Annotated in this window: 112 protein-coding genes, 2 tRNA genes and 2 pseudogenes (1 of these 116 running past the window's edge); 58 read left to right on the plus strand and 58 right to left on the minus strand. The window is 72.4% G+C overall.

Annotated elements, in window-relative coordinates; translation table 11 throughout:
* The 7 genes in view from ABZS77_RS04065 to ABZS77_RS04095 are tightly spaced (at most 42 nt apart) and all read left to right on the plus strand, a layout consistent with a single transcriptional unit that may run on beyond the window.
* On the plus strand, positions 1-1,629 hold the 3' portion of the coding sequence (locus tag ABZS77_RS04065) for an amino acid adenylation domain-containing protein (RefSeq protein ID WP_354816729.1). The gene continues 1,578 nt to the left of window position 1, outside the view; only the last 1,629 of its 3,207 coding nucleotides appear in the window; its start codon lies off the left edge, out of view; it ends in the stop codon at positions 1,627-1,629.
* Positions 1,622-2,653, plus strand: coding sequence for a TauD/TfdA family dioxygenase (locus ABZS77_RS04070; RefSeq protein ID WP_354816732.1), 1,032 nt, complete (start codon positions 1,622-1,624; stop codon positions 2,651-2,653). Before ABZS77_RS04065 ends, ABZS77_RS04070 begins: the two co-directional genes overlap by 8 nt.
* Entirely contained in the window at positions 2,650-3,666 is a 1,017-nt protein-coding gene (locus tag ABZS77_RS04075) for a TauD/TfdA family dioxygenase (protein WP_354816735.1), read from the plus strand. The genes ABZS77_RS04070 and ABZS77_RS04075 overlap by 4 nt, the downstream gene beginning before the upstream one ends.
* Positions 3,663-8,978: an amino acid adenylation domain-containing protein gene (locus ABZS77_RS04080; protein ID WP_354816738.1), complete on the plus strand. Its 5,316-nt coding sequence runs from the start codon at positions 3,663-3,665 to the stop codon at positions 8,976-8,978. Before ABZS77_RS04075 ends, ABZS77_RS04080 begins: the two co-directional genes overlap by 4 nt.
* The gene (locus ABZS77_RS04085) at positions 8,975-10,339 is read left to right on the plus strand and encodes a hypothetical protein (protein WP_354816741.1); all 1,365 of its coding nucleotides are present in this window, start codon (positions 8,975-8,977) and stop codon (positions 10,337-10,339) included. The genes ABZS77_RS04080 and ABZS77_RS04085 overlap by 4 nt, the downstream gene beginning before the upstream one ends.
* A gap of 35 nt (positions 10,340-10,374) precedes the next feature.
* Positions 10,375-15,693, plus strand: coding sequence for an amino acid adenylation domain-containing protein (locus ABZS77_RS04090; protein WP_354816744.1), 5,319 nt, complete (start codon positions 10,375-10,377; stop codon positions 15,691-15,693).
* Positions 15,694-15,735: 42 nt separating this feature from the next.
* Complete coding sequence (locus ABZS77_RS04095) at positions 15,736-16,455, plus strand: protein phosphatase 2C domain-containing protein (RefSeq protein WP_354816747.1); 720 nt, start codon at positions 15,736-15,738, stop codon at positions 16,453-16,455.
* 61 nt (positions 16,456-16,516) lie between these two features.
* On the opposite strand, the gene ABZS77_RS04100 is transcribed toward ABZS77_RS04095, so the two are convergent.
* The 4 genes from ABZS77_RS04100 to ABZS77_RS04115 form a co-directional block, all read right to left on the minus strand.
* Entirely contained in the window at positions 16,517-19,204 is a 2,688-nt protein-coding gene (locus tag ABZS77_RS04100) for a non-ribosomal peptide synthetase (RefSeq protein WP_354816750.1), read from the minus strand.
* Positions 19,205-19,224: 20 nt separating this feature from the next.
* Positions 19,225-20,067 carry a mycofactocin-coupled SDR family oxidoreductase gene (locus ABZS77_RS04105; RefSeq protein WP_354816753.1) on the minus strand — a complete coding sequence of 281 codons (843 nt, stop codon included), beginning with the start codon at positions 20,065-20,067 and terminating at the stop codon, positions 19,225-19,227.
* Positions 20,060-20,770 carry an alpha/beta fold hydrolase gene (locus ABZS77_RS04110; protein ID WP_354816756.1) on the minus strand — a complete coding sequence of 237 codons (711 nt, stop codon included), beginning with the start codon at positions 20,768-20,770 and terminating at the stop codon, positions 20,060-20,062. Before ABZS77_RS04110 ends, ABZS77_RS04105 begins: the two co-directional genes overlap by 8 nt.
* A 341-nt stretch (positions 20,771-21,111) precedes the next feature.
* Complete coding sequence (locus ABZS77_RS04115) at positions 21,112-21,411, minus strand: MerR family transcriptional regulator (RefSeq protein ID WP_354816759.1); 300 nt, start codon at positions 21,409-21,411, stop codon at positions 21,112-21,114.
* A 1,070-nt stretch (positions 21,412-22,481) separates the two neighbouring features.
* Here ABZS77_RS04115 and ABZS77_RS04120 point away from each other — a divergent pair.
* Both ABZS77_RS04120 and ABZS77_RS04125 read left to right on the plus strand, forming a co-directional pair.
* Positions 22,482-22,685, plus strand: coding sequence for a cold-shock protein (locus ABZS77_RS04120; protein ID WP_013283833.1), 204 nt, complete (start codon positions 22,482-22,484; stop codon positions 22,683-22,685).
* Between the two features lie 278 nt (positions 22,686-22,963).
* A tRNA-Arg gene (locus tag ABZS77_RS04125) sits at positions 22,964-23,036 on the plus strand.
* Between the two features lie 219 nt (positions 23,037-23,255).
* On the opposite strand, the gene ABZS77_RS04130 is transcribed toward ABZS77_RS04125, so the two are convergent.
* The 4 genes from ABZS77_RS04130 to ABZS77_RS04145 form a co-directional block, all read right to left on the minus strand.
* Complete coding sequence (locus ABZS77_RS04130; RefSeq protein ID WP_354816762.1) at positions 23,256-24,029, minus strand: hypothetical protein; 774 nt, start codon at positions 24,027-24,029, stop codon at positions 23,256-23,258.
* Between the two features lie 34 nt (positions 24,030-24,063).
* Positions 24,064-24,411: a hypothetical protein gene (locus ABZS77_RS04135; RefSeq protein WP_354816765.1), complete on the minus strand. Its 348-nt coding sequence runs from the start codon at positions 24,409-24,411 to the stop codon at positions 24,064-24,066.
* Positions 24,412-24,683: 272 nt separating this feature from the next.
* Positions 24,684-24,959, minus strand: coding sequence for a hypothetical protein (locus ABZS77_RS04140; protein WP_354816768.1), 276 nt, complete (start codon positions 24,957-24,959; stop codon positions 24,684-24,686).
* 365 nt (positions 24,960-25,324) lie between these two features.
* Positions 25,325-25,927, minus strand: a complete 603-nt coding sequence (locus ABZS77_RS04145; RefSeq protein ID WP_354816771.1) for a DUF4279 domain-containing protein — start codon at positions 25,925-25,927, stop codon at positions 25,325-25,327.
* Here ABZS77_RS04145 and ABZS77_RS04150 point away from each other — a divergent pair.
* The 4 genes and pseudogenes from ABZS77_RS04150 to ABZS77_RS04165 form a co-directional block, all read left to right on the plus strand.
* Positions 25,844-26,233, plus strand: coding sequence for a hypothetical protein (locus tag ABZS77_RS04150; RefSeq protein ID WP_354816774.1), 390 nt, complete (start codon positions 25,844-25,846; stop codon positions 26,231-26,233). The genes ABZS77_RS04145 and ABZS77_RS04150 overlap by 84 nt on opposite strands.
* Before the next feature lie 672 nt (positions 26,234-26,905).
* Positions 26,906-27,247 (plus strand): VOC family protein, encoded by a 342-nt coding sequence (locus ABZS77_RS04155; RefSeq protein ID WP_354816777.1) that lies wholly within the window; start codon positions 26,906-26,908, stop codon positions 27,245-27,247.
* 108 nt (positions 27,248-27,355) lie between these two features.
* The gene (locus ABZS77_RS04160) at positions 27,356-27,841 is read left to right on the plus strand and encodes a GNAT family N-acetyltransferase (RefSeq protein ID WP_354816780.1); all 486 of its coding nucleotides are present in this window, start codon (positions 27,356-27,358) and stop codon (positions 27,839-27,841) included.
* Between the two features lie 164 nt (positions 27,842-28,005).
* Positions 28,006-28,290 (plus strand): annotated as a pseudogene (locus tag ABZS77_RS04165) (transcriptional regulator); the annotation flags it as partial.
* 1,407 nt (positions 28,291-29,697) lie between these two features.
* Here ABZS77_RS04165 and ABZS77_RS04170 read toward each other — a convergent pair.
* From ABZS77_RS04170 to ABZS77_RS04180, 3 genes are all read right to left on the minus strand, one after another.
* Positions 29,698-30,456, minus strand: coding sequence for a hypothetical protein (locus ABZS77_RS04170; RefSeq protein WP_354816783.1), 759 nt, complete (start codon positions 30,454-30,456; stop codon positions 29,698-29,700).
* Positions 30,457-30,529: 73 nt separating this feature from the next.
* On the minus strand, positions 30,530-31,129 hold the full coding sequence (locus tag ABZS77_RS04175) for an ATP-dependent Clp protease proteolytic subunit (protein ID WP_354816786.1): 600 nt from the start codon (positions 31,127-31,129) through the stop codon (positions 30,530-30,532).
* A gap of 135 nt (positions 31,130-31,264) precedes the next feature.
* Complete coding sequence (locus tag ABZS77_RS04180; RefSeq protein ID WP_354816789.1) at positions 31,265-31,750, minus strand: helix-turn-helix transcriptional regulator; 486 nt, start codon at positions 31,748-31,750, stop codon at positions 31,265-31,267.
* A gap of 199 nt (positions 31,751-31,949) precedes the next feature.
* Between ABZS77_RS04180 and ABZS77_RS04185 the strand changes: the two genes are divergently transcribed.
* Positions 31,950-32,963, plus strand: a complete 1,014-nt coding sequence (locus tag ABZS77_RS04185) for a potassium channel family protein (RefSeq protein ID WP_354816791.1) — start codon at positions 31,950-31,952, stop codon at positions 32,961-32,963.
* A gap of 21 nt (positions 32,964-32,984) precedes the next feature.
* Here the strand turns inward: ABZS77_RS04185 and ABZS77_RS04190 are convergent, their stop codons facing one another.
* Positions 32,985-33,464 (minus strand): MarR family winged helix-turn-helix transcriptional regulator, encoded by a 480-nt coding sequence (locus tag ABZS77_RS04190; protein WP_354816794.1) that lies wholly within the window; start codon positions 33,462-33,464, stop codon positions 32,985-32,987.
* 82 nt (positions 33,465-33,546) lie between these two features.
* Between ABZS77_RS04190 and ABZS77_RS04195 the strand changes: the two genes are divergently transcribed.
* Entirely contained in the window at positions 33,547-34,191 is a 645-nt protein-coding gene (locus tag ABZS77_RS04195; protein WP_354816797.1) for an NAD(P)H-dependent oxidoreductase, read from the plus strand.
* 69 nt (positions 34,192-34,260) lie between these two features.
* Here the strand turns inward: ABZS77_RS04195 and ABZS77_RS04200 are convergent, their stop codons facing one another.
* The 3 genes from ABZS77_RS04200 to ABZS77_RS04210 form a co-directional block, all read right to left on the minus strand.
* A complete protein-coding gene (locus ABZS77_RS04200; RefSeq protein WP_354816800.1) occupies positions 34,261-35,295 on the minus strand; it encodes a 2-oxoacid:ferredoxin oxidoreductase subunit beta in 1,035 nt (344 codons plus the stop codon).
* On the minus strand, positions 35,288-37,135 hold the full coding sequence (locus ABZS77_RS04205; RefSeq protein WP_354816803.1) for a 2-oxoacid:acceptor oxidoreductase subunit alpha: 1,848 nt from the start codon (positions 37,133-37,135) through the stop codon (positions 35,288-35,290). The genes ABZS77_RS04200 and ABZS77_RS04205 overlap by 8 nt, the downstream gene beginning before the upstream one ends.
* 289 nt (positions 37,136-37,424) lie before the next feature.
* Positions 37,425-38,846: a hypothetical protein gene (locus ABZS77_RS04210; protein ID WP_354816806.1), complete on the minus strand. Its 1,422-nt coding sequence runs from the start codon at positions 38,844-38,846 to the stop codon at positions 37,425-37,427.
* Positions 38,847-38,974: 128 nt separating this feature from the next.
* On the opposite strand from ABZS77_RS04210, the gene ndhC reads away from it, so the two are divergent.
* Positions 38,975-39,352 (plus strand): NADH-quinone oxidoreductase subunit A, encoded by a 378-nt coding sequence (ndhC, locus tag ABZS77_RS04215; protein ID WP_354816809.1) that lies wholly within the window; start codon positions 38,975-38,977, stop codon positions 39,350-39,352.
* Between the two features lie 95 nt (positions 39,353-39,447).
* Here ndhC and folP read toward each other — a convergent pair whose 3' ends face one another.
* Complete coding sequence (folP, locus tag ABZS77_RS04220) at positions 39,448-40,317, minus strand: dihydropteroate synthase (RefSeq protein WP_354816812.1); 870 nt, start codon at positions 40,315-40,317, stop codon at positions 39,448-39,450.
* Between the two features lie 151 nt (positions 40,318-40,468).
* Here folP and ABZS77_RS04225 point away from each other — a divergent pair, with 151 nt between their 5' ends.
* Both ABZS77_RS04225 and ABZS77_RS04230 read left to right on the plus strand, forming a co-directional pair.
* Entirely contained in the window at positions 40,469-41,041 is a 573-nt protein-coding gene (locus ABZS77_RS04225) for a DivIVA domain-containing protein (protein WP_354816815.1), read from the plus strand.
* Positions 41,038-41,535, plus strand: a complete 498-nt coding sequence (locus ABZS77_RS04230; RefSeq protein WP_354816818.1) for an SRPBCC family protein — start codon at positions 41,038-41,040, stop codon at positions 41,533-41,535. The genes ABZS77_RS04225 and ABZS77_RS04230 overlap by 4 nt, the downstream gene beginning before the upstream one ends.
* Here the strand turns inward: ABZS77_RS04230 and ABZS77_RS04235 are convergent.
* Entirely contained in the window at positions 41,480-42,373 is an 894-nt protein-coding gene (locus tag ABZS77_RS04235) for a sterol desaturase family protein (RefSeq protein WP_354816820.1), read from the minus strand. The two genes, ABZS77_RS04230 and ABZS77_RS04235, sit on opposite strands and share 56 nt — an antisense overlap.
* Before the next feature lie 136 nt (positions 42,374-42,509).
* On the opposite strand from ABZS77_RS04235, the gene ABZS77_RS04240 reads away from it, so the two are divergent.
* Positions 42,510-43,091 (plus strand): DNA-3-methyladenine glycosylase I, encoded by a 582-nt coding sequence (locus ABZS77_RS04240; RefSeq protein WP_354816823.1) that lies wholly within the window; start codon positions 42,510-42,512, stop codon positions 43,089-43,091.
* A gap of 13 nt (positions 43,092-43,104) precedes the next feature.
* Complete coding sequence (locus tag ABZS77_RS04245) at positions 43,105-43,728, plus strand: hypothetical protein (protein WP_354816826.1); 624 nt, start codon at positions 43,105-43,107, stop codon at positions 43,726-43,728.
* Here ABZS77_RS04245 and ABZS77_RS04250 read toward each other — a convergent pair.
* The 4 genes from ABZS77_RS04250 to ABZS77_RS04265 are packed head-to-tail and all read right to left on the minus strand — an operon-like array spanning position 43,725 to position 47,955.
* Positions 43,725-44,966 (minus strand): DUF1501 domain-containing protein, encoded by a 1,242-nt coding sequence (locus ABZS77_RS04250; RefSeq protein ID WP_354816829.1) that lies wholly within the window; start codon positions 44,964-44,966, stop codon positions 43,725-43,727. The two genes, ABZS77_RS04245 and ABZS77_RS04250, sit on opposite strands and share 4 nt — an antisense overlap.
* Before the next feature lie 16 nt (positions 44,967-44,982).
* Positions 44,983-46,281, minus strand: coding sequence for a DUF1800 domain-containing protein (locus tag ABZS77_RS04255; protein WP_354816832.1), 1,299 nt, complete (start codon positions 46,279-46,281; stop codon positions 44,983-44,985).
* A gap of 59 nt (positions 46,282-46,340) precedes the next feature.
* Positions 46,341-47,132, minus strand: a complete 792-nt coding sequence (locus tag ABZS77_RS04260) for an enoyl-CoA hydratase-related protein (protein WP_354816835.1) — start codon at positions 47,130-47,132, stop codon at positions 46,341-46,343.
* Positions 47,133-47,136: 4 nt separating this feature from the next.
* On the minus strand, positions 47,137-47,955 hold the full coding sequence (locus tag ABZS77_RS04265; RefSeq protein WP_354816838.1) for a PaaX family transcriptional regulator C-terminal domain-containing protein: 819 nt from the start codon (positions 47,953-47,955) through the stop codon (positions 47,137-47,139).
* A gap of 190 nt (positions 47,956-48,145) precedes the next feature.
* Here ABZS77_RS04265 and ABZS77_RS04270 point away from each other — a divergent pair, with 190 nt between their 5' ends.
* Together ABZS77_RS04270 and ABZS77_RS04275 are read left to right on the plus strand one after the other, a co-directional pair.
* On the plus strand, positions 48,146-48,313 hold the full coding sequence (locus ABZS77_RS04270; RefSeq protein WP_007455245.1) for a DUF3117 domain-containing protein: 168 nt from the start codon (positions 48,146-48,148) through the stop codon (positions 48,311-48,313).
* Between the two features lie 146 nt (positions 48,314-48,459).
* Entirely contained in the window at positions 48,460-49,935 is a 1,476-nt protein-coding gene (locus tag ABZS77_RS04275; protein ID WP_354816841.1) for a leucyl aminopeptidase family protein, read from the plus strand.
* A gap of 3 nt (positions 49,936-49,938) precedes the next feature.
* Here ABZS77_RS04275 and ABZS77_RS04280 read toward each other — a convergent pair whose 3' ends face one another.
* A complete protein-coding gene (locus ABZS77_RS04280) occupies positions 49,939-50,589 on the minus strand; it encodes an O-methyltransferase (RefSeq protein WP_354817187.1) in 651 nt (216 codons plus the stop codon).
* A 220-nt stretch (positions 50,590-50,809) separates the two neighbouring features.
* Here ABZS77_RS04280 and ABZS77_RS04285 point away from each other — a divergent pair, with 220 nt between their 5' ends.
* The gene (locus ABZS77_RS04285; protein ID WP_354817190.1) at positions 50,810-52,231 is read left to right on the plus strand and encodes a trypsin-like peptidase domain-containing protein; all 1,422 of its coding nucleotides are present in this window, start codon (positions 50,810-50,812) and stop codon (positions 52,229-52,231) included.
* 76 nt (positions 52,232-52,307) lie between these two features.
* Positions 52,308-52,730 carry a preprotein translocase subunit TatB gene (locus tag ABZS77_RS04290; RefSeq protein ID WP_354816844.1) on the plus strand — a complete coding sequence of 141 codons (423 nt, stop codon included), beginning with the start codon at positions 52,308-52,310 and terminating at the stop codon, positions 52,728-52,730.
* Between the two features lie 72 nt (positions 52,731-52,802).
* Here the strand turns inward: ABZS77_RS04290 and ABZS77_RS04295 are convergent, their stop codons facing one another.
* The 3 genes from ABZS77_RS04295 to ABZS77_RS04305 all read right to left on the minus strand — a co-directional run bounded on the left by ABZS77_RS04295 (position 52,803) and on the right by ABZS77_RS04305 (position 55,957).
* Positions 52,803-53,951 (minus strand): Mrp/NBP35 family ATP-binding protein, encoded by a 1,149-nt coding sequence (locus ABZS77_RS04295; RefSeq protein ID WP_354816847.1) that lies wholly within the window; start codon positions 53,949-53,951, stop codon positions 52,803-52,805.
* Positions 53,952-54,027: 76 nt separating this feature from the next.
* A complete protein-coding gene (locus ABZS77_RS04300; protein ID WP_354816850.1) occupies positions 54,028-54,678 on the minus strand; it encodes a DUF1003 domain-containing protein in 651 nt (216 codons plus the stop codon).
* Positions 54,671-55,957 carry a CBS domain-containing protein gene (locus tag ABZS77_RS04305; RefSeq protein WP_354816853.1) on the minus strand — a complete coding sequence of 429 codons (1,287 nt, stop codon included), beginning with the start codon at positions 55,955-55,957 and terminating at the stop codon, positions 54,671-54,673. The genes ABZS77_RS04300 and ABZS77_RS04305 overlap by 8 nt, the downstream gene beginning before the upstream one ends.
* Before the next feature lie 33 nt (positions 55,958-55,990).
* Here ABZS77_RS04305 and ABZS77_RS04310 point away from each other — a divergent pair, with 33 nt between their 5' ends.
* Complete coding sequence (locus tag ABZS77_RS04310; RefSeq protein WP_354816856.1) at positions 55,991-56,860, plus strand: PhzF family phenazine biosynthesis protein; 870 nt, start codon at positions 55,991-55,993, stop codon at positions 56,858-56,860.
* Between the two features lie 17 nt (positions 56,861-56,877).
* Complete coding sequence (locus tag ABZS77_RS04315; RefSeq protein ID WP_354816859.1) at positions 56,878-57,408, plus strand: hypothetical protein; 531 nt, start codon at positions 56,878-56,880, stop codon at positions 57,406-57,408.
* A gap of 17 nt (positions 57,409-57,425) precedes the next feature.
* Here the strand turns inward: ABZS77_RS04315 and ABZS77_RS04320 are convergent, their stop codons facing one another.
* Entirely contained in the window at positions 57,426-58,133 is a 708-nt protein-coding gene (locus tag ABZS77_RS04320) for an HAD family hydrolase (protein WP_354816862.1), read from the minus strand.
* A 104-nt stretch (positions 58,134-58,237) separates the two neighbouring features.
* Here ABZS77_RS04320 and ABZS77_RS04325 point away from each other — a divergent pair, with 104 nt between their 5' ends.
* Positions 58,238-59,194 (plus strand): DMT family transporter, encoded by a 957-nt coding sequence (locus ABZS77_RS04325; RefSeq protein WP_354816865.1) that lies wholly within the window; start codon positions 58,238-58,240, stop codon positions 59,192-59,194.
* Between the two features lie 6 nt (positions 59,195-59,200).
* Here ABZS77_RS04325 and ABZS77_RS04330 read toward each other — a convergent pair whose 3' ends face one another.
* The 8 genes from ABZS77_RS04330 to ABZS77_RS04365 all read right to left on the minus strand — a co-directional run bounded on the left by ABZS77_RS04330 (position 59,201) and on the right by ABZS77_RS04365 (position 66,123).
* Positions 59,201-59,845: a hypothetical protein gene (locus ABZS77_RS04330; protein WP_354816868.1), complete on the minus strand. Its 645-nt coding sequence runs from the start codon at positions 59,843-59,845 to the stop codon at positions 59,201-59,203.
* Between the two features lie 130 nt (positions 59,846-59,975).
* Positions 59,976-60,521, minus strand: a complete 546-nt coding sequence (locus tag ABZS77_RS04335; RefSeq protein ID WP_354816871.1) for a GNAT family N-acetyltransferase — start codon at positions 60,519-60,521, stop codon at positions 59,976-59,978.
* A 60-nt stretch (positions 60,522-60,581) separates the two neighbouring features.
* A complete protein-coding gene (locus tag ABZS77_RS04340; RefSeq protein WP_354816874.1) occupies positions 60,582-60,857 on the minus strand; it encodes a hypothetical protein in 276 nt (91 codons plus the stop codon).
* 83 nt (positions 60,858-60,940) lie between these two features.
* Positions 60,941-61,684 carry a class I SAM-dependent methyltransferase gene (locus ABZS77_RS04345; protein WP_354816877.1) on the minus strand — a complete coding sequence of 248 codons (744 nt, stop codon included), beginning with the start codon at positions 61,682-61,684 and terminating at the stop codon, positions 60,941-60,943.
* Positions 61,668-62,945, minus strand: a complete 1,278-nt coding sequence (locus tag ABZS77_RS04350) for an MFS transporter (RefSeq protein ID WP_354816880.1) — start codon at positions 62,943-62,945, stop codon at positions 61,668-61,670. The genes ABZS77_RS04345 and ABZS77_RS04350 overlap by 17 nt, the downstream gene beginning before the upstream one ends.
* Entirely contained in the window at positions 62,942-63,961 is a 1,020-nt protein-coding gene (locus tag ABZS77_RS04355; protein WP_354816883.1) for an alanine racemase, read from the minus strand. Before ABZS77_RS04355 ends, ABZS77_RS04350 begins: the two co-directional genes overlap by 4 nt.
* Positions 63,958-65,052 (minus strand): SagB/ThcOx family dehydrogenase, encoded by a 1,095-nt coding sequence (locus ABZS77_RS04360; RefSeq protein WP_354816886.1) that lies wholly within the window; start codon positions 65,050-65,052, stop codon positions 63,958-63,960. Before ABZS77_RS04360 ends, ABZS77_RS04355 begins: the two co-directional genes overlap by 4 nt.
* A gap of 246 nt (positions 65,053-65,298) precedes the next feature.
* The gene (locus ABZS77_RS04365) at positions 65,299-66,123 is read right to left on the minus strand and encodes an SDR family NAD(P)-dependent oxidoreductase (protein ID WP_354817193.1); all 825 of its coding nucleotides are present in this window, start codon (positions 66,121-66,123) and stop codon (positions 65,299-65,301) included.
* A 130-nt stretch (positions 66,124-66,253) separates the two neighbouring features.
* Between ABZS77_RS04365 and ABZS77_RS04370 the strand changes: the two genes are divergently transcribed.
* The gene (locus ABZS77_RS04370) at positions 66,254-67,207 is read left to right on the plus strand and encodes a CoA ester lyase (protein WP_354816889.1); all 954 of its coding nucleotides are present in this window, start codon (positions 66,254-66,256) and stop codon (positions 67,205-67,207) included.
* A gap of 57 nt (positions 67,208-67,264) precedes the next feature.
* Here the strand turns inward: ABZS77_RS04370 and ABZS77_RS04375 are convergent, their stop codons facing one another.
* Positions 67,265-67,810, minus strand: coding sequence for a DUF4190 domain-containing protein (locus ABZS77_RS04375; RefSeq protein ID WP_354816891.1), 546 nt, complete (start codon positions 67,808-67,810; stop codon positions 67,265-67,267).
* Between the two features lie 187 nt (positions 67,811-67,997).
* Here ABZS77_RS04375 and ABZS77_RS04380 point away from each other — a divergent pair, with 187 nt between their 5' ends.
* Positions 67,998-68,834, plus strand: a complete 837-nt coding sequence (locus ABZS77_RS04380; RefSeq protein ID WP_354816894.1) for an SDR family NAD(P)-dependent oxidoreductase — start codon at positions 67,998-68,000, stop codon at positions 68,832-68,834.
* Between the two features lie 13 nt (positions 68,835-68,847).
* Here the strand turns inward: ABZS77_RS04380 and ABZS77_RS04385 are convergent, their stop codons facing one another.
* A complete protein-coding gene (locus tag ABZS77_RS04385) occupies positions 68,848-69,378 on the minus strand; it encodes a DUF4190 domain-containing protein (protein WP_354816897.1) in 531 nt (176 codons plus the stop codon).
* A 173-nt stretch (positions 69,379-69,551) separates the two neighbouring features.
* Between ABZS77_RS04385 and ABZS77_RS04390 the strand changes: the two genes are divergently transcribed.
* Positions 69,552-70,748, plus strand: coding sequence for an acyl-CoA dehydrogenase family protein (locus ABZS77_RS04390; RefSeq protein WP_354816900.1), 1,197 nt, complete (start codon positions 69,552-69,554; stop codon positions 70,746-70,748).
* 153 nt (positions 70,749-70,901) lie between these two features.
* Entirely contained in the window at positions 70,902-71,282 is a 381-nt protein-coding gene (locus tag ABZS77_RS04395; protein WP_354816903.1) for a hypothetical protein, read from the plus strand.
* A gap of 19 nt (positions 71,283-71,301) precedes the next feature.
* On the opposite strand, the gene ABZS77_RS04400 is transcribed toward ABZS77_RS04395, so the two are convergent.
* Together ABZS77_RS04400 and ABZS77_RS04405 are read right to left on the minus strand one after the other, a co-directional pair.
* Positions 71,302-71,709, minus strand: a complete 408-nt coding sequence (locus ABZS77_RS04400) for a CoA-binding protein (RefSeq protein ID WP_354816906.1) — start codon at positions 71,707-71,709, stop codon at positions 71,302-71,304.
* Positions 71,710-71,735: 26 nt separating this feature from the next.
* A complete protein-coding gene (locus ABZS77_RS04405; RefSeq protein ID WP_354816909.1) occupies positions 71,736-72,782 on the minus strand; it encodes an Rv2578c family radical SAM protein in 1,047 nt (348 codons plus the stop codon).
* Positions 72,783-72,874: 92 nt separating this feature from the next.
* Here ABZS77_RS04405 and ABZS77_RS04410 point away from each other — a divergent pair, with 92 nt between their 5' ends.
* Complete coding sequence (locus tag ABZS77_RS04410; protein WP_354816912.1) at positions 72,875-73,294, plus strand: DUF393 domain-containing protein; 420 nt, start codon at positions 72,875-72,877, stop codon at positions 73,292-73,294.
* On the opposite strand, the gene ABZS77_RS04415 is transcribed toward ABZS77_RS04410, so the two are convergent.
* The 3 genes from ABZS77_RS04415 to trxA all read right to left on the minus strand — a co-directional run bounded on the left by ABZS77_RS04415 (position 73,258) and on the right by trxA (position 75,148).
* Entirely contained in the window at positions 73,258-74,193 is a 936-nt protein-coding gene (locus tag ABZS77_RS04415; RefSeq protein ID WP_354816915.1) for an HTTM domain-containing protein, read from the minus strand. The genes ABZS77_RS04410 and ABZS77_RS04415 overlap by 37 nt on opposite strands.
* On the minus strand, positions 74,190-74,630 hold the full coding sequence (locus tag ABZS77_RS04420; protein WP_354816918.1) for a hypothetical protein: 441 nt from the start codon (positions 74,628-74,630) through the stop codon (positions 74,190-74,192). The genes ABZS77_RS04415 and ABZS77_RS04420 overlap by 4 nt, the downstream gene beginning before the upstream one ends.
* Positions 74,631-74,785: 155 nt before the next feature.
* Entirely contained in the window at positions 74,786-75,148 is a 363-nt protein-coding gene (trxA, locus tag ABZS77_RS04425; RefSeq protein ID WP_030329190.1) for a thioredoxin, read from the minus strand.
* Positions 75,149-75,697: 549 nt separating this feature from the next.
* Between trxA and ABZS77_RS04430 the strand changes: the two genes are divergently transcribed.
* From ABZS77_RS04430 to ABZS77_RS04480, 11 genes are all read left to right on the plus strand, one after another.
* Complete coding sequence (locus ABZS77_RS04430; protein WP_354816921.1) at positions 75,698-76,213, plus strand: MaoC family dehydratase; 516 nt, start codon at positions 75,698-75,700, stop codon at positions 76,211-76,213.
* 91 nt (positions 76,214-76,304) lie between these two features.
* Entirely contained in the window at positions 76,305-76,832 is a 528-nt protein-coding gene (locus ABZS77_RS04435; protein ID WP_354816924.1) for a hypothetical protein, read from the plus strand.
* A 54-nt stretch (positions 76,833-76,886) separates the two neighbouring features.
* The gene (locus ABZS77_RS04440) at positions 76,887-77,510 is read left to right on the plus strand and encodes an RNA methyltransferase (RefSeq protein WP_354817196.1); all 624 of its coding nucleotides are present in this window, start codon (positions 76,887-76,889) and stop codon (positions 77,508-77,510) included.
* A gap of 82 nt (positions 77,511-77,592) precedes the next feature.
* Complete coding sequence (locus tag ABZS77_RS04445) at positions 77,593-78,270, plus strand: DUF6758 family protein (RefSeq protein WP_354817199.1); 678 nt, start codon at positions 77,593-77,595, stop codon at positions 78,268-78,270.
* 116 nt (positions 78,271-78,386) lie between these two features.
* Positions 78,387-78,545, plus strand: coding sequence for a hypothetical protein (locus ABZS77_RS04450; protein WP_165942702.1), 159 nt, complete (start codon positions 78,387-78,389; stop codon positions 78,543-78,545).
* Between the two features lie 6 nt (positions 78,546-78,551).
* Positions 78,552-79,427 carry a PH domain-containing protein gene (locus ABZS77_RS04455; protein WP_354816927.1) on the plus strand — a complete coding sequence of 292 codons (876 nt, stop codon included), beginning with the start codon at positions 78,552-78,554 and terminating at the stop codon, positions 79,425-79,427.
* 104 nt (positions 79,428-79,531) lie between these two features.
* A complete protein-coding gene (locus ABZS77_RS04460) occupies positions 79,532-80,272 on the plus strand; it encodes a SigE family RNA polymerase sigma factor (RefSeq protein ID WP_354816930.1) in 741 nt (246 codons plus the stop codon).
* Positions 80,273-80,355: 83 nt separating this feature from the next.
* Positions 80,356-81,534, plus strand: coding sequence for a hypothetical protein (locus tag ABZS77_RS04465; RefSeq protein ID WP_354816933.1), 1,179 nt, complete (start codon positions 80,356-80,358; stop codon positions 81,532-81,534).
* 70 nt (positions 81,535-81,604) lie between these two features.
* A complete protein-coding gene (locus ABZS77_RS04470) occupies positions 81,605-82,441 on the plus strand; it encodes a PHP domain-containing protein (RefSeq protein ID WP_354817202.1) in 837 nt (278 codons plus the stop codon).
* 41 nt (positions 82,442-82,482) lie between these two features.
* Positions 82,483-83,097: a MarC family protein gene (locus ABZS77_RS04475; protein WP_030329175.1), complete on the plus strand. Its 615-nt coding sequence runs from the start codon at positions 82,483-82,485 to the stop codon at positions 83,095-83,097.
* A 44-nt stretch (positions 83,098-83,141) separates the two neighbouring features.
* The gene (locus ABZS77_RS04480) at positions 83,142-84,065 is read left to right on the plus strand and encodes a PD-(D/E)XK nuclease family protein (protein ID WP_354816936.1); all 924 of its coding nucleotides are present in this window, start codon (positions 83,142-83,144) and stop codon (positions 84,063-84,065) included.
* Positions 84,066-84,091: 26 nt separating this feature from the next.
* Here ABZS77_RS04480 and ABZS77_RS04485 read toward each other — a convergent pair whose 3' ends face one another.
* Together ABZS77_RS04485 and ABZS77_RS04490 are read right to left on the minus strand one after the other, a co-directional pair.
* Positions 84,092-85,015, minus strand: a complete 924-nt coding sequence (locus tag ABZS77_RS04485; protein ID WP_354816939.1) for an oxygenase MpaB family protein — start codon at positions 85,013-85,015, stop codon at positions 84,092-84,094.
* A 59-nt stretch (positions 85,016-85,074) separates the two neighbouring features.
* Positions 85,075-85,503 (minus strand): Fur family transcriptional regulator, encoded by a 429-nt coding sequence (locus tag ABZS77_RS04490; protein ID WP_354816942.1) that lies wholly within the window; start codon positions 85,501-85,503, stop codon positions 85,075-85,077.
* 189 nt (positions 85,504-85,692) lie between these two features.
* Here ABZS77_RS04490 and ABZS77_RS04495 point away from each other — a divergent pair, with 189 nt between their 5' ends.
* The gene (locus ABZS77_RS04495) at positions 85,693-86,175 is read left to right on the plus strand and encodes a DUF2231 domain-containing protein (RefSeq protein WP_354816944.1); all 483 of its coding nucleotides are present in this window, start codon (positions 85,693-85,695) and stop codon (positions 86,173-86,175) included.
* Between the two features lie 9 nt (positions 86,176-86,184).
* On the opposite strand, the gene ABZS77_RS04500 is transcribed toward ABZS77_RS04495, so the two are convergent.
* Entirely contained in the window at positions 86,185-86,517 is a 333-nt protein-coding gene (locus ABZS77_RS04500) for a hypothetical protein (RefSeq protein ID WP_354816947.1), read from the minus strand.
* 122 nt (positions 86,518-86,639) lie between these two features.
* On the opposite strand from ABZS77_RS04500, the gene ABZS77_RS04505 reads away from it, so the two are divergent.
* Positions 86,640-86,822, plus strand: a complete 183-nt coding sequence (locus ABZS77_RS04505; RefSeq protein ID WP_354816950.1) for a hypothetical protein — start codon at positions 86,640-86,642, stop codon at positions 86,820-86,822.
* 218 nt (positions 86,823-87,040) lie between these two features.
* Here the strand turns inward: ABZS77_RS04505 and ABZS77_RS04510 are convergent, their stop codons facing one another.
* Positions 87,041-87,262, minus strand: a complete 222-nt coding sequence (locus tag ABZS77_RS04510) for a hypothetical protein (RefSeq protein ID WP_354816953.1) — start codon at positions 87,260-87,262, stop codon at positions 87,041-87,043.
* Positions 87,263-87,917: 655 nt separating this feature from the next.
* On the opposite strand from ABZS77_RS04510, the gene ABZS77_RS04515 reads away from it, so the two are divergent.
* Entirely contained in the window at positions 87,918-88,220 is a 303-nt protein-coding gene (locus tag ABZS77_RS04515; RefSeq protein WP_354817208.1) for a hypothetical protein, read from the plus strand.
* A 14-nt stretch (positions 88,221-88,234) separates the two neighbouring features.
* Here the strand turns inward: ABZS77_RS04515 and ABZS77_RS04520 are convergent.
* Positions 88,235-88,375, minus strand: a pseudogene (locus ABZS77_RS04520) (FmdB family zinc ribbon protein); the annotation flags it as partial.
* Positions 88,376-88,437: 62 nt separating this feature from the next.
* Complete coding sequence (locus ABZS77_RS04525) at positions 88,438-89,115, minus strand: 5-formyltetrahydrofolate cyclo-ligase (protein ID WP_354816956.1); 678 nt, start codon at positions 89,113-89,115, stop codon at positions 88,438-88,440.
* A gap of 85 nt (positions 89,116-89,200) precedes the next feature.
* On the opposite strand from ABZS77_RS04525, the gene ABZS77_RS04530 reads away from it, so the two are divergent.
* From ABZS77_RS04530 to ABZS77_RS04555, 6 genes are all read left to right on the plus strand, one after another.
* Positions 89,201-91,516, plus strand: coding sequence for a diguanylate cyclase (locus ABZS77_RS04530; protein ID WP_354816959.1), 2,316 nt, complete (start codon positions 89,201-89,203; stop codon positions 91,514-91,516).
* 9 nt (positions 91,517-91,525) lie between these two features.
* On the plus strand, positions 91,526-92,488 hold the full coding sequence (locus ABZS77_RS04535; RefSeq protein ID WP_354816962.1) for a UTP--glucose-1-phosphate uridylyltransferase: 963 nt from the start codon (positions 91,526-91,528) through the stop codon (positions 92,486-92,488).
* Positions 92,485-93,798 carry a gephyrin-like molybdotransferase Glp gene (gene glp, locus ABZS77_RS04540; RefSeq protein WP_354816965.1) on the plus strand — a complete coding sequence of 438 codons (1,314 nt, stop codon included), beginning with the start codon at positions 92,485-92,487 and terminating at the stop codon, positions 93,796-93,798. The genes ABZS77_RS04535 and glp overlap by 4 nt, the downstream gene beginning before the upstream one ends.
* A 73-nt stretch (positions 93,799-93,871) precedes the next feature.
* Positions 93,872-94,522: a GNAT family protein gene (locus tag ABZS77_RS04545; RefSeq protein ID WP_354816968.1), complete on the plus strand. Its 651-nt coding sequence runs from the start codon at positions 93,872-93,874 to the stop codon at positions 94,520-94,522.
* A gap of 177 nt (positions 94,523-94,699) precedes the next feature.
* Positions 94,700-95,479 carry a hypothetical protein gene (locus tag ABZS77_RS04550; protein WP_354816971.1) on the plus strand — a complete coding sequence of 260 codons (780 nt, stop codon included), beginning with the start codon at positions 94,700-94,702 and terminating at the stop codon, positions 95,477-95,479.
* A gap of 153 nt (positions 95,480-95,632) precedes the next feature.
* Positions 95,633-95,706: transfer RNA gene (locus ABZS77_RS04555), tRNA-Ala, on the plus strand.
* 96 nt (positions 95,707-95,802) lie between these two features.
* Here the strand turns inward: ABZS77_RS04555 and ABZS77_RS04560 are convergent.
* Entirely contained in the window at positions 95,803-96,567 is a 765-nt protein-coding gene (locus tag ABZS77_RS04560) for an alpha/beta hydrolase (RefSeq protein WP_354816974.1), read from the minus strand.
* Positions 96,568-96,835: 268 nt separating this feature from the next.
* Between ABZS77_RS04560 and ABZS77_RS04565 the strand changes: the two genes are divergently transcribed.
* Complete coding sequence (locus ABZS77_RS04565) at positions 96,836-98,056, plus strand: hypothetical protein (RefSeq protein ID WP_354816977.1); 1,221 nt, start codon at positions 96,836-96,838, stop codon at positions 98,054-98,056.
* A gap of 57 nt (positions 98,057-98,113) precedes the next feature.
* Here ABZS77_RS04565 and ABZS77_RS04570 read toward each other — a convergent pair whose 3' ends face one another.
* Complete coding sequence (locus ABZS77_RS04570) at positions 98,114-98,740, minus strand: TetR/AcrR family transcriptional regulator (RefSeq protein WP_354816980.1); 627 nt, start codon at positions 98,738-98,740, stop codon at positions 98,114-98,116.
* Positions 98,741-98,835: 95 nt separating this feature from the next.
* Between ABZS77_RS04570 and ABZS77_RS04575 the strand changes: the two genes are divergently transcribed.
* Positions 98,836-99,306, plus strand: coding sequence for a nuclear transport factor 2 family protein (locus ABZS77_RS04575; protein WP_354816983.1), 471 nt, complete (start codon positions 98,836-98,838; stop codon positions 99,304-99,306).
* 21 nt (positions 99,307-99,327) lie between these two features.
* Here the strand turns inward: ABZS77_RS04575 and ABZS77_RS04580 are convergent, their stop codons facing one another.
* Genes ABZS77_RS04580 through ABZS77_RS04590 form a run of 3 tightly spaced genes read right to left on the minus strand, consistent with a single transcriptional unit; the run spans position 99,328 to position 101,458 of the window.
* A complete protein-coding gene (locus ABZS77_RS04580) occupies positions 99,328-99,753 on the minus strand; it encodes a nucleoside deaminase (RefSeq protein WP_354816986.1) in 426 nt (141 codons plus the stop codon).
* Positions 99,750-100,604: a TIGR03619 family F420-dependent LLM class oxidoreductase gene (locus ABZS77_RS04585; RefSeq protein WP_354816989.1), complete on the minus strand. Its 855-nt coding sequence runs from the start codon at positions 100,602-100,604 to the stop codon at positions 99,750-99,752. Before ABZS77_RS04585 ends, ABZS77_RS04580 begins: the two co-directional genes overlap by 4 nt.
* A gap of 38 nt (positions 100,605-100,642) precedes the next feature.
* The gene (locus ABZS77_RS04590) at positions 100,643-101,458 is read right to left on the minus strand and encodes a hypothetical protein (protein ID WP_354816992.1); all 816 of its coding nucleotides are present in this window, start codon (positions 101,456-101,458) and stop codon (positions 100,643-100,645) included.
* A gap of 252 nt (positions 101,459-101,710) precedes the next feature.
* Here ABZS77_RS04590 and ABZS77_RS04595 point away from each other — a divergent pair, with 252 nt between their 5' ends.
* Together ABZS77_RS04595 and ABZS77_RS04600 are read left to right on the plus strand one after the other, a co-directional pair.
* Complete coding sequence (locus tag ABZS77_RS04595) at positions 101,711-102,796, plus strand: Gfo/Idh/MocA family oxidoreductase (protein WP_354816995.1); 1,086 nt, start codon at positions 101,711-101,713, stop codon at positions 102,794-102,796.
* A 109-nt stretch (positions 102,797-102,905) separates the two neighbouring features.
* The gene (locus ABZS77_RS04600) at positions 102,906-103,898 is read left to right on the plus strand and encodes a hypothetical protein (protein WP_354816998.1); all 993 of its coding nucleotides are present in this window, start codon (positions 102,906-102,908) and stop codon (positions 103,896-103,898) included.
* Positions 103,899-103,956: 58 nt separating this feature from the next.
* Here the strand turns inward: ABZS77_RS04600 and ABZS77_RS04605 are convergent, their stop codons facing one another.
* Complete coding sequence (locus ABZS77_RS04605; RefSeq protein WP_354817001.1) at positions 103,957-104,817, minus strand: hypothetical protein; 861 nt, start codon at positions 104,815-104,817, stop codon at positions 103,957-103,959.
* A 132-nt stretch (positions 104,818-104,949) separates the two neighbouring features.
* Complete coding sequence (locus ABZS77_RS04610; RefSeq protein ID WP_354817004.1) at positions 104,950-105,606, minus strand: 4'-phosphopantetheinyl transferase superfamily protein; 657 nt, start codon at positions 105,604-105,606, stop codon at positions 104,950-104,952.
* Positions 105,607-105,806: 200 nt separating this feature from the next.
* On the opposite strand from ABZS77_RS04610, the gene ABZS77_RS04615 reads away from it, so the two are divergent.
* Positions 105,807-106,076: a hypothetical protein gene (locus tag ABZS77_RS04615; protein WP_354817007.1), complete on the plus strand. Its 270-nt coding sequence runs from the start codon at positions 105,807-105,809 to the stop codon at positions 106,074-106,076.
* 42 nt (positions 106,077-106,118) lie between these two features.
* On the opposite strand, the gene ABZS77_RS04620 is transcribed toward ABZS77_RS04615, so the two are convergent.
* The 3 genes from ABZS77_RS04620 to ABZS77_RS04630 all read right to left on the minus strand — a co-directional run bounded on the left by ABZS77_RS04620 (position 106,119) and on the right by ABZS77_RS04630 (position 110,200).
* A complete protein-coding gene (locus tag ABZS77_RS04620; RefSeq protein WP_354817010.1) occupies positions 106,119-106,901 on the minus strand; it encodes a peptidase in 783 nt (260 codons plus the stop codon).
* Positions 106,901-108,187, minus strand: a complete 1,287-nt coding sequence (locus ABZS77_RS04625; protein WP_354817013.1) for a VWA domain-containing protein — start codon at positions 108,185-108,187, stop codon at positions 106,901-106,903. Before ABZS77_RS04625 ends, ABZS77_RS04620 begins: the two co-directional genes overlap by 1 nt.
* 351 nt (positions 108,188-108,538) lie before the next feature.
* Positions 108,539-110,200 carry a phospholipid carrier-dependent glycosyltransferase gene (locus tag ABZS77_RS04630; RefSeq protein WP_354817205.1) on the minus strand — a complete coding sequence of 554 codons (1,662 nt, stop codon included), beginning with the start codon at positions 110,198-110,200 and terminating at the stop codon, positions 108,539-108,541.
* A 132-nt stretch (positions 110,201-110,332) separates the two neighbouring features.
* Here ABZS77_RS04630 and rsmI point away from each other — a divergent pair, with 132 nt between their 5' ends.
* Complete coding sequence (gene rsmI, locus ABZS77_RS04635; protein WP_354817016.1) at positions 110,333-111,181, plus strand: 16S rRNA (cytidine(1402)-2'-O)-methyltransferase; 849 nt, start codon at positions 110,333-110,335, stop codon at positions 111,179-111,181.
* Between the two features lie 94 nt (positions 111,182-111,275).
* On the opposite strand, the gene ABZS77_RS04640 is transcribed toward rsmI, so the two are convergent.
* The gene (locus tag ABZS77_RS04640) at positions 111,276-111,986 is read right to left on the minus strand and encodes a hypothetical protein (protein WP_354817019.1); all 711 of its coding nucleotides are present in this window, start codon (positions 111,984-111,986) and stop codon (positions 111,276-111,278) included.
* Positions 111,987-112,084: the final 98 nt, after the last annotated feature.

The raw sequence follows: 112,084 nt of genomic DNA on the forward strand, positions 1-112,084 counted from the left end.
CCCCGCTGGGAGACCGCCGCCCCCCGTGGCGCGCCCGACGCGGTCGGTACGGCGGTGGCCGACATCTGGCGCGAACTCGTCGGGACGACACCCGAGGTGGACTCCGACTTCTTCGCCAACGGAGGCGACTCCCTCTCGGCGGTGCGCTTCGCCGTACGGGTCAGACAGGTCTGCGGCCGTCAGGTCCCGTACACCCTGCTGTTCGACAATCCCACCCTGGCGACGCTGCGCGCCGCCGTCGACGGCGCCCCGACCGCCGCCGACCCGACCGGCGACGACGGGGACCCGGCGGCCGGCCCGCTCACCCCGGCGCAGCACCGGCTCTGGTTCCTTCAGGAACTGGACCCGCAGGACACGTCGTACCTGATCAGCGTGCTGGTGGAGGTGACCGGTGTGGCGTCGGTCGAGCGCCTCACCGACGCGCTGCGCGCGGTGGTCGCCCGGCACGCCGCTCTGCGCACCGCATTCGTCGCGGACGCCGACGGCCATCCGGTGCAACACGTCGCCCGCGAGCCCGCACCCACCGTCTCCGTCGTCGGCCTCGCCCCCGGCGAGGACCCGACCGCACGCGCCCGGGACATCGCCGCGGCCGACGCCACCCGCCCGGTGCCTATCGACCGTCCGGGGCCGCTGCGGGCACACGTCGTGCACCGCGACGGCACCCCGCTGGTCCTGGCCCTGACCCTGCACCACATCGTCTTCGACGGCTGGTCGCTCGGGCTGCTCGTCCGCGACCTCGGCCGGCAGCTCGCCGGCACGACCACCGACACGCCACCGCCCGGCGGCCCGTTGGCTGCCGCGCGCCGGCACCGGCGGTGGAGCGCGGAGACAGGGGCCGCCGTCGCGACCGAGCGGCTGGCGGCGGCGGTGCGCGGCGCACCCACCGTGCTGGACCTGCCGGTCGACGCCCCGCCACCCGACGCGGCCGAGCCCCCCGGCCGGCAGCACCGCCAAGCCCTCGACCCCGCCCTGACGGCCGCCGCCCGCGCGTGCGCCGGCCAGCACGCGGCCACCCTCTACATGGTCGGGCTGGGCGCGTTCGGGCTGACCCTCGGCGCCTGGTGCGGTCGGGACGACCTGCTCGTCGGCACCGCCTTCGCCGGACGGACCAGCGCGGAGGACGAGGCCCACATCGGCTGCTTCGTCAACATCCTGCCGGTGCGGACACCCCTGGCCGCCGCCGCGACCTTCACCGAGCTGCTCGGCTCGATCCGGGAGAACACGCTTGTCGCCACCCGGCACCAGGACGTGCCGTTCGACCGCCTGGTGGAGCACGTGCGGCCACCCCGGCTCCAGGGGCGCAACCCGCTCGTGCAGGTCGCGTTCGGCGTACGGACCGAGGCCGCGCCCACGTTCGTCGCGGACGGGCTGCGGCTGCGCGGCCGCGAGGTGACCGCCGGGCACAGCCGCCTCGACCTGACCCTCTGGCTGGAGGAGAGCGAGGACGGCGTCGAGGCGGTGTGGACCTACCCGACGCGGCTCTTCCGGCCCACCACGATCAGCCGGCTGCACCAGCGTTTCGTGACCGTGCTCGCGGCCGCCGCCGCGGCTCCGGAGCGGCCGATCGGGGACCTCCAGGCCGCCCGACCGGCGCAGGGACCACTAGCAAGAAGGAAGAGAAATGGGTGACCACGCATCGACGGCACCGCCGATCCCGCGTCGGCAGCGCCGCCAGGAAGCCGTGTCCGTCAGCGAGGACTGGCAGGGAGACGGCCTGCCCGCCCTGGTCCGCAGCCGGCAACCGCTGACCGACCTCGCCGGGTGGATCGGCGCGAACCGGGACCTGGTCGACGACCTGGCGCGCCGCTGCGGTGCGGTGCTGTTCCGGGGGTTCGCCGTCCCCGACGCGACCGCCTTCCACGACGCGATCGGCGCGCTCTCCGACGAGGTGCTCAGCTACGGCGAGCGTTCGTCGCCGCGCAGCGAGGTGATCGGCGACAAGGTCTACACCTCGACCGAGCACCCGGCCAGTGAGCGGATCCTGCCGCACAACGAACAGTCGTACACCCTGAACTGGCCGATGCGGATCTCCTTCTTCTGCGAGACCCCGCCGGACACCGGCGGTCGTACGCCGTTGGCGGACAGCCGTCGCGTGCTGACCCGGCTGAGCGCGGCCACCCGCGCCAGGTTCGAGGAGACCGGCGTGCGGTACGTCCGCAACTACATCCCCGGCATCAGCCTCTCCTGGCAGGAGGCCTTCCAGACCGACGACCCCGCCGTCGTCGAGGACCACTGCGAACGGGACGGCATCACCTGCGAATGGTCGGGTGACGGAAGCCTGCGCACCACGCAGACCCGGCCGGCCGTGCATCGACACCCGGTGACCGGCGAGGCCACCTGGTTCAACCACGCGCACTTCTTCCACGTGCTCTCGATGCCCTCCGGTGTCGGCAACGACCTCCTGGACTCCCTCGGCGAGGAGAGACTGCCGTACCACACCTACTACGGCGACGGCGCGCCGATCACCGCCGAGACCCTCGACGAACTGCACCGGGCGTACGAGGCCGAGACGCGCTCCTTCGACTGGCAGCGGGGTGACGTGCTGGTGGTGGAGAACATGCTCGTGGCACACGCGCGGGACAGCTACACCGGCCCCCGTCGCATCCTCGCCGCGATGACCGACGCGCACCGTTCCGTGGCGGGTCGGTCGTGACCGCGCCGAGCGCCGGGCCCCGGCGCCGTACCCGGGGCGGCACCGACACCGTGCGACGCAGCACCCTGGCCGAGGAGTTCGGGCTGGTGCTGGAGGCCGGCGGGCCGGGCCTGGACCTGCGCGGGTGGATCGACGGCCACCGCGACGAGATCCGGGCCGACCTCGACCGGTTCGGTGCCGTGCTGTTCCGCGGCTTCCTGGTACCCGGTCCGGAGGGCTTCGGCGCCTGCGCCCGGGGCATCAGCCCCACCCTGCTGGACTACCTGGAACGGGCGGCGCCCCGCGACGAGGTGGCGCCCGGCGTCTTCACCTCGACGGAGATGGCGGCGGACCAGTGGATCCCGCTGCACCACGAGATGTCGTACTCGCACAACTGGCCGAGCCTGCTCTACTTCTACTGCGACGTGCCCTCCCGTACCCAGGGCGCCACCCCGCTGGCCAGCGAACGGACCGTGTTCCCGCTGATTCCCACGGAGATCAGGGACCGGTTCCTCCGGCACGGCGTGCGCTACGTGCGCAACTACAGCGAGGAACTCGACCTGCCGTGGCAGCAGGTGTTCCAGACCACGGACCGCGCCGAGGTGGAGGCGTACTGCCGCGACTCGGGCACGGAGTTCGAGTGGATCGGCCGCGACGGTCTGCGGACCACCGCCGTACGGCAGGCCACCGCCGTGCATCCCCGCACCGGCGAGACGGTCTGGTTCAACCACGCCCACCTGTTCCATCTCACGAACCTCCCGGCGGACGTGTCGTCGGCGCTGCTCAGCGAGTACGGCATGGCGGGTCTGCCGCGCAACGCGTACTTCGGTGACGGCGAGGTGATCGACGACGAGGTCGTACGCCTCGTCGGCGACCTGTACCGCGACAACTCCGTGCGCTTCCCCTGGCGTTCCGGGGACGTGCTCATCGTCGACAACTTCCTCGCCACGCACGGCCGGGAGCCGTTCGAGGGTGACCGCCGGATCCTCGTCGCGATGTCCGATCTCTACGTGAATCGAGGTTCCACCAAGTGACGGCCGACAGCTACCAGCTCTCCCCGGCGCAGCGTCAGTGGTGGAGCGCCCGGTCGGGAGTGGACCTGGCGCCGCTGCGGGCGCGGTTCGCGCTGCCGGCCGGGACCACGCAGGCCGACGCGCAGGAGGCGCTCGACCGGCTGAGCGATCGGCATGAGGCGCTGCGTCTGCGGATCACCGCCGACCCCCGGCACGAGCCCTTCCAGCAGGTGCCGGAGGAGCACCGGCCGCAGGTGTCGCGGTCCGCGCCCGACGCCGGGTGGGACTGGTGCCAGCGGCCGGTGGCGGCGGTGTACGAGGAGGGCGCTCTCACCCTGTACGCCGACCCCGTCGCGCTGGACCCGGAGAGTCTGCGCGTCGTCGGAACGGAGCTGGGGATCCAGCTCGCGGGCGGCGAGCTGCCCGACGACGAGGACCGGTTGCAGTTCATCGACGTGTCCGAGTGGGAGCTGGAGCAGGACCTGCCCCGCTCCGCCGGCACCGTCGCGGGGCTGACCGTTCCGGCGCTTCCGCAGGCCACGGCGACCGGCGCCGGTGCGGCCGTGACGCTGGAGGGCGATCTCGCGGCCCGGCTGGCCGGGCGCGCCGCCGACGCGAAGTCGACGGTGGAGGACCTGGTCCTGCACGCCTGGGTGACGGTCCTCGCCCGCTACGTCGGCCCGGATCCGGCGCGGATCGTGGTGGCCCGCTACCGGGACGGTCGGGACCTGGCGGGCACCCGGACGGTGGTCGGTCCGCTCGGCCGGTACGAGGCGGTCGCCGTCGCGTTGCCGGTGGGGGAGAACCTCGACACCGAGGTGCTGCCGGGTCTGGCGGACCCGGCGGTCTGCGCGGCGAGCTTCGCCACGTCTTCCGCGCCCGCTGACGCGGACGGCACTGTCGACGCCCCGGCCCCGCTGGCCGCCCTGCACCTCGACTGCCTGGTCACCGACAGCGGGGTCGAGCTGCGGGTGCGGGCCCGGGCCGGCGGTGACTACCCCGGCTGGCTCTGCGACGCGGTGACGCTCGCCCTGCGGACGGTGGCCGGTGACCACGCCGGCGACCAGCTCGTCGGTCCTGCGGAGCTCGCCGCGATCGCCCGGCTCGGCGCGGGGCCGGCCAACCGTGCCGACACCGCGGCCACGCTCCAGCAGGTGGTGGGGGACGGCATCCGTGGTACGGAGCCGGGCCGTCCGGCCGTCGTCGACGGCGACGACGTGCTCAGCTACGCCGAACTCGACGCGAGCGCCGAGGAGCTGTCGGGGACGCTGATCCGGGCCGGGGTGCGACCCGGTGACCGGGTGGCGGTGCTGGTGGACCGGACCTGGCGCACCGTGGTCGCCTTCGCCGGTGTGCTGCGTGCCGGCGGCACCTACGTGCCGCTGGACCCGGAGCAGCCGGCCTCCCGGCTGCACGACCTCCTGCGGCTGGCGGGAGCCACGGCGGTGGTCGGCGGGGCGGTCGCCCTGCCCGACGGCTTCGCCGCGGTCCCGGTCCCGCGCGTCGCCGTGGCGGTCACTGTCGAACCCGCTCCCCGGGTCGGCCCCACCGACCCGGCCTACGTCATCTTCACCTCGGGTTCGACCGGCACTCCCCGGCCGGTGCTGGTCGAGCAGGGCGCTGTCGCACGGCTGTGGCACGCCCTCGCCGACGAGGTGTACGGCGGGTCGGAGCGACCGCTGCGGGTCAGCGTGAACGCCCCGGCCACCTTCGACGCGTCGATCAAGCAGCTGATCCAGCTCGCCGGCGGGCACACGCTCTGTCCGATCGCCGAGGACGTCCGGCACGACCCGGCCGGGCTGCTGGCCCACCTGGCGCGGTACGAGGTGGACGTCCTCGACGCCACCCCCTCCCACCTGCGACTGCTCCTCGACGCACGCCGGCCGGGGGACTCCCTGCCCGGCCTGCTGCTGGTCGGCGGTGAGGCGATCGACGACGCGCTCTGGCACGAGCTGGCCGCGCTCGACGGCGTCCGGTCGGTCAACCTGTACGGCCCGACGGAGTGCACGGTGGACACCACCGCGGCGACCGTCACCCCGCAGGGCGGCCCGACGATCGGCCGCCCGCTGCCCGGCGTCGCGGTCTTCGTCGCCGACCCGGCCGGCCGGCCCCTGCCGATCGGCGCGCCGGGTGAGCTGCTGGTGACCGGTGGCCAGCTCGCCGTCGGCTACCTGCACGACGAGCCGGCCACGTCCCGGCACTTCGTCACCCTGGACGGTCCGACGGGCGAGCGGGTCCGGGCGTACCGCACCGGTGACCTGGTTCGCCTCCGCCCGGACGGTCGGCTCGACTACCTCGGGCGGATCGACGACCAGATCAAGGTGCGCGGGCTGCGGATCGAGCCGGCGGAGATCTCGCACGCGCTGCGCCAGCATCCCGGCGTCCGCGCGGCGGCGGTCACCACCCACGGCGAGGGTACGCAGCGACGCCTGGTCGCGTACGCGGTGCCGGGCAGCCGGGGCGTCGACCCGGACCAGCTCGTCGGGATCAACCCGCACGAGACCCGCTACCTGTACGACGAGATCTTCACCCAGGAGACGTACCTGCGGGGCGGGGTCACCCTGCCGGCGGGGGCCGTGGTCCTCGACGTGGGCGCCAACATCGGGGTGTTCTCGCTCTTCGTCCGCACCCTCGTGCCGGACGCGCGGCTGTACGCCTTCGAGCCGGTGGCCCCGGTCTTCGCCGCGCTGCGGCAGAACCTGGAGCCGGCGGGCGGCGAGGTGCACCTGTTCGACCACGGCCTGTCGGACCGGGAGGGCGAGACCACCTTCACCTACTACCCGGGCTACTCGATGATGTCCGGTCAGCGGGACTACGCCGACCCGGACGCCGAGAAGCAGGTGGTACGCCAGTACCTGAACAACGAGCGGGACAGCGCACCGGCGGGCGGCGCCGACCTGCTGGACAACCTCGACGACCTGCTGGACGACCGGTTCGCCGCGACCGAGCAGCGGTGCCGGCTGCGGTCGCTGTCCCAGGTGATCGACGAGCAGGGCATCGACCGGATCGACCTGCTCAAGATCGACGTGCAGCGTGCCGAGCTGGACGTCCTGCTCGGGATCGAGGACCGGCACTGGGCGCTCGTGCAGCAGGTGGCGATGGAGGTGCACGACGCCCAGGACGGGCCCACCCGGGGCCGGGGCGACCAGGTCACCAAGCTTCTGCGGTCCCACGGGTTCGAGGTGCTGTTGGAGCAGGACAGCCTGCTCACCGGCACCGATCGATACAACCTGTGCGCCTTCCGACCGCAGTACCGGGCCACGGTGACCCCGGCGCCGGCGGTCCGTGGCGACGCGGTCACCGGTCCGGCGCTGCGCGACTGGCTGGCCGACCGGCTGCCCGCCCACCTGGTGCCCGACTCGGTGGAACTCATCGACCACATCCCGTTGAACCGCAACGGCAAGCTGGACCGGGCGGCACTGCCGGCCCCGGACACCGGTGCCGCCGGCCCGTACGCGGCGCCGGCGAACCGGGCCGAGGAGATCCTGGTCGAGGTCTGGCAGGAGGTCCTCGGCATCCCCCGCATCGGGGTGGAGGACAACGTCTTCCAGATCGGGGCCGACTCGATCCGCGGCATCCGGGTCCGCGCCGCGGCCGCCAAGCGCGGGGTGAGCTTCCCGCTGCGTGACGTCTTCCGGCACCAGACGATCCGGGAGCTGGTCCGGCACGGTGAGCTGGCGCTGAGCGAGGAGGCGGTGGCCGACGTCGCACCGGTGTCGCTGATCGACGAGGAGGACCGGGCCCGGCTGCCCGAGGGCGTGCGGGACGCGTACCCGATGACAGCCCTGCAGCTGGGGATGCTCTACCACAGCAGGTTGACGGCCGAGCGGCACACGTACCACGTGGTGACCGGTCATCGGGTGGCGGCGGCGCTGGACCTGCCGGCGCTGCGCCGGGCGGTCGACGGCCTGGTCGCCGCGCACCCGGCGCTGCGGACCACCTTCGACCTGGCCGGCTTCCGGGAGCCGCTCCAGTTGGTGCACGCCAGCGCGGTCGTGCCCCTGACCCACGAGGACCTGCGCGGGCTTCCGCCGCAGCAGCGCGAGACCCGCACCGCGGACGCCTTCACCAGGGAGCGCGGGGACGACGTGGACCCGTGCGCCGGCCCGCCGCTGCGGATCCGGGCACTGGACCTGGACGAGCAGGAGTTCGAACTGATCGTCTCGCACCACCATGCCGCGCTGGACGGGTGGAGCCTGCACCTGCTCATCGACGAGCTGCTGGAGCGCTACGACGAGGCGCGCGGCACGTCCGGGCGGACGGCGGGCCCGTCCCCCATGCCGCCCCGGCGTCTGGTCGAACTCGAACGGCGGGCGCGCGAGGACCAGGAGTCCCGGCGCTACTGGCGTACGGTGCTCGCCGGGTTCCGTCCGGCGCCGCGCGCCACTGACGACGTGCCCTGCCTGACCGGGCGGCACACCGTCCGGTTGGGCGCGGACCTGACCGCCCGACTCCGGGACGCCGCCGCCCGGCACGCACTGCCGCTGAAGTCGGTGCTGCTGGCCGCGCACGCCCGGGTGGTCGGCGAGACGGACCACGTCGACGACGTCGTGACCGGTCTGGTGTGCAGCGTGCGCCCGGGCGAGGACGGCGCGGACCGGACCCTGGGGCTCTTCCTGAACACCCTGCCGGTCCGGTTCCCGCTGGCGGCGGCGAGCCCGTTGGACAACGCCGTGCGTGCCTGGCAGGCCGAACGGGACCTCATCGGCCATCACCTCGTGCCGCTTGCCGACATCGAGTCGGACCTGGGGGGTGGCCCGCTCTTCGACGTGTTCTTCAACTTCACGGACTTCTCGTCGCTGCGCTCCACCGACCCGCGCCGGTCCCGGGTGGTCGCCGAGCGGGAGGCGACGGTGGACGTCGCGTTCCGCCTGGCGGTCGACGTGGATGTGCTCCCGGATGAGCCGGGGCTGCGCCTCACCCTCCAGTACGACGAGCGGGCGATGTCGGACGAGGCGGTGCGGGCCTGGGCCCGGCGGTACGCGGAGGTGCTGGAACTCTTCGTCGACCGGCCGGACGGCGCGCTGCCGGCGGTGCCGGCCGCGACCGGCGCCACCCCGCCGGCGGACCCCACGGGCGAGGTGCCCGCCAGAGCCGTGGGCCCGGTGTCGGCGTTGGTCGTCGGCCTCTGGACCGAACTGCTCGGCAGACCGCCGCGGGACGGCGAGTCGTTCTTCGACGCCGGTGGCGACTCGCTGCTGGCTCTGCGGTTCGTCACCGCGCTGCGGGACCGGCACCAGGTTCCGGTCACCCTGGCCGGGTTCCGCCGCGATCCGCGGCCCGACCATGTCTCCGCCCTGATCGGGGCCGACCGAGAGGACGCCGCACGATGACCGGCTCGCCGGAGAGCTACTCGGTGGTGACCCAGCGGTCCCACCAGGCCGTGCTGCTGGTCCGCGACGGTTCGGGCTGGAGCCTGCCGGCGCACGCGGACAGCATCGCCCACCGGGTGGTCGCCGACCTCGCCGACCGGTACGGAGTCGCGGTGGAGATCGACGGCCGGGCGTGGGAACTGACCCACGACGGCCTCGCCTACGGCTACCTGGCCACCGCGTCCGGGGAGGGCACCGGCGTGCCGTCCCCGGACACCCGGTGGGTGAAGCCCGACGAACTGGCCGACCTTCCCCTCACGGTCGCGGAGCACCGCGCGGTGCTGTCCGACTGGGCGGCCAGCCGGACGCCCGGTGCCGACCCGCTGCTGACCCAGCCCTGGGCCGACGCCGGATGGCGCACCGCCGCCAGCGAGTGGATCACCGCCGGGGCCCGTGCGGCCGGACACGTCCCGACCGGTCCGGTGGAGCAGTTCGTCAGCTCGCCGTACTCGTACACCAGCCGGCTGCCCACCGACCGTGGCGCGGTCTGGTTCAAGTCGGCGACGCCGTCGTTCCGGCACGAGCCGGCCCTGGTGGACCTCCTGCACCGGCACGCCCCCGGCATCGTGCCGACGGTGCTGGCGCACGACCCCGAACGGCGGTGGCTGCTGACCGACGACATCGGGCCCTACCGGCTGGTCGGCGACGACCTCGACGACCTCGACGACCTGGACACCTACGCCGCGGCGGTGACCCGCTACGCGCGTCTGCAGCGCGCGCTGGTGCCGGCCGGGGCGGAGCTGGCCGAGCTGGGGGTACCCGACCGGCGGCTGTCGGTCCTGCCGGACCTGCTCGCCGAGCTGGCCGACGACCACCGGGTGCTGCTGCTGGACGACGCGACAGCGCTCACCCCGGAGGAGCACCGCCGGCTGGTCGGCTACCTGCCCCGCTTCGCCGACCTCTGCGCCGACCTCGCCGGGCTCGGCCTTCCCGAGGTCCTCCAGAACACCGACTTCTGGCGGGACTGCGTCCTGATCCGGGAGGACGACGTCGTCCTGCTCGACTGGGCGGAGAGTGTCCTGGCCAACCCGCTGAGCTCACTGACCATGGTGCACCGGGACCCGGCCCTGGAGGAGCATCCGCAGCGGCAGTCCATCCTCGACCGGCTCACCACGGCGTACCTCGACGCCTGGGCCGACCTGCACCCCCGCGAGCGGTTGGCGGCGGAACTCGAACGCGCCCGGCCCACCGGCATCGTCCTGCGGGCGCTGTCCTGGCGGTCCTGCATGGACACGATCCAGGACCTGAGCAGGTATCCGGGCACCCGGGGTGTGGTCGCCCGGAACATGCGCGCGCTGCTGGCCTTCGCCGACCCGGCGTGACAGCGGCCCCGAACCACGTCGTCGAAGGAATCGTCATGACCGTCACCTCCAGCGCCTCCCGGCCGACGCCCCGGCGAGCCCGGACCACGATCGAGAAGCTGCCGCTGTCCCTGTCGCAGCAGCAGATCTGGTTCGTCGACCGGCTCCAGCCGGGCACGTCGCTCTACCACATCCCGATGCTCTTCCGGCTGCGCGGCCCGCTCGACCTGGCGGCCCTGGAGGCGAGCTTCCGGGAGATCGTCCGCCGGCACGACGTGCTCCGGGCGGCCTTCCCCGACGAGCAGGGCGTGCCCGTCCAGGTGGTCGCCCCCACCGTGCCGGTCGGCCTGGTCGAGCTGCACCACCTGGACGACCGCACCGGCGACGACCGCGCGAAGGCGCTCGACGCTCTCGTGGACGAGGTGTGCGGTGCCGCCTTCGACCTGGTGTCCGGGCCGCTGATCCGGGTCGCCGTGGCACGTCTCGCCGAGGACGAGCACGTCCTCGTCGTCGTCTGCCACCACATCGTCTTCGACGGCGGCTCCCGCGGCGTGCTCCTCGACGAGCTGCGGGTCTGCTACGAGGCGTACACGCGTGGCCAGACGCCGGCCCTGTCGCCGCTGCCGGCCCGGTACGCGGACTTCGTCGCCCGGCAGCGTTCGGCCGACTTCTCCGACCAGGTCACCTACTGGCGGGAGACGTTCGCCGAGCCGCCGAGCCGGCTCCAGTTGCCGACGACGCAGCCCCGCCCGGCCGTCCAGTCCCACCGGGGCGCCTGCCTCCGGGTCGACCTCGACCGGTCGTTCGAGGAGCGTCTGGTCGCCTTCAGCGAGGCCGAGGGTGTCTCGCTCTTCGCCACCATGCTCGCCGGCTTCGGTGCGGTGCTGGCCCGGCACAGCGGCCAGCAGGACTTCGCGGTCAGCGTGCCGCTGCTCGGCCGGCAGGACGCCGCCGACGACGCCCTGATCGGCTGTTTCATCAACACCGTCCCGGTCCGGATCGACGCCGGGCAGGGCCGGACGTTCCGGCAGCTGCTCGACCGGGTGTCGGACCGCCTGTCCGGGGCCATCGAGCACGGCGAGGTGCAGTTCGACCAGATCGTGAAGGCGGTGCAGCCGGAGCGGGATCCCAGTTACTCACCGCTGGCGCAGGTCTCCTTCGGTCTGCTGGGCGACGACGTGCTCGGCACCCCGGAGCTGTCCGGCCTGGACGTGGAGGGCATGGACGACCCGCGGACCACCGCGAAGTTCGAGCTGAGCCTCGACGTCCTGCGCACCGCGCACGGGCTGCGGGTGGAGGCGGAGTACTGCACCGACCTGTTCGACGAGGCGACCGTGGCGCGGCTGGTGGGTCACTGGCGTCAACTGCTCGGCGAGGCGGTCGCCACGCCGGACCGGCGGTTCGACGACCTCGGCATGCTGACGTCCGACGAGCGGGCGCTGATGCTCGGCCAGTGGAACGCCACAGGCACCGCGACCCCGCCGGCCGTGTGCATGCACGAGCTGTTCGAGGCGCAGGCCGCCGCGACTCCGGACGCCGTCGCCGTGGTGGCCGGCGAGGAGCGCCTGACCTACGCCCAGCTCGACCGGCGGGCCAACCAGCTGGCTCACGCGTTGCAGCGTCGCGGGGTGCGGGCCGAGACGAGCGTCGGCGTCTGCATGGACCGCACCGCCGGCACCATCGTGGCGTTCCTCGGGGTGCTCAAGAGCGGTGGTGTCTACGTACCGCTCGATCCCGGCTACCCGGCCGAGCGGCTCGCCTTCATGCTCGCCGACTCGCGGGTCGACGTGCTGATCGTGGACGAGACGGTCCGCGACACCCTGCCGGTCGGCGCGGCCGGGCAGCTCTGCCTGGACCGGGACGCGGAGCTGATCGACGAGTGCCCGACCAGCAAGCCGCCCACGGCGACCACGCCGGAGAACCTGTCCTGCATGTTCTACACCTCGGGTTCGAGCGGGGTGCCGAAGTGCGCGATGCTGACCCACGCCAACTACGTCCACTACGTGACGTTCTGGCGGGAGCGCTACCTGACCCGGACCCCGATGCGGGTCCACCTCCAGATGACCAGCTACGCGTTCGACATCTTCATCGCCGACGCGACCCGGGCCCTCTTCACCGGTGCCACCCTGGTGGTGTGCCCGCACGACGTGGTGATGGCGCCCGACCGGCTGTACGCGTTGATGTTGCGCGAGGAGGTCAACAGCGCCGAGTTCATCACGCCGATCCTCGCCGCGCTCGTCGACCACGTCGAGTCGGTGGGCGGCCGGATGGACTTCCTCGACCTGCTCATCGCCGGCAGTGACATCTGGTACGCCGGTGACTACCTGCGGGCCCGGGGGCTCTGCCGCCCGGACACGAAGATCATCGCTGCGTACGGTCTCAGTGAGACGTCGATCGACAACACCACGCTCGACGGCGAGGAGGTCGGCGACGACCTCACCGGCATCGTCCCCATCGGCCGGCCGGCCGACCGTACCCAGATCTATGTGCTCAACGACCGGTTCGAGCCCTGCCCGATCGGCGTCGCCGGGGAGCTGTACGTGGGCGGCGACGGCGTGGGCCGGGGCTACCACCGCCGTCCGGACCTGACCGCCGACCGGTTCCTGCCCGACCCGTTCAGCGGGATCCCGGGCTCCCGCCTGTACCGCTCCGGCGACCTGGCCTGCTACCGCCCGGACGGCATCCTGGAGATCATCGGGCGGGCCGACAACCAGGTCAAGGTCAACGGGTACCGCATCGAACTGGGGGAGATCGAGTCGGCGCTGCGGGCGCACCCGGCGGTCGACCAGGCAGTCGTGCTGGTGCACCACGGCGCCACCGGGCACGCCCGCCTCATCGGCTACGCGACGTTCCGCGCCGGCACCCGGTCCGACGCCGAGGCGCTGCGGGAGCACATGCGCGCCACCCTGCCCGGCTACATGGTGCCGTCCGTCGTGATCACACTCGACGAGTTCCCGTTGAACGCCAACGGCAAGCTCAACCGGCGGGCCCTGCCCGATCCGGCCGAGCAGACGGCGCCGACGCAGCGCCGGCCGGTCAGCCCCACCGAGGACCTGCTGATCGCCGTCTGGTGCGACGTGCTGGGGGTGACCGAGCTCGGTGTCGACGACAACTTCTTCGCCCTCGGCGGCAGCTCCCTGCTGATGACCCAGATCGTCGCCCGGGTCCGGCAGGGCTGGAACCTGGAACTGCCGGTGCGGTCGATCTACCACGCGCCGACCGTGGCCACCCTCGCCGCCGAGATCGACCGGGTACGGCGGGAGCGGTCGAGCATGCCCACCGCTCCGCCGATCACCGCTGGTGAGCGCAGCACGGGCCGACCGTACCCGCTCTCCTTCGCCCAGCAGCAGCTCTGGTTCCACGAGCACCTGGACCCGCAGGGCGCCACGTACCTGGTGCCGACGGTGCTGCGGCTGCGCGGCGAGCTCTCCCTCCCGGCGTTGCAGAGCGCCTGGGACACGGTGCTCGCCCGGCACGACGTCCTGCGTACCGTGCTGGTCTCCGTGGACGGTCAGGTGCAGCAGCAGGTCACCGCCGTACGGTCGCAGCCGTTGGAGGTCGTCGACCTCGCCGGGCTGCCCGTCGACGCGCGGGAGGCGGCGGCGCGGCGACACGTCGAGGAGGACGCGCACCTGCCGTTCGACCTGTTCGCGGCGCCACCGGTACGGGCCGGGCTGCTGCGTCTCGCCACGGACGAGCACGTCCTGCTGGTCACCGCGCACCACATCGCCACCGACGGCTGGTCCGGGCACGTGCTGCTGGACGAGCTGTCCACCGCGTACGCCGCCGCGCTGCGCGACGAGCCGGCCGAGCTGCCGGCGCTGCCGGTCCAGTACGCGGACTACGCGGTCTGGCAGCGTGCCCTGCTCGACGGCGAGCTGGGCGCGGCGCAGGCCCGGTTCTGGCGTGCGGCGCTCGCCGACGCGCCGGCCGTCGTCGACCTGCCCGTCGACCGGCCGCACGGCGACCTCACCGGCTACGCTGGCGGTTTCGTGCCGGTGACCGTGCCGGCGGCGACGGCGGAGGGGCTGGCCCGGCTGGGCCGGCGGCACCAGGCGACCGTCTTCATGACCCTGCTCGCCACGTACCACCTGCTGCTGCACCGCTTCACCGGGCAGCGGGACCTGGTGGTCGGGGTGCCGTCGGCGAACCGCACCCGCGTCGAGGTGGAACGGCTCATCGGGTTCTTCGTGAACATGCTGCCGATGCGGGTCGACGTGGACGGCGAGCTGACCTTCGCCCAGCTGATCGGCCGGGTCCGGGACGTCGCCCTCGACGCGTACGCGCACCAGGATCTGCCCTTCGAGCGGATCGTCGAGGAACTCGCCCCACCCCGCCACCCGTTGCAGAACCCGCTGTTCCAGGTCGCCTTCACCGTCGACGACCCGGCCCGGGACGCGGCCGGACTGCCGGGCCTGGAGGTCACCGAGTGGCCGACCACCCTCACCACCGCCAAGTTCGACCTGGGGCTCTTCCTGACCGGTGGCCCCGAGGAGATCACCGGTGGCTTCTCGTACCGCAGCGACCTGTTCGACGAGGAGACCGTGCGGCTCGTCGCCGACTCGTGGCTGGGGCTGCTCGACGCGGTGCTCGCCGAGCCGGACCGGCCGGTGGCCACGCTCCCGCTGGTCGGCGCGGACACCACGGTGAACGGCCGGCTGGTCCTGAACGGCCACGGCGAGCCGGTCCCGCCGGGCGTGGTCGGCGCCGTGTACGAGCAGGGGCCGGACGGCAGCCGTACGCCCACCGGGGAGTTGGCCCGGCGGCGGCGCGACGGCCGGCTGGAAGTCGTCTGCCGGGTCGACGAGGAGGTCTGGGTCCGGGGGGCCCGGGTCGACCTGGGCCTGGTGCGGCGGGAACTGGCCGGCTACGCCGGAGTCCGGGAGAGCCGGGTCACCGTGGTCGGGCCCGAGGGGGCACGCGTCGTGCGCGCGGAGGTCGTCCTCGACCCGTCGGCCGACCGGCAGGGGCTGACCGAGCACCTGCGGCGGAGGCTGCTGCCGCACCAGCGCCCCGAGTTGGTGCTGGACGACGGTGCGTCGGTGGCCGACGGTGTCGCCCCGACCGGCGGGGAACCGGCGGCCGACCCGCTCGTGGACCTGCTGGGGGCGATCTTCGCCGAGCTGCTGGAACGCGACGACCTCACCGACGACGACGACTTCTTCGCCGCGGGCGGCTACTCGCTGCTGGCGATGCAACTCGCCACGACCGTCGGTGAGCTGCTCGGCCAGCGGGTCTCCGTACGCACGATCTTCGAACACCCGACCCCACGGTCGCTGGGCGCGGCCCTGTCACCCCGGTTGTCCCCCGAGGTACGGCAGCGGCTGGAGCAGGCGGCGCTCGACGTGGCGCAGACCGGCCCCGGCGGGGCCTGACCAGCCCGCCGGCCGATCGACGACACGAGGAAGGACACGGACGTGGCTCTGACGCTCGTCAGCGCGGTGGTGAGCGACACCGGGCCGTACCGGACCAACAACGAGGACGTCGCGATCGCCGGGCGGCGGCTCGCGGTGGTCGCGGACGGCATGGGTGGGATGCCGGACGGCGAGGTCGCCAGCGATCTCGCCGTCCGCGCCCTGGAGCCGATGGAGCGCCTCGGCGACAACGATCCGGTCGCGGCGCTGCACGCCGCCTTCAACCGGGCCAACGACGCCATCGGGGCGGCGGCGGCCGGGTCGACCGAGCGTCAGGGCATGGGTACGACGATGACGGCCCTGCTCGCCGCCGGCAGCCGCATGGTCGTCGGACACGTCGGTGACTCGCGGTGCTACCTGCTGCGCGAGGGGCGTCTGCACCAGCTCACCCGGGACGACACGTACGTGCAGGCGCTCGTCGACCAGGGGGTGATCCGGCCCGAGCAGGCGCGCACCCACCCGCACCGGGCACTGGTCACCTGCGCCCTCCAGGGGACACCTGTCGATCCGACCATCACCGTGCTGTCCCACCTGCAAGGCGACCGGTTCATGCTGTGCAGCGACGGCCTGACCGACGAGGTGGACGACGAGACCATCGCGCACCTGATGAGCACCGTCGAGGAGCCGTACGAGTGCGCCGCGGCGCTGGTACGGGCGGCGATCGCGGCGGGCAGCCGGGACAACGTCACGGTCCTGGTGGCCGACGCGCGGCCGGTCGACTGAGGACATCGCACCAGGTCCCCCGGGGGCGGTCGGCCCGTCCGCACCGCGCCCGGGGCCGGGCCTAGCGGCCGGCGGGCTGCGCGTCGAGGTGACCGACGAGCCGGCGGATGCTGGGGTGGCGGTAGAGCTGACGCAGCGGCACCGGCGTCATCCCCCGGGTCCGCATCGCGGCGCTGATCCGCACCGCCAGCAGCGAGTTCCCGCCGAGTTCGAAGAAGTCGTCGTCGTCACCCACGGCCACCCCGAGCACCTCGCTCCAGACCGTCCGCAGCACGGTGGCCAGGTCGTCCGGGCCGGCGGCGGACTGCGTCGGCGGGGCCGGCACGGCGGCGGCCACCGGGGCGGGCTGGGCCGGCGGGGGGAGCCGGTCGGCGTCGAGCTTGCCGTTCGGGGTCAGCGGCAACGCCGGTACGACGGTGACGGTGGCCGGCAGCATGTAGTCCGGGAGCACGGTCGCGGCCCGACGCCGGACCTCGGCGGGGTCCGCCTCCGTCACCACGTACGCGTGCAGCCGCGCGGTGGCGGCATCGGCGGCGTCGTCCCGGCTGACCACCACTGCCGCCGCCCGCACCCGCGCGTCCTCCAGCAGCACGGACCGGATCTCGTCCAGTTCGATCCGGAACCCGCGCACCTTCACCTGGCTGTCGATCCGGCCCAGGTGCTCCAGGGCGCCGTCCGGCCGGAGCCGGCCCAGGTCGCCGCTGCGGTACATCCGGCCCTCGGCGTACGGGTCCGGCACGAAACGCTCATCGGTCAGCTCCGGCTGGTCGAGGTACCCGGCCGCGACACCGACACCGCCGACGCAGATCTCCCCGGGTACGCCCACCGGCGCGGGCCGGCCGGCGGCGTCCAGCACGTACAGGTGCCAGCCGGGCAGCGCCGGCCCGACGGACCTGGACGCCGACAGGGCGTGCCCCCGGTCCAGGGTCTGCGCGGTGACGTGGACCGTGGTCTCGGTGATGCCGAACATGTTCACCAGCCGGCAGGCGGACTCGGGGTGCCGGTCCAGCCAGCGCAGCAGCATCCGGGTGTCGAGCGGTTCGCCGCCGAACACCACCAACCGGGCCACCACCTCGTCGTGCGGCACGTCGAGGAGTTGGGCGAACGCCGACGGCGTCTGACTGAGCACGCTCACCCGCTCGGCCACCAGCAGGTCCCGGAACCGTTCCGGCTCCCGGGACACGAAGAACGGCACCACCACCAGCCGCCCACCGGTCAGCAGGCAGCCCCACATCTCCCAGACGGAGAAGTCGAAGGCGCTGGAGTGGAAGAGGGTCCACACGTCGGTCGGGCCGAGGCCGTACTCGTCGCGGGTGGCGTCGACCAGGGCGACGACGTTGCGGTGCGGCACCACGACGCCCTTGGGGCGGCCGGTGGATCCGGAGGTGTAGATGACGTACGCGGGGTCGTCCGGACCGACCGAGGGGAGCGGCTCGTCGTCGGGCGTGGCCACCAGGTCGGCCGGCCGGACCACGGGTACGACCGCCGGGAACCCGTCGAGCCGGGTGACGACGAGCCGGACCCCGGCGTCCCGGGCGGTGTGCGCCAGCCGTTCGGACGGGTACGCCGGGTCGGCCGGCACGTAGGTGGCGCCGGCCTTGAGGACGGCGAGCAGGGTGCAGACCAGTTCGGCCCCACGCTCCAGGCAGACGCCGACGCGGTCTCCCCGTCGGACGCCGGCGAGCCGCAGCCCGTACGCCATGCTGGTGGACCGCTCGTCGAGCTGCCGGTAGGTCAGCGAGTCCCCGTCGTCGGTGAGCGCGACGGCCTCCGGATGGGCGGCCGCCACCAGGCCGAACGCCTCGTGCACCGGGCGTGGGGTGGTGACCAGCGCTGGCGTGGGGCGGCCGAGGGCCACCACCCGGGTCGACGCGTCCGGATCGAGGAGGTCCACCTCCGTGGCGGGCAGCTCGGGACGCGTCAGCACCTGCCGGTGTACGTGCCGGAGACTGTCGACGAACTGGGCGGCCTGCGGCGGTGACACGTCCCGCAGGGAGTGGTCGCAGCGCACCTCGACGCCGCCGTCCGGAGTGGACTGGACGGTGACCGCCACGGCGACTCCGGCTAGGCGTCCGGGCCGGTACTCGTCGCCGACCGCCGCGACGAGCGCCGCCGTGTCGAGCGTGGCGGCGACCGGTCCGCTCGCTGGCCGGCTCCGCAGGTCGCCGAGCGTCCCCTCCAGCCGCACCTGAAGCGCGGTGGCGCCAACACCGATCAGCACCTGTCCGGTGGCGTCGTGGCCCCGGTACCCGTCCAGGGTGACGGCCAGTGCGGCGAGCCAGCTGGCCGGGGTGCCGGCCTCGTCGGCGGGAACCGTACGGCACACCGTCCCGTCACCCGTACCGTCTCCGTCGCCCATTCCCCAACTGGGCGGTGGGCCGGCGCTTACCGACGTCGGGCCGACGTGGGTGCCGCCGGCCGCCGGCTCGTCGGCAGCGGCCGGCGCGACGCCCCGCACGACGGCGGCCAGGTCGCGCAGCGCGGAGACCCCGAGCCGCTCCCGGTCGGCCAGCACCAGCAGGTCGCCCACCCCGTCGGAGTAGCGGAGCAGGACGGCGCGCGCCCCGGCGACCGGTCGCGCCAGCTCCCGCTCGCGGAGCCGGACCGATGCCGGGTGCGCGGCGGGGAACGGGCACTCCTGCACCCACAGCGGCACGTCGCCCACAGCGGACAGCTGGGCCGCGACAGAGGACGGATCGGCTGGCGCGGCCAACCGGACCCGTACGGCGTGACACGACAGGCCTGACACCACTGCTCTCCTCGGTGTGGTCAACGGACGGAGAAGCCGCCGTCCACGGTCAGTACGGACCCGGTGACCTGACGGGACTCGTCGCTGGCCAGGAACACCACCGCCGCGGCGACGTCCTCGGGCTCGATCAGCGCGTTCATCGGTTGGGCGCCGACGAATGTCTGTTCGTGGTCCGCGACGGGCACGTCGAGCGACCTGGCGATCTCCGCGAGCATCCGGCCCTCGACCTCCGGGGTGTCCCGCACCGAGCCGGGGCAGATGCTGTTGACCCGCACCTTCATCGGCGCGTAGTCGAGCGCGGCAGCCCTGGTCAACCCGATGACGCCGTGCTTCGCGGCGACGTAGCCGGCGAAGTTGCGGTAGCCGACCAGGCCGGCCGTGGAGGCGATGTTGATGATGCTGCCGGACCGGCGGGCGCACATCTGCGCACCCACCAACCGGATCATCCGCCACACGCCGGTCAGGTCCACGTCGATCATGAGGGCCCACTCGTCCTCGTCGATCTCGTGGATCGGCTTGCCGGAGGGCGCCGCGATGCCGGCGTTGTTGACCACCACGTCGATCCGGCCGAAACGGTCGACGGCGCGCTCGATCGCCGCCCTCAGTGCGGCCATGTCGCGTACGTCGGCGGTAACCGGCAGCACGGCGGCACCGGCCTGGCCGCACAGCGACGCGGTGTGGGCGAGCTGGCTGGCGGTCCCGAGCGGGTACGGAACCCCGGGCAGGTCCGCGCAGGCGTCGAGCAGGACCAGGTCCGCCGCGTTCTGCGCGCAGGCCACGGCGGTGGCCCTGCCGAGGCCGCGGGCGGCGCCGGTGACCAGGACGACCTTGCCCTCCAGGCGGCCGCGGCTCGGCTCAGTCAAGGGTCGACGTGAAGAGTTGGACGACCCGGGGTGCGGCGTCGACGAGGTACATGTGGCCGCCCGGAACCTCGTGGTACGTGAAGGTCCGGTCGGTCGCCTTGGACCAACCGGCCGCATCGTCGGCGCTCACCAGGCTGTCCTCGACCCCCCGCAGCGACGTGATCGGCACCGGCAGGGGTTCGGTGGTGCTGGGCAGGTAGTTCTCGTGCATCTCCACGTCCGCCCGCAGGGTCGGCAGCACCAGCTCACGCACCTCGGGATCGTCCAGCGCCTCGTGGTCGAAACCGGCGAACTCGGCGACCCCGGGCAGGAAGTCGTCGTCCGGCAGCCCGGTGATCCGGCGGGACCGCTGCACCGACGGCTGCGGCGACCCGCTGACGAACAGGTGCCGCACGTCGAACCCGGGGAGCCCGGTGAGCCGGTGCGCCAGCTCGTACGCGAGGACCGCGCCCAGGCTGTGCCCGAACACCGCCACCCGCGCCGGTGCCGTCACCACATCAAGCAGGTCGGTCAGCAGGCTCTCCGTGGCGGCGCGGGCGTCCCGCAGGGGCTCCTCGTCGATCCGGCGTTCCCGGCCCGGCAGTTGCAGCGGAAGGATCTCCAGCGTGCGACCGGCGAGCTCGCGCCACGGGTGGAAGAACGAAACACCGGCGCCCGCGAAGGGTACGCACACGACGATGGTCTTGCTCAGATCGGCAGTCAAGAGTGGCTCCATGCAACGTCTACGTAGCTGTGGTCCGTGGTGGCGACGGGCCGTTGATGCCTGACGCTCGACGGTGTGGGCCCGTGCCCGAGGTCGACGTCCCGCGCCGTCGGAGGTGGGCAGGCAGGGCGAAGGCCGCCCCGTTCACTCGTCGGCGGCAAGCCTAGCAAGGAGCCTGCCTGCGCAGGTGCCCGCGCAGGGGATGGCCGATCCGGCCGCACACCCCGATCGGCGACCTCCGGCGGTGTGCGGGAAGGAGGGGACAGGCCGTCGCCGCGCTCAGCACCGAGGTGCGGCGGGTCCGCCGTGGCTCGCGACAACTCACCTCGAGCGCAAGGCGGTCACTGGCGGTGCCGGTTCTGCCGCAGGGCCTCCTCGAGCTGGTCCTCGAGGATGATGATCCGGCACGCGGCCTCCAGCGCCGTACCTTGGTCCACCATCTCCCGGACCCTCGCGGCCAGCCGCAGCTGATAGCGGGAGTAGCGGCGGTGCCCGCCGGACGAACGGTATGGATCGATCAGCTTCGCCTCGTCCAACCTGCGCAGGAACTCCTGCGTGGTACCGACGATCTCCGCGGCCCGACCAATCGTGTACGCGGGAAAATCCTCGTCGCCGAACATGTCATCGGGACCTCGGCCCATGTCACCTCCACGTCGAGGGCCCCGGCGCTCACGCGCCGGGGCCCAGGGTTACGGGTCTTGAACACCATCTACCGACAGACGCGTCGGCTTGTCCTGTCCACACCAGCCATTCGTGCAGGCTTCAGGTGCGAGGATCGCGTAAGCGTGACCGGAGACCACCTCTCGTTCGATGGAAACTGCGGTGTCCGCCCGGCCCCAACAGCGACCGGTAGCGGGCGATCCAACGGTGTAGAACCTTCCCTTTCCTCTGCTTCTACTTGCCGAACTGTCAGTTGGCGTGAGAGCCCCACGCAACGTCATGGCTCCACACGCGCGCGAACTGTCAGCTGGAGCCCTGAACGTGCCTCGGCCCCACCTGCGGCGCCCCATCATGCGAATCAGGGGCTTGCATACCTCTACCGCCGTTCTGGCGGGAGCGGCCACCTGCACCGATCCCCACCTCTGACCGTCGCGACATCGCAGCCGGTCAGCCCGTCTTCGTCTTCACGTGCTCATCCATCAACAGGAGCAACCTTAAACGAGCCGATCCAGAAAGTCTAGGAGACTGGGTACAGGTTTTTTGTTGCCCGAGCGGGGGAGTCTCGGCTGGCGGCGGGGCTGTGGCCTGAGGCGAGGGATGACGTGTCCGGGTCGGCGTCGAGGAGTTCGCTGACCCGGGGCCAGCGGGACCCCCGTCTCGGCGATGGTCCCGATCCGGATGAGTCGCACGACCGCGGCCGCGTGGTGCCCGTGGTCCCGGGTACTGATCGGCCAGCCCGGCTCGGGACCCTGCGGGATCCCCTCCGAAGTCCTTCGCCGCGGGCGAGGCGGTCGGGCGCGCCGAGCGCTGGCGTTTGTGGATGACCGTGCCGGGGGTCGGTCCACTCGCCGCCACGGGATCGACGGCCGGTGATATGCTACGGTAGTCGAGTTGCAGTTTTGATTTCCGTAGACGTTTTCCGGCGCCTGATGGGGCATCTGAGACCCATCCAGGCGCCTTTCGTTTTTCGTGTCGTTTCGGCGCGGGTGATCAACGCGGCGGCGTAGGGGTCCGCACAGTGCGGTCCCTAACAGCCTGCGAAGGAGCAGACATGACTACAGGCACCGTGAAGTGGTTCAACGCCGACAAGGGCTTCGGATTCATCAGCCCGGACGATGGCGGCGCAGACGTCTTCGCCCACTTCTCCGCGATCTCGGCGAGCGGCTTCCGCAGCCTCGACGAGAACCAGAAGGTGGAGTTCGACATCACGCAGGGCCAGAAGGGCCCGCAGGCGGAGAACATCCGCCCGCTCTGATCCAGACTCTGTGAACGGCGGCCCGACTGGTTCAGCGGGCCGCCGTTCGGCGTTTCATGCGCTCGCCACGGCATCGCGAGACTCCTCCAGCGGATGCCACCCCGGGTGAACCGGTGCCAACGCGGGTCACCGAAGCAGGCCGCCGGCCCGCAAGCCTGGGTTCGTGTGCTTGAGATGTGGCCCTGGGCTGGGAGAACGGCGGTCCGGGGAACGCAGGCGAACGTGGGCCACTCCCTGCCACCCCAGGTGAACCCCCGGTCGCTAGACTAGGCGCTCGCGCCCTCGTAGCTCAGGGGATAGAGCATCGGTTTCCTAAACCGTGTGTCGCAGGTTCGAATCCTGCCGGGGGCACCTCGAAGATCAGCCAAACGGCCACTGAGCTGCGGATACGCCTCTGCGTCGATCGCTCGACCTGTGCAGCTGAATGCCACCCTGGGCCGCCGGTTGCAGCCGTCCGTGCAGAGTACGTGCAATGATCTTGGGCTCTCTTGCAGGGCTCTTTGGGCAGGCCAGCAGCCCTGCAAACGAGAGGGGCCGTGGCGTCAGCCACGGCCCCTCGTGCCTGGTATCTCAGCGGGCGTTGCGAGCCAAAGCGCGGGCGAGGAGGCCATCGTCCCGCTCATCGTTCCATGTGATGACCTCCACGCCTCCTAGCTCTGGTTGCGCCTCCGAGTTGTGCTGACGAGCCTCCTCGGAGAGCGGAGCGTTGGTGACGATGAGATGGCCGCCGTCGAAACCACTAGCGCGCATCTTGGCAGATGCCGTTGCGATGTCACGAAGACCGAGCGCGCCTCGGCTTCGGTACTTGACCTGGACATTTACCTTGCCGCTTCCAAGATGAACGCGGGCATCTACGCCACGGTCTCCAGGCCCGTCCTGATGCGTTGGGTCGATCGACCCGCCTACTCGTCCGATCGCCTGCCCTACTGCTTGGGAGTAAAGGAGCGAAGGTGGACGGCTGATGGCGACACCAGGATCGATCGATCCGACAGCATCGGCGACCGCCGCCGCAACTTCAGGGGATTCCTGCCGCGCGGCCTTGTCGATCGCCCGTACAGCACGGAGTCGAAGCCGGGCCAGTTGAATCTGATAGTCGCCACCCCCCAGGCTGCGTAGCGGCGTACCTTGCAGGCCGAGTAGGAGCAGCACGACGCTGGCGACAAGCAGGAACGCCGTACCGGCTTGGTTGTCCGAGGCGAAGACGGCGTAGCAGCCGAAGCCTCCGCCAGCAATACCCAGCAACAGGGCGCTTGCTCTTGCCCAGGTAGCAAGCGGATCCGCGAGGTCATCCAGTTCGGCGTCATCTTCTGTTGCAGGAGGCGGGTTGTCACTGGCTGCTGTCACAAAGAGTCACCGTATCGACGTCTAGCAAGCCGAGTCATCGACACAGCGCCGCTTCGATCCGCTCGTTCATACGACTTCGGTCCCCGTCGAGGCACTTCGCGTACACCTTAAGCAGGACATCGACGGAGTGCCCGGCCCGCTGCGCGACCTCGGGCGCCGGCAGCCCGGCGTTGAGCCAGAGCGACACCCCGGCATGCCGCAGGTCGTAGGGCCGCCCGGCCAGGGGAGAGGCCACCCGGTCCGGGGTCAGGCTCAACGTCCGCGCCTCCTCCCAGATCCGGGAGTACGTCGACGACGCCACCACGTTGCCCCGGTCACTGCGGAACAGCCGCCCGTCGGCGGCCACGCCGAACCGGTCGATGTGCGCCCGCAGGATTGCCACCAGCTCCGGCGGATCGGCGCCTCCCGCGCTTCGGTGTCGCCCCGGTGCTTGAGTCCGCGATCGTCGTGCACCTCGCCGCTGTCGGTGTAGCGCTTACCCGCCGCCGGCCGAGACTTCTCCACCGTCAACAGGCCCCAGCCCTTCTCGGGAAGGTGGCAGTCCCGCTCCCGCAGACCCATCGCCTCACTCGGCCGCAACGCCGCGAAGTACAGGCAGGCGTAGAAGGCGACCAGGCGCTCACCGCGCCGGCCGTTCTTCCCGCGCTGGCCGACTTACGTAACCCCGACCAACAGCTCCCGCGCCTGCCGAATGTTCACCACCACGCGCCGATCCACCTCGCCGGCCACCTTCCGCCGACTCGACCGCACCCGCAGCTTGTCGACCGGGTTGAAGTCCAACAGCTCCAGCTCGACGGCGTACTGAAGGACGTTGTAGAAGACCGAGCGCCGCCGCCTGGTCGTCGACGCCGCCGCCGGCCGCCCGTCCAACGTCAACCCGAGGGTGTCCAACGCCGGACGCACCACCGCGGCCTCTGCCAGCGCCGACAACGGCACGGACGCCTTATCAAGGGGCCGCGCAAGCGCGGCCCGCCCGCCGCACTCGGCCTGCTGGCGGCCTCCGGCCGGCATCGGCCGGCACGGCGGGCATGCTCTCAGCTCAACTGCTCAGTTCGTACTCGTCTACATCGAGAGCGGCTCCGGTCTCGGCGAGGAAGGTCAACACGGGTTGGCCGAGGTGCCATCCAAGCCCAGGCCCACCGTGGTTTGGCATCGCTGTAGTCGATGCTGAAGTAGCCGCAGGCTCCTCGGCCGCGAGATGTCGAACGAGATGCAGGCAGGCGGTGGAGCCATGTTCAAGACGATCCAGGTCGACGACCAGCGCCCTGATGCGGTCCTGGTAGGGCGCGAGTCGTTCAAGGAGCCAGGAGACCCTGCTCGTCGAGGGGACTTGCCGAGAGGGGGCAGGTGACCTCCCAGCCATGTGCACGTGGGATGGGTATCTCAGGCATACGACTGCCCCGCACCATGACGCGGTCCGGTTCCAGCCCTACGCGGGCCGTCATCTCCTGGGCGCTGAGCCGTTCGGAGCGCAGGGCGAAGTACGCGTACTGGTGGACTCGCACAGACGTAGGGTACGGGCGGCCGAAGTGTTGCCGAGAGGTTGAGTGCCAAGCGAGGCCGGACGATCGCGGGCACCGGACCACCGTCGGGGCGGGGGCGATCGCTGCCGCGCCGCTGCGCGGCTTGCCACCGGGAATCGTGGTCAAGGCGCACGGAGAGCTGGCGACACGGCAAGCCGCCCCCAGCCCGAAAGGCCGGGGGCGGTAAGCGCACGTCGCCGGACAACCGCGCGCCCACCGTGCAGCCGTGCCAGCCACGTGCCAGTAGCCGGTGTCCCAAGCGGTCAAACTGACGTTCTGTACCTTGGCGGGATGAGTGAGAACGCCTTCGTGTTCCCTGCTGTACCACGGTCCGAGGCCGTCCGACTTCTCGACGAGCTGGCGGTAGCGGGGCATGGCGGCTGGGCTACAGACACTCGGCTGTTTATCTGGCTGATGGATGTGGCGAGCGGCCTGTACCAGGACTGGGAGCCGGAGGACATGGCGAACCTTGAACAGGCCGTCGGTCAGCGGCCTGAGTGGGCCGTGCAGATCAACTACCGACTCTCGCGCCGGAGGGATCTGGTGGCGCTGGCTGTCGCCCTCCTGGACGATGGAGGTGTTGCAGTCGACAACTTCTGCTCCCATGTGTGGACGGCTGTCGAGATCGAGACTGACACCGTTATCAGCGGTGGCCGATTCGGCGAGGGTCCTGTCCGTTGAGCGTTGGTGCTCAGTGTGCAGAGTAAGTGCAATGATCTTGATGCACACGGCGAATGCGTTGGCCAGGCGCCCAGCTCATGGCGCTTTCCGGCACGCTGCCTCAGTCGCCTTCCTAAACCGTGTGTCGCAGGTTCGAATCCTGCCGGGGGCACGTCACAGAACTGCAAACGCGAAACGCGACTGGTCAGTCACTGATCGTGGAAGCTGGTTTCGGGTTCGAGTAGACGATCAAGGATGCCCCGGCCGCTCGGCCGGGGCATCGGACGTTGGCTCGATGTAAGGGCGCCCAAACGCGCCCGGATCGCGGCATGAGAGTGCACCGCCGACCAGTGAGTGCGAGAGCCACGGTGCGCTCCGTCGCGCGGCCGATGCTAGGTTCGCCGGCATGACGGTGCAGATCACGGCCGGGCAGTTCCACGCGGCCGGCGGTGTCGAGGACTGACGCTGCCTCTACCACGTGGTCTCGGCGTATTTCCGCACCGGCTCGCTGGCCAAGGGCATAGCGCTCGTCGATGAGGTCGGCCGCCTCGTCGGTGGCGCGGAGCAGCAGTACGTCAACGTCGATCTGCGTCATGCCGGCGTCACGGTGTCCCTGTTGTCGCGCGACGTTGCGCTGGCCCGGCGAATCTCGGCTGCCGCCAGGGAACTGGACATCCCCGCCGACCCGACGCCGTGCAGCTCGTCAACGTCACCCTCGACGCCCTCGTCGGCGCGGACGTGCTGCCGTTCTGGCGGACGCTGCTGGGCTACCGCCACGTCGATGACGACTATCTGGCCGACCCGGTGCGCCGGGGTCCGGGCTTCGGGTTGCAGCCAATGGACGCCCGGCGCCCACAACGCAACCGCATGCACCTTGATATCGCCGTCCCGCATGATCAGGCCGACGCCCGCATCGCCGCCGCATTGGCTGCGGGCGGCCAGCTGGTCTCTGATACGCACGCACCGAAGTGGTGGGTCCTGGCCGACGCCGAGGGCAACGAGGCGTGCGTCGCCACCTGGATCGGCCGAGAATAGCGGCCTACTCGAAGGTTCACGGCCACAATCGACCGTATCGACGGGCGCTCGCTGACGTGGTCCGGTGCCAACGGACACTCTGGATTGACGGTCGGCCACACTTGCGGCATGACGACGACGGTCGTGCCGATAGCCTCTGCCCATCCGGCGTTCGATCAGGTAGCTGCTCTGTTCGACGACTACCGGGCGCACTACGGCCAACCGTCAACCCCAGAGATCACCCGCTCCTGGCTGCACGACCAACTCGCACAACACCGGCTCTCCGCCGCTGCCGCCACCCGATCTGATCACGTCTGCGGCTTCATCACGGTCACGATCATGCCGGCATCGCTCATGCTGGGCACCTCATGGTCGATCCGCGACCTCTACGTGGCCCCGCACCACCGCCGCAGCGGTATCGCGAACGCCCTGCTCCAGCACGTCATCCACAACGCCCGTGCCGCTGGCGCGCATCGCATTTCACTCCAAACCGAGACCCACAACACCCCCGCTCTGACGCTCTACACCGACATCGGCTTCCAGCCGGTCACCGGCCTGGAACTACTCAACCTCACCTTCGATCCCACCCGCCAAGATCCAGAAGACGCGACCTGAACAGGCCAGTTCCACCACCCCGTCTCGATCGAGGAGGTACAGAGATGCGGTGGCAGATACCTCGGAGCCCTCACGTCGCGGTCCGAGTCAACAGCTGGTGAAGCACGCTCATCGGCATGACCGCGCGTCGAACTCCATCGCTCACCGTGACGCTCGCTCGGCGGCAGCGCACCCTTCGGCACGCCGCACCGATGCTGGACGTTGCCGCCGGCCTGGCGCAGAACGGTGACAGTGCGCTGTCGACCTCTCGCGGGCCTCGGCGACCTCGGCGGATGCCGGCGGGCGCTCGACCAAGCCGAAGAGGTCAACCACCTGCCCGGCCATGTGCACAACAGCGGATGGTTGCGCTTCGACGGCTCCCGACTCGGCGAGGAACGCGGAGCCTGCTACGTCGGTTGAGGCGCCCAGATCTGGCCGAGCCGGTGCTGTCCGGTGCTCTGTCGCAAAACGCCTCCGGCGGGGGCGCTCCGGCTCCAGGATGGCCGCGGCCATCGGCGGCTTGCGGTCCGTGGATGTGGCGGTGGGAGTCATCCCGCCCGCCGTCGACCCAGGCGAGCCGAGCAGGCCACCGCCCGACCCGCCGGCGTCCGTACGAGCCGTCAAGTCCGTCGTGACGTGGCGGGCCGAGCGGCGGCCCGCTCCCTAGGAGGGCGGGCCGCCGGCAGACGGGATGAGAGGCGGAGCGTCGAGGTTGCTGCAGCACCCTCACCTGGGCTGGTGGCGCCGGCTGCAGCGGCGACGATGGGCATCAGGGGTCGGGCCACCGGTATCCGGGATCCCAAGCGTCGATTCTGAGTCCAAGACAATCTCTGCGGCCTGGAACGATTCTATGAATCCCCCCAGTGGCACGGTTCGAGGACGACTTGACTAACAGCGATTGGTGGCGCCGCCATTGCTGAGGTACGCGTCTGACATCCAACCGTACTCGGTGTCGCCGAAGCCCCACATTGACACATATGACCAAGTGGAGGTGCTACCACCGGAAACTGTTACGGTGTCTCCAGTCGTGTAACACAGTGCATTCCAGATCGTGCCGTTGCCTGACCGGCCATTCAAGCCGCACGACGTATGGGGTCCCGTGCGGTAAGCGACGTCACTTCCAATTTGGGTGAGAAGTCTAGACCCTTTGTCCGAACGGGCGTGGCTGCATGAGGCGGATGCCGGCGTTGCTACGCCACCAACTACGGCAGCCGTTGTGGCCATCAGCAGGGCTGGTGTTGCAACAGAAAGCCCGACCCTGGCCCTGGAAAGAAAATTCATCGAGTCCACCCTCCGTGAAGGAACCTTGCGATCGACGCTATCCGATGCGGAGCCTTGGCGCAAGCATTGGAGATCAAGTCGCGCAGACTGAATCCGGGCCCGAAATATTCTGCCCTGATGCACCGATCGGCATATCTCGCGGAACGGCTCGAAGCCTTATGGAGCTGATACTCTCGGCGGTAGAAGGCTGCGGAGTTCGCTGGGTGCCTCTGAACGCTCGGAATCGCCCAGCGGGAATTCGTCCTGAGCGCCGCGACGACCTCGGTCCTGCACGCCGCCAATGGCAACGCAGCCGGGCCAAGCGACAGCGCCGATATCAGTTCTGGCGTCCAGCTCGTGTCCCGCCGGCTGGCCAGGCCCGGATCCTCAAGAGCTCGAAAGCGAGTGGTCAGGCCACCGCAAGATCCAGAACATGCACGGAATCTTCAGGCGCGTCAGCCTGGAGCAGTTCGACGTACGTAGTGATGGGACGCTATGCGGAGCACGGGGCGCTAGCTCCTTCCTGAACCGGTGTCGCAGGTTCGAATCCTGCCGGGGCACCAGGTCGCAGCCTTGATCACCGATCACCGCCGGTCTGCCGGGCGTGGCGACGTGGGTCAGAAGTACTTGTACATCTCCTCCTCGGCCGCCTCGGTGTCCTTGGCGGGCGGGGCGGTCACGGTGATGGTCTCGCCGAAGCCGCTCATCCGCATGTCGGTGACGAGGTCACCGAGGCTCTTCGTGGCGACGGTGTAGGAGAGTGCGGTGAGGCGGCCCTCGGCGTCGACGGTGGCCTCGAACGGGATCGCCTTCGGGTCCTTGGCGAGCTTCGCGGACGACTCGAGGCCCTCCCGCATCCCGCCGTCGGTGCCGGCGGCGGCGGCCGCCTTGTCGAGGTCGGCGGTGCCGGTGTAGCGGCCGCCGCCGGTCTCCTCGGCGGAGACGATGCCGCCGACGATGCCGGTCTGCGACTTCAGGTCGAAGGACTGCCGCAGCGAGCTGCCCGGCTTGAGCTTGGTGAGGTCGAGCTTCTTCCACGGCTTGCCGCCGTCGGGCGATTCCATCTTGATGTAGGCGGTGTCGCCGATCAGCCGGGCCTCCATCGGCTCGGGCGTCTCGCCGGTGACCTGGAGGACCTTGGCGACGGGATCCATCTTGCCGTTGAGGGTGAGCGCCCTGGCGCCGGCCTTGACCGTGGCGTCCATCGTGAGCGTGCCGGAGAAGCTGCGGTTCATCGCCTGCTGGATGGCGGCGACCGGGTCGAGCTTGGACGGTGTCGCGTTCGGGGTGCTCGATGCGGAGTCGCCCGAGGTGGTGCCACAGCCGGCTACGAGAGCGGCCAGGGCAATCGACAGGACAGGGATCAATCGACGCATGGAGGCGACCCTAACGGTCCGCCGCCACAAATTTTGCCCCGGACCGACGTGCCGCCTCCGGCGAACGGCCGGGTCAGACCGCCGGTAGCTGTTCGGCCCGGGCGAGCACCTGGTCGATGAGGCCGTACTCCCGGGCCTGCTCGGCGGTGAACCAGCGGTCCCGGTCCCAGTCGCGCTGGATCTCGTCGAGGGTTCGTCCACTGTGCTTCGCGATCAGCTCCTGCATGGTCCGCTTCACGTGCAGCATGTTCTCGGCCTGGATGGTGATGTCCGAGGCGGTGCCCCCCATCCCGCCGGACGGCTGGTGCATCATGATCCGCGAGTGCGGCAGCGCGAACCGCTTGCCGGCCGCGCCCGCGCACAGCAGGAACTGCCCCATCGAGCCGGCGAACCCGAGCGCCAGCGTGGCCACGTCGTTGCGGACGTAGCGCATGGTGTCGTAGACGGCCATCCCCGCGCTCACCGAGCCGCCCGGCGAGTTGATGTAGAGGTAGATGTCCCGGTCGGCGTCCTCGGCGGCGAGCAGCAGGATCTGCGCGCAGATCTGGTTGGCCGACTCCTCGGTCACCTCGGTGCCGAGGAAGACGATCCGCTCCCGCAGCAGCCGCTCGAACACCTGGTCGCCGAAGGACGGCTGCCCGCCGTCCAGCATCCTTACGCCGTATCCGATCATGTGCCGCCGCCTCTCGCCGCGCCGGTGGGCGGCGGGACCGCCCGGTGGACCGGCCCCACAAGCGTCGCCCGCCGGCCGCGGTCGGCCCAGCGAATCTGCCGCCGGCAGATTCGCCGACGGCAGAACCCGCGCGGCCTACGCGACGGTCACCGCCCGCGCGCCCGCCCGGGCCCGCGCGCAGGCCATCAGGCCGGTGGTACGCGGACCGGGGCGTGAGCCGCCAGCGGAGGCCGTCGTCCCGACGCGGAGGGTCGGCCCGGTCGCGCCGTGCCCCCGCTCCATGATCGGCCTGTTCGTACGCAGGGTGCGCTGGGCGGTGGCGCGGTGGGTCGCTTCGACCCGCTCGCGGTGGGTCAGCGTGGCCCGGGGTGTGCTCGGGATGCGCGGCTCGACGCGGCGCAGGTCGTCGCGGGCCTCCTCCAGCAGGTCGGAGAGGCGGATGCCGAGCGCCCGGCAGATCGCCGCGAGCACCTCCGAGGAGGCCTCCTTGCGGCCCCGCTCGACCTCGGACAGGTAGGGCACGGAGACCCCGGCGGCGGCGGCCACCTCACGCAGCGTGCGGCCCTGGCTCTGGCGCAGTCGGCGGAGCACTCCGCCGATGACTCGTCGCAGCAACGACATGCCGGCCTCCCTTTCGCGGTCGTCGTCGGGGAACCACCCCCATCATGCCCGTCTCGGGCGTTCCGGACCGACCCCTGCGGGTTCGTGCTGCCCGGTGGCGCACGCGGTGCGGGTCGTCGATGCCGGCCCGGACGTGCGGTGTGCGGCGTACCCGCTATGTTGTGCTCGTGCAGGCGACGGCGGGGGAGCAGGTTCGACGGTGATCCATTTTCCCGCGCAGCGCCGGGGCCCACTGAGCGCGCTGAGCCTCCGGCTCGCCGCCGCCCTGGGCCTGGTCTTCGCCGTGGTCGCCGCGGTGTACGTGGGCCGGGACGGCTACCGTGACGTCAACGAGGACGGCCTGACCCTGCTCGACTGCTTCTACTACGCGGTCGTGTCGCTCTCCACCACCGGCTACGGCGACATCACGCCGGCCTCCCAGTCGGCCCGGATGGTCAACGTCCTCTTCGTCACGCCCGCCCGGGTGCTCTTCCTGATCATCCTGGTCGGCACCACCCTGGAAGTCCTGACCGAGCAGTACCGGACCGGCCGTCGCCTGTCGCGGTGGAGGAGAACCGTGAAGGACCACGTCATCATCTGCGGCTACGGGACCAAGGGCCGCAGCGCGGTCTCCGCCCTGATGGAGAACGGTCTGGACCGCTCCCGCATCGTCGTGGTGGAGCGCAGCGCGGCCGCCCTGCGGCAGGCCACGTCGGCCGGTCTGGTGGCGATCGAGGGTTCGGCGACCCGGTCGTCGGTGCTGAACGAGGCGCACGTCCGCACCGCCAAGGCCGTGATCATCGCGACCGACAGTGACGACGCGTCGGTGCTCGTGGCGCTGACCGTACGGCAGCTCACCGCCGGGCAGGTCCGGATCATCGCGGCGGCCCGCGAGGCGGAGAACGCGCCGCTGCTCAAGCAGAGCGGCGCGCACCACGTGATCGTCTCCTCGGCCACGGCCGGTCGTCTGCTCGGCCTGTCCACGTCGGCGCCGCCGCTGATCGACGTGGTGGAGGACCTGCTCACCCCCGGTCAGGGCATGGCGTTGGCGATGCGGTCGGCCGAGCGGGACGAGGTGGGCCGTTCGCCGCGCGAGCTGGAGTCGCTGGTGATCGCCCTGGTGCGTCGGGGCAAGGTGGTCACCCTGGCCGACCGGGCGGGTGCGGTGATCGAGACCGGCGACATGCTGGTGCACGTACGCGACGACCGCCCCCAGTCCACCGCGACGGTCTGATCCTCCCGCCCCGGCGCGGCGTCAGCAGTTGTCGACGTCGGCGCGGAGCGCCTCGGTGCAGATGAAGGGTGTCGTGGAGGCGGCCCGTCGGAGCAGCTCGTAGAGCGTCTCCCGTTCGGCGGGATCCAGTGCGGCCAGGACCTCGTCCTCGGCACCCGCGAGGGCGCATTCGGCCTCTTTGAGGTGTTTCGCCCCATCTTCGGTGAGTTCGACGACGTGTCGTCGGCGGTCCTCCGGTGAGCGGCGACGCTCGACCAGGTGCTTCGCCTCAAGGTCGTTGAGCAGCCCGACGATGTTGGTGCTGTCCATTTCCAGGGTGCCGGCGAGCGCCTGCTGACTGGTGCCGCCACTGTCGCGCAGCACGGTGAGGGCGACGAGATGCCGTGGCCGCAGGCCCAGTGGCGCCAGCACCGACTCGGATCGCAGCCGCATCCGCCGGGCGAGGTGGTCCAGCAGGGCGCCCGAGCGGTGCTCCGAGGGATCTGAGGCCAGGGCCGACATGTGAGCCAGTCTACCGAGCCAACGGAACATCCGCCTGGTATAAATAGTTGATGCTGCACAGACGATCCTTAGAGGGGGAATGATGCACCTGCTGCATATCGATTCGAGCATCCAGGGTGAGTTTTCGGTCAGTCGGCGGCTCACCGCCCGTGCCGCCGCCGCCTGGCGCGCGGCTCACCCGGACGGAACGGTGACCTACCGAGATCTTGGGGCCGAGCCGCTGCCGCACCTGGATGCGGTGGCCGCCCAGGCTCGGATGACGCCGCCGGACCAGCACACCCCGGCGCAGCGCGAAGCCTGGCAGCTCAGCGAGCGGCTGGTCGACGAGGTGAAGCAGGCCGACGCGGTGCTGCTCGGACTGCCGCTCTACAACTACGGCGCACCCAGCAGCGTCAAGTCATGGGTCGACCACCTGACCGTGGCTGGCCTGTCGTACGACCCGACGAGCCAGCAGGGCCTGCTCAGCCACTGCAACTTCATCGTGCTGGCCAGCCGGGGCGGCGGCTACGGCGAGGGCACCCCGCGCAACGGCTGGGACCACGCCGAGCCCTGGCTCCCGCACGGCCTGTCGCTGACCGGCATGGCACCGCGTTTCATCACCGCCGAACTGACCCTCGCACCCGTGGTGCCGGCGATGGCCGAACTTGTCCCGCTGCACGAGGCCAGTCTCGCGGCAGCCGAGAAGGAGATCGACAACCTGTGGACGCCGGTCGCCGCCCAGCGCTGACGTAGCCGGTGCAACGAGAGCGGCCGCCCCCGTTGGCAGGGGCGGCCGTTCTCGTCGTGAAGGTACGGGTCAGACGATCGTCCACGTGTCGCCGCTGCCCAGCAGGCCGGCGAGCTGCTGCTCGGGAGTCTCGGTGACCTCGGCCTTCGCGGCGGCCAGCTGACTCTGCACCACGCTGTCGTAGGACGGCCGGTCCACCGAGCGGAACACCCCGATCGGCGTGTTGCGCAGGTCCAGGCCGGGCAGCCGGGACAGCGCGAACGCGTACGCCGGGTCGGTGACCGTCGCGTCGTGCACGACGATCTCCTCCGGACGCACCGAGCTGGTCTCCCGGACCTCCAGGCCGAAGGCACCGGGCGGGTGCACCACGCAGAAGCGCCCGTCGGCCCCGAAGGTGATGGGCTGGCCGTGCTCCAGACGGATCAGGTAGTCGTCCCGGGTGCTCGGGTCCTTGAGCTGGTCGAACGCACCGTCGTTGAAGATGTTGCAGTTCTGGTAGATCTCCACGAACGCCGAGCCCTGGTGCTCGGCCGCGGCCCGCAGCACCGACTGGAGGTGCTTGCGGTCGGAGTCGATGGTCCGGCCGACGAAGCTGGCCTCCGCGCCCAGGGCGAGCGAGAGCGGATTGAACGGGGCGTCCGCCGAGCCCACCGGAGTCGACTTGGTGATCTTTCCGACCTCCGAGGTCGGCGAGTACTGACCCTTGGTCAGACCATAGATCCGGTTGTTGAACAGCAGGATCTTGAGGTTGACGTTGCGCCGCAGCGCGTGGATCAGGTGGTTGCCGCCGATGGAGAGGGCGTCGCCGTCACCGGTGACGACCCAGACCGACAGGTCCGGGCGGGACACCGACAGGCCCGTCGCGATCGCCGGGGCACGCCCGTGGATCGAGTGCATGCCGTACGTGTTCATGTAGTACGGGAAGCGCGACGAGCAGCCGATCCCGGAGACGAAGACGGTCCGCTCGCGGGGGATGTTCAGCTCCGGCATGAACTGCTGGATCGCCGCCAGGATCGCGTAGTCACCGCAGCCGGGGCACCAGCGCACCTCCTGGTCGGACTTGAAGTCCTTCGCGGTGAGCTTGAGGGCGACGGGCTCAGACATTCTTCAGGACCTCTTCCAGCGTCGTCTCCAGCTCGTTGGCCGTGAACGGCAGGCCGCGGACCTGGTTGTAGCTGATCGCGTCGACCAGGTAGCGGGCCCGGATGACGTGGGCGAGCTGGCCCAGGTTCATCTCCGGAATGACCACCCGGTCGTAGGAGCGCAGCACCTCACCGAGGTTGGCCGGCATCGGGGCCAGGTGCCGCAGGTGCGCCTGGGCGATGGACAGGCCGCGCTGGCGCAGGCCACGACAGGCCGCGCCGATCGGCCCGTACGTCGAGCCCCAGCCGAGCACCAGCACTCGGGCGCCGCCGTCCGGGTCCTCCACCTCGAGGTCCGGCACCGGGATCGTCTCGATCCGGGCCGCCCGGGTGCGCACCATGAAGTCGTGGTTCGCCGGGTCGTACGAGATGTCGCCGGTCTTGTCGGCCTTCTCCAGACCGCCGATCCGGTGCTCCAGCCCCGCCGTGCCGGGGATCGCCCACGGGCGGGCCAGGGTCTCCGGGTCCCGCAGGTACGGCAGGAAGGTGGTGCCGTCGTCGCCGTTGGGCCTGGTGGCGAACTCGACCCGCAGGTCGGGCAGCGACTCCACGTCCGGCAGCAGCCACGGCTCGGAGCCGTTGGCGACGTAGTTGTCGGACAGCAGGATCACCGGCGTGCGGTAGGTGAGCGCGATCCGGGCCGCCTCCAGCGCGGCGAAGAAGCAGTCCGACGGTGACCGGGGCGCGATCACCGCGACCGGAGCCTCACCGTGCCGGCCGTAGAGCGCCATGTTGAGGTCGGCCTGCTCGGTCTTGGTCGGCATGCCCGTCGACGGGCCGGCGCGCTGCACGTCCACGATCACCAGCGGCAGCTCCAGGGCCACCGCCAGGGAGATCGTCTCGCTCTTGAGCGCGACACCGGGGCCGCTGGTGGTGGTCACGCCGAGCGACCCGCCGTACGACGCGCCGAGAGCGGCGCCGATGGCCGCGATCTCGTCCTCGGCCTGCATGGTGAGCACGCCGAACCGCTTGTGCTTGCTCAGCTCGTGCAGGATGTCCGACGCCGGCGTGATCGGGTACGCCCCGAGGAACACCGGCAGGCCGGAGCGGACCCCGGCGGCCACCAGGCCCAGCGAGAGCGCCGCGTTGCCGGTGATGTTGCGGTAGGTGCCCGGGTGCATCTTCGCCGGCTTGACCTCGTACCGGACCGCGAAGTCCTCGGTGGTCTCGCCGAAGTTCCAGCCGGCCTTGAACGCGGCCACGTTCGCCGCGACCAGCTCCGGACGGGACGCGAACTTGCGCTCCAGGAAGCGCAGCGTCGACTCGTACGGCCGGGAGTACATCCAGGAGAGCAGGCCGAGCGCGAACATGTTCTTCGAGCGTTCGGCGTCCTTCTTGGACACCTGGTACGCGGCCAGCGCACCGACCGTCATCGAGGTCAGCGCCACCGGGTGCACGACGTAGCCGGCCAGCGACTCGTCGTCGAGCGGGCTGCTCTGGTAGCCGACCTTGGCGAGGTTGCGCTTGGTGAACTCGTCGGTGTTGACGATGATGTCCGCCCCGCGCGGCAGGTCCGCCAGGTTGGCCTTGAGCGCCGCCGGGTTCATCGCCACCAGCACGTTCGGCGCGTCGCCAGGGGTGAGGATGTCGTAGTCGGCGAAGTGCACCTGGAAGCTCGACACGCCGGGCAGTGTCCCGGCGGGTGCCCGGATCTCGGCGGGGAAGTTTGGCAGGGTGGAGATGTCGTTGCCGAGCTGCGCCGTCTCCGAGGTGAACCGGTCGCCGGTCAGCTGCATGCCGTCGCCGGAGTCACCGGCGAACCGGATGACCACCCGGTCGAGTTGACGGATCTGCTTGGTCACTGTGCCTGCACCTCGCTTCGCTGCGCGCGGTCGCGCGGGCGGCTGAACATGATGGTGACCTCGCCTTGCCCGGCCACGGGACCTCCTTGACGCAACGTTGCACCGCACCGCCCCAGGTGGTCCGGTCGCTGTCGTTCCTCATCTGAGAGCCTACGTCGAGCAGACCCCCGAGCCTCCCCGGAGGTCCGCCGACTGGGACCGGAATGGGCCATGATTTGCGCAGCAATGCGACGTTTCGCCCGGCACGCCGTAATCCAGATCACCCGGATCCCGGGTCGAGCGACGCCCGTCAGTCCGTGGGCGCCGGACCCGGATCCGGTGCCGGGTCACGCAGCCGGCGCCGCAGCGAGGTGGTGGCGAGCGTGAGGGCCAGCACCACCAGCAGCACGGACACCGCGATCAGGATGATCGCGGTGCGCTGCACCGAGGACATCCCGCTGCCACCGGCGGCCCCGCCGGCCGGGAGTACGCCCTGCGAGCCGGTCGGTGCGGGAGGCGACACCACGGGGGTGGCCAGGGCCGCGGCGGCCGTGATCCGGAAGCTCATCTGCACCTGCCGCGTCGGGCCGCTGCGCGGGTCGAGCTGGCCGATCACCGCACCGGACAGCGGCGCCTCGCGCTGGGCCTCGGGGGTCGCCTCCACGGGCAGCCGCAGCTCGGTGGTCCGGTCCGCCGGCACCGTGCCAGCGTCGCAGCGTACGCGCGTGGGCCCGACCGCCACGCAGCCTGCCGGTGGGGTCGGAACGCCCACCCCGGACGGCAGGACGACCTCGATCCGGCCGGCGGCGTCCACCGTGCCGGTGTTGCCGAGCTGGACCGTGAGGGTGCTCGCCGCGCCGCTGATGTCGAAGGCCACCTCGTCGGCATCGAGCGAGATCCCGGGGACCGGCGGGCCGGGCGGGAAGAGCACCGCGAAGCCCTGGTTGTCGGTCACCTCGCCGGTCACCCCCGGCGCGCTCGCGGTGACCCGGACGGTCCCGCTCAGCGGCATCTGCCGCCACGCGTCGCCGGTCACCTGGAGCCGCAGGAGGCTGCTGAACCGCGCGCCCACGCCGGCCGTCCAGGCCCCGCACCGGTAGGTGCCGCCGCCGACGGCGGCGCACCCCTTCGTCCCGGCGTCGCTCAGGCCGGGGGGCACGGTGTAGGAGAGCCGTACCCGCTGCGCGGTGCTGCCGGTGTTGGTCACCGTGACGCGCAGCGTCGCGGTCGTGCTCGCCGCGTTCCAGTACGCCCTGGTCAGGGTGATGTCCTCGGTGGTGACCTGCACGCCCAGCGGGCTCGGCGGCGTTCCCGGGGGTGCCGGCGGGGCCGGCGGCCGGGGGGTGGACGGCCCGGTCGTGCCGCCCGGCGCGGGGGCGGTGTTCGTCGGCGCCGGGGGTACCTCCGGCGCGGTGGTCACCGGTGCCGCCGGGGTCGTCTCGGGCGGTGGCGCGGTGGTCTCCGGGGCCGGCTCGGTGGGCGACGGATCGCCTCCCGGGTCCTGGGTCGGGGTGGGCTCCTGCGCCGGTGTGGTCTCCGGGTCCGTCCCCGGTTCGATCACCGGGTCGGTCGCCGCGGCGGCCACCGGGTACGCGTGCGGCACCGCCGCGCTGGCGAACGTCGGGGCCACGGCGAGCGCCGCCGCCAGGCCGAGCGTCAGCGAGGTCAGCAGCAGAGCTGTGGGACGCGGCCCTGCGGCCCGGCGATCGGGCGAGACCTTCACGCGGGCCATCTGTCCTCCGGTTACATGGGTGGGATTCCAATATTCGGTAACAGTTGCCCCAGTGCACTAGTCCCGTCCGGAAACAAATCCGTAACGTGTTCGAGCCGGCCGCCCCGCTTGGGCGTTAGGCTGCCCATGTGACCGGTTACCTGGGCTCGTACGCGACGCTCGGGCTCCTCCTGCTCGCGAGCGTCCTGTTCTTCGTAGTGGCGTTCGCGGCCAACCGGGTGTTACGTCCCGCCCGTCCGGCCGACCCGCCCGGCAAGCGGACCAGCTACGAGTGCGGGCTCGACCCGGTCGGCGCGGACTGGGCGCAGATGCAGATCCGCTACTACGTGTACGCCTACCTGTACGTGCTGTTCGCGGTCGAGGCGGTGTTCCTCTTCCCGTGGGCGGTGGTCTTCGACCGGCCGGGCTTCGGCCTGGTCACGGTGGTGGAGATGGCGGTCTTCGTGGCGGTGCTGGCGCTCGGCATCCTCTACGCCTGGCGCCGGAACATCCTGCGCTGGACCTGACCGCCGGAACATCCTGCGCTGGACCTGACCGCCGTACCCTCCGGCGATCGTGCCGGCCCGGCCGACCGTTCGCGGCCGGTCACGGCGACGACCGGTCAGGCCAGACCCCGGCGGGTCGCCGCGGGCGGACGGTCACCGCGGATCGAGGCCACCATGTCCAGCACCCGGCGGGTGGGCGCCACCTGGTGGGCGCGGAACACCCGGGCACCCAGCCATGCGGACACCGCAGTGGCGGCGAGCGTCCCCTCCAGCCGCTCGGCCACCGGCAGGTCCAACGTCTCGCCGATGAAGTCCTTGTTGGAGAGCGCCACCAGCACCGGCCAACCCGTCCCGGTCAGCTCGTCCAGTCGACGGGTGATCTCCAGCGAGTGCCGCGTGTTCTTGCCGAAGTCGTGCGCCGGGTCGATGAGGATGCCGTCGGGGCGTACCCCCGCCGCCACCGCGCCCTCGGCGAGCCCGGTCACCGTCGCGACCACGTCGTCGACCACGTCGTCGAACGCGGCCCGGTGCGGACGCGTCCGCGGGACCAGCCCGCCGGCGTGCGAGCAGACCAGGCCCGCGCCGGTCCGCGCCGCCACCCGGGCCAGCGCGGGGTCGGCGCCCGACCAGGTGTCGTTGAGCAGGTCCGCCCCGGCGGCCACCGCCTCCGTCGCCACCTCGGCCCGCCAGGTGTCGATGGAGATCACCACGTCCGGGAAGGCGGCCCGGACGGCGGCGATGGTGTCCACCGTGCGCCGGATCTCCTCCGCGACGTCCACCTCGACGCCGGGGCCGGCCTTCACCCCGCCGATGTCGATGATGGCCGCGCCCTCGTGCACCGCCCGCTCGACCGCGCGCAGCGCGCTGTCGGCGGCGAAGGTGGCACCCCGGTCGAAGAACGAGTCCGGTGTGCGGTTGACGATCGCCATCACCACCAGCTCGTCCGGGGCGAACGTCCGCCCACCCAGCCGAAGCGCCCCGGTCATGCCCGCCTCCTGAGGATCCGCGCCGGCGCCGCCGCGTCGGTGCGTCCCGACGCTAGCCGGTCCATCGGCCGCACCGCAGCGCGCCGTGGGCGCCGATCGTGATCGGGGTGGTGGGGTCGCTACCTGCCGGCCGTCGTGCCACGATCAGTGCATGGGTCAGCTTCTGCTCCTCCTGGTCGTCGCGTTGACCGTCGCGGCTGTCGTTTTCGGTGTGACGGTGCTGGTCAGCGGCCGCGACCCCGGCCTGGTGCCGGTCGAGCCGGATTCCCAGGCCGTGCCGCTGCCCGGCACCCGGCCGCTGCGCGAATCCGACGTGGGAGCGGTCCGTTTCGACACCGGCCTGCGCGGGTACCGGATGGCGCAGGTCGACCAGGCGATGCGCCGCGCGGCGTACGACATCGGCTACAAGTCGGAGCTGATCGGCGTACTGGAGTCGGAGGTCATCGCGTTGCGTGAGGGCCGAACCGCCGACGCGGACATGCTGCGCCAGGCCCGCGAGCAGGCGGCGAGCGCGGCCGAGCGTCCCGACGCCACCTCCTCCCCGGCGGACGCCGACGGCGTGGCCCCCGTCGACGACTCCGAGCCGGCGGTGACCCCGCTCGGCTCGACCGACGCCGACGAGCGGCCCGACGCCAGCTCCTCGGCCGCGGACGCGGACGGCGTGGCCCCGGCCGACAACGACACCAGCAGGAACGACGCGGTGGTCCGGTCGGAGTCGGCGTGACCGATCCCCAGGGCGCCGACGATCTCCGTGCGGCGGCCCAACCCGGTGCCGGCGAGGTGACCGCGACCGTGATCGTCGACGCCCCGGCCGAACGGGTCTTCGCGGCGCTGCTGGCCTGGGAGCGTCAGTCCGACTGGATCCCCTTCACCCAGGTGCGCGTCGTCGAGGGCGACGGCCGTGAGGGCAGCCGGATCGAGGCGGTGACCGCGCTCGGGCGGGCGACCCTGCGGGACGAGATGCGGGTCGTACGGGTCGACGAACCGTACGAGATCGGCGTGGTGCACTACGGCCAACTGCTGCGCGGTCCGGGTGTGCTGCGCTGCACCCAACTGGACCGGGCCCGCACCCAGGTCGTCTGGCACGAGTGGTTCCACCTGCCGGGCGGCCGGGCCGGTCGGCTGGCGTGGCCGGTGCTGTGGCCCGGCTCCAAGCTCGGCCTCACCCAGGCGCTGAAGAGGTTCGCCCGTCTGGTCGAACAGGGCCGGCTGCCCTGACCACACCGGGCGTCGGCTGCCATCCCGGAGCCCGGAACAGGTGCCCGGCGCGGTGCCGCCAGCTCGTCGCGGAGCGCAGGTCCCGGCCGATCGAGGCGTACTCGTGCAGGGCCACCCGGACCGGGTTGTAGCTGCCCAGGTTCTTGGTGAGCCCGTACACGCAGCGCTCCCGCTCCGGCGCGAACGAGCCGAACAGCCGGTCCCAGACGATCAGGATGCCGCCGAAGTTGCGGTCCAGGTAGCCGCCCTGCGAGGCGTGGTGCACCCGATGGTGGGACGGGGTGTTGAACACGAACTCGTACCAGCGCGGCATCTTCTCGATGCGCTCGGTGTGGATCCAGAACTGGTAGAGCAGGTTGACCGATCCGCTGAACGCCACCACGGCCGGGTGTACGCCGACGAGGATCATCGGGATGTAGAAGACCCAGCTGGTCAGGCCGGTCCATGGCTGGCGCAGCGCGGTGGAGAGGTTGAACCGCTGCGACGAGTGGTGCACCACGTGCGAGGCCCAGAGGATCCGGATCACGTGGTGGCCCCGGTGCGACCAGTAGTAGAAGAAGTCCTGCGCGAGCAGGATCAGCGGCCACGTCCACCACAGCTCGGTCACGCGCAGCGGCGTGAGCGCGTAGAGCAGCGCGTACGCGGCGGCGATCGGCACCTTCCAGAGCAGGTCGGTGAAGACGCTGCCGAGCCCCATCGCCAGGCTGGTGGCGGTGTCCGCGCCGCCGTAGCCGACCTCGTCGTCGTCGCGGTGCAGCAGGTAGGACACCCGCTCCAGCACGATGAGCAGCAGGAAGGCCGGGATCGACCAGGCGATGACGTCCGGGAACTCCTTCATCGCGCCACCTCCAGTGCCGTCGGTGGTGGGGGAGCACCGGTGGGTGACCCCGTCCTACCGGTCGGTAACAAGCACCATAGGCAGCCGGACGGCCGGTGGCAATGGGCTGTCGGTGCGATGGCCTAGCGTGGTCGGGGTGACTGACCTGGTGATCGGCGCCGACGGGCTGGCCCGCTGCGCCTGGGGGGCGAGCACCCCGGACTACGCCGTCTACCACGACACCGAGTGGGGGCGGCCGCTGCGCGGCGACGACGCCCTCTACGAGCGGATGACCCTGGAGGCGTTCCAGTCCGGCCTGTCCTGGCTGACCATCCTGCGCAAGCGCCCGGCGTTCCGGCTCGCCTTCGACGACTTCCACATCCCGACCGTCGCCCGGTACACCGACGCCGACGTGACCCGGCTGCTCGCCGACGCCGGCATCGTCCGTAACCGGGCCAAGATCGAGGCGGCGATCGCCAACGCCCGCGCCGCGTTGGAGCTGCCCGAGGGCCTGTCCACGCTGCTCTGGTCGTACGCGCCGGAGCGGCGGCCCGCCCGTCCCGCCTCGTTCGCCGAGCTGGCGCCCATCACGCCCGAGTCGACGGCGATGGCCAAGGCGCTCAAGAAGCGGGGTTTCCGGTTTGTCGGCCCCACCACCGCGTACGCGCTCATGCAGGCCACCGGAATGGTCGACGATCACATCGTCGGCTGTCACGTCACCCTCGCCCCGACGGCGTGATGAGATGGCAGGCATGACGACCGAGACCGCGCACCGGGCCGGTGCGGCCGGCAACGCCGACGGGACGGGCACCTGGGCCGTGCTTCTGCCCGCCGAGCGGTACGAGGCCGAGCGGCTCGTGCACCACGACGCGTTGGAGCTGACCGGCCTGACCGACGTGGGCCGGCCGAGGCCGGGTGACCGGGTGGCGGTGCTCGCCGACGCGCCGCCCCGGCTGGTGGCGCTCGGCCGGGTCGCCATGCCGGCGCAGCGGCACTCGGAAGACCCGGACGACCCGCAGGCCCCGGTGGAGCCGGCGACGCTCGTCGTCGCGTACACCCGGCGAGCCTTCGACGAGCCGGTGCCGGCCGACCTGGTCACCCTCGACGGGCCGGTCACCGCACTGGAGCCGGCGGCCTTCCGGGCGCTCGCCGACCAGCTCGGCCCGCCCCCGGCGCGGCGCACCTGGCTGGTCAGCCTCGACCTGCCCATCGAGGCCGACACCCCGGCCGAGGCGGTCCGCCTGTTCTGGTCGTACGTGCAGGAGCTGGGGCCGCGTGAGCTGCCTGCGTTCGTCTCACCGTCCGGCGACGAGCTGGCCATGCAGGCGTTCGTGCTGGGCGCCGAGGCCAACCAGGACCCGGAAGAGGACGACTAGAACAGCCTGTCCAGTCGTCCCCGCCAGTCGGCGAGCACCGGGCCCGGGTCGGTGTCCAGCACCCGCTCCAGCAGCGTGGCGTAGACGTCCCGGAAGTCGGTGGTGTATTTCAGGTCGCCGTCGTCGAGGTCGGTGAGGCTGGGCGCCTCGCCGTGCCACCCGCCGCGCACCCCGGCGCCGAGCAGCAGCACGTCCGACGCGGTGCCGTGGTCGGTGCCGTCCGAGGCGTTGGCCTTCACCCGGCGTCCGAACTCGGAGTAGACCGCCACCACCACCCTGCGGCCCGCCTCGGTGCGGGCCATCCGGTCGGCGAACCCGGTCAACGCCCGGTCCACCTGCCCCAGCAGGACCGCCTGCAACTGCTTCTCGTCGGCGTGGGTGTCGAAGCCGCCCAACGACACCGAGAAGGCCCGGGTGGACACTCCCGCCTCGACGCACTGGGCGACCAGGTCCAGTTGCGCGTCGAGGGGCGTACGCGCGCCACCGGTGGCGGTGGCGGGCGCCTGCTCGCCGTCCGGGTCCGCCGCGTCCGGGTCGGCCGAGTCGCGTACCTGGCGGATCATCTCCTCCACCGAGCGCAGGTCGGCGAAGCAGGCGGCGGCGCGTCCCCGGGCCGCCGACTCGCCTGCCTCGGGGGCGGCGAACGCGGCAAGCGTCTCCGCCGACAGCCCCTTGGCGGCCTTGCGGTCGGTCACCGGTACCGCGGCGCCCGCGCTGCGCTCCCCGGCCAGCAGCGGCGGCAGCGCCGGCTCGAAGGAGACCGCCAGTCGGGGGTCACCGCCCGCCCGGTCCAGCCACCGGCCCAGCCAGCCGGTGGTGCCCGGCCGGTCCGGTTGCGCGGTGTGCCAGATGTCCATCGAACGGAAGTGGCTGCGGTCCGGCTTCGGGTAGCCGACCCCGCGCACGATCGCCAGCCCGCCCTTCGACCAGCGCTGGTGCAGACCCTCCAGGGCCGGGTTGAGGCCGAAGTCGTCGTCCAGGCGCCGCACCTCCGAGTCCGGGTACGCCAGCTCGGGACGGGCCGCCCGGTAGGCCGGGTCGCCGTACGGGATGACCGTGTTCAGGCCGTCGTTGCCGCCGTACAGGGTGACCAGCACCAGCGTGTGCGACTCCGGGTCGCGGTCGCCAGCGGTGTCCAGCAGGTCCCGCAGGCTGTACGCGCCGGCACCGGCGGCCAGCGCGCCCGCGCCGACCACCCCGCTGGTGAGCAGGAACCTCCGTCGGGTCAGGGTGTCCATCTCTCGACTCCTCCGCTCAGCTGACGGTGTATTCGGGACTGACCAGGCCGGCGGCGAGCAGCTTGCGGGGCTCGCCGGCCAGCGGGGTCAGGGCGGCCCGGGTGCGGGCGCCCCAGCCGTCGACGACGAGCAGCCGGGCCAGCGCGTCGGGTCGGCCGGCGGTGGGCGCGGCGGTCAGCCGGTCGAGCACCGCCGGTGCCGTCGCGGCGGCCAGCATCCCGGCCAGCCGGAGCCGGGCCTGCAACGACGAGGTGGTCAGCCAGGCCGGCCCGGCCGGCCAGCCGCCCACGCTGGGCGGGCGCAGCGGCACCTGGTCCAACGCGTTCAACCCGCCCAGCAGTTGCTTGCGCTGCTGCTCGGGCAGCGCGGCGGGACGGACACCGAGCTGGCGCAGCGCGCCGACCAGCCACTCCACCGGCTGCTTCACCAGGGTGCCCCGGCTCTGTGCGAAGGCCGGCGCGGAGAGGACCGCGCGAAGGGTCGCCACGGTGTCCGCGCCGGCCAGGCCGTCCGGTGCGGGGGCCTCCGCGCCGGCGTAGCGGAACCACAGCCGCCCCGCCACGAACGTCGCGGCCGCGGGCTGGGCGGCCAGCAGTCCGGCGTACGCCTCAGCGTCGAACCGGCCGCCGCGCCCGAGGATCGTCTTCTCCGCGGGGTCGTGCCGGCGCGCCTCGAAACGGGCGGTGCCGGCCCGGCGGTCCACCACCCACCCGGTCAGCGCCCGCGCGCCGGCCTTCACGTCGGCCTCGGTGTAGGCGCCGATGCCGAGCGTGAACAACTCCATCAGCTCGCGGGCCAGGTTCTCGTTCGGCGCCTTGCGGGTGTTCTTCTGCCCGTCCAACCAGATGATCAGCGCCGGGTCGCGCACCATCGCGGCGACCAGCGGGCCGAGCGGCCCCCGGCCGTGCCGGCGCAGCGTCTCCAACTGCCCGAGCATCATCGAGGCCGAGCGCACCTTCTGCGCGCTCGTGGCCCAGTGCCCGTGCCAGAAGAAGAGCAGCTTCTCGCTCAGCCCGTCCTCGGCGGCCACCATCCGGTCCAGCCACCACTCGGTGACCTGCTGGAGCTGCTTGCGGCGCTCCCCGTTGGCCTTCTGCCGCTGCTCGCGGGTGGACTCCTTGGTCAGCGCGGCGTACGGGTCGGCGGGCAGCGCCGGCGGCGGGGTGGCCGCCGCGCCCCGGTCCGGCCGGCCCGGCGCGAGCAGCCGGTCCAGCGTCGCCGCCGGTCCGGCCCGCTCGGCCGCGTCCACCTCGTCGGCGGTCGGCCCGAAGGTGGCCCGGCGCAGCAGGTGTGCCACCGCTTCACGATCGCTCATGGGCCCCGACGCTAGGCGGCCCGTGTTCGAGGACGGTAAGGCCGAGGTGCGAATCGCGTTCAGTGTCCCTCGAAGACCGGTTTCTGCTTCGCGACGAAGGCGAGGGTGGCCGCCCGGTGGTCGTCGGTGGCCCCGCAGATCGCCTGCGCCTGCGCCTCGGCCGCCAGGGCGTCGGCGAGGGTGCCGGCGTCGGCGATGGAGAGCTGCCGCTTGATCGCCCCGTACGCGACTGTCGGTCCGGCCGCCAGTCGGGCGGCCAGCTCCTGCGCGACCGGCAGCACCTGCTCGTCGTCGTCCGTCAGCCGGTTGAGCAGGCCCAGCTGGCAGGCCTCCTGGGCGCGTACCGGCTCGGCGAGCAGTAGCAGCTCCACAGCCTTGGCGTGGCCGACGAGCCGGGGCAGCGTCCACGAGGCGCCGGTGTCGGCGGCGAGGCCGACCTTCGCGAAGGCCATCAGGAAGCTGGTGCTCGGCCCGCCGATCCGGATGTCGGCGAGGAACGCCAGGGAGGCGCCCGCCCCGGCGGCCATCCCCCGGACGGCGGCGACGACAGGCTTGGGCAGGTTGGCCAGCCGCGCGGCGATCGGGTTGTAGTGCGCCCGGACGGTGCCCAGCGGGTCGGCGGAGCTGTTCTCCAGCGTCGACACGTGCTCGCGCAGGTCCTGACCGGCGCTGAACGACCCGCCCGCCCCGGCCAGCACGACCGCCCGGCAGGACCGGTCGGCCTCCAGCTCCGCCAGGGTGTCCCGCAGCGCCTCCTTCAACGCCACGTCGAGCGCGTTCATCGCGTTCGGGCGGTTCAGCGTGAGGGTGACGACGGCGTCGGTCCGGTCGACGAGCAACGGCTCGGTCACGTGTCTAACGACCCTTCTGTCGGACGATGCGGTTGCCGGCGTCGAGGCACTGCTCGACGTACCGGTCGGCGGCCGGACGCAGGCGGGCCGCGTGCCGGTCGAAGAAACTGGCGGCGGCGGTGCCGGGCCAGCGCTCGGGCAGCAGCGCCGGGGGCAGCTGCGGGTCCCGGAACAGGAAGGTACGCCACGCGTGCACGAGCCGGAACCGGGCCGCGTACGCCTCCTCGTCGCTGCTGCGCACGGTGACCGCGGCGAGCAGGGGGCGTTGGTCGGCGACGAAGCGTTCGTAGGCGCGGCCGATCTCGGTGAGGTTCCACGCCCGGCGGACCACGCCCATCGCCCCGGGCGTGCCGGAGTAGTGCGACGCGGTGAACCGCTCGAACCGGATGCCGGCCTCGGCGAGCAGCAGGTCGACGTCCTCGCCGGGCCGGGTGGCGACCCAGGTCTGCTCGTCGAGTGTGCCGTAGCCGAGGAAGCTCAGGGTGGCGGCGAGCCGCTGGCGGTCCCGGCGGGAGCCGGGCGCCTCCAGGACGAGCAGATCGAACCGGCCGTCCCACGTGACGCGGCCGGTCCGGTAGATCCGGGCAGCCGCCTCGTCCAGTCGTCGGGCAGCTTTTGGTGTGATCGAATATCCCGGTCCGGATGCCAGACGGAGCGGGTCGAGCCAGCCTTGACGCACCATCCGGGACACGGCGGTGCGAACGGCCGGCGGCGCGATTCCCAACGGTGCCAGTAGCTTGACCAGGGCGGCGACCGGTGCCCGGCCACCCCTCGGCCGGAGGTGGTCGCCGTACAGGTCGAAGAGTGCCGACCGTGCCTGCATGACCGCACATTGTGACAGGCCTTCTCAAGATAAGCTAGATGCTGTTACATCAATGCTGCTCCGGTTTGGGTCCGGCGGTGTTTATCAGGGAAAATCGTTGGTCGACACCCCCGCGACCGCTGCGGGTGGTCAAGACGAAGTGGCTGTGGGGCAACCCACCGACCCTGGTGTAGGTCTGAGGGGAGACAACATGGCGGCGATGAAGCCGCGGACGGGCGACGGTCCGCTGGAAGTCACCAAGGAGGGTCGGGGCATCGTCATGCGGGTCCCGCTGGAGGGCGGTGGCCGGCTCGTCGTCGAGATGACTCCCGACGAGGCCAACGCGCTCGGTGACGCGTTGAAGGCAGCCGCTGGCTGAGTGAGGAGTGGTCCGGGCGGTGCACGCCGCCCGGACCGTTCGCCAGACCCTGAGCCACCGGTACCGCCGGTGGCTCAGGGTCTTCATCGGTGCGGACCGGCCGGCCCGGTGCCGCTCCGCGACACTTCCTGGAGGTGCGGTTCCGCGTGCTCGACATCCGTCTCGTCGCCGAGTCCGACCGGCTCGACGTCCTCGTGCTGCCCGTCCGTCCCACCGGTCCAGCCACCGGGGGTGCGGCGTCGGCAGTGCCGGCACCGACCGCCGTGGCGCTCCCGGACGGCACCGCCGACGAGGCCGCCGCGCTGACGCCGGTGGCCCGCCTGACCGGTCGGGCCGGCGAGATCCGCACCCAGCTCCGCCCCGGACGCACCCCCGGACGGCTGCTGCTGCTCGGCATCGGCGACGGTGACGAGGCGGCCTGGCGTACTGCCGGAGCGGCCCTGGCGCGCTCCTGCGCCGATGAGACGCATATCACCATCGCGCTGCCGGCCGAGGTGACCACGACGGCTGTCCGCGGCCTGACCGAGGGTCTGCTGCTGGCGTCCTACCGGTTCCGGCTCACCGAGGCCGGCGACGCACCCGCGCTCGACGGCGTCGACCTGCTGCTCACCGACCCGGCCGCGTACGAGTCGACGGTCGCCACCGCCCGGACCACCGCGGCGATGACCCGCCTCGCCCGCGACCTGACGAACATGCCCTCCTCGGTGAAGAACCCGCAGTGGTTCGCCGAGCAGGTGACGACCGCCGCGGCCGACCTTCCGGGTCTGCGTCTGCGGGTCCGTGGCCCGGACGAGCTGGCCGCCGAGGGCTTCGGTGGGATCCTCGCCGTGGGCGGCGGCTCGGCGAGCGGCCCCCGCCTCGTCGAACTGGACTGGCACCCGGCCGGCGCGCGTACCCACGTGGTGCTGGTCGGCAAGGGCATCACCTTCGACACCGGCGGCCTGTCGATCAAGCCGGTCGCCGCGATGACACTGATGCGCAAGGACATGGCGGGCGCGGCGGCGGTCGTCGCGGCCACGCTCGGCGCCGCCGCACTGGAACTGCCGGTCCGGATCACCACGCTCGCCCCGCTCGCGGAGAACGCGGTGAGCGGCTCGGCGTTCCGCCCCGGCGACGTCATCCGGCACTACGGCGGCGTGACCAGCGAGACGACCAACTCCGACGCCGAGGGGCGGCTGGTGCTGGCCGACGCGCTTGCGTACGCGGTGCGGCAGCTCCAGCCCGACCTGCTGCTTGACCTGGCCACGCTCACCGGCGCCAACGCCGTGGCGCTGGGCAAGCGCACCGCCGCCCTGTACAGCGACAACGACGAGCTGGCCGCCGACGTCCTGGCGGCCGTCGAGTCGGCCGGCGAGTCGGCGTGGCGGATGCCGCTGCACACCGACTACGTCGAGTACCTGGGCAGCGAGATCGCCGACCTGTACAGCGCGCCGACCCAGGGCGCCGGGTCGGTGCTGGCCGCGCTCTACCTGCGCGAGTTCACCGGCGACCTGCGGGACCGCTGGCTGCACCTGGACATGTCGGCGCCCTCCTGGGCCGACGGCGACCAGGCCGAGGTCAGCCGCGGCGCCACCGGCTGGGGTGTGCGCTCGCTGCTGCGCTGGCTGGCAAGCGTCGACTGACCGTCAGCACTTCACCGCGGCGAGCACCCCGTTCCCGACCGGTAGCAGCGCCGGGATCCAGTGCTCCGACTCCCGGACCGCCTTGATCGTCTCGCGGACCGTCACCGTCTCGGCGTCCCGGGCGGCCGGGTCACCGATCCGGCCGCCGGCGAGCATGCCGTTGAGCGCGAGCACTCCTCCCGGGCGCAGCAGGCGCAACGCGGCCTCCACGCAGGCGTGGAATCCCGTCGCCTCCGCGTCCACGAAGACCAGGTCGTACGCGCCGTCGGCGAGCCGGGGGAGCACGTCCAGCGCCCGACCGGTGATGATCCGGGTACGACCGGCGGCGAAGCCCGCCTCGGCGAAGATCCGCCGGGCGATCCGCTGATGCTCCACCTCCAGGTCGATGGTGGTGAGCACACCGTCGGCGCGCATGCCGCGCAGCAGCCACACACCGCTCACCCCGGTGCCGGTGCCGATCTCCACCACCGCGCGGGCGTTGCCGGCGGCGGCCAGCAGCCGCAGTGCCGCGCCGGCGCCGGGGGTGACGGCGTCGAGGCCCACCTCGTGGGCCAGGCTGCGGGCGGTACGCAGGACGAGATCCTCGGTGACGTACGACTCGGCGAACTGCTGAGCCTGGGTCGTCGAATTGCCGGGACCGGCGACCGTGGCGATGGGGCACCTCCGGGGGCGGTGCGTGGTGCGGGGGCGGGTTGGCACTGTGAGCGTAGAGGCGACCGTCGCGGGACGCAGCCGCGGCTTCCGTCGTCAGCGATCACCGGGGGCAACCGCTGACTCCACCGCGCGCATCCGTGCAATCCTGGAGGCGGTATCCCGTCAGCCGCGCCCACACCGGACCGTGGCCGGACGACGCGGCGCGGGATCCGGGGATGGACTGGGAGGCACCGACGTGACCGACGGCTGGGACTGGCGCCGGGGCGGTGAGACTCCGGCGCCGGCGCGACCGCCCGGGGCAGGGTTTCCGCCCGTGGGGCCACCGGGCGCCGGCAGCGCCCCTGTGGCGCCGCCGGTCGGCGTACCCGTGGCAGGGGGCCCGCCACCGGTGGCTGCCCCGTACGCGGGGTCGCCGGCACCGGGTGGGTCCGGTGTCGACGCGTCGCCGTGGTGGTCGGACGCGCTCGCCGACCCGTGGCGGGATCCGGCGGCGCCCGCCGCGGTGGTGGTACCCGCCGTGGTGGCCGCCGGCACCGAACCGGAGCCGGTCACCGACCCGGACGCCGCGCAGGGGCGTCCGGCGCTGCGTCATCTGCTGCTCATCCCGCTGATCACCGCCCTGCTCGCGGGCGCCCTCGGCGGCGCGTTGGGGTACGCGTTCGCGGTGCGCGGCGGGGCCGGCACGTCGGTCCTCGGTCAGGAGGCGGCGCAGCCGCCCGCGCTGGCCCAGCGCAAACCGGAGTCGCTGGCCGGGGTGGCCGAACGGGTCCTGCCCAGCGTGGTCACGGTGCGGGTGAGCAGCCTCGGCGGCACCAGCGAGGGTTCCGGGTTCGTCGCCAGCGCCGACGGCCACGTGATCACCAACGACCACGTCCTGGCCGGTGGCAGCGGAAAGGCCTCGGTGGTCTTCAACGACGGCAGCACCGCGCCGGCGACAGTGGTCGGTCAGGACCCGGAGTCGGACATCGCGGTGATCAAGGTGAGCCGGTCGGGGCTGCGGCCGGTGGAGTTCGGCAATTCCGACGCGCTGGCCGTGGGTGACCCGGTCCTCGCCGTCGGCTCGCCGCTCTCCTTGGCGAACACGGTCACCGCCGGCATCGTGAGCGCCCTGGACCGCACGATGCAGGCCGGCGAGCCGGGTGGGCCGGTGCGCTACTACGCGGCGATCCAGACCGACGCGGCCGTCAACCACGGCAACTCGGGGGGTCCGCTTGTCGACGGGGCCGGCCGGGTGGTCGGCGTGAACTCCACGATCAAGTCGTTGGTCGCCGAGGGGCAGGAGGCCGGCAACATCGGTCTCGCCTTCGCCATCCCGATCAACCAGGCCAAGCGGGTGACCCAGGACATCATCGGCACCGGCAAGGCCCGCCGTACGGTGATCGGCGCCCAGGTGGGTGGCCCGGGGGCGGGTGCCGGCGGCGGCGTACGGCTGGCGGCGGTCGAGCCGTCCGGGCCGGCGGCCGGTGCCGGGCTGCGGGTCGGCGACGTGATCCTCAAGCTCAACGGTCGACCGATGACCGAACCGACCGATCTGATCGCCCTGGTCCGCAAGTTCGCGCCCGGTTCGGTGGTGACCGTCGAGTTCCGGCGCGGGTCCGACCGGCAGAACACGTCGGTCACCCTCGCCGCGGATGCCAAGTGAACAGCAGCGCACCCCCTGCCCGAAAGGGGCCTCGCGTGCGTAGTCTTGCTGCTGACGCCGAGAGGAGGCCCGGGGGATGCTCGACAACCTGAACTGGTGGGAGATCGGTGCGCTGCTGCTCCTGGCGCTGTTGATCTTCGGTGACCGGCTGCCCGCCGTGATCACCGACGGCCTGCGGATGGTGCGTAACCTGCGCAACATGGCCCGCAACGCCACCGGCGACCTGAGCCGCGAGCTTGGCACCGACATCCAGCTGGAAGATCTGCATCCCAAGGCGTTCATCCGCAAGCACCTCCTCAGCGAGGAGGACGAGGCGGCGATCCGAAAGCCCCTGCAGGGCGTCTACGACGACCTGCGCGCGGACGTCAGCGGCGTGCACAAGGACCTGAAGGACGTGGCCGACGCTGCCGACCTGCGGTCGAACGGGACGCGCCCCGGCACGGCCACCGGCACCCCTTCGGCGCCGGCGCCCCGGGTCAGCTACGACGACGCCACCTGACCGGTCGAGCACCTCGACGAGTACGCCCCGCACGGCCAGGTGGCCGGCGGGGCGTCGTCGTCGAACGGGGGCTCAGCGCCCGGCGGGCTTGAGGCCGAGGGGCTTGCCGAGCAGCGACTCGCGGCGCAGCGCCAGCCGGTCGGCGATCGTGCCCAGCGCCTGCGCGGCCGGCGACTCCGGCTCGGCCAGCACGATCGGGTTGCCGGCGTCGCCGGCCTCGCGGACGCGGGTGTCCAGCGGGATCTGCCCGAGCAGCGGCACCTGCGCGCCGATGGTCCGGCTCAGCGACTCGGCCACAGCCGTACCGCCACCGGCGCCGAAGATCTCCATCCGGGAGCCGTCCGGCAGCTCCAGCCAGGACATGTTCTCGATGACGCCGACGACCCGCTGGTGGGTCTGCAGGGCGATCGCCCCGGCCCGTTCCGCCACCTCGGCGGCGGCGGTCTGCGGGGTGGTGACGATCAGGATCTCCGAGTTGGGCAGCAGTTGGGCCAGCGAGATGGCCACGTCACCGGTGCCCGGCGGCAGGTCGAGCAGGAGCACGTCCAGGTCGCCCCAGTAGACGTCGGCCAGGAACTGCTGCAACGCCCGGTGCAGCATCGGACCCCGCCACACCACTGCGGCGTTACCGGAGGTGAACATGCCGATCGAGATCACCTTCACGCCGTGCGACTGCGGCGGCATGATCATGTCTTCGACGCGGGTGGGGCGGGCGTCCGCGCCGAGCATCCGGGGCACCGAGTGGCCGTAGATGTCGGCGTCGACCACACCCACGGAGAGCCCACGGGCGGCGAGCGCCGCCGCCAGGTTGACCGTCACGCTGGACTTGCCGACGCCACCCTTGCCGCTGGCCACCGCGTACACCCGGGTCCGTGAGCCGGGCTGGGCGAACGGGATGACCGGCTCCTCGCTGGCACCGCCGCCGCGCAGCTGCGACTGCAACGACTGCCGCTGCTCCGGGGTCATCACACCGAAGTCGATCTCCACGCCGGTCACCCCGGGCACCGCGGCGAGCGCGGCGGTGATGTCCGCCCGCAGCTTGTCCTTCAGCGGGCAGCCGGCGACGGTGAGCAGCAGCTCGACCCGTACGACCCCGGTGTCGGCGATCGTGGCCGAGCGGACCATGCCCAGCTCGGTGATGGGCCGGCGGATCTCCGGGTCGTTGACGGTGGCCAGGGCGGCCTGGATCGCGTCCTCGACGGTGCTCACGGGTGCTGACATGCCCGCAATGCTACGTCGCGGGGCATCCGCTGCCGCCTCTGCCCGGGGCGGTGTGAGCCATTCGATGGCCTGTCGGTCAGCCCTCGGACCGGCGCGGGCCGGTGCCGTCCGGCCGGGCGTCGCGGGCGAAGTCGCCGTCCAGGTCGTCGCGCGGCTCGTCCAGCCCCACGCCGTCGGTCGCCCGCTGGGCACGCCGCTCCTGCCGGCTGTCCTTCTCCTGCTGGCGCCGCTCCAGCCGTTGGCGGCGCTGCCCCGCCTCGTCCAGTTCCTCGGCGAGCCGGGTCAGCTCGGAGCGCAGGAAGTCGCGGGTGGCGACCTCGCCCAGCGCGATCCGCAGGGCGGCGATCTCCCGGGCCAGGTACTCGGTGTCCGCCTTCTGCGCGGTTGCCCGCCTGCGGTCCTCCTCCGACGCCAACCGGTCCCGGTCGGCCTGCCGGTTCTGGGCCAGCAGGATCAGCGGCGCCGCGTAGCTGGCCTGCAACGACAGCACCAGGGTGAGGAACGTGAAGGTGTACGGGTCGAAGCGCAGACCCGCCGGGGCCAACGTGTTCCACAGGAACCAGATCGCGATGACCACCGTCATGATCACGATGAAGTTCGCGGTGCCCATGCCCCGGGCGATGCCCTCGGACCACCGGCCGAACGCCTCCGCGTCGAACCGGGGCAGCTTGAATCCCCGGGGCTCGCGCGGCTGATCGAGCCGCTCGGCCCGCCGCTGCTCAGCCATCCGCGCCGTCCAAGGCCGCCTCGGAGACGCCGGGAGCGGTCAGGGCGTCCCGGTCCCGCCAGTCCCGGGGCAGTGAGTGGTCCAGCACGTCGTCCACCGTCACGGCGCCGACCAGCCGGTTGTTCCGGTCGATCACCGGCATGGCCACCAGGTCGTACGTGGCCATCCGGCGGGTGATCTCCGGCAGCGGGGTGGTGGGCCGCAGCGGGTCGATGTCGTTGACCACCACCTTGCCGAGCAGGTCGGCCGGGGGCTCGCGCAGCAGCGCCTGGAAGTGCACCATGCCCAGATAGCGGCCGGTCGGCGTGTTCTGCGGGGCGCGGGTCACGAAGACCTGGGCGGCCACGGCGGGGGAGAGCTGCGGCTCCCGGATCCGGGCGAGTGCCTCGGCGACTGTGGCGTCCGGTGGCAGGATGACCGGCTCGGAGGTCATCACGCTGCCCGCCGTGCCCGGCGTGTACTTGAGCAGCTGACGTACCGGGTCGGCCTCGTCCGGCTCCATCAGGTCCAGCAGGACGTCCTGCTCCGGCGGGGGCAGTTCGTTGAGCAGGTCGGCGGCGTCGTCCGGGTCCATCTCCTCCAGGACGTCGGCGGCCCGTTCCCGGTCCAGGGCGGCGAGGATCTCCACCTGGTCGTGTTCCGGCAGTTCGCTGAGCACGTCCGCCAGACGCTCGTCGTTCAGCGCCGCCGCGACCTCGTTGCGCCGCAGGTCGGGCAGGTCCTGCAGGGCGTTGGCCAGGTCGGCGGGGCGCATGTCCTCCAGGACGGCGAGCAGGTTCGCCGTACCCCGGTTGTCGGCGATGCCGCTGAGACCGCGTACCCGGTCCCATTCGACCTGGTGCAGGTGGCCGCGGCGGCTGAGCCGGCCGGTCTGCTCGCGGACCGCGACCCGGCTCAGCGACCACTCGCCGCCCCGGCTGCACTCCATCGCGACGTCGACCACCGCGCCGGGCTGGCCGCCCGGGTCGAGGTTGACCCGCCGGTCCAGCAGCTCCTGGAGCACGAGCAGCTCGTTGGGGCGCTTCTCGAACCGGCGCAGGTTGAGGGTGCCGGAGCCGAGCACCACGGCGTCCGCGTCGATCGACGTGATCCGGTTGATGGACAGGAAGATCCGCCGACGCATCGGCATCTCGGCGACCAGGCCCACCACCTCCGGGGGACGTTTGGTCGCCCGGAGCCGGGCCACGGCGTCACGGACCCGGCCCACCTGGTCACCGTTCGGATCGAAGACGGCGACTCCGGCGAGGCGGGCGATGTAGACCCGGGTCGGCGTGCTCACGGGCACCAGCCTAAGCGCCTAGTGTTTATCAACATGTCGACCTTGGCGTACGAGATCGTGGACGTCTTCACCGACCGCCCGTTCGCCGGCAACCCGCTGGCCGTGGTGTTCGGCGCGGAGGCGCTGGCGACGGAGCAGATGCAGGCGCTCGCGCTGGAGTTCAACCTTTCCGAAACGGTGTTCGTGCTGCCGTCCACGCAGGTCGGCGCCACCTACCGGGCCCGGATCTTCACCCCGGCCGAGGAGTTGCCGTTCGCCGGGCATCCCAGCGTCGGCGCGGCGGTGACCGCGAGCCGGCGGGGAATGTTCGGTGTGGGGCGGATCACCCAGGAGTGCGGCGCCGGGGTGCTGCCGATCGAGGTGACGGCGTCGGGCGCGACGCTGACCGGCGGCACACCCACCCTCGGCCCCGAGTTGGACGCCGAGCCGCTGCTGGAGATCGCCGGACTGGGCGCGGACGACCACGCCGGGCCGGCACCCCGCGTGGCGGGATGCGGGCTGGAGTTCCCCTACCTGCCGGTGCGGCCGGACGCGATGGCCCGGGCACGGGTGAACCCGGCGGCGGCGGAGCGGTACGGGGTGGTGCACCTCAGCGTCTTCTCCTGGGACGCGGCCGCGCAAACCGCGCACGCCCGGGTCTTCGTGCCGGGGCTCGGCATACCTGAGGATCCGGCGACCGGCTCGGCGGCGCTCGGTCTCGGTGTCTGGTTGGTGGCGAGCGGTCTGCTGCCCGGTGAGGGAAGGTCGGAGTACGCGGTCCGCCAGGGTGTGGAGATGAACCGTCCGTCCGCGCTGGCCTGCACGGTCACCGCCGCGGGTGGCGTGGTGGTCGGCGCGACGGTCTCCGGCCAGGTGATGCCGGTGGCGCGGGGCGAGATCGCCGTGCCGCCGTTCGTGGGCTGACCGTCGGGCGGCCGCCGATGCGGGAGAATGCGGGTGTGACGGACGAGGATGCCCCCGGCGGCACGCCGCTGGTCGACGAGGCGATGAAGAAGGCCGCAGTGGCCTGGGTCAGCGTGGCCGGGGGGCCGGCGCTGGCGCTCTGGTGCGCCCCGCTGGAGGGTGCGCTCTTCGTGGTCAGCGGACCTGGTGAGCAGGCCGCGCCGGGCCTTGCCGACGCGACGGAGGCACAGGTCACCCTGCGCGGCGACCACGGTGGTCGGATCGTCACCTGGCCGGCCCGGGTGACCCGGGTGCGGCCGGGCACCGAGGCGTGGGACACCACCGCGCCGCTGGTCGCGGGCAAGCGCCTGAACGCGCCCGGTCCGACCGCCGACCTGGTCGCCCGGTGGGCCGGCGACGGCTGCGCCGTGAACCGGCTCGCCCCGGCCGGTGCGCCGTCGGCGGGTGCCGACCTGCCGTCCGACGCGCAGTCCGAGCCGCCCCGCCCCACGCCGGCGGTGCGTGCCACCCGCAAGCCGTTCCGCCTGCACCGGGTCCGCCGCCGCTGACGCCGGTCGCCGGGCGGTCAGGCCGCACCGATCACCTCGGCGTCGGAGTCGACGAGGTCGAGCACCTCGCGCAGCGTGCCGAGCACCGGCCCGTGCCAGTCCCGGTCGGCGTTGAACACCATGTGCTCGCCGAGGTCGGGCGCTGCGAGTCGAACGGCCGTCATCCCGGCCCGCTCGGCGCCGGTCAGTTCCTGACTGCCGCCGTCGCCGACGTAGAGGCAGTCGCCGGGCGCCAGCGCGAGCCGGCGACAGGCGGTCAGGTAGAGCGCCGGATCCGGCTTGCACTGTCCGACCTGCACGGAGAAGACCCGCACGTCGAGCAGCGGGGCGACCGCGAGCTGCGGGAGGAACGCCGGCAGTTCGTGCGTACAGTCGCTGATCACGCCGGTGCGCAGGCCGCGCCCGCGCAGGGCCGCGAGCACCGGCACCGCGTCGGCGCGCAGCCGGGTGTCCGCGCGGACGGCCCGGTGCCGGGACGCCACGGCCGCGCGCAGCGCGTGGTCGCTCGGGTGTACGCCGGCCTGGGCGCACACCCACCGCAGCGTCGCCTCGGCGTCACCGAGGCGGCCGGTGGCCCGCTCGTAGTAGGTGCGGTCCAGCACCTCGGTCAACGTGTCGGTGGAGCATCCGAGCAGTTCGGCGGTGCCGAGGTGGGCGACGCCGCGTTGCACCGAACGGGTCAGCGTGCCGAAGAAGTCGAACAGCACCGCCTGGTAGCTGGGCATGAGGGGAACGCCTCCGAGCGGTCGTGGTCGCCGGCGTGACCGCGTGATGGTAACGGAGTGCTGACCGTCCGTGTTCGGCGTCATACGTGTGAGGATTGCTTCCCGTGCCTCCATCCTCGGATCGTCCGTCGCCGGACCCGCTGACCACCGGCGCGGTCGGCCTGGCCGTCGTCGCCGTGTCGTCGTCCGCGCCGTTGATCGCGTACGCGGCCGCTCCCGCGCTGGCCATCGCGTTCTGGCGCAACCTGCTCGCGGTCGCCGTCCTGAGTCCCTTCTCCCTGGCCCGGCGCCGGGCCGAGTTCCGTCGGCTGACCGTCGGCGCGGGCCGGCGCGAGGGCCTGTTCTGCGTCCTCTCCGGGGTGGCGCTGGCCGCGCACTTCGCCACCTGGGTGCCGAGCGCGCAGCTCACCTCGGTCGCCGCCGCCACCGCCCTGGGCGCCACCCAGCCCATCTGGCAGGGGTTGATCGCCCGCGCCCAGGGGCGGCGGCTGCCCCTGGTCGTCTGGATCGGTGTCGGGGTGGCGGCCGGCGGCGCGGTGATCGCCACCGGGGTCGACGTGGGCGTGTCCGGCAGGGCGGTCGTCGGTGACCTGCTGGCGGTGACCGGTGGGATCTTCGCCGCCGTCTACACCGCCTTCGGGGAACGCGCCCGAGCCAGCATCAGCACCACGACCTACACCACCATCTGCTACGGGATCTGCGCGCTGATCCTGCTGGTGGTCTGCCTGCTCGGCGGCGTACGACTTGTCGGCTTCGACCCGCGTACCTGGCTGGCCATCCTGGCCCTGGTGGCCGGTGCCCAACTGCTCGGGCACTCGATGTTCAACTACGCCCTGCACAAGATCTCGGCGACCACGGTGAGCGTGCTGATCCTGTTGGAGGTGCCCGGCGCGGCGCTTCTCGGTTGGGCGTGGCTGGGCCAGTCACCCCGCCCGTACGCGCTGCTGGGGATGGCGCTGCTGCTCACCGGGGTGGCGGTGGTGGTGCTGGGGGGTGCCCGGGTCGGGCGTCGTGCCTCGCCCACCGCGTTGCCGGCCGACCCGGCCCCGCTGGACGGCTGACGATCCTCACAGGTACGCGGCGAAGTGCTCGGCGACCAGGTCGGTCAACTGGTCGCCGTCGAGCGTCCCGTCGACCGGGATCACCCGTACGCCCAGTCGCTCGGCCTGGGCCACCGCGTCGGCCGTCACGAGTTCGTCCCGCGCCCAGCGGTTGCGGACGGCCCGGTCGGGGTCACTGAGGCCGGGCATGGCGAAGCTGGCCCGGGGCAGCCGCGCCATCTGGTGGGCGCGGAACTCGGCGGTGGGCGTCAGCACCACCATCTGCCGTACCGACTCGACGACCGGCGCCACCAGTTCGGGGCGCAGCCCCCACCCCTCGGCCACCACGCGGTGGCCGGGCACCAGGGCGCTCAGGTCGTCCAGCACCCAGGCGAAGCGGCGGGGGAATCCCGCCAGGGTGTCGGCCGCCATCCGGGCCGGGTCGGTGCGGACCCAGGTGGTCTCCGGGTCGGGCCCGGCAGCAGGTTCGCCGCGCCGGACCCGGTCGGCGATGCGCCGGTCGTCGTGGCCGCGTGCGTCGTGCCGGTCGTAGAGGTAGGCGGTCAGCCCGTGCCGCAGGGCGAGTGTGACGGCGACTGTGGACTTGCCGGCCCACTGTCCGCCTCCGATCCACAGGGACCGTCGGGCGGTGGCGTTCGCATCGAATTCCATGCGTCGAGACTGGCCGCCACAAGCTGCAAGATCAAGTCTTGTTCTTGCTGGTGGGCCGTGATGAAGTAGGGGAAGAGGGATGACTCTCGCGCCCCTTCGTGTCGGCGGCCCCGGGCCGCGACGATCTCCGTTACAGATCCATCGCATAGACCCGGACCGTGCGTCCGGTGTCCGGCTGCACGGTCTGGCGCTCGAGCGACATGCCCAGCTTGACCATCACCCGCGCGGACGCGTCGTTGCCGACGATGTGGATGCTGACCAGCCGCCGCAGGTCGAGCTCGGCACGAGTGTGGGCGACGACGGCCCGTGCCGCCTCGGTGGCCAGGCCCCGACCCCAGTACGCCCGTCCGAGCCGCCAGCCGATCTCCACGGCCGGCATGATCTCGGGCAGGAAGGTCGGCACCGCCAGTCCGGTGAACCCGGCCAGGTGGCCCGATTCCTTGATCTCCACCGCGTACAGGCCGAAGCCGTGCTCGTCCCAGTGTCGCTGGTAGCTGGCCAGGCGCTCCGCGGTCGCGGCCCGGTCCAGGGTGCGGCCGTCATGGATGTGGCGCATCACCGCGGGGTCCGCGTTGACGGCGGCGAGCCCGTCCAGATCGTCGCTCCGCCAGCGGCGCAACAGCAGCCGCGGAGTCTCCAGGGACGTGGCACCGGGGGAGCCTGTCGGGTTGGGCACGCCCCTTCGTAGCATTCCCGCGTCCACTGGGCGATTGGGTATCAGGCCAGCATCCGCCGTCTAGACCTCGTGCACCTCGATGACCCTGGTGTCCGGGGCGTCCGCACCGAGGGCGGCACGCAGCGCGGCCCGCTCCGGGTCGACGAGGAACGACTCGTAACCGGCCCGGTCCGCGAAACGGATCACGTGCACCTCGCACTGCCCGCCGACGCCGCGCAGCCGCCGCTCCAACTCGCCGCCGTGCCGGCCCAGCAGTGCCAGCACGGTGTCCTCGTAGCGTTGCCCGGCGGCCTCGGCCCCGGCGGGGTACTCCACGACTGCGACGAGAGTGAGCATGGCGGTCACGCTACCCATCGATGCCGCCGGCCGTGGCCCGCGCGGCCCGGCAGCGGGGCCGTGCCGGTCGGCGACCGGGGGCGTCAGGCGCGGTGGGCGACCACCGCCACCCGGGGCAGCGCCTCGGGGTCCGGCACGTCGGTGAGCAGGTCGTCGATGGCGGCGACGTGGCTCAGCACCCAACCGGCGTCCGTCAGGGCGGCGAGCACGTCGGCGACCCGGTGGGCGGTGTTGGTGATCGTCGTGGCGAACGGCGTCGTACGGCCGTCGTCGGTACGCAGCTCGCCGGTGATGTGCAGCGGACGGCGCTCCCCGTCGAGCGGGCCACGGGCCGCCACCACGGAGGCCGTACCGTCCTCCCGGGTGACCGGTGGGACGTCGGCGTTGAGCCCTCTGATCGTGGACATGTCGAAGCCGAACCAGCCGCCCGGGGTGACCGCCGCGTGGACACGACGCAGGTAGGCGTGGACCCGGTCGAGCTCGCCCACGTGGTTGACGATGTCGTACGTGGAGAGCGCGAACGCACAGGGGCGCGGCACCTCGAAGTCCGTGGCGTCCGCGGTCAGCAGCACCGCGTCGGTGCCGACCAGCCGTTCGCGCGCGTGGGCGATCATCGCCGCCGAGATGTCGACCCCGACGACGCGGTAGCCGGCGGCGGCGAACCGGGCGGCCACGATGCCGGTGCCGCAGCCGACGTCGAGCAGGCTCCGTTCGGCCCCGGGTGCCACGTGCGCGTGCACCCGCAGCCACGCCTCGCCCATCCGCTCCGGGTACGGCGCCCAGAAGCGGTCGTACGCCGTGGCGAAGGCGTCAATGTACTCGGCCATCGGGTTGCCTTTCGTAGTACCGGACGGAGGAGCTGGCCAACGGGACGAGCGCGGCGACGAAGATCACCGCGGCCAGGCAGAGCAGGGCCGGCCGTACGCCGATCTCGGGTATGACGAAACCGGCGGCGATCATGACCGGTGGCCCGAGACCCACAGCCCCCAGCCACTCGTAGGCGCTCACGCGGGACATCGCCTCGACCGGCACCTCGGACTGGACAGTCGTCTCCCACAGCACCCCGAAGACGTCGAACGCCACACCGGCGAGTACGGCGGCGAGCACCACGAAGGGCAGTGCGGCGCCGGCGCCGAGCAGCAGTGCCGGCAGTCCCAGCATCGACACGGCGAGCACCGCCACGCGCAGCGGCCGGGCCGTACGGACCCGCATCGCGACCAGCACCCCGGCGAACATGCCCACCGCGTACCCGGCGAGGATTGCCGACCACGCGCCCGCACCACCGAGCTGGGTCCGGGCGACCAGCGGCCCCGCGAGCCCGAAGGTGACGCCGACGGCGGCGTTGACCACGGCCGCGGCGAGCACGATCTGCCACAGCCAGCGCCGCCGGACGAACTCGCGCCACCCGTCCCGGAGCTGGGCGGGCAGGTTCCGCCCGGTCGTCCGACGGGCCGGGTCGAGGCGGAGCCGCGCGAGCAGCCCGGCGGCGACGGCGAAGGTCGCGGTGTCGAGGGCCAGCGCCCAGCCCGGCCCCAGCCAGGCGATGAGCGTGCCGCCGGCGGCGAAGCCCGCCACCGTCGCGGTGTTCGTGCCCAGCCGCAGCACGGCGTTGCCGCGTTGCCGTGCCCCGGGCGCGACCAGCTCGGCGGTCAGCCCGTTCAGTGAGGGCAGCAGCAGCGCCGAGGCGGTGCCGGCGACGGCGGCGCAGAGGGCGAGGGTGGCGATGCCCGCACGCCCGGTCAGGACGAGGACGGTCATCGCGCCGTACGCCGTGCCGCACATCAGCTCCGCCGCCACGAGTACGCGGTGGCGCGGCAGCCGGTCGCCGATGACGCCGCCGAGCAGCATCAACGCGATCCGGGGCACCGAGATCGCGGCGAGCACGAGCGACAGCGCCGGCGCCGACCCGTCGGGCAGGTCGAGCACCGCGAAGGTCAGCGCGAGCGGACCCATGGCGTTGCCGAAGACGGAGATCGTCCGGGCGGCGGCGAACAGGACGAACCGCCGTTCGCGCAGGGGATCCGTGACCTCCACCGTGTCGGTCACGCCCGGTGCCGGCGGACCGGCGCCCGCCACCGTGTCGGTCACGCCCGGTCCGGTTGGACCAGCGCCTGCCACCGTGCCACCGGCTCGCCCGAGTCGAGTACGTGCAGGAGCGGCCGGCGGGCCACCACCGGGCAGACGTGCCCGGGCAGCACCCGCACCTCGTCGCCCACGGTCAGCGTTCCCGCGTCGACAGGCGTGCCGTCGAGGCCCGTCATCACGACACCGCTCATCCAGGTCTGGTCGGCGCCCGCGAGCAGCTCGTCGGCGTCGGTGCGCGGCACCGGTCCGACAGTGCCGGTGACGGTCGCGGTGACGGCGATCGCCACCGCCGCGACGTCGCACTCGCCCAGCCGGGCGAGCCCGGCGTCGAGCAGGGCGTACGCGCCGGCGCAGACCTCGGTCACGCCGGCGACGCCCAGCGCGCCGAGCAGGGTGGGTGTGCCGCCGACGCTCACCGTCGGGCAGGCCGCTCCGGTGGCCCGGATGCGCCGCGCGACAGTCACCAGCAGTTGCGCCTGGTGGCGGCCCAGGTCGACGCGGTCGCGGGCGGCGGCGGAGTCGGTGAGCCCCACATAGCCGGTCACACCGGCCAGGCGCAGCCCGTCGGTCCCGGCGATGGACTCGGCCAGCTCGCCGGCCGCCTCCGGGTCGACGCCGAGCCGGTGCAGGCCGGTGTCGACCTCGATCCGTACGTCGAGTGCGACGCCGTGCGCCACGGCCGCCGCGCCGAGGCCGGCCACCGTGTCCGGGTGGTCGACGTGCACCGTCACCGCGCAGCGCCGCGCGAGCCGGGCGAACCTGTCCCACCGCCACGGGTCGCGCCACGGCCACGCCACCACGACGTCGGTCACACCCACCGCCAGGTAGGCCTCGGCCTCGGCCGCGGAGTGGACGGCGACGCCCACCGCGCCGGCGGCCATCTGCCGGGCGGCGATCTCGGGTGTGCGGTGCCCCTTGACGTGTGCGCGCAGGGCGACGCCCGCCTCGTCGGCGAGGGCGCTGTACCGCGCGATGTTCGCGTCGAGCCGGGCCAGGTCGACGGTGATCCTCGGCGTCATTCGCCCCGTCCGTGCCAGGCGTCCGGGGGGAAGGAGAAGGCCGCGTCGCCGCCGTCGAGCATCGCCGCCTGCCGGTCCCGCTCGGCGGGATGCGGCACGCCGACGCCGGACACCCCGAGGAAGATCTCCTCGGACCAGGACAGCCCGAGGGTGTCCTCGACGGGCTCGTCGCGGGTGGCGGCGGTGAAGAACGTCCCGAGGCCGAGCGCGGTCGCGGTGAGGTACACGGTCTGACTCAGGTGGCCGACATCGAGCAGGAGCGCCCGGTACGCCCGCGCCGCCGGATATTTCCACACGGTCCGCTCGAGGACCGCCGCGTACATCAGCAGGAACCCGGCCTGGGCGGCGTGCGGCTGCCCACCGCACCACTCGCGGAGCCGGTCCTCGCCGCCCGCGTCGGCGAGTCGTACCAGCTCGTGGCGGCGTACGGAGTAGTGGTAGACGCCGGGTTCCACGCCGGCCACGTCCCGGATCACCGGGTAGACCTCGACCGGATGGCGGGATCCGCCGGACGGCACGGTCTTCAGCAACGCCGTACCGACGCCGGCGACGTCCACCTCGCGCCGGACCCCCGCCGTCCACCGCAGGAGGGCGGCGAACGCCGACAGCGGCACCGGGGTCTCGGGATCGAACCATCGGGTCGACCGCCGGGCTTCGAGAACCCGGGTGAAGTCGACGCCGGGCGGGTCGGTGCGGGGCAGGGCGATACGGGGCCCCTGGTATTCCTTGACCGGATCCGGCTGGGTGGTCTTGGCACGCAGCACGGCGGCGTCCTCGGCGGCGGAGCGGAAGACGTCCTTGCCGAGGGTCCGGCTGGCCAGGTGGTAGTAGGTGGCCGCCGGGCCCAGGTCACGCCAGGCGGCGAGGCGCTCCTCCTGGGCGTGTTCCGGTGAACCCTCGGCGACCAGGACGTGCGCGGAGAGGAGCTGCTGCGCGAGCTTGCCGGTGGGCTCGGCCCAGTCGGCGTAGTCGCGCAGCAGCCGCTCCGCCTCCACAGTCAACGCGAACTGCCGGTGCCGCAGCGGATCGTCGCAGACGAGCTGGCCATCACGCCACAGGAAGACGACCAGCCGCGACACACGGACTCGCACGACTGCTCAGGACTCGACCGGCGGCTCCAGGCAGGTCAGTTCCTGGTCGTAGTCGTCGGACGCCACGGGCTCGAAGGCCTCAACCTGCTCGGTCATGCGGGTCTCCTCATCAATCGGCGTTGATCACTGGGACGTATCGACCGTATCAGTAAGTCCCTTGTGAACAAACCCCTGTGGACAGTCCACATCGCACTGAGTTCCGGACCGCTCACCGGCGACAGCGAACCGTCGGGCGGCACCGCACGGCTACGCGGGGATACCGACCGCCTCGGCGCTGGCGGCCCAGAGCCGGGCCGCGAGCCGAGGGTCGGCCGCCTTGCGGTACGGCCGGCGCAACCGGCGGTTGTAGTAGTAGCCACCGCCGACCAGCCGGCCCGGATCCTGGTTGGCCAGCCAGGCCAGCGTCTCGGCGGCCTTCTCGGGGCTGCGGAACGGCAGGACCCGCATGCCGAACGCCACGAGCCTGCTGTCGTTGGCGAAGCGGGTACGCACCACCCCCGGGTGGAAGCTGTACGCCGGGATGTGCGGCCAGCGGCGGGCCGCCTCGGCGGTGAACAGGATGTTCGCCTGCTTGCTGGTGCCGTACGCGCCCATCGGCCGGTATCGGCGCAGCGGGCTGTTCAGGTCGTCGGGGTTCAGGGCGCCGAAGCGGTGCGCGCCGGAGGCGGTGACCACGATCCGGCCGATCCGGTCGGCGAGCAGGTTGGTCAGCAGGAACGGGGCCAGGTGGTTGGCCTGGATCGACAGCTCGAAGCCGTCGACGGTGGTGAGGGGTTGCAGCGCGATGGCGCCGGCGTTGTTGGCGAGCACGTCGATCCGGTCGTACGCGTCGCGCAGCCGCTCGGCGAGCCCGCGTACGTCGTCGAGCACCGCGAAGTCGGCCCGGAACAGCTCAGGACGCTCACCCGAGGCCTCCCGTACGCGTTCCGCGGCGGCCTGGAGTCGGGCCGGATCCCGCCCGACCAGCACCACCCGGTCACCCCGGCACGCCAGGTGGACGGCGGCGGCCAGCCCGATGCCGGAGCTGGCGCCGGTCACCACCACCAGTCGACGCCCAGTGAGATCTTCCACAGGTCCATTCACCCCGGTCATGGCGCGAGGTTACCGTGGCGTCACCACGACCTTTGGGATCGTTAAGTTTTTTCGGAACTGTCGTCAGGTGGCGTCGGCGCGCCCACCGGACGCTGGAAGGAGCGCATCCATGGCCGCAGTCGGTCGTCCCCGCCGGTCCTGCCTCGCCGTACCCGGTTCCAGCGTCAAGATGCTGGGCAAGGCGCAGGGCCTCCCGGCCGACCAGGTCTTCCTCGACCTGGAGGACGCCGTCGCCCCGTTGGCCAAGCCGGACGCGCGCAAGAACATCGTGGCCGCGCTCAACGAGGGCGACTGGGCCGGCAAGACCCGGGTGGTCCGGGTCAACGACCTGACCACCCCGTGGACGTACCGGGACGTCATCGAGGTGGTCGAGGGCGCCGGCGCGAACCTGGACTGCATCATGCTGCCCAAGGTGCAGAACGCCGAGCAGGTGCACTGGCTGGACCTGCTGCTCACCCAGATCGAGAAGACCCTCGGCCTGGAGGTCGGCCGGATCGGCATCGAGGCGCAGATCGAGAACGCGGCCGGCCTGGTGAACGTGGACGCCATCGCCGCCGCGTCGCCCCGGGTGGAGACCATCATCTTCGGCCCCGCCGACTTCATGGCCTCGATCAACATGAGGTCGCTGGTGGTCGGCGCGCTGATCCCGGACTATCCGGGCGACCCGTACCACTACATCCTCATGCGGATCCTGATGGCCGCCCGGATGCACGACAAGCAGGCGATCGACGGCCCGTTCCTGCAGATCCGCGACGTCGACGGCTTCCGCGAGGTGGCGAAGCGCTCGGCGGCGCTGGGCTTCGACGGCAAGTGGGTGCTGCACCCGGGCCAGATCGACGCCGCCAACGAGGTGTACCAGCCGGCGCAGGCCGACTACGACCACGCCGAGTTGATCCTCGACGCGTACGAGCACTACACCTCGGAGGCCGGCGGCAAGCTGGGCGCGGTGATGCTCGGCGACGAGATGATCGACGAGGCCTCCCGCAAGATGGCGCTCGTGATCGCCGCCAAGGGGCGCGCCGCCGGCATGAGCCGTACCTCGTCGTTCACCCCGCCGGAGTGACCGGGCGGGCCGGGGTGCGTACCGCTGGTGATCACCCCGGCCCTCGGCGCTGCGCCGTCAGTAGCTGCTGCTGCTGCCGCTGCTCGCGCCCGTGGTGATCGCGAGAACGATCACCACGATGTAGAAGATGATGACCAGGACGAGCAGCCCGGTGAGGATCCAGCCGATGATGATGGCGGCCTTCGCCATCCCCGCGCCGCCCTCACCGGTGAGCCGGATCTGCTTCTGGGCCACGTGGCCCAGGATCGCGCCGACCGGCGCGGTGATGCAGGACGCGAAACCGACCAGGGCCAGCACCAACGCCGCGATGGCCATCCCGTTGGTCTTCACGGGCTGCTGGTAGCCGTAGCCGGGGTACTGCGGTGGATAACCCGGCGGCGCGTACCCGGGGGCGGGATATCCGGGGGCGGCGTAGCCGGGCACCGGCTGGCCCGGTGGGGGCTGCGCGCCGGCGTACGGGTCGACCGGTGCGTACGGGTCCGCCGGGCCGTGCTGCGCGGGCACCGGCTGGCCGGCCACCAGGGTCGGGTCTGGAGGTGCGCTGGACGGCTGCGCCGACCACGTGGGATCGGTCCAGCCGCCGGGCGGTGGGGAATTGGTCATGCGAGGTCTCCGTCAGGTCGGGGTGCGCCGTCAGGGTAGCCAGCGCCGGGTAAACACGACGCCCCCGCTACCGGGTGCCGCGTTGCTCGGGCCGGTCGCAACGGGCAGGATCCCTGGCATGGCAATAGACGCGCGCGCTGCGGACCGCTCCGGCGGTCGACCGAGACGGGACGTCAGCCGCCCCGGCATGGCGCGACGGGCCCGTGCGGCCGCACCGGCCGGCGCTCCCGGCCCCGACGAGCCGGTCGCGCTCGCCGACCCGGTGACCATGCGGCTCGACGGGCGGGTCGCCCTGGTGACGGGGGCGGGCAGCGCGGACGGCATCGGGTACGCGACGGCTCGCCGTCTCGCCGACCTGGGCGCCCGGGTGGCCATCGTGTCCACCACGCGGCGCATCCACGACCGGGCCGGTGAGCTGGGTGTGACCGGCTTCGTCGCCGACCTGACCGACGAGTCCGAGGTCGGCGCCCTGGCGGACGCGGTCGCCGAGCAGTTGGGCGACGTGGAGGTGCTCGTCAACAACGCCGGCCTGGCGAGCCGGGCCAGTCCGGAGGTGCTGCGGCCGGTCGCGCAGTTGACCTACGACGAGTGGCGTGGCGAGATCGACCGCAACCTGACCACCGCCTTCCTGTGCAGCCGGGCGTTCATCGGCGGGATGGCGGAGCGGGGCTGGGGTCGGATCGTCAACCTGTCGGCCACGGCCGGCCCGGTCAACGCGCTGCCCACCGAGGCCGCGTACGCGGCGGCGAAGGCCGGGGTGGTCGGGCTGACCCGGGCGCTGGCCATGGAGATGATCGCCGACGGGGTGACCGTGAACGCGGTGGCGCCGGGCACCATCTACACCGCGGCGTCCACGATGGCCGAGATCAAGCAGGGGCTGGGCACACCTGTGGGTCGACCGGGCACTCCGGACGAGGTCGCCGCGGCAATCAGCTTCCTCTGCTCACCGGCCGCCTCGTACATCACCGGTCAGATGCTCGTGGTGGACGGCGGCAACAGCGTCCGGGAGGCCCGCTTCCGCTGACCGGCGTGGCGGATCAGTAGCCGCCGCTGTCGCCGGAGTTGCCGATGATCACCAGGGCCAGCCAGCCACAGCAGGCCAGCAGGGTGATCCCGGTGAAGACGTACCCGAGGATCAGCCCCCACGTCGCGAGCTGGTCGCCCTCCTCGCCGCTGGCGCGGATCTGCCGCTTGGCCACGTGACCGAGGACGGCGCCGGCCGGCGGGAACACGAAGGCGAACACCAGCGACAGGATCGCCAGGACGTTGGTGCTGCGCCCCGGGCCGGCCGGTGGACCGTACTGGCCGTAGGGGCCCTGCGCGCCGTACGGCGGCTGGTGGCCCCAGTGTCCCGCCTGGTGCGGGCCCGGCTGCCCGTACGGCGACGGCTCGTCCGGCGGTGGTCCGTAGGGCGAGCTTCCCGGGGGTGGCTCGAAGGAGGGCTGGCCCGGCGCGTACGGCGACTGCTCCCGGGGTGGCTCGTAGGGTGACGGCGGCGGCTCGTCGCCGGCAGGTCCAGACGGCGGCGGCTCGTCCCCCGGGGGTCCCGACGGCGGCGGGTGGCTCACGGCGTCCTCCTGCCAGTGTCGGAAAAGTCCCTCTTGCCGGACGCTACCCGCAGCGGTGAACCTTTTCACAGCGGTTGTGTGGACTGGTCACCTTGGCCTCGCCGGCCCGGGAGACCGATACTGACCGAGCGTTCAGTTACCCATGAGTAGTGCGCTGATCCCCGGAGGCTGAGATGGCTCGACTGGCCCAGACACCCGGCCTGACCGACGTGCAGCAGTCGATTCTGGAGACCGTCCGGGAGTTCGCCGACAAGGAGATCATCCCGCACGCCCAGCGGCTGGAGCACGCCGACGAGTACCCCACCGACATCCTCGACGGGATGCGCGAGATGGGGCTGTTCGGTCTCACCATCGACGAGGAGTACGGCGGGCTCGGCGAGTCACTGCTCACGTACGCGCTGGTGGTGGAGCAGTTGTCCCGGGGCTGGATGTCGATCTCCGGCATCGTCAACACCCACTTCATCGTTGCGTACCTGATCTCCCAGCACGGCTCCGCCGAGCAGAAGGCCCGCCTGCTGCCGAAGATGGCCACCGGCGAGGTTCGCGGCGCCTTCTCGATGTCCGAGCCGGAGACCGGTTCCGACGTCTCGGCGATCAAGTCCCGTGCCGTCCGCGACGGCGACAGCTACGTGCTCGACGGGCAGAAGATGTGGCTGACCAACGGGGCGTACTCCTCGGTGGTGGCGACCCTGGTCAAGACCGACACCGGCGCCGAGTCGGTGTACGGCAACATGAGCACCTTCCTGCTGGAGAAGGAGCCCGGCTTCGGCGAGACCGCCCCCGGCCTCACCATCCCCGGCAAGATCGAAAAGATGGGCTACAAGGGCGTCGAGACCACCGAGATGGTGCTCGACGGCGTGACCGTGCCCGACTCGGCGATCCTCGGCGGCGCCGACAAGGTGGGGCGCGGCTTCTACCAGATGATGGACGGCATCGAGGTGGGCCGCGTCAACGTTGCCGCCCGCGCCTGCGGCATCTCCATCCGCGCCTTCGAGCTGGCCGTGCAGTACGCCCAGCAGCGCAAGACCTTCGGCCAGCCGCTCGCCAAGCACCAGGCCATCGCGTTCAAGCTCGCCGAGATGGGTACGAAGATCGAGGCGGCGCACGCCCTCATGGTCAACGCCGCCCGGCTCAAGGACGCCGGCCAGCGCAACGACGTCGAGGCCGGCATGGCCAAGCTGCTCGCCTCCGAGTACTGCGCCGAGGTCGTCCAGGAGGCGTTCCGCATCCACGGCGGCTACGGCTACTCCAAGGAGTACGAGATCGAGCGGCTGATGCGCGAGGCCCCGTTCCTGCTCATCGGCGAGGGCACCTCGGAGATCCAGAAGACGATCATCTCGCGTGGCCTGCTCAAGGAGTACAAGCTCTGACGTTCGCCCGTCGAGCCACTGATGGCCGTGAAGGTGATGACTCAGAGGTATGAAAATGACTCTGAGGTATCAGGCCCACCCCACTATCGTCCGCCACATGCCCAGTGCTCCGGCTCGACCGTGAGGCCCATCCCGCCCTGGTGGGCGGACCTGATGGCGATCAGTGACCTGCTCGCCGCCGAGGACGAGATCGAGGCCGTGCGGTGGCGGGAAGAGTCGGAGCCCGGGTGCGACCTGCCCCTACTTCTGCGCCTGACGCACCTGGCCGAGGTGTTCGCTGAACGGGTGCAGGATCTGACGCCACAGCAGCGCAGGAACGTCCTCCACCTGGTGGACGAGGTCCTGGGATCCGGTGACCAGCACGAGGCAGACGCCGTCGCGACGGGTTTCCTCGAATCCCTCATGACCGCCGCCGATGCCGGGTTCGACCTGCGGCAGATATGGAGCGATCTCGGACCACGATCACAGGCCTACTGTCGTGCCTGGGACGCCTTCCTGGGGATCGCGTCACCCGACTGGATGCGTGAGCCGTAGCGGGCGGGGGAAGGGCTGCTCAGCTGAGGCGGGTCAGGCCTGCGGCGGCGCGTTCGACGATGAGGCAGCGGTCCTCGACGTAGTCCATGCCCGCCTCCTCGGCGATCCGCCGCGCCTCGGCCGAGACGATGCCCAGCTGCAACCAGACGGCCGGGGCGCCGATCGCCGCCGCGTCCCTGACCACCTGCACGGCGTCGGCCGCCGGCCGGATCACGTCCACCAGGTCGACGGGGTGCGGGATGTCGGCCAACGTCGGGTACGCCCGCTCGCCGAAGAGTTCGTCGACTGTCGGGTTGACCGGGATGATGCGCCAGCCGTACCGCTGCATCTGCAACGGCACGCCGTGCGCGGCCTTGCGCGGGTCGCGGGACGCGCCGACGACGGCGATCACGGCGGAGTCGGCGAGGATCTGCTGAGCGGTACGCACCCGCCGACTGTAGCTCCGGACTCGGGCTAGATCAGGGTCAGCTGCTCGGCGTCCGGCGATGGTGGCGGCTCGGGCAGGTTGCGGTTGTCACCCGGCTCGGCGCGGTGCAGGCCGTGGCGGCGGGCCGCGATGCGCACCCGCGCGGTCAGCTCCCGCTGGTACGCCTGCGGCGCGTAGGAGCCGGCCCGGTACAGCTCGCGGTAGCGGGGCACGAGGTGCGGGTACTCCCGACCCAGCCAGTGCGCGTACCACTCCCGGGCGCCCGGACGCAGGTGCAGGGCCAGCGGCGTCACACTGCTGGCCCCGGCGGCGGCGATCGCCGACACCGTCGCGTCGATGGACTCGTCGCTGTCACTGAGGCCGGGCAGGATCGGGGCCATCAGCACCCCGACGGAGAAGCCGGCGTCGGTGAGCGCGCGGACCGCGTCCAGTCGGCGGCGCGGGTGCGGTGTGCCCGGCTCGACGCTGCGCCACAGCTGCTCGTCGACGAAGCCCACGGAGAAGGAGATGCCGACCCTGGTCACCTGGGCGGCCTCGCGCAGCAGGGGCAGGTCCCGAAGGATCAGCGTGCCCTTGGTCAGGATCGAGAACGGGTTGGCGAAGTCGCGCAGGGCCGCGATGATCTGCGGCATCAGCCGGTAACGGCCCTCGGCGCGCTGGTAGCAGTCCACGTTGGTGCCCATCGCCACGTGCGCGCCCCGCCACCTCGGCGCGGCCAGCTCCCGCCGCACCAGCTCGCCGGCGTTGACCTTGACGATCACCTTCCGGTCGAAGTCGACACCGGCGTCAAGATCGAGATAAGTGTGAGTGTTTCTCGCAAAACAGTAGACGCAGGCATGGGAACAGCCTCGGTACGGGTTGATCGTCCACTCGAACGGCACGCGGGACTGCCCGGGCACCCGGTTGAGGATGGACTTGGCCTGCACCTCGTAGAAGGTCATCCCGGCGAACTCGGGGGTGTCGAAGGTGCGGACGACGGCGCCGGGCAGCGCCAGCGGCAGGGGTGGCGTCGCTGGCGCTGCCCGCTCGGGGTCTCCCTCAACCGGGGGAGCGGTGAGGTTGTCCCAGCGCATGGGCACTATTCGAACACGTGTACGAGGTCGGCGCAAGTGACCCGCCGGACATCGGTGACTGATCCACGGTGCGGCGGGGGAGGATGGACGGCATGGAGACGTCGACCTTCGTCTACGACGGTGACTGCGCGTTCTGCACGACCTGCGCGGAGTTCATCGAACGCCGGATCCCCACCACCGCGCGGGTGGTGCCCTGGCAGTTCGCCGACCTCGACACACTCGGCCTCACGATGGCCGAGTGTGAGGAGGCCGTGCAGTGGGTCGGCGCTGACGGCTCCCGTGCCGCCGGCCCGGACGCCATCGCGAAGCTGCTCGCCGCGAGCGGCCCGTTGTGGCGGGTCGCCGGGGCCGGCCTGCGGTTTCCACCGGCCCGCGCGGCGGCCTGGCCTCTGTACCGCTGGGTGGCGCGCAACAGGCATCGCCTGCCGGGCGGTACTGCCGCCTGCTCGCTGCCGCAGGAGGCCCGGGAACGGCTCTACGGCCCGGCCGGTCGCCCGACCACCGGCGCCTGACCGCCGAGCGACGCGGGTGCCGGGTCCGTGTCGGGCTCGGCCTGGTCGTCGTCGACCGCGTCCGTCACGGGCGCGGGGCGGCCGGCGAGGCGGCGGGCCCAGATGATCGGGCGGACCCGTTCCAGCGGCAGGAAGCTGGTCATCGCGGCCAGGTGCGGCGCGAACGAGATGGTGATGGTCGCGATGGTGACCGCGTGGAACGAGTAGAAGAAGCCGACCATGGCGAGTCGCCAGCGGGGTGGCAGGAAGAAGACCACCGGGCTGAGCAGCTCGAACGCCACGATGCCGAACTGCGCGACGATCAGCAGGTACGGCACCTGGGCGATGAGGTCGGCCAGGTCGGTGCCGCGTCTGATGATCGCGCGGGCCAGGACCGAGCCGGTCAGCCAGTCCAGGCCGCCGAAGCGCAGCTTGGCGAAGGCGGCCAGGAAGTACGTGCAGATCACCGCGATCTGGGTGACGCGTAGCGCCCAGCCGCCGGCCTCGGTGCGGGTGGAGTCGCCGTGCCGGGCCCGACCAGCGGTGGGCAGCACGGCCAGCGCGACGAGCAGCCCGAACCGGTCGTGGTCGACCTTCCCGTAGCTCATCGCGATGATCATCCACTCCAGGTACAGCGCGCAGACCGCCCAGCCGAGCAGTCGGGGCGCCCGTCCGGTCGCGGCGAGCAGCGCGAGCGCCAGCAACGACCAGAAGATCACCGCCACCATCGCCGCTGTCGGCGTCGGCAGGGGGAGCAGGCGGCCGATCAGCAGCGGTTGGTAGAGATCGCCGGGCACGCTGACCCGGGTGCGTACCCACGGGGTGAAGATCGCCAGGTCGGCGGCGACGAAGAGGTAGACCACGGTCCGGAACGCGGCGATGCGGCCGCGCGGCACCGCCTCGGTCAGCCAGCCGGTCATCGGGGTGCCTGCCAGCGGACGACGGTCTCCTCGGTGTGCTGCCCGGTCGGGCGGCCGGCGCGGATGCCGTGCCAGCGGATCACGATGCGGACCTCGACCAGCGCGGGGGCGTCCGGGTGTCGTCCGGCGTACGCGTCGGCGACCTCGGTGAGCAGCGTCGGGTCGGCGGCGTACCGGCCCTGCTGACCCTCGATCTCGGCGCGGCGGATGCCTGTCGCGTTCTGGTCGAGGTCGATCACGGCCCCGGAGCTGTCCACCCCCTCGACCCGGGTGTCCGGAGCGGGTGCGTTCGGCGGGTTCGAGGTGGAGTACATCCGGAACGGGCCGAACGGGAAGTCGTCGTCGCTGCCCCAGAAGGTGCCAGCGACCAACAGGGCGAGGCCGAGTGCGGTCGCGCCGAGCCGGGTCACGCGCCCGCGGGTGGTCAGGGTCTCCATCGGGTCGTGACGATACGGGATGTACCGGCCGTGCCGGGTCCCACCGACGGTCAGTTCGGCCTGCCCAGCCAGGTGATGATGCGCAAGCTCGCGGGGGTACGACGAAGGCCGGGCCCGTACCGGGCCCGGCCTGCGCGTGTCGTCGTCTGGGCGACTCAGTGGTTGTGCTCGGCCAGCTGCTTGCGGACGTCGTCCATGTCCAGCGCCTCGACCTGCTCGATCAGGTTCTCCAGGGCGGACTCGGGGAGGGCGCCGGGCTGGGCGAAGACGATGACGCCGTCGCGGATCGCCATGATGGTCGGGATCGAGCGGATGTCGAACTTGGCACCCAGCTCCTGCTGGGCCTCGGTGTCGACCTTGCCGAAGACGATGTTCTGGTGCTTCTCCGAGGAGCGCTCGTAGACCGGGGCGAACCGCTTGCACGGACCACACCAGTCGGCCCAGAAGTCGACCAGGACGATGCCGTCGTTGCCGGTCACCTCGTCGAAGTTCGCCGAGGTCAGCTCAACGGTTGCCATTGCACTCTCCGATCACCGCGGTTTACCTACGTCCCGTAGAACCAGGGCTGACCGTATCGAATTCCCGGGCGGTGGGGCGTGAAACGTGCCCCGGGCTGCCCGGGGCCTCCGGAAGCCATCGATCCATGTCTGTTCGTCTCGGTCGTGCGGAACGCAAGTGCACGACGCACTTGCGTGACCAGCCGTGATGGGAGCGTTTCCAGGGAGATCGACCCGATTGAGCTCTACGAATCGGTAACTTGAGCCCTGACAAGGAGGTATCCGGCCTGCGGAGATCGCCGATCAACTCGTGTTTCGTCACCGAGAGTAGTGTTACAAAAAGATAAATGTGACCTCGATCTCTGTTGAACCTACGCCGCCGTAGGGCAGAATTCCTCGCATCAGAGCGTGGGCGGCGGGTGCCGGGGAGGGCCCCGCCGCTCATTGCGTCCCCCCCCGTGCGAGTGACCGGTGTGACATTTCCGCCGTGGTCGCGCCCCGCCGATCGCCTTAACCACCGGTAAGGCATGCTGTGCCGAACTCCATCGCCGCCCGTCGAAGGGGACCAGGATGCAGTTCGGCCGCTACTACGAGGAGTTCGAGGTCGGCGCGGTCTACCGGCACTGGCCGGGCAAGACCGTCACCGAGTACGACGACCACCTCTTCTGTCTGCTCACCATGAACCACCACCCGCTGCACATGGACGCGCACTACGCCGAGACGGCAAGCCAGTTCAAGCGCAACGTCGTGGTCGGCAACTACATCTACTCGCTGCTGCTCGGCATGTCGGTGCCGGACGTCAGCGGCAAGGCCATCGCCAACCTGGAGGTCGAGTCGCTGCGGCACGTGGCGCCCACCTTCCACGGCGACACCATCTACGGCGAGACCACCGTGCTGGACAAGCGTGAGTCCGGCTCCAAGCCCGACCGGGGCGTGGTGTCGGTGGAGACCCGCGGCTACAACCAGGACGGCACCATGGTCTGCGTCTTCCGCCGCAAGGTCATGGTCCCCAAGCGGGAGTACGCGGCCAGCGCCGTCCCCGACGGGGTGGACCCGGAGCGGCCGAGCTTCCCCACAGCGCGCTGAACGGGACCGGGGCGTCGCGTACGCCTCGGACCAGGGCTCCTTCCCCGGCGGCTTCTGCCCGGGTCGGGGCCCTGTCCCGGTTTCGGGGCATATGCTGACGCCGGAGGTTCCGATGAGCCACTCCGTCGCCGGAGAGCCGTCCTCTGCCGGCCGCCGCCGTGCCGCACCCTTGACCACCGCTGTCTACTCCGCCGCCGAGTGGGACCTGCTCACCAGCCTGCCCGGTCGGGTGCTCGTGGCCGCCGCCGCTCCCGGGCCGGGCCGTCCCGAGCGGGGAGTCCTCGCGGGCCTCGCCGGCCTGGACGCTGTCGCCGCCGGGCGGGCGTTCGACAGTGATCTCGTCCGTGCCGTCGTCGCCGCGATCTACGCCCGCCACGACGGCGCCCCGCAGCCCGGCGAACAGCTCACCGACCTGGTGGACCTGCTGGCCGCCTGCCGGGCGGGGGTGCGGGTCCTGCACCGACGCGCCGACCCCGCCGACTCGGCCGCGTACCGCCAGTGGGTGCAGTCGGTCGCGGCCCGGGTCTGCCGGGCGGCACCGGGCGCCGCCAACCAGCCGCCGGGCCCCGCCGACCGACGTTTCCTGGACCGGCTCGGCGGCGCGCTCGGACTGGGCTGACATCGGTGGGCCGTCGCGCGGGGGCGCCGCGATGGTCCGTACCCTCTGATGACCGTGACCGACGACCAGCTTGAGGTGGGTGTGGGCCCCTGGCCGGGGGACCCGCCGGACGACCCCCGCTACGACCCGCGGTTGCTGGCCGAGGGCGACCGGCGCAACGTGGTCGACCGCTACCGCTACTGGCGGCACGACGCGATCGTCGCCGACCTGGACCGGCACCGCCACGGCTTCCACGTCGCCATCGAGAACTGGCAGCACGACTTCAACATCGGCACGGTGGTCCGCAACGCCAACGCGTTCAACGCCGCCGAGGTGCACATCGTCGGACGCCGGCGGTGGAACCGGCGCGGCGCGATGGTGACCGACCGGTACCAGCACGTCCGTCACCACGAGACGATCGAGGAGTTCGTCGACTGGGCGGCCGGGCGGCGGCTGCCGGTCTTCGGGATCGACAACCTGCCCGGCTCGCTCCCGCTGGAGACCGGAACCCTGCCGCGGGACTGCGTGCTGCTGTTCGGCCAGGAGGGGCCCGGCCTCTCCGAGGCGGCCCGGGTGGCGTGCGACCAGCTCTACTCCATCGCCCAGTACGGCTCCACCAGGTCGATCAACGCGGGTGTGGCCAGTGGGATCGCCATGCACGCGTGGATCCGTACCCACGCCGGCCCGCCACCGGACTGATCCCGCGCCGCGCCGGCGCGTTCGGACGGTCCGGCTTGACGTGCCGGCGGTACGGGGTGACGGTGGAGATGTGAGTGTCGCGGTGAGTTGCCCGAGATGCGGGGGCCCGGTACGGGCGCCGGATCTGATGCACACCGAGTCGAGGTGCCTGGGTTGCGGGCCGGTCCCGCCGCTGCACGTGCCCGAGCACATCGGAGCGGAGATCGTGGCGAGTGTGGTGGAGCGGATCACCGCGACCGCCGACGCGCCGGTGACGCCGCTCTGGTGTCCGTGGCCCCTGCCGCCCGGCTGGACGCTCACCGGCGTGGCGTACGCGGGGGACGAGCGGACCGGGGTGCGGGCGACCGCCGTGGCCTGCGCCGGCCCCGCGCCGCTCGGCAAAGGCCCGGCCGACCTGGTCTTCGTGGCCGAGGAGCCGGGGGTCGGGCTGGGTACGCGACTCGCCGGACTGTCCGGTCCGGACCCCGGACCGCAGCTGGTCGACGCGCTGACCGACCCCGGGCCGGGCCACCCGGAGCACGTCGGGCAGGCCCGGATCAGGGTCGGCGGGCATCCGACTCCACTGTGGTTGGTTAATTCACAGACGGATCGAAGCGCGTACGCCGGCGAGGCTCGGGGAATGTGGCTGCATGCGATAGCCTGGCCGGCGAGTGCGGGACACCTGCTCGCGGAAGACGTCGTGCTACACGACCTGACCGAGTGGACTCCGCCCGAGCTCGTGTACGGCGCACCGTCCCCGCACCTATCAGGTAGGGCTTGAGAACCCTCCCTGATTGACGGAGAACGGACGCAGATATTCACTGTACGACACCACACTGATACTCTGGGTGCCGCTGCGGTAATGGGACCCGGCGCCGCGCGAGAGGATGGCCCGCCATGGTCAAGAAGGTCCTCACCTGGGCCGGAATCGCATTCTTGATCTTCTTCGTCGCCTACCGGCCAAACTCGGCGGCGGATGTGTTCAAGTCGCTCGGCGGTGGCATCGTCGACATCGCCCAGGGATTCGGCGACTTCTTCACCAGCCTCGTCGCCTAACCGCCGATGGGTAGCCCCTCCGGTCCACCCTTCGACCCGGACGACCCCGACCGGGAACGTCGCGAGCGTGACACCGAGCCGATTCCGCGGATCGGGCCGGACGACGGCCCGGGCTACGGTGCTGGCCCTGGCCTGTCCGACGGTCCGTCCCTGTCGGACGACGTCGGCTACGGCGACGGGCCCGGCTACGCCGGTGAGGGCCGGTCCGGCCGGGCCTGGATCCGCGATCCGGAGGCCAGCTACCAGCCGCCGCAGATCTCCGAGGACGAGCTGGCCGGGCTGCGCGCGGACGCGACCGGCGCGGCCCCTCGCCGGGTGCTGCCGCTGGAGGACGAGCCCAGCTCGCTCGTCGCCCGTTACCTCTTCCCCACCGAGCGCTACCGGGGCGAGTGGAAGCGGCACTGGGTCCACCTCACCACCCCGCTGCTGATCGGTGTCGCGGCGACCTTCGTGCTCGGCTACCTCTCCGGCTTCCTCGCCGGGCAGAACGTGGGCGCGCTGACGACCATCGCCGTGCTGCTCTGGTTCGCGGTGATGGGCTGGGTGGCGTGGAAGGTCGCCGACTGGTGGTATGACCGGTTCATCCTGACCAACAAGCGGGTCATGGTGGTCAACGGCATCGTCACCCGCAAGGTCGCCATGATGCCGCTGGTCCGGGTCACCGACATGAAGTACGAGCAGACACCGACCGGTCGGGCGCTCAACTACGGCACGTTCGTGCTGGAGTCCGCCGGCCAGGAGCAGGCCCTCCGGGAGATCAAGAATCTGCCCAACCCGAACGAGCTCTACCTGCGTGTGGTGGAAGAGATGTACGAGCCGCAGGCGGTGGAGGCCCGGCTGGGCAAGGAGGCCGACGAGGCCAAGGCCGACGACGGGGCGTGAAGGTTTTCGTCCGAACATCGGAGCAAGTGCGCACCTTTCGTCATGGACCCGATGGCCTCTGACGTGGCACTCTGCCAGGACGGCCGGGTGGCGGGAGGTGAGCGGTGGCGAGCAGGGACTCGTTGGAGGAGGAGTTCCGCGAGTTCGTCGCGGCTCGCTCCGCCGCGCTCCTGCGCACCGCCTACCTGCTCACCGGTGACTGGGCCACGGCCGAGGATCTGCTCCAGACGGCGCTCACCAAGACCTACCTGGCGTGGAAGCGCCTCGGGGGGATCGAGGCGGTCGAGCCGTACGCCCGGCGGGTGATGGTCAACACGTCGACCAGCTGGTGGCGGCGGCGCTGGCACGGTGAGCGCCCCACCGAGGTGCTGCCCGAACGGGCCGGCGTCGACGAGATCGAGCAGCAACTGGACCGCGACCTGCTCTGGCGACACCTCCGGGAGCTGCCCACCCGGCAGCGGGCGGTGCTGGTGCTGCGCTACTACGAGGACATGTCGGAGGCGCAGACCGCCGCCATGCTGAACATCTCACCGGGCACCGTGAAGAGCCAGGCGTCCCGGGCGCTGTCCACCCTGCGCCGCCGGATGGGATCCGCCGCGCCGGACCTGTCCGCCGGAGCCGTCCCGCCCGCCGAGGCGAACGCCACCCGCCGGGCGGCACCCGCCGGCTCGGCGAACCGGCGGGTGCCCGGTGCCGCGCCTCGACCCCGACCGACGTCCGACCGGTCGGCGTCCAACCCGGCCACACCCCGTCCGGCCACCCCGCGCCCGATCGGCCCGCCGATCGAGCTGCCCCCCGCTCCGGCGGCCGTGCCCGTCGGCACCGGCCCCGCAGAGAAGCAGTGAGCGGGTACCGGGGCCGGTCCGACAACCTGACGGACCGCCCGCCGCGTCCATACGACGTGCGGCCTGACGAGATCGAAGGTGCGGTGCGGGAGACCCTCTCGCGCCAGGTCGTCGTCGCCCGCCCGATGAGCGCCGACCCGGCCGGCCAGGCCATCCGCCGCGGGAACCGGATCCGCCGCCGGCGTACCGCTGCCGGTCTCTCCCTCGCGGCGATCGCCACCGTTCTGGTCAGCACCGGCATGGCCCAGCTCGGCCAGGACTCCGGCCGGCAGGGCTCACCGATCGTCGTGATCGGTGACCCCGACCCGTCGGCCCGGCCGATCCCCACGGCCACCGTGCCCGCCCCCCTGCCCTCGCCCGGACTGTCCGCCGACCTGCTCGTCGGCGGGACGTTGATCAGCGCCGACGGGAAACGGCTGGAACTGCCCACCGTCGGCCCGGCGGAGAGTGCCCGACCGCTGCCGGCGGGCGCGGGACTGCTCGTGGTCGGCGCGCCGACCACCGCCGGCCGATCCCTCTGGGTGGCGCAGACCGACGGGCTGGTGCAGGTGCTGCTGGCCGGCGCGGGTGGGATCGTCCTGGCGCCCGACGGCCGCCAGGTCGCGTGGCGGGACGGCAGCGACCTGCTGGTGGCGGGAGTGATCGGCACCCAGCTCATCGGTTCGGCGCGTACGCCGGTGCCGGCCGGGGCGGAGCCGGTCCGGTTCGTCGGCGACAGCGTGCTGGTCAAGCTCGACGCGGACGCCCCGGGGCACGCCCTGTGGCGGCCCGGTGCCGGGCAGCTGACCCAGGGCGACGATCACCGCACCCTCAACGTCTACGGCACCCTGCCGGACGGGCGGTTGGTCGGCCAGGTCACCACCACCGGCTCTCCGGACGCCACCTGCCTGGCCGTGCTCGACCCCACGCCCACCCTGAAGACGGTGGGCACCAGCTGCGGCCCACAGGTGAGCTCGGACGGCGCCGGTGGGGTCTCGCCCGACGGGCGGTGGCTCCTGGTGAACGGGCGGGCCGGCAAGGCCGACCGGTCCCTGCTGGTCGACCTGCGCCGGCTCGGTCCGGCCCTGACCGCCCTACCGGCCGGCCCGCCGGTGACCGGCGCGGTCGCCTGGACGACCGAATCGGCCGCCGCCTACGTCGACGGCGCCGGCCAGCTGGTCCGGGTGGACGTCGACCAGGTACGGGCCGGGAAACCCGCCGAGCCGACGCCCGTCGCCGACGTGCGTCCGGGCGACCGGCCGGTCCTGGTGACCGGCTCCTGACCGTGCCGCCGGCGTCCTGGGTACCGTCGGGGCCGTGATCTCGCGTACCGGCCCGACCGCACGGATCGACATGCACACCCACTCCACGGCCAGCGACGGCACGCTGAGCCCGGCCGAGCTGGTCCGGGCGGCCTCCCGGGCCGGGCTGGACGTGTTGGCGATCACCGACCACGACACCACCGCCGGGTGGGAGCCGGCCGTGCGGGCGCTACCGCCGGGGCTGCGCCTGGTCCGGGGAGCGGAACTGTCCTGCCGCTGGTCCGGCACCGAGCCGGCGGTGCCGCTGCACCTGCTGGCGTACCTGTTCGACCCGGGCCACCCGGAACTCGTCGACGAGCTGGCCCGGGTGCGCGCGGCCCGCGAGGAACGCGGCGAACGCATCGTCGCGCTGCTGCGCGCCGACGGCATCGACGTGAGCTGGCCGGACATCCTGGCCGGCGCGGGCGGCGGCACCGTGGGTCGCCCGCACATCGCGCAGGCGCTGATCAGGGCGGGCCTGGTCGGCAGCACCGGGGAGGCGTTCGGTCCGGACTGGCTGGGCGAGCGGTACCGGCTGCCCAAGGAGGACATCGACGTGTTCCGGGCGGTCCGGCTGGTCCGGGCTGCCGGCGGGGTGCCCGTCTTCGCCCATCCCCGGGCCACCCGACGCGGGCGGGTGGTGCCCGACGAGCTGATCGCCGACCTGGCCGCCGCCGGGCTGGCCGGCCTGGAAGCCGACCACGAGGACCACAGCCCCGCCGAACAGGCGCACGTACGTGCCCTCGCCGCCGACCTGGGCCTGCTGGTCACCGGCTCGTCGGACTTCCACGGCACCCACAAGACCGTCCAGCTCGGTGCCTTCACCACCGGGGCCGAGGCGTACGAGCGGATCGTCGACGCCGGGGTGACCGAGGTCGCTTCGGGCTGATCCGAGCATTTCGTCCACCGCGCCGCAGCTAGGTTGATCACGTGGATCTGAAGCTGTTCGGCGAGGTGTTCGTGACCCTGCTGGTGATCACCGACCCGCCGGGCATGATGCCGATCTTCCTGGCGCTGACCGGCCCGCTGCCCGCCCGGGACCGCAACCGCGCCGCCTGGCAGGCTGTCGCGCTGGCGCTCGGCGTCATCGTGATCTTCGCGGTGGCCGGCCAGACCCTGCTCGACTACCTGCACGTCGACCTGCCGGCCCTCCAGGCCGCCGGCGGACTGCTGCTCGTACTCGTCGCCCTGGAACTGCTGACCGGCAAGGCCGACGACCCGAGCCAGCAGGTCACCTCGAACATCGCGCTGGTGCCGCTGGGCACCCCGCTGCTCGCCGGCCCGGGCGCCATCGTGGCCACCATGCTCTTCGTCCAGCAGGCCGACGGGCTCGGCGAGTTCAGCGCGATCGCCGTGGCGATCCTCGCCGTGATGGTCGCCGTCTGGATCGTCCTGCGCTTCTCCGGCGGGATCGTGAAGATCCTGCGCCCCGGCGGCATCGAGGTGCTGACCCGGATCGCCGGACTGCTGCTGGCCGCGATCGCCGTACAGCTCATCGCGGACGCGGTGGCCGCCTTCGTCACGCAGTACGTGAACATGACCTGACCGGGGCACCCGCTCTGTCGGGGGTGGATGGCAGGATCGCAGGCGTGCGACGAGCCTCTCCAGCCGGACGACCCGCCGCCGGCGGCGGCCGGCCCCCACACCAACGCGCCGGTGTCCCCGAGCAGCTCGGCTTCGAGGGCATGCCGGAACGGCTGTTCGTCTGCACCCCGAGCAAGCTCGGCGCGTACGCGGACTGCCCACGCCGCTACCGCTACTCCTACGTCGACCGGCCGACCCCGCCGAAGGGCCCACCGTGGGCGCACAACTCCCTCGGCGCCAGCGTGCACACCGCCCTGAAGAACTGGTACGCGCTGCCCACCGAGCGGCGCGGGCCCGAGGTGCTGGCCACCCTGCTCAAGGGCACCTGGGTGCGTGAGGGCTACCGCGACGACGAGCAGGAGCGCGCCGCGTTCCGGCGGGCGTTGGGCTGGCTGGAGGCGTACGTCGAGACGCTGGAGCCGGACGCCGACCCCCTGGGTGTGGAGCGGGTGGTGGCGGTCAAGACCGCGGTGCTCGCCTTCAACGGTCGGGCCGACCGCATCGACTCCCGCCCCGGCCCGGACGGCCCCGAACTGGTCATCGTCGACTACAAGACCGGCCGCACCGGGCTGGACACCGACGACGCCCGGGGGTCGCAGGCGTTGGCCCTCTACGCGTACGCGGCCGAGCGGGTGTTCCGCCGGCCGTGCCGCCAGGTGGAGCTGCACCACCTGCCGACCGGCACGGTCGCCGGCCACACCCACACCGTCGAGTCACTGGCCCGCCAGTTGACCCGGGCCGAGGAGACGGCCCGCGACATCATGGCCGCCGAACGGGCGGTGGCCGACGGCGGCGACGCGGACGAGGCGTTCCCGACGGCACCCGGCCCGCGGTGCGGCTGGTGCGACTTCCGGCGGCACTGCCCGACCGGTTCCCAGACTCCCGGCAAGGAGCCGTGGGCGGCCGTGGACCGTCCCGCCGACGGCTGACCGGGGCGCCTCTCCGTGGCTCGCGGTCAGTCGGCCGGCAGCGCCGCGACAGCGTGCCGCTCGTCCTGCGGTGCGGCTGTCCGTGGGGTCGCCGACCGGAGTGCGGCGGCGTGCCGTTCGGCCCGCTGCTTGGCGGCCTGCGTCAACGGCCCCTCCAGGTAGCGGCGGGGCACCGCGGCGAGCGCGAGGCGCAGGGCGCGCACACTCAGGTCCGCCGTCAGCGCGGTGGTGGGCAGCCCGAGCCCGCCGTACATCCTCCGGGCCCACGCCGGCAGCAGCCCGAGCGCGGTGCCGGCGATTCCCAGGTACGCCCAGCGCGGCGGGCCGAGGGTGAGCCCGAGACGGGCGGGCAGGCTGAGCTTCCACGGCAGCGGCGGGGCGGTGAGGAACAACGCCGTCTCGGCGGCCTCCCGGGTCATCCGCAGCTGCGGCCGCACGGCCCGGTAGTACGCGTCCACCTCGGCGGCGGTGCCGGGGACGGTGGTCGGGTCCAGGCCGACGAGCGCGGCGGAGCGCCGCTGCTCGGTGTAGTAGCGGTCCACCTCGTCGTCGGTCAGGGACAGCCCGGCCCGCCGGGCGGTGTCGAGGAACGACTCGACCTCGGCGACGTGCACCCACAGCAGCAGGTCCGGGTCGTCGATCCGGAACTCCTCACCGGTGCGCGGATCGGTGGCCCGCAGGCGGGCGTGCAGCCGACGCAGCCGGGCGCCGGCGGTCTCGGCCTCGGCCGTGGTGCCGTACACGGTGGTCCCCACGAAGGTGGCGGTGCGGACCAGGCGGCCCCAGGCGTCGGTACGGTAGTCGCTGTTCTGCGCGACCCCGGCCATGGCCCGGGGGTGCAACGCCTGGAGGTAGAGCGAGCGCAGGCCGGCGACGATCAGGATCGGCTCGTCGTGCACCTTCCACGTGACCGAACCCGGACCGAAGAGGCCGAGGTCATCGGAGTCCACCGCCCAAGAGTGCCACGCCCGTGCCGAACCCGCTGCTCGCCGGTGCCGCGCGGTGACGGTCAGCGGTCGGCGGACCGGCGGGACTGACAGCCCGGGCAGAGCCCCCAGAACGTCACCTCGGCCTCGTCCACCTCGAAGCCGTGGGAGACGTTCGGCTCCAGGCAGGGGGCGCCGCCCACCGCGCAGTCGATGTCCGCGATCTCACCACAGCCCCGGCAGACCACGTGGTGGTGGTTGTCGCCGACCCGCGCCTCGTACCGGGCGGGACTGCCGGCGGGCTCGATACGGCGGGACAACCCGGCCCGGGACAGCGCGCCGAGCACGTCGTACACCGCCTGGACGGAGACCGAGTCGAGGCGTTCACGGACCCGCCTGGTGATCTCGTCGACCTCCAGGTGGCCGCCGCCGGCCAGCACGTCGAGCACCGCGAGGCGCGGTCGGGTGACCCGCAGACCCCTCGACCGCAGCAGCTCCTCGGCACCTGACATGCGCCAATGACAGCACGGACGTCAGGCATCGACAACCGGCGTGCCGCAGTGGTGGCCGCGGACACAGCCGGCGGACGGAACCGATCGATGAACCCGAGCGCGCCGCCGCACGTGTCTGAGTTCGAGAGCTCGGAGGCGCCGGCCGACCATAGGCTTGCGCCCTGCGACCGTGATCCACCTGGAGGTTCGATGTTCGAGGAGATCCTGGGTCTACCGGTCCACGTGCTGGTGATCCACGCGGTGGTCCTGTTCGTGCCGCTGCTGGCGGCGTTGGCCATCGCGTACGTGGGTCTGCCCCGCTGGCGGAACCGGCTGGACTGGGCGCTGGGCCTCCTCGCCGTGGCAGCCCCGGTGACCACATTCGTGGCCGTCGAGTCGGGTGAGGCGTTCACCGACGCGCTGGTGGCCCGGGGCTTCCAGGGGCCGATCCTCCAGCAGATCTTCGACCACTCCCGGTACGGCGACATCCTGTTCCGGATCGTGGTGCCGCTCGGGATCGTGGCGATCCTGCTGCTGGTGGTGACCAGCGGGCATCCCCGGGTGCCGCGGTTGCCCGCGTTGGTGACCCCGGTGCTGGCGGTGGCCGTCGTCGCGCTCTCCATCGCCGCCCTGGTCTACGTCTACCTGACCGGTCACTCGGGCGCCGAGGCGGTCTGGGGCACCACCCTCTGATCCCTGCGGTCAGAAGATGATCCGCGAGCAGAGCAGGCAGACCAGCACCACCAGCACCACACCGGCCGCCGCGCCGAAGCCGTAGGTGACCCGCTGCGAACGCTGTTCGGCCGCGTCCAGACCGGCCATGTCCTGGACGGGCAGCCGGCGGGGCGGTGTCGGCTCCAGATGGACCGGCGGACGCCAGCCGGCCGGCGGTGGTGTGCTCGGCGGAGGGCCCGCGTACCCGCTCGTCGGTGCGGGGGCCGGCCCGGCGGGGGAGCGCTCCGCCGCGTCACCGTCGCCGGTCCCGGGCCGCCGCCAGTAGTCGTCCGGGGTGCTGGCACCGCTGGGGGTCGTCACGCCGTCCGACGCTACCAATCAGGCCGACCGCCCGGTCGCTTCTGGCCGGCGCGGCCTCCGCTCGATCGCCTCCCGCGTCGACGGGACCGGCGGCGGTGCCGGCTGCGCTAGTCTTTCCGCTCGTGAGCACCGAGGACCCCGGCACGCAGGGCGCGCGCGGCGACGACGACCGCACCGTCGACCTGAGCGACGACTTCGTGGTGCTGCCCGAGCAGACGTCCGACGACACCGATCACGGGTGGGGCGAGCGGGCCGACGGCAACGACGACTGGCTGCTGTCGCAACGCCCCCCGCACTGGGACTGACCCGGGCGACTCCCGCCAGCCTCGCGGGCCCCGCGTGGGTGGAGCCCGTCCGCCCGCGCACTGCGGGGCGATGATCCACTCGGGGATCGCGACCCAGGGCAGCGCGGTGGCCACCTCGGTGACGAGCAGCAAACCGACGGTACGGACCACCACGTGGAGGTCGGCGACATCGGGCCGGCGGGGCATCACCGGATCGGCGACACCGTGTCGATCATTGGTCAACCGCGGATGACGATGGCGAAGCGGCTGCCCTCGGGCATGCCGACCGTGCGTCGTGCCTGGTCCGGGCGGAGTGCGAGATACAGCGCGGCGGACCCGTCGGCCGCGTCGGCGCCCAACACGTCCAGGACCAGCGCACCGGGGGCCAGCAGCGCCGCAGAGGTGGCCGACCCACCGGGTGGCGCGGCAAGGAGGTCGACGCGCGCCCCGGGGCGGACCACCGCCAGCGCCGCCGGCTCGGCCAGCCGGACCGGAACCCCGACCGCGCCGCTGGGCAGCGGCAGCGGCCTGGAGGCCCCGCGTGCCCCGTCGGCGTCCGTGCCGGTGGATCCTGGGCGGTCGGCCGGGTCGACTGGCCCTCGCTCCGGCCCTGATCCCGTGCCCGGCCCGGATCCTGAGCCCGGCCCGGAACCCGACCCGGGCTCCGAGTCGGAGCCCGGACCCGAACTCGGACCCGATCCTGAGCCCGGACCAGCGGCGGACCCGGCTCCCGTGGTGGGGGTCCGCTCTGCGGCGCCGCTGGTGGGCGGGCATCCCGTCGGAGTCTCGAGGACCGCGGCGGCCAGGCCGAGCAGTGCGGCGACCAGCCCGGCCCGGAGCAGGGCGCGTCCGCCAGGCAGGGCGAGCCGACGTAGTGGACGCAGGGCCCGCGCGGAGTCTGGATCGCCCGTCGCCATGAGCCGTCTCCCGTCCCGGACGTCACAGCGACATCCCAGGGCGGCAGATTAGGCAGGCGCAGGACCGGACGGTCGACCGTGAGCCGGTGCCTGTGGACAACCGGCCGGCCTGTGGACAACGCCCGCCGGTCGGCTGGATCTGCTACGCGCGGAAAGCTGGCTCCATGATCAACCCGAGCCGGGACAGGTCGATCTCACGGTGTGCTCGGCGAGCGGGTGCGGCGCCCGCCCACGACACACGCTCGCGGACGGGGCACACGGTCACGACGCGGAGCTGGCCGCCGCTGCCTTGCCGCCGCTCGACCCGCCGGACGACGACGAACCGGACGAGGAACCGGACGACGAGGACGATGAGGACGACCCCGACGACGAACCGGACGACGACGAGGAGGACCCGGAGTCCCCACCCGAGGACGACGAGGACGACTCGGACTTGGCCGGCTTGCCGGGCGTACCGCCGGCCGTGGTCTCGGACCCGGAGGCACGGGAGTCGGTGCGGTAGAAGCCGGAGCCCTTGAAGACGATGCCGACCGAGTTGAAGACCTTGCGCAGGCGCCCCTGACACGCCGGGCACTCGGTCAACGGCTCGTCAGAGAAGGACTGCACCGCCTCGAGCTGGTGACCGCACGCGGTGCAGGCGTACTGGTACGTGGGCACGTTCTCCTCCGGATCTGGGCTCGGTCAGTTGGCACTCGACGTATTCGAGTGCCAATGGTGCGTCATTCGCCCCTGGTTCGTCCAGCGGACGTGTGGGGCGCGACACCACGCGACAAACCCGGGCCGCCGTCAAGCGTACGCATCCCGTCGGCGGGGGTGACCACCGCGCGGACCGGACGGTCGTGCGGTTCGGCGGGCAGCGCCTCGACCAGCTCCCCGTCGTGCAGCGGGACCACGGTCAGCGTCGACGCCGGCACCCGGGCCAGCGCCCGGTCGTACGAGCCGCCGCCGCGACCCAGCCGCCGGCCGTGCCGGTCGACGGCGACCGCCGGTACGACCACCAGGTCGGCCCCGGCCACCGCGTGCACCCCCAGTCGGGGCCCGTCCGGCTCCCGGATGCCCCGACCGGCGGCGACGAGGCCCTCCGGTCCGGTGTACGCGGCCCAGTCCAGGTCCAGGTCGGCCACGAGCACCGGCAGCAGCAACTCCGCCCCGGCCGGTAGCGCAGCCCGCAGCACCGCCGGCAGGTCGGGGCCGCCCGGTTCGGAGCCGACCGGCACGTACGCGGTCATCCGGCGAGGGCGCAGCCGGCGTACCAGGGCGACCAGCTCGGCCTGGACGCGCCCGGCGGCTGCGGTCCGGGCCGCAGCGGACAACGCCCGACGGCGGGCGAGCAGCTCGGCGCGGGCCTCCCGCTTCGCCTCCCGGGTCACTTCCGCTTCATAAGAAAATTCCGGCACGCAACACTCCTGACGCAACGCCTCCACCACGGTCGCTCTGTGTCAGCATCGCAAGCAACGGAGGCGGAACTTCCGGGGGGACCGAGTGACGCTACGCGGGCGGTTGACGGCAGCCTTCCTCGTGGTGGTGCTCGGCCCCGTCCTGCTCGGTGCGCTCTTCGTGGCGTCCACGGCCACCGCCGTGGACCGCAGCCGCTCCACCGAGCGTCTCGCCGTGGCAGCGTCCACCGTGCGCACCTCCGTCGACGCGCTCTGCCAGCAGCTGCGCGCCACCGCCGACGCGGTCGCCCTCAACGGCGACCCGTCCGCCGCCGCCACCCAACTGGTCAGCCGAGGGCTGGCAGCCGCCGTACGGATCACGGACGTGACCGGCCAGGTCACGTACGCGTCGGCCGGCGCGCCGTCGACGCCCTGGCGGGACTGCGCCGGCACCGGCGAGACGCAGGGCGGCCCGGTGCGCGCGCTGGCCGCCCGGGTGGACCTGCGCGACCCGGCCGGCGCCCTGCTCGGCACGGTGGCCGCCGCGCAAGTCGTCGACCCGGCGTTCGTGGCCCGGCTCGCGGCGGTCACCGGGGTGGCGGTCACCCTGCTCGGCGGCGCGGGCAACGACCGGGTCAGCCAGTCCACCGAGTCCCGGGAGGTCCGCGACGCGGTGCTCGCCGCCGCCGGTGCCCTCGACAGCGAACGGGTCACCGAGACCACCGAGGGCCGGTACGTGCGCAGGGTCGGCCCGTCCACCGGGCAGCCGCTGCCGCTGGTCCTGTCGGTGCCGAGCGAACGGCCGCCGGGGCTGTACGCCACATTGCTCGGTGCGGTCGTGCTGGCCGGCCTGCTCGCCGTCCTGACCGCCTGGCGGCTGGCCCGGGTCACCACCCGACCACTCGTGGAGCTGGCCAGCGCCGTCGACCGGGTGGCGTACGGCGACCTGACCGCCCGGGTGCCGGTGCGCAGCCGCGACGAACTGGGCCGGCTGGCCGCCGCGTTCAACCGGATGACCCGCGAGACCGGGTCGTACGTGGCGGCGCTGACCAGCAGCCGCGACCAGTTGCGTGGTCATCTCGCGGTGCTCGGCGACACCCTGGCCAGCACGCACGACCTGCAACGCATCCTGCGGGTGATCCTGCACAGCGCCATCGCCGCCACCGGCGCACGCGCCGGCGCGGTCCTGCTCGTCGAGGCCGGCGGGATGCTCGCCGCCCAGTGCAGCGAAGGGCTGGACGGTCGCTGGCCCGACGGCGACCCGGACGAGCCGCAGACCCTGCGGGTGCCGGTGGGCGTCGGCGTCGTCGGCGCGGTGGCCGCCACCGGCGAGCCGCAGCGGGGGCGGATGGAGCCGACCGAGGTCCCCGCCGGGGAGCCGCGCTGCCGCACGTACGTCGCCGTGCCGTTCGCCACCCCCGGCGGCACCGCCGTGCCGGCCGGCACCTCCGGCGTCGACGAGGCCGGTACGGCGGCGCTCGGCGTGCTGGCCCTCTACGACCGGGTAGGCGCGGACGAGTTCGACGACGACGACCTGGTCACCCTGCGCACCTTCGCCGGGCACGCCGCCGTGGCGGTGGAGAACGTCCGGGTGCACGAGGAGGCCCAGCGGCTGTCGCTCACCGACCCGCTCACCGGCCTGTGGAACTACCGCTACCTACGCGAGTCGATCCGGCGGGAGGTGGAGCGAGCCAGCCGGTTCGGCCGGATGCTCAGCGTCCTCGCCCTGGACCTGGACCGGTTCAAGGACGTCAACGACACCTACGGGCACGCGGCGGGGGACACCGTGCTCGCCGAGTTCGCCAGGCGGGTACGCGGCGAGATCCGCGAGGTCGACCTGGCCTTCCGGCAGGGCGGGGAGGAATTCGTCCTGCTGTTACCGGAGACCGACGCCCGGGGCGCGGCGATCGTGGCCGAACGGCTGGGCGCCGCCGTACGGGAGGCACCCATCGCCGTCGAGGCGTACGCCGGGCCGGTCATGGTGACCGTGTCGGTGGGCATCGCCGTCTACCCGGACCACGGCAGCACCGGACGGGAGGTGCTGGAGGCCGCCGACGACGCGCTCTACGCCGCGAAGGCGGCCGGCCGGGACACCTACCGGGTGGCCGAGGTACGCCCCGACGTGCCCACCCGGGAGTTGCCGGTGCTCGCCGGCGCCTTCAGCCCACCGGACGGGCTGCCGCGCGCCGGCCGGCCCGTGCAGGCCCACCGGGAGCCGGGCGGCCACGCCCGGTCGGAGCCGGCCGTGGGCGTACCCGAATCATCGCCGGCGGGGCCGGCGCACGCCCGGCCGGAGGCGACCGACGACCCGGCGGCCGATGCCGGGGAGGGCGCCCGGGCCGGTCCGGACGCCGCACGGCCGGGACCGGGCGGCGGCGCGTCTTCTGGGCCACACCCGCCGCGGCAGAGCCGTGGCCGATAGTCTCGCGGCATGTCGGAGCACTCAGCGAACCCCTCATCGACGGTCGCCGCAACCGGCCGCCCCCTGGCGGTCAAGGCCGTCATCCCGGCCGCCGGACTGGCCACCCGCTTCCTGCCGGCCACCAAGGCGGTGCCCAAGGAGCTGCTGCCGGTGGTGGACCGGCCGGTGCTGCAGTACATCGTCGAGGAGGCCACCCAGGCCGGCATCGGTGACGTGTTGCTGATCACCGGTCGGGGTAAGACATCAATGGTGGACCACTTCGACCGCCGCCCCGACCTGGAGACCAGGCTGGAGGAGAAGGGCGACGCCGAGCGGCTGGCCGCCGTGCGCCGGCCCAGCGAGCTGGCCGAGATCTACACGGTCCGCCAGCCCGAGCAGCTCGGCCTCGGACACGCCGTCGGGTACGCCGAGTCGCACGTCGGCGACCAGCCCTTCGCGGTGCTGCTCGGCGACGAGTTCGTCAAGCCGTCCGAGCCGCTGCTGCCGGCGATGATCGAGCTGCAGGCCCGCACCGGCGGTGTGGTGCTCGCCTTCTTCGAGGTCGACCCGGCCGACACCAAGCGGTACGGCATCGCCTCCGTCGAGCCCGCCGAGTCGGAGCTCACCGACATCGGCGAGGTCGTCAAGGTGACCGGGATGGTGGAGAAGCCGCAGCCCGAGGACGCGCCAAGCAACCTCGCGGTGCTCGGCCGGTACGTGCTGCCCGGCACGATCTTCGACGCGATCCGGCGCACCAAGCCGGGCAGCGGCGGTGAGATCCAGCTGACCGACGCCATGGAGCTGCTGCGCACCGAGGGCACGCCGGTGCACGCGATCGTCTACCGGGGCACCCGCTACGACACCGGCATGCCGCTGGGCTACCTCCAGACCGTGGTGCAGATCGCCGCCGAACGCGAGGACCTGGGCACCGAGTTCCGCTCCTGGCTGGCCGAGTTCGTCAAGGCCGACGCGGCAGGCGGAACTGGTACATGACCGCGACGGCCGACGCCGAGGCGGCCGCGAACGAGTTGACGCCGCTCGCCGACTACCTGGGCAGCGTGCTGCGCAGGTTACGAGCGCTGCCGCCACTCGACCTCGACCTCACCCAGGCGCACGGCAACGTCCTCGCCGAGGACGTGGTCGCGCCGCACGCGTTCCCGGCCTTCGACCAGGCCGCCGTGGACGGGTACGCGGCGCGCTGGGAGGACATCTCCGGAGGGGGTCGGGGCCCCAGCTACGTCCCGGCCCCCTCCGGCACGCCCGGTGGGCGGACCATCCGGCTCAACGTGGTCGGCGACCTCGGCGCGGCGAGCTGGCGACCGGTCCGGCTCACCCCCGGCTCGTGCTTCTCGGTGGCCGCCGGGGCGCCGCTGCCCGTCGCCGCCGACGTGGTGGTCCCGGTGGAGTGGACCGACCAGGGCATGGCCGCCGTGGAGATCTTCCGCACCCCCAAACGGGGGTACGGCGTACGCCGCGCCGGTGAGGAACTGCCCGCCGGCACCCTGCTCGCCCGCGCCGGCACGTACGTCTCGCCGGCCCTGGTCGCGGTCTTCGCCGCCACCGGAATCGGGCACGTGGTGGTCCGACCCAGCCCACGGGTGGTCATCGTGGCCACCGGCGACGAACTCGTCGACGTGGGCCGGGGCAGCCAGCCCGGCCAGGTGGTGGACGCCAACTCGCACGCGTTGACCGCCGCGGCGGCCGAGGTGGGCGCCCTGGCGTACCGGGTGGGCATCTGCGACGACGACCCGGAGGGGCTGCGCGGGCTGCTGGAGGACCAGACCCTGCGCGCCGACCTGATCATCACCACCGGCGGCACCGGCACCGGTCCCGGCGACATGGTGCGCCGGATCCTGTCCCGCCGCGAGGGCGGCCGCGCCGGCCCGGTCACCTTCACCGACGTGGCGCTCTACCCCGGCACGGCGCTCGGGTTCGGCACGGTCGGCGCCGAGGAGGTGCCGGTGGTCTGCCTGCCCGGCGACCCCGGCGCGGCGCTGATCGGCTTCGAGGTGCTGGCCCGCCCCGCCATCCAACTTCTCGCCGGCGCCGAGCCGGTGTTCCGGCCCAGCGTCCGGGCGCACCTGCTGGAGACCGTGTCGTCACCGGGCGGGCTGCGCGAGTTCCGCCCCGCGCACGTCGCCGAGCGGCGCGGCGGCGGGTACACGGTGCAGCCGCTGCGCGGCGGGCCGTTCACCCTCTCCGGTCTCGCCGAGGCGAACGGCCTGCTGGTGCTCGGAGAGCGGGTCACCGCCGCCGCCGCCGGCTCCACCGTGGACGTCCTGCTGCTGGACCGCCGACGGTGACGGCCCCGCGCGTCCACCGGTCCGTCGCCGGTCCACTTGCGCGCGACACGGTCCCGCGCGGGAGACTGTACGGGTGAGTCTCTTCGGACCAGCCCGGGTGCCCGGTTGGCCGGCGGTGCTGGTCGACGGTCCGGTGCTGCTGCGGCCGTACCGGCGCTCCGACGCGGCGGCCTGGTCGGAGGTCCGCCGGGCCAACCGGGCCTGGCTGGCGCCCTGGGAGTCGTCGCTGCCGGGCAGCTGGGACGAGATGAACTCACCTGCCGCCTTCCGCTGGGTGCACCGCGACCAGCGACGGTCGGCACGCGACGGTGAGGGGATGCCCTTCGCGGTCTGCCTGCGCGAGGCCGACCGGGACCGGCTGGTCGGGCACATCAACGTGGGCAGCATCGTGCGGCGGGCGTTCTGCTCCGGGTACGTCGGCTACTGGGTGGACGCCCGCGTCGCAGGCCAGGGAGTGATCCCGACGGCGCTCGCGCTCGCCGTCGACCACGCGTTCGGCCCGGGTGGCCTGCACCGGGTGGAGGTGAACATCCGTCCGGAGAACCGGCCCTCCCGGCGGGTGGTGGAGAAGCTCGGCTTCCGCGAGGAGTCGTACCACGTGCGCTACATGCACATCGACGGCGCCTGGCGGGACCACATCGGATACGCGATGACCAGTGAGGAGATCGCCGCCGAGGGCGGTCTGCTGGCCCGCTGGCACCGGGTACGCGCCGCCGCGCGGTGAGCCGTCCCACGGACGGGATCGGCGCGGCGCGGTGGCATGACGGTCGGCGCGCCGTAACCTCAAGTAACTGCAAGCTGCGGCAAGCGCTGCCCGCCCGGACGATCCACGCACCTGAGCGCGATTGGTGGAAGATCCTGCGGTGCGGTGGCGGTTGCTCCGAATTCGGTGACGGGAGGGGTGAGGGTGCCGACCTCGGTGCTCCTCGCCGTCCTCGCCGCCGCCGGCCTGCTCGCCCTGGCCCCGGCGCTGGTCCGCCGGTACGACGCCACCGAGCGGCTGGTGGCGGAGCGGGCGCAGTCGACGGCGCGGGTGCTCCAGCGCCGCCGACGGCGCCGCACTGTGCCGGGCCGCAAGCCGGTCCAGCCACCGCGCTCACTCGTCGTGACCCTCAGTGAGGATGCGACTACTGGCCGGCTGGTGACGCCGGTCTCCGCTCCGCCGGTGGCCCGCCGCTCCGGCCGGCTGCGCGCCGTGCCACCCGCCCCGAAGCGGTCCCGCCGACGGCCACCCCGCCGGCACCACACCCCCGCCGTCTACCGGCGGCGCCGCGTCCTCGCCGCCCTGCTGCTCCTCAACGTCGTCGAGCTGATCGGCGTGCTGTTCGTCAGCCCCGGCTTCTGGATCAGCTTCGGGGTCACCTTCCTGCTGCTGGCCGCGTACGTCGTGCACCTGCGTGGTCAGGCTCTCGCCGGACGCCGTCGTCGCCGCGCACGGGCCCGCGAGGCGGCCTGGCTCGCCGCGCGGCAGGCCGAGGTGCGCCGCGAGCAGGCCCGCCGCGCGGCCGCCCGCCGGGAGGCGCAGCGTCGCCTCGCCGCCCAGCGCGAGGGGGTACGTCGCGCCGCGATGGGCCTCGACCGACCCGGGGACCTGCCGGCCGCCGTCAACGGTGGGTCGGTGTCCTACCGGCGCGCGGGTGGCCTGCGCGGCCGCCCCTACGAGGCCGGCCGAGGCGCCTGACCGCCCCCTGTCGGCCCGCACCCCAAGTGGATCTCCGGCAGTGTGATGTCGCCGCACCGGGGGCGGATTCGCGGTGAGGGTCGGCGACCTGTTAGCCTTGCTCCCGGCCCGCCCGGTGTAAGCCGGGTGGGACCGAAGCCGGTTCGCCGGTGGGGGGCTGTGGCGCAGACTGGTAGCGCACCTCGTTCGCATCGAGGGGGTCAGGGGTTCAAATCCCCTCAGCTCCACCCATTTTCACAAAGCCGTTTCCCCATGGTGGGAGACGGCTTTTTCCGATCTCGCGCAGCAGTGCGGCAACTCACGGAACTGCTCGCCGAGACGACTCACTGCCGGCCGCGGGTCCCCGTGTTGCACGTTCGGCGTAGCCAGTCCTGGGTGAGCGACCGCAGCAGCGCGGGTTGTTCGAACGGCAGATAGTGTCCGGCCGAGTCAATCACGGTGAAGGTGCCCCGGGGATAGTGACGCATGGAGCGGAACTGGTCGGCATAGCCGACTATCCCGTCCTGTCGGCCGGTGATCACGCTGACCGGACCGCCGAAGACGATGTCGGCATCCTCGTCGGGAAGCGCGAAGTCGGGGCCCTCTTGCAGCTCCTTCTGGAACTTCTCATCGCCGGGGCCGCCGGAGTCCAGGGCCGCGAGCACCGTCGCGACGACAGTCGGCGTGCGATGACCCAGGGCCGCGTCAAGGTGTGGGCGCAGTTCGGCGGGGGCGCCGTCCAGCCAACCCGTGGGTGCTTCGGGCGGCTCACCATCAGGCAGGTCCCGGCTTCCTCGCGAGATCTTCACGCCCGGGCACACGAGGAGCAGGCCACGGACAAGCTCGGGCCGCTGACGCGCGATCCCGGCGGCGAGGTAGGCGCCGTAGGACGCACCAGCCAGCAGGACCGGCCCGCCGACGTGGCGGTCGAGCCATGCGCACACGGTGTCCAGCACCGCCTGGGATGCGGCTCGGCCGTTCGCTGGAGAGTCTCCGTGGCCGGGCAGATCCAGGTACACCTCTCGCAGGCCGGCAGCCGCGAACGCGGGAGTGAAGGCCGCAGCCATGGCGGAGCGCGTCATGCCGAACATCGGCAGGCAGGCGACCACCGGTCCGGCTCCCCCTGAGTCATCAAACGCTATGTCCATGGCGAAGTCCCAACGAGAGTCTTCAACGGGTGCTGTGCTCGGAAACGGTCGCCGAGGGCGAGAATGGCTCAGCAAGGCCAGTACGGCGAGGAACGCGGGAACCGCCGAGCCGCCGTCTCGGGTGTCATCCGATCATTCGACACCATCGGCAGCAGCGACATCAATGAAGGTAGCTGGCGGCATAATCCGCTCGTCAGCACCGGCGGCTTCCCACACCTATGGTGATCGGATGTCACAGCGCTCGATTCCCGCTGGAGAGGTCGACTGGTCGTCGGTGAGCCACGCCTACGGTCCGGCCGTCGAGATCCCAGGGCTACTACGGTCGGTCAGATCGGACAGCCAGGAGACGCGCCGAGGGGCGTACGGTGACCTGGCCGATCTGCTCGTGCATCAGGGGTCCCGGTACGAGGCAAGTGCTGTGGTGGCCCCTCACCTGATCGATATCGTCGCTGATCCGTCGGCCCCGGACCGCTTCGCTGCCTGCCAGGTGCTGGCGGCGATCGCGGTGGGCGACGAGAGTTCCTGGCTCAGCGACCGTTCTGATCCGGCCGAGATGCGGGCTGAAGTACGGCGTCGCGCGCCGATGAGCCGAGAGCAGCTGGAGGTGCGGCACCGGGCCTGGGTCGCCGCGGCGGCGAACGAGGAGGAGCGCAGTGCCCGGGAACGGCGCGCCCAGTGGCGAGACGTCGAGGCGGACCGCGACGAGGAACGCTTGACGATCGAGGCGTACGACGCCGTGCGGTCCGGTGTCCCTGTCTACGTAGCGGCGCTGGAGGCGCCCGAGGCCGCGGTCCGGCTGTACGCCGCTCATCTGCTCGCCTGGTTCCCCGAGGAGGAGGGCTTGCTCGGCCCGGCGTTGGCTGACCTGATCCGGCGGGAGCCGGATCCGGTCGTCGCGGCGACTGCCTGCGTTGCGGCTGGCCTGAGTTGCCCTGACGGCGGTGAAGCACTCATCGGCGCGCTTTCAACCCGTCGAGACAGCGCTGACCGTGGGGAGCGCTGGTCGGCGGTGCTGGGCCTGTCGCGGATGGTGAGGCATCCGGACCGGTCCCTGGTCAGGGATCTCTACTCGTGTCTCTTCGGGGCTGTCACACCCGTTCCCCACTGGCCCTTCCTCGACGGTGACATGGCAAGCATGGCCGCGCTGACGATTGCCGACCTGAGTCCGGACGTCGCCGGCGACCGCGTCGATGTGCTGGCCGAGAGGGCAGCTGCTGCCGATCCCAGCACGGACAACGTCACGCTGCTCACGGCCCTGCTGGATGCCGCGTTCCCTGAGCCGGTGCCGGACGCCGCGGAATTCGACGACCTCACCCTGGTCCAGCGACGAACGCTCGCAACGCTGTTGGGTGGAAACATCCTGCGGAGCGGGGCGATGGTGGCCATGCTTCTCAGGCGGTACAACCTCCCCGACAGTGAGCGACAGCTTCGCACCTGGTGCGGAGGTTGATGCGGAGGTCAGACTTCGGGTCGGGGGGTTGCCCTGGCAGTGGCGAGGCGTCGCCTGTCATCCCCGCGTCGGCGGGAAATCATCGGCCTCTTCCATCCGCTGGCCGTGGAGCACGCGAAGCGCGTCGAGTGCGACAGCGGTGAGGACGCCGCGGCCGACGCCGGCGCGGCCGAGCAGTTCCATCCCCCGGGTGACGGCGACGAAGTAGACCGCCAGCGATTGCACGTTGGCGTCCTCCGGAAGATCTCCGTGCTCCCGCGCGTGTTCCAGGCATTGGGCATAGATCCCGGCGAGCTGTTCGATACCGGCCTTCGTGGTCGTCGAAAGCGGATCCTCCTCGCCTGTCGATTCGACAAGCGCACGTGTGGTGAGCGAGACCCGCCGATCACTGCTGCTGAATTCGATCGCCATCCGGAGCAGGTGACCCCGAATGCGTTCCAGCGGCAAGGCCTCGTCGTGTCCGAGTGCTTCCGAGACCGCGCGCGTGGCCTCTTCCCGGTCCTCGGAGAGTGCCCGGAGGAACAGCTCCCGCTTCCCGCCGAAGGCGTTGTACAAGCTCTGCTTCCCCAGGCCGGTCGCCCGTACCAGGTCGTCCAGCGTGGCAGCGGCGAGGCCGTGCACGGCGAACACCTCACTGGCGCTGCTGACGACATCGCTCTCGACGAACTTGCGGGGGCGAGGCATGTGAGCAAGCCTACGTTATTGACCATCCGGTCAAAAACTTGCTAGCGTGATTGGCGTGGGCATCGGTGGGACCACGTCAGAGGCGAGGAGCAGCAGTGAAAAGTAACGAAGAGATTGTTCGTGAGGCGTACCGGCTGGCGGAAGGGAACGTTCTCGACGGAGAGGGTTTCCGCGCCCTGTTCACCGAGGATGGAACGTTCAACGACATGCCGAATTCGCTGACCTTCCGCGGAGACCAGATTCCCCAGGCGATGGCGGGCTTCGCCAGCGTCTTTCCCGACGTCCACCGCGAGCTACTCGGCGTGCATGCGTTCGGTGACGTCGTCGCCGTCGAACTGCGAATCCAGGGAACGCATCTCGGCGGGTTCCCGACCCCCGTCGGCGAAATCCCGCCGACCGGCAACCGGATCGACGTCCCCACGGCGGATCTCTGGCATCTCCGTGGGGGAAGAATCGAACGGTTCGACTGCTACAACGCGGCGAACGTGCTGCTCGCCCAGATCGGAGCCAGCCCCGACTTCGCCTCGGCCATCGAGGCCGCCGAGCGAGCTGCCGCAGGGGAGTAACTTCACCGCTCAGGTTCCCGCCTAGTAGTGCTCGTCGATCGGCCGGCGGGCCTCGTCGAACAGCGCCGGACCCTCGTACCGCACCGGAGGCAGCGGCGGCGTGGCCGGCTTGACCTGCTCGAACTGCTCGCTGGACAGGGCGTACACCACCCTGCCGAGGCCGGAGCGGTCGATCGCGGTGGCGCACATCGGGCAGGGTTGGCAACTGGTGTACATGGTGGTGCCGGCAGCCACCTCCGGCGCGAGTTCCCGGGCGGCCCAGCGGGCGAGCTTCAGTTCCGGGTGGGCGGTGATGTCCGAGTCGGAGACCACGGTGTTGTGGTCCTCGATCAGGACCGTGCCGTCCGCGCCGACGAGCAGCGAGCCGAATGGCCGCTCGCCGGATGCCCCCGCCTCGTCGGCGATGGCCACGGCTCGGCGGAGAAACTGCTCGTCGTCTGGCGTCATCGGTCCTCCTGGGATGTGCGGTGGTACGCGGCCACGGCCGCGAGGGTCTGCCATGCGCGTTCGGGTTGGCGGATCTCGGTGAGGTCGCCGTTGAACGGGTCGAGCACGACCGTCCCGGCGCCGAGCAGTCGGATCCGGTCGAGGTCGGCGAGGACCTGCTCGATGGTGCCGACACCGGCGAGCCGGTCCGGCGTGGTGACCGGTTCGCGTGTCTCGCGGAGCGCGATGCGCGGTGTCATCGGGGGTGCCGGGCGACCCAGTTCGTCGGCGACGGCCTGGAGTCGTCCGGCCGCCTCGGTCAGCCAGCCCGGCGTGAACCGCAGCGGGTGCCACGCGTCGCCGAGGCGTACGGCGCGACGCATGCCGGCCTCGCTGTTGCCGCCGACCCAGATCGGGATGGGTTCCGTGTCGTAGTCGTCGGTGTCGCGCCAGGCGTCACGCATGGCGTGCAGGTACTCGTCGGTCAGCGCGCCGCGCCGCCGGTACGGCACACCGAGCGCCTCGAACTCCTGCCGCGCCCAGCCGACCCCGACGCCGAGGACGAGCCGGCCGCCGCTGAGCCGGTTGAGGTTGGCCGCCATCCGGGCGGTGAGCAGCGGGTGCCGGTACGGGACGATGAGCACTGTGGTGCCCAGCCGGATCCGGTGGGTCAACCCGGCCAGCCAGGACAGCGTGGTGAACGGCTCGTAGAACGGCGCGGGATACTGCTCTGCCACGTCCGGGGTGACCGCGATGTGGTCGGAGACCATCAGCAGGTCGAAGCCGAGGCCCTCGACTGTCTGCGCCCACTGCCGCAGCATCCCCGGATCGGTGCCCGGGGCGAAGTTCGGCACGTTCACGCCAATCCGCACACGTCGAGGCTAGTCAGTGGGCGCCCGCCCGGTGAACGTCAGCCCCACCTCAGACTGGCGAGGACCGCGCGGAACTCCTTGAGGCTGAGTACCGCACCCTCGCCGGGGATCAGCCGCAACGAGTACGCGAGATCCCCGACCTCCCACCGCACCTGCCAGGAGCTGTCCGCGCTCCCGGTGATCGTGCCTCTCCGCGAACCGACCGGAACGGTGGCGACGGCGGGAGGACCGCCACCCCCCTCGGCGGTACGGCTGCTGGCACTCGTGGACAGCGCCAGCCCGTCCGGGCCGTTGTAGCCCTGGCACAGACCCTCGTCGCATTGACTCGGGTGGGGACTCCACCTCGGGTCGGAGGCCAGGTCCGGCAGGTCACGGTCGGCGAAGGTCGGCGGTGGTCGGTTGCTGGCGGCGTCGCGGAGCACGCGTTCGCCGAGCGGCGTGGGCAGCGACACCACCAGGGGTACCCGTCTGCCGCTGGTCGCGCAGTCGACGGCGGTCACGACACGACCGCTCACCGCCACGACCACCTCGGTGTCCGTCTGCCCGGTGATCGTGGCCTGCGGCTGCGCGAGCTCCCCGCACGGGGTGTCGCCCGGGGTTGCGTACACGGTGATGGTGGTGCCGTCTCGGGCGACCACCGCGGCGTTCCACCCCACGGCCGCCACCTGGGGTGCTGCCGTGGTCGTGGCCGTCGCCCGGGGCTGGACCTGGTCGGGTGCGCGGCGACTGAGGTGGATGCCGACACCCAGCGCGACGACGAGGGCGACCGCCGCCGCCGCTGCGCCGATCCGCCGGCGGCGGGCTGTCCGGCCGACGCCGACCACCTGCCCGGCGGGGTTTTGGTCGCTCCGCACGATCGGGGCTCCTCTCGGATGGAGAACGCAGAGGCGGGACCCTGTGCGAAGGACGGTCGACCGGGCGGCCGGATCGGGCGAAGCGGTCGGTGGTCGCCGGTATCAGGCCCTGCCCCCACAGAGCGTCCGTCAGAGCGGACAGTGCCACACCCACGGCCGTGTCCGCTGCCCCGGGTCCCATCAGGACGGTCGGGTCGAGGGCCGCCGCGGCGGGTACGGGCTAGCATCCGGATCTCGACGTGAGGAGCCCGGATGACAGTCACCGCCCAGACCCGGTTCGGCCTCGTCGGCAGCGGCTGGCGGGGTGAGTTCTTCCTGCGACTGGCCCGGCTCCTGCCCGAGCGGTTCCGGGCGACCGGGGTGGTCACGCGTACCGCCTCGCGCGGCGACGCGGTGACGGCCGGGTGGGATGTGCGGACCTTCCGCACGACGGCGGAGCTGCTGGCCCACGAGCGGCCGGACTTCGTCATCGTGTCGGTGCCCTGGGCGGTGACGCCCGCGGCGACGCGTGAGCTGGTCGAGGCCGGCGTCCCGGTGCTCGCCGAGACGCCACCCGCGCCCGACGTGCCGGGGTTGCGGTCGCTCTGGTCCGACGTCGGCGGCAGCGGCCTGGTGCAGGTCGCCGAGCAGTACCTGCTGATGCCCGGGCACGCGGCCCGCCTGGAGGTGATCCGCGCCGGGGTGCTCGGCGAGCCGACCTCGGTGCAGATCTCCTCGACGCACCTCTACCACGCCGTGTCGCTGATCCGTGGCCTGCTCGGCGTCGGGTACGACGCCGCCGAGGTCAGCGCGCGGGCGTTCGTCGCGCCGCTGGCCGACCCGCTCTCGCCGGCCGGCTGGAGTGGCGACGGCACCCCGCAGCAGCTCACCACGACCCTCGCGACGATCGACTTCGGCTGCCGGATGGGGCTGTACGACTTCACCGACAACCAGTGGTGGAACCCGCTGCGCGCCCGTCGGCTGGTGGTCCGGGGATCGCTCGGCGAGCTGGTCGACGACCGGGTCGTCCGCCTGGTCGACCCGACCACGCCAGTGGAGTCCGCCCTGGTCCGGCGGCAGACCGGCCTCGACCTGAACCTCGAAGGGCTCGACCTGAAGCACATCAGCCTCGACGGCCGCGTCGTCTACCGCAATCCGTTCGTCGGCAGTGGAATGTCCGACGACGACATCGCGGTGGCCGACATCCTCGCCCGTACCGGTGCGTGGGCGCGCGACGAGGGGCCGGCGCCCTACCCGCTGGCCGAGGCGTGCCAGGACCACCTGGTCAGCCTCGCCATCGAGGAGTCCGTACGCACCGGCCGGCCGGTCGTCACCGCCGAGGAGGCGTGGGCGCGGTAGTCCCTCGTACTGTCCGTCATCCGACCCGTGGCAACCGGGGCCGGGCCGCGGGTGTGTAGCGGATACCAGGCCGACGCCCGGGATGCCGGGCACAACACGGGGAGTGCACATGACTCGCATCGCTCGACGCAGGATTCTCGGCGGCGTGGCCGCCGGGCTGCTGGCCACCTCGCTCGGTGTCACCGCCGCCGGTACGGCGACCGCCGCGCCGGTGGGCCCCTGCACGATCAGCACGCTGCCGTACCCGGCAGACACGTACCGCGCCGAGGCGAACGCCGTCGACCCGACGGGCCGTTTCGTGGCCGGTGCCGCCCTGCGGGTCGGTCCCGATGGCAACCAGTCCCTGCTGCTCGTCTGGGACCGCGACCGGCTCACCACGATCGAGTCGCCGATCCTCGGCGACGTCGTCGACGTCAACGCGCGCGGCGTCGTCGTCGGCAACGGCTGGGCCGACGGCATCGGCCAGCCGTGGCGGTACCGCGACGGCCGGGTGGAGCGGTTGCCTGTGGTGCCGTCCTCCGGCGTCTTCGTGACCGGCATCAACAAGGCCGGCGACGTCGTCGGTCACGGCTCGGACGTGGAGACCGGGGAGAATGTCGCGCTGCGCTGGCCGGCCGCCCGGCCCGGCACGGTCGAGGTGCTCACCGCCCCGGCCGGTGCCATCGCCCAGGCGATCACCGCGAACGGCACCGTCGTCGGTAACGCCGGCGAGTGGGGCAGCTGGTCGGCCTGGGTCCGTCGCCCCAACGGCCGGATCGACACCCTCGGTGCGCCGGGCGCGCGGACGGCGGTGGTCGTCGCGGCGGCCGGGCACTGGGCGGTCGGGCAGGTCGACCTCGGCGGCAACAGCCTGCCGAACGTGCGGTGGGATCTGCGGGACGGCTCGTACACGGCGCTCGACGAGCGGCTGGAACTGGTGACGGACGTCAACAACCGGGGCGTGGTCGTGGGCGGTGGCCGGGTCGCTCGCGGTGCCACCTCCCGGGTCCTGCCGGGCGGCGACGGAGCGGCCGTCGGTGCCCGGTCCATCTCCGACACCGGCACCATCGTCGGATTCCGCAACGACGACCGGGTCGTCCCGGTCCGCTGGACCGGTTGCTGAACCACCGCGCCCAACGAGTGGGGGCCGGCCCGACCGGGCCGGCCCCCACCGTTGCGCGTCAGGGCTTCCAGGAGCCGGCGGTCTCGAACTGGTGCTGGTACTCCAGCACCCCCGAGGTGTCCTGCACGTCGAACACGACGCTGCCGGTGCGCCTGCTGCCGGCGGTCAGGTCCGTGCCGGCGGGCATCGGCTTGCCGCAGCCGGAGAACACCCCACCGACCGCGTTCTTCGCGGTGCCGTCGGCGGCGACCCACTGGAAGAAGAGCGGGTTCGCCGAACCGGTGCCCCTGGTCACCGTCACCGTCACGTCGGCGATCACGTACATGCCCTCGTCCGGCTTGAGACCGTACGACTTGCACGGCTTGGTGGCGGTGCTGAACTTCGTCACGGTGATCTCGACGGTGCCGTCGTCACCGTCGACGACCAGGGTCTCCCCGGCCGACATGTTCCGGGTGTCGCCGTTGGCCGACCGTGGGGTCGGCTTCGGCGGGTCGGCCGGCTGCTGCCCGACGCCCCGGGTGACGTCCGGCGTCGGCAGCGCCTCGGTGACCTGGTTCGCGGCGCGGTTCGCACCGATGACCACCGCCACGATGCCGCCGGCGCAGCAGAGCAGGGCGAGCATGGCCGCCGTGACCGCGACGGCCACGACAGTCGTCTTGGAACTCTTCGACGGCACGGGCGGTGGCATGGTGAGCGGGTGGCCGGGGCCACCTGCCACCGGGTACGCGCCCCCGGAGAACGGTGGCTGCGGCCATGCCTGGTCGGGTACGGAGGTGGCGTACGGCGGCTGCGGTGTGGTCGGCGGTGCCCACTGGTCCGATGTGCCCGGCTGCGGTGTCGCCGGGATCGCCTGCGTCGGCGGTTCCGGGTTCGGCTGCTGGGGGTCCTGCGGCCCGACGGGGGGCTGGGGGTGGGTCACCGTACTCCTTGACGCCTCGGTACGTGCGGTTCGGGAACCCGCCGACGTTACCGTGCGTCGTCGACTGCCCTGTCGCCGCGCCGGAGCCCGTCCACATCGGGCCGAAACCGACCAGGGTGGACACCCGGCCGGTCAGCGGGGCAGCAGGATGGCGGCGGTGCGGGCCAGCCCGTCGGCGACCACGAAACGCCCGCCTATCGTCGCGGGCGGGTCGACGACGCCGGCCGCCTCCACCCGGGCCGGTGCGATCCGGGCCGTGAACGTGCCCGCGTCCGGGTCCACCTCCAGTCGGGCGTCGTGGAAGTCGAGCCAGCTCCCGACGATCGGGTACCAGACCTTGTAGACGGTCTCCTTGGCGCTGAAGAACACGACAGGCCAGAACGTGCCGGCGGGGAGCCGCGCGCAGGTCTCCTCCTCCTCGGGCAGCAGCACGAGTCGGCGTACCCCTGTGTTGATCTCGCGGTGCTGCTCGGCGTCCATGCCGACGGACCGGATGTCGGTGCTGCGTGCGGCCGCGGCGGCGCAGTAGCCGGTGGTGTGGGTGATGCTGCCGACGACGCCGGCCGGCCAGACGGGCGCGCGGTCGGCGGCGGCCGGGACGGCCGTCGGCGGGAGGCCCAGGCCGGCCATCGCCCGGCGGGCGCAGACCCGCCCTGCGGTGAAGTCCCGTCGGCGGGCCTGCACCGCCTGCTCGCTGAGGCCCGCCTGTTCGGCGGCGAGCAGTTCGCCGGACCAGTCGTCGGCGGTGGCGACGGCCACGGCGACCGACGGCGGCAGAAGGTCACGCACCGCCGCACCCTACCCGCGAGTAGTAACGAGGCGCGCACTCAACGGTCAAATTTCCGACTCCCACGACCGCCGAAGGTACCGCAAAGATGTAACACCGGAGGGACGCGTCGCGCCCTCCCTGATGGCTCCGGGGGGACCACCATCAATTACTGGCCGGGCACGGCAGCCGCCAGTCCGTGGACATCTGGAGAGGACATGCGATGACCGATGGTGCGGAACGGCCGGGGAGGCGGGTTGACGATCACGCCCCGACGACCCCCGGCTGGAGCTGCGGCTCCTGCGGTGACGAGTGGCCGTGCGCGACGAAGCGCAGCCGGCTGCTGGCGGAGTACGGGGGTGACCGGGCGATGCTCAGCGTCTATCTGGGCTCCTGTCTCGCCGCCGCCACGGAGGATCTGCGCGCCGCCCCGGTGATGTCGCTCCAGGACCGGTTCATCGGCTGGCTGCCCCGCGGCACACGCCGCGCCTGACGACGCCGGTGGCCCCGCCGTCGGGCGGGGCCACCGGGCCGCTCAGGCGCGTCGGGGCCGCCGGGTCAGGGCGAAACCCACCACCCCGGCCACCGCGGCGAGCACGCCGCCGACGCCGGTCCAGATCCAGCGCGAGCCCAGATCCGGCAACCAGTCCGCCGGCCAGTCGCCGTCGTCGTCGGCCTCCGGGTCCACCGGGGGTACGGCGTTGAGCACCGTCCCCGCCCTGGTGTTGGGCACCAGCGGCGCGGCCAGCTCCCCGTCGTCGGCCGAGGCGCCCCGGTCGGCGACGGTGCCGACCAGCAGGTCGACGTCGATCGGCGCGCCCAGGTCCGGCTCCGGCAGGTCGGTCACGGAGAGCCGGATGACGTACGTGCCGGGCAGCGGATCGGCCGACCACGGCTCCGCCCAGGGGCGTACCTCCCGCAGCGTGCAGCCCAGCGCAACGGTCGACGCCTGCGCGTCGACGGTCGGGGTCTGCGCCCCGGCGGTGCACGCCTGACGCCGCCGCAGACCGTCGAAGACGTCGACGGTCCAGGTGGAGGCGCCACCGCGGGCCTTGCCGAAGGTGACCGTGGCGTTGATCTCGTGCACCTGACCGGCGGTCGCCGGGAAGGACCAGTAGAGATGGTCGCCGACCGAGGCGTCCACCCGTACCGGCTGACCGGCGGTGATCGGCGTGGCGGTGAGGAACGACGTTCCGGCCCGGTTCACCGGCGTGGCGCCCGGCGAGGGGGTCGGCGCGGCGACGGCCGAGGCGGGCAGCAGCGTGGCCCCGCCGGCGGCGAGCACCGCCGCCAGCGTCCGGAGCAGTGCGGTACGCATCAGTTCTCCCTCCAGGTGGCGACCCACCAGCGGGTGAGCAGGCCGGCGAGCAGGCCGGTGAGCAGCCCGGCCACGGTGAGCAGGACGAGCAGCATCCAGCCCCGGCCGAGGTCCGGTCCGTTCGGTGCGGGTGCGGCGGCGACCACGTCGATGGTCAGCTCCACGGGCATGCCGGGGGTCGCGGCGGTGCCGGGGCGCGCGGCGAACGAGTTGCTCACCACCAGGCAGACGGTGGTCGGCTCCACGACCGGCGTCGAGGTCTCCTCGGCCTCGTCGGCGTCCCCGTCGTCGGCGGTGGCCGACCAGCGCAGCCCGGCGGAGAGCACGTCGGCCCGTCCGCTGCCGGCGTCCACGCCACGGACCAGTTCCCGGCCGTCGGCCGCGGTGGCCCGCAGCAGTACGCCGTAGTCGCGGTTGACCGGCCGGTCCAGTGCCATGCTCACCGAGGCGCGCAGTTCCTGGCCGGGGCGCACCGGCACCCGGTACCAGCGGTGCTCGGAGAACGCCTCCCGGTCGGCGTACACACCGGGGGCGAGCAGCGGCGCCGACTCACAGGCGTTCGCGCCGCCGACCACAGTCGGCGCCCGGGTGTGGGTGTCACCGGCCCGTTCGACCAGTTGTTTGATCCGGCCGGTCAGCTCCTCGGCGCTCTGCGCGGCGGTGTACGTGCCGCCTGTCGCACCGGCGATGCACAGCAACTGCCGGCGGACCTTCTCGTCGGGCGCCAGGCCGAGCGTGTCGACCACCAGGCTGGTGCCCTGGGCGGCCAGTTCCCGGGCCACCTCGCACGGGTCCGGCGGGGCGCAGGTGTCCTCCCCGTCGGTGATCAGCACGATCCGGCGGGTGGTGGTCCCGCTGCCCAGGTCCTGCGCGGCGGAGCGCAGCGCCAGCCCGACCGGCGTGAACCCGGTCGGCCGGAGTGTCGCCACGGCCGCCTTGGCCGCCGACCGGTCGACCGGGCCGACCGGCACGATCTGCTGGGTGTCCTGGCAGCCGACCTTCTTGTCCTTGCCCTTGTAGGTCGCCCCGAGCACCCGGATGCCGAGTTGTGTCTCCGCCGGCAGCGCGTCGACCACCTCGTTGAACGCCTGCTGCGCGACCGAGATCCGGCTGCGTCCGTCGATGTCGGCGGCCCGCATCGAGCCGCTGACGTCGAGCACCAGTTCGACCCGGGGTGGCTCGGCCACCGGTTCCTCGTCGTCGGCCGCCGCCGGGGCCGGCCCGGTCAGCGCGGTGGTCGCCAGCAGCCCGAGGAGGACGGCCGCCGATCGTCTGAAGTTGATCACGGCCCGCAGTGTAGTGAGATCCACTTTGGATGATCACCGGGGTGCCGGGTCCGTCCCAGGTGCTCCGACCAGGCTCTCGACCGATCCGACCGGCGCTCTGGGTCCACGCCAGGTCACCCTCGGTCAACTGTCGGAGGACGAATATCGGATCGGCCACCATCCGTCGGAAATCTGACCCAAGTCGACCCGTTGTGCCGGTGGTGCGCCGTGGTTAAGCTCTTCATGCGCGCCCCAATCGCCCGCTTCCCCCGTGGCAGGCGATCGGGGCGCGCGTCTATGTCAGACGGGCCCACACGCTGCACGCGTGTGGGCCCGTCTCCGTCGCGCTGGCGGCGCGTCGCCTGCCGGCGCTTATATCCAGCGGCCGTCCAGCCACATCCGGGCCAGCCAGTCCGAGTACGGGATCAGCTTGCCGACGAAGATCGGATAGAAGTACGCGAAGCAGGCCGCCACCAGCAGCACGTACGCCCCGGCCGCGATGCTGCCGACGAGCCGCCGCTCGTAACCCGGATCACCGGGGACCAGCGGGGCCACCTCGCCGACCTCACCACCCGCCGGGGCGATCAGAGCGCCAAGCACGTACACCACGGCGAGCACCAGGAACGGCAGCGCCGGCGCGGCGTAGAACGAGAACATCGTCCGCCCCTGCAACGCGAACCAGAACCAGGGCAGCAGCCCCGCCGCCACGCTCAGCAGGATCGCGCCGGCCCGCCAGTCGCGGCGGGCCACACCGAGCCAGGCCAGCGCCACCAGGGCGGGCAGGAACGACCACCACAGCAGCGGGGTGCCGAGCAGCAGGATCTCCGACGCGCAGCTCGGCGCGCCGCAGGCGCCCTCGCCGGACCAGTGGAACGCCACCGGCCGCCCCAGCAGGAGCCACTGCCACGGCCACGACTGGTACTTGTGCGCGTCGTCGAGCTGGGCGTGGAAGCCGTACGCCGCCCGGTGGTACTCGAACAGGTTGATCAGCGGGCCGATCACCGGTCGGTCACTGAGCGGGGCGTTCGGGTAGGACGACGCGAGCCGGTAGTAGCCGTCGTCGGTGATCAGCCAGCCCGACCAGGTGGCCAGGTAGGTGCCGACCATGAGCACACCGGCGAGCACCAGCCAGGGCAGCTCGTCGAGCAGGGGGTCCCGCAGGGGACGTCGGACCCCCGCCGAACGGCGGACGCCGACCTCCCAGAGAACCACCAGCAGCGCGAAGACCGGCACGAAGTACAGGGCGCTCCACTTCACCGCACAGGCGCACCCGATCAGCACCCCGGCGGCCAGCCGCCACCACGGCCAGGTACGCCAGCCGGTCGGCGGCCGGCCGGCGCGGCCCGGTCGGGTCGGGTCGAGCCCGTCGTCGAGTGCCCGTGCCCAGCGGCGACGGCTGGCGTCCCGGTCGAGCACCAGGGCGCCGAAGGCGGCCAGCACGAAGAACAGCAGGAAGATGTCGAGCAGGGCCGCGCGGGACAGCACCAGGTGGAAGCCGTCCAGGGCGAGCAGCAGGCCGGCCGCGCAGCCCAGCACCGTCGAGCGGAACATCCGCCGGCCGATGCGGACCAGCAGCAGCACCGACAGCGTGCCGACGACTGCCGCCGAGAACCGCCAGCCGAACTCCGGGGCGGTGGTGAACAGGTGCCCGGGCACGGAGACCCGCGAATCGGCGTCCTGGTAGCCGAAGGCCCACTCGCCGAGGCCGATGAGCCACTTGCCCAGCGGCGGGTGCACCACGTACGACGGGACGTTGTCCTTGTAGTTCCACTCGACGCCCCGGCTGATCAGCCCGTAGCCGTCCTTGGCGTAGTACGTCTCGTCGAAGATCTTGCCCTTGGGGCTGGACAGGCCGACGAAGCGCAGGATCGCCGCGATGGCCACCACCACGCCGGTGGCCAGCCAGGAGAACCGGTCGAGTTGGCTGTCGACGGTGGCGAACCGTCGGCGGACCACGGCGACCACCCCGCCGCCACCGGCACTCGGGGGGGTCGGCTCCGCCTCGGGGCTGTGGTCGCTCGTCACCTCGACCATCTTTGCCGGCTCGGCGCTCGGGCTCTGCGCTGTCGACGCACTCGTCACCCGGCGATCGTAGGCTGCCAAGGTGTCCGGTGGCGCCCGTCGTCCCTGATACCGGTATCCGCTGTCAATGAAGGAGACGAATCCGTGGGTGAAATGTCCGAAGCTGGACGCCTGATCCTGCTCGGCGCCCCGCTCGGCAACCCCGCCGACGCCTCGACCCGGTTCCGGGAGGTGCTGACCAGTGCCGACGTGGTGGCCGCCGAGGACACCCGGCGGCTCACCCGGCTCGCCCGTGACCTCGACATCACCATCGGCGGCCGGATCGTCTCGTACTTCGAGGGCAACGAGGAACGCCGCACCCCCGAGCTGGTCGAGGTCATCCTCGGCGGGTACGTGGTCGCGCTGGTCACCGACGGCGGGATGCCGAGCGTGTCCGACCCCGGCTACCGGCTGGTCCGCGCCGCGTTGGACGTCGGCGCGCCGGTCACCGTCGCACCCGGCCCCAGCGCGGTGACCACCGCGCTGGCCGTCTCCGGGCTGCCCTGCGACCGGTTCTGCTTCGAGGGGTTCCTCCCGCGCACCCCGGGCGCCCGCCGCACCCGACTGCGCGCGCTCGCCGCCGAGGAGCGCACCCTCGTCTTCTTCGAGGCGCCCCACCGGATCGGCGCGGCGCTCACCGACCTGGCCGACACGTTCGGCGCGGACCGGCCCGCCGCGCTCTGCCGCGAGCTCACCAAGACCTACGAGGAGGTGCTCCGCCGCCCGCTCGGCGAACTGGCCCGGTGGGCCGCCGAGGGCGATCCGCGCGGAGAGATCACCCTGGTGGTGGCCGGCGCTCCGGCGGTACCGCGGGAACGCCCCGACGACGACACCCTGCGCGCGGCGGTCGCCGAGCGGGAGGCGGCCGGCCGCTCCCGCCGGGACGCGATCACCGACGTCGCCACCGAGTACGCGCTGCGCCGCCGCGACGTCTACACGATCGTGCACAGCTGACACTCGCAGACCACGGCGGCCTGGTCACCACGCGGCGGCCGTCCCGCCACGGCGGTCGTCCCGCCACGGCGGTCGTCCCGCCACGGCGGCCGGGTCACCACGCGGCGGCGAGAAAGCCGAGGGTGATCAACGCGGGGCCGGCGAGAGCGGCGGCCACCGCCAGGCGTCGGTGCCGCCGGCCGGGCAGCCGGGTCGACCCGGTCCACCGGGCGATGCCGGCGGCGCAGCCGAGCACCACCAGCAGGCCGGGCAGCCAGCGCAGGTGCCGGGTCACCCCGGTGTCGGCGTACGCGGTGCCGGCGTCCGGCCCGGTCATCCGCGCCGGTAGCGACGTGCCGGGCAGGTCCCGTCCGTCCGGTACGCCGCTGACCCGTACCCCGTGGGCCACGAACCGCCCGTCGTCGGCCGTGAAGATCCCTCGGCAGCGCTGGTTGAGCCCGGCGCCGGCGCAGCCGTCCACCACCACCGTGCCGGCCCGCGCGTGCCCGACCGCGAGCCAGAACGGGCCGGCGCTCACCCAGGCGAAGAAGGCCACGACCAGGCTCAGCAGGACCAGCGCGGTGAGGCCGGGCAGCGGGTCCGGCGGTCGGGGGGTACGCGCCGGCGAGTGCCGTCCCGCCGGTCCGGAACCGCGGTCCCGCTCCCCGGCGGCGTCCTGGCGGACCGGTGTGCCGTCCCAGTGCACCTGCTCGATCGGCGCCCAGAACGCGCTGTCGTCGTCCGGCCCGTCGCCGTCGGCGCGGCGGGCGTCGCGGTGCCAGCGGCTCTGCTGCCGTACCGGCACCCGGCGGGGGACCGCGTCCACCGGTGGACATGATGGAGATCGGCCGTGGCGGCATGAACGACACGGAGATGCGCAGCCACTTCGCGATGTGGGCGATCATGGCGTCGCCGTTGATCGCC

This window comes from Micromonospora sp. NPDC005298 (assembly GCF_040607375.1).
In the GTDB taxonomy this organism is placed as follows: Bacteria; Actinomycetota; Actinomycetes; order Mycobacteriales; family Micromonosporaceae; genus Micromonospora.

Excerpts from the sequence above, each read along its gene's own strand:
- ABZS77_RS04070 (WP_354816732.1), top strand. The coding sequence starts at position 1,622 with ATGGGTGACCACGCATCGACGGCACCGCCGATCCCGCGTCGGCAGCGC.
- ABZS77_RS04085 (WP_354816741.1), top strand. The coding sequence starts at position 8,975 with ATGACCGGCTCGCCGGAGAGCTACTCGGTGGTGACCCAGCGGTCCCAC.
- ABZS77_RS04090 (WP_354816744.1), top strand. The coding sequence starts at position 10,375 with ATGACCGTCACCTCCAGCGCCTCCCGGCCGACGCCCCGGCGAGCCCGG.
- ABZS77_RS04115 (WP_354816759.1), bottom strand. The coding sequence starts at position 21,411 with ATGGGCCGAGGTCCCGATGACATGTTCGGCGACGAGGATTTTCCCGCG.
- ABZS77_RS04120 (WP_013283833.1), top strand. The coding sequence starts at position 22,482 with ATGACTACAGGCACCGTGAAGTGGTTCAACGCCGACAAGGGCTTCGGA.
- ABZS77_RS04150 (WP_354816774.1), top strand. The coding sequence starts at position 25,844 with ATGAGTGAGAACGCCTTCGTGTTCCCTGCTGTACCACGGTCCGAGGCC.
- ABZS77_RS04145 (WP_354816771.1), bottom strand. The coding sequence starts at position 25,927 with ATGCCCCGCTACCGCCAGCTCGTCGAGAAGTCGGACGGCCTCGGACCG.
- ABZS77_RS04160 (WP_354816780.1), top strand. The coding sequence starts at position 27,356 with ATGACGACGACGGTCGTGCCGATAGCCTCTGCCCATCCGGCGTTCGAT.
- ABZS77_RS04170 (WP_354816783.1), bottom strand. The coding sequence starts at position 30,456 with ATGCGTCGATTGATCCCTGTCCTGTCGATTGCCCTGGCCGCTCTCGTA.
- ABZS77_RS04175 (WP_354816786.1), bottom strand. The coding sequence starts at position 31,129 with ATGATCGGATACGGCGTAAGGATGCTGGACGGCGGGCAGCCGTCCTTC.
- ABZS77_RS04180 (WP_354816789.1), bottom strand. The coding sequence starts at position 31,750 with ATGTCGTTGCTGCGACGAGTCATCGGCGGAGTGCTCCGCCGACTGCGC.
- ABZS77_RS04190 (WP_354816794.1), bottom strand. The coding sequence starts at position 33,464 with ATGTCGGCCCTGGCCTCAGATCCCTCGGAGCACCGCTCGGGCGCCCTG.
- ABZS77_RS04195 (WP_354816797.1), top strand. The coding sequence starts at position 33,547 with ATGCACCTGCTGCATATCGATTCGAGCATCCAGGGTGAGTTTTCGGTC.
- ABZS77_RS04200 (WP_354816800.1), bottom strand. The coding sequence starts at position 35,295 with ATGTCTGAGCCCGTCGCCCTCAAGCTCACCGCGAAGGACTTCAAGTCC.
- ABZS77_RS04210 (WP_354816806.1), bottom strand. The coding sequence starts at position 38,846 with ATGGCCCGCGTGAAGGTCTCGCCCGATCGCCGGGCCGCAGGGCCGCGT.
- folP (WP_354816812.1), bottom strand. The coding sequence starts at position 40,317 with ATGACCGGGGCGCTTCGGCTGGGTGGGCGGACGTTCGCCCCGGACGAG.
- ABZS77_RS04225 (WP_354816815.1), top strand. The coding sequence starts at position 40,469 with ATGGGTCAGCTTCTGCTCCTCCTGGTCGTCGCGTTGACCGTCGCGGCT.
- ABZS77_RS04235 (WP_354816820.1), bottom strand. The coding sequence starts at position 42,373 with ATGAAGGAGTTCCCGGACGTCATCGCCTGGTCGATCCCGGCCTTCCTG.
- ABZS77_RS04245 (WP_354816826.1), top strand. The coding sequence starts at position 43,105 with ATGACGACCGAGACCGCGCACCGGGCCGGTGCGGCCGGCAACGCCGAC.
- ABZS77_RS04250 (WP_354816829.1), bottom strand. The coding sequence starts at position 44,966 with ATGGACACCCTGACCCGACGGAGGTTCCTGCTCACCAGCGGGGTGGTC.
- ABZS77_RS04255 (WP_354816832.1), bottom strand. The coding sequence starts at position 46,281 with ATGAGCGATCGTGAAGCGGTGGCACACCTGCTGCGCCGGGCCACCTTC.
- ABZS77_RS04265 (WP_354816838.1), bottom strand. The coding sequence starts at position 47,955 with ATGCAGGCACGGTCGGCACTCTTCGACCTGTACGGCGACCACCTCCGG.
- ABZS77_RS04270 (WP_007455245.1), top strand. The coding sequence starts at position 48,146 with ATGGCGGCGATGAAGCCGCGGACGGGCGACGGTCCGCTGGAAGTCACC.
- ABZS77_RS04290 (WP_354816844.1), top strand. The coding sequence starts at position 52,308 with ATGCTCGACAACCTGAACTGGTGGGAGATCGGTGCGCTGCTGCTCCTG.
- ABZS77_RS04295 (WP_354816847.1), bottom strand. The coding sequence starts at position 53,951 with ATGTCAGCACCCGTGAGCACCGTCGAGGACGCGATCCAGGCCGCCCTG.
- ABZS77_RS04300 (WP_354816850.1), bottom strand. The coding sequence starts at position 54,678 with ATGGCTGAGCAGCGGCGGGCCGAGCGGCTCGATCAGCCGCGCGAGCCC.
- ABZS77_RS04310 (WP_354816856.1), top strand. The coding sequence starts at position 55,991 with ATGTCGACCTTGGCGTACGAGATCGTGGACGTCTTCACCGACCGCCCG.
- ABZS77_RS04315 (WP_354816859.1), top strand. The coding sequence starts at position 56,878 with ATGCGGGAGAATGCGGGTGTGACGGACGAGGATGCCCCCGGCGGCACG.
- ABZS77_RS04320 (WP_354816862.1), bottom strand. The coding sequence starts at position 58,133 with ATGCCCAGCTACCAGGCGGTGCTGTTCGACTTCTTCGGCACGCTGACC.
- ABZS77_RS04330 (WP_354816868.1), bottom strand. The coding sequence starts at position 59,845 with ATGGAATTCGATGCGAACGCCACCGCCCGACGGTCCCTGTGGATCGGA.
- ABZS77_RS04340 (WP_354816874.1), bottom strand. The coding sequence starts at position 60,857 with ATGCTCACTCTCGTCGCAGTCGTGGAGTACCCCGCCGGGGCCGAGGCC.
- ABZS77_RS04345 (WP_354816877.1), bottom strand. The coding sequence starts at position 61,684 with ATGGCCGAGTACATTGACGCCTTCGCCACGGCGTACGACCGCTTCTGG.
- ABZS77_RS04355 (WP_354816883.1), bottom strand. The coding sequence starts at position 63,961 with ATGACGCCGAGGATCACCGTCGACCTGGCCCGGCTCGACGCGAACATC.
- ABZS77_RS04370 (WP_354816889.1), top strand. The coding sequence starts at position 66,254 with ATGGCCGCAGTCGGTCGTCCCCGCCGGTCCTGCCTCGCCGTACCCGGT.
- ABZS77_RS04375 (WP_354816891.1), bottom strand. The coding sequence starts at position 67,810 with ATGACCAATTCCCCACCGCCCGGCGGCTGGACCGATCCCACGTGGTCG.
- ABZS77_RS04380 (WP_354816894.1), top strand. The coding sequence starts at position 67,998 with ATGGCGCGACGGGCCCGTGCGGCCGCACCGGCCGGCGCTCCCGGCCCC.
- ABZS77_RS04390 (WP_354816900.1), top strand. The coding sequence starts at position 69,552 with ATGGCTCGACTGGCCCAGACACCCGGCCTGACCGACGTGCAGCAGTCG.
- ABZS77_RS04395 (WP_354816903.1), top strand. The coding sequence starts at position 70,902 with ATGGCGATCAGTGACCTGCTCGCCGCCGAGGACGAGATCGAGGCCGTG.
- ABZS77_RS04405 (WP_354816909.1), bottom strand. The coding sequence starts at position 72,782 with ATGCGCTGGGACAACCTCACCGCTCCCCCGGTTGAGGGAGACCCCGAG.
- ABZS77_RS04410 (WP_354816912.1), top strand. The coding sequence starts at position 72,875 with ATGGAGACGTCGACCTTCGTCTACGACGGTGACTGCGCGTTCTGCACG.
- ABZS77_RS04415 (WP_354816915.1), bottom strand. The coding sequence starts at position 74,193 with ATGACCGGCTGGCTGACCGAGGCGGTGCCGCGCGGCCGCATCGCCGCG.
- ABZS77_RS04420 (WP_354816918.1), bottom strand. The coding sequence starts at position 74,630 with ATGGAGACCCTGACCACCCGCGGGCGCGTGACCCGGCTCGGCGCGACC.
- trxA (WP_030329190.1), bottom strand. The coding sequence starts at position 75,148 with ATGGCAACCGTTGAGCTGACCTCGGCGAACTTCGACGAGGTGACCGGC.
- ABZS77_RS04430 (WP_354816921.1), top strand. The coding sequence starts at position 75,698 with ATGCAGTTCGGCCGCTACTACGAGGAGTTCGAGGTCGGCGCGGTCTAC.
- ABZS77_RS04435 (WP_354816924.1), top strand. The coding sequence starts at position 76,305 with ATGCTGACGCCGGAGGTTCCGATGAGCCACTCCGTCGCCGGAGAGCCG.
- ABZS77_RS04450 (WP_165942702.1), top strand. The coding sequence starts at position 78,387 with ATGGTCAAGAAGGTCCTCACCTGGGCCGGAATCGCATTCTTGATCTTC.
- ABZS77_RS04455 (WP_354816927.1), top strand. The coding sequence starts at position 78,552 with ATGGGTAGCCCCTCCGGTCCACCCTTCGACCCGGACGACCCCGACCGG.
- ABZS77_RS04470 (WP_354817202.1), top strand. The coding sequence starts at position 81,605 with ATGCACACCCACTCCACGGCCAGCGACGGCACGCTGAGCCCGGCCGAG.
- ABZS77_RS04490 (WP_354816942.1), bottom strand. The coding sequence starts at position 85,503 with ATGTCAGGTGCCGAGGAGCTGCTGCGGTCGAGGGGTCTGCGGGTCACC.
- ABZS77_RS04495 (WP_354816944.1), top strand. The coding sequence starts at position 85,693 with ATGTTCGAGGAGATCCTGGGTCTACCGGTCCACGTGCTGGTGATCCAC.
- ABZS77_RS04535 (WP_354816962.1), top strand. The coding sequence starts at position 91,526 with ATGTCGGAGCACTCAGCGAACCCCTCATCGACGGTCGCCGCAACCGGC.
- glp (WP_354816965.1), top strand. The coding sequence starts at position 92,485 with ATGACCGCGACGGCCGACGCCGAGGCGGCCGCGAACGAGTTGACGCCG.
- ABZS77_RS04565 (WP_354816977.1), top strand. The coding sequence starts at position 96,836 with ATGTCACAGCGCTCGATTCCCGCTGGAGAGGTCGACTGGTCGTCGGTG.
- ABZS77_RS04570 (WP_354816980.1), bottom strand. The coding sequence starts at position 98,740 with ATGCCTCGCCCCCGCAAGTTCGTCGAGAGCGATGTCGTCAGCAGCGCC.
- ABZS77_RS04580 (WP_354816986.1), bottom strand. The coding sequence starts at position 99,753 with ATGACGCCAGACGACGAGCAGTTTCTCCGCCGAGCCGTGGCCATCGCC.
- ABZS77_RS04595 (WP_354816995.1), top strand. The coding sequence starts at position 101,711 with ATGACAGTCACCGCCCAGACCCGGTTCGGCCTCGTCGGCAGCGGCTGG.
- ABZS77_RS04600 (WP_354816998.1), top strand. The coding sequence starts at position 102,906 with ATGACTCGCATCGCTCGACGCAGGATTCTCGGCGGCGTGGCCGCCGGG.
- ABZS77_RS04615 (WP_354817007.1), top strand. The coding sequence starts at position 105,807 with ATGACCGATGGTGCGGAACGGCCGGGGAGGCGGGTTGACGATCACGCC.
- ABZS77_RS04620 (WP_354817010.1), bottom strand. The coding sequence starts at position 106,901 with ATGCGTACCGCACTGCTCCGGACGCTGGCGGCGGTGCTCGCCGCCGGC.
- ABZS77_RS04630 (WP_354817205.1), bottom strand. The coding sequence starts at position 110,200 with ATGGTCGAGGTGACGAGCGACCACAGCCCCGAGGCGGAGCCGACCCCC.